97 protein-coding genes, 5 tRNA genes, 4 pseudogenes and 1 riboswitch are annotated in these 111,460 nt (G+C 59.7%); of the genes and pseudogenes, 76 read left to right on the top strand and 30 right to left on the bottom strand.

Annotated elements, in window-relative coordinates; translation table 11 throughout:
- The 4 genes and pseudogenes from HBH25_RS20445 to HBH25_RS20430 all read left to right on the top strand — a co-directional run bounded on the left by HBH25_RS20445 (position 1) and on the right by HBH25_RS20430 (position 6,310).
- The gene (locus HBH25_RS20445; RefSeq protein WP_168085775.1) at positions 1-1,197 is read left to right on the top strand and encodes an IS91 family transposase; all 1,197 of its coding nucleotides are present in this window, start codon (positions 1-3) and stop codon (positions 1,195-1,197) included.
- Between the two features lie 174 nt (positions 1,198-1,371).
- Positions 1,372-2,160 (top strand): annotated as a pseudogene (locus HBH25_RS20440) (IS5 family transposase); the annotation flags it as partial.
- A gap of 332 nt (positions 2,161-2,492) precedes the next feature.
- The gene (locus HBH25_RS20435) at positions 2,493-4,655 is read left to right on the top strand and encodes a hypothetical protein (RefSeq protein WP_168085774.1); all 2,163 of its coding nucleotides are present in this window, start codon (positions 2,493-2,495) and stop codon (positions 4,653-4,655) included.
- 452 nt (positions 4,656-5,107) lie between these two features.
- Complete coding sequence (locus tag HBH25_RS20430) at positions 5,108-6,310, top strand: hypothetical protein (protein ID WP_168085773.1); 1,203 nt, start codon at positions 5,108-5,110, stop codon at positions 6,308-6,310.
- Positions 6,311-6,503: 193 nt separating this feature from the next.
- On the opposite strand, the pseudogene HBH25_RS20425 reads toward HBH25_RS20430, so the two are convergent.
- A pseudogene (locus HBH25_RS20425) lies at positions 6,504-7,659 on the bottom strand (IS3 family transposase).
- On the opposite strand from HBH25_RS20425, the gene HBH25_RS20420 reads away from it, so the two are divergent.
- Complete coding sequence (locus HBH25_RS20420; protein WP_324616912.1) at positions 7,628-8,845, top strand: asparaginase; 1,218 nt, start codon at positions 7,628-7,630, stop codon at positions 8,843-8,845. The pseudogene HBH25_RS20425 and the gene HBH25_RS20420 overlap by 32 nt on opposite strands.
- A gap of 143 nt (positions 8,846-8,988) precedes the next feature.
- On the opposite strand, the gene HBH25_RS20415 is transcribed toward HBH25_RS20420, so the two are convergent.
- The gene (locus tag HBH25_RS20415) at positions 8,989-9,429 is read right to left on the bottom strand and encodes a hypothetical protein (RefSeq protein ID WP_168085772.1); all 441 of its coding nucleotides are present in this window, start codon (positions 9,427-9,429) and stop codon (positions 8,989-8,991) included.
- Positions 9,430-9,627: 198 nt separating this feature from the next.
- On the opposite strand from HBH25_RS20415, the gene HBH25_RS20410 reads away from it, so the two are divergent.
- Positions 9,628-10,248: a tyrosine-type recombinase/integrase gene (locus HBH25_RS20410; RefSeq protein WP_168085771.1), complete on the top strand. Its 621-nt coding sequence runs from the start codon at positions 9,628-9,630 to the stop codon at positions 10,246-10,248.
- Between the two features lie 91 nt (positions 10,249-10,339).
- Here the strand turns inward: HBH25_RS20410 and HBH25_RS20405 are convergent, their stop codons facing one another.
- The gene (locus HBH25_RS20405; protein ID WP_168085770.1) at positions 10,340-10,855 is read right to left on the bottom strand and encodes a GNAT family N-acetyltransferase; all 516 of its coding nucleotides are present in this window, start codon (positions 10,853-10,855) and stop codon (positions 10,340-10,342) included.
- 222 nt (positions 10,856-11,077) lie between these two features.
- Between HBH25_RS20405 and HBH25_RS20400 the strand changes: the two genes are divergently transcribed.
- Both HBH25_RS20400 and HBH25_RS20395 read left to right on the top strand, forming a co-directional pair.
- Positions 11,078-11,575 (top strand): HIT family protein, encoded by a 498-nt coding sequence (locus HBH25_RS20400; RefSeq protein WP_168085769.1) that lies wholly within the window; start codon positions 11,078-11,080, stop codon positions 11,573-11,575.
- A 213-nt stretch (positions 11,576-11,788) separates the two neighbouring features.
- Positions 11,789-12,457 carry a hypothetical protein gene (locus tag HBH25_RS20395; protein WP_168085768.1) on the top strand — a complete coding sequence of 223 codons (669 nt, stop codon included), beginning with the start codon at positions 11,789-11,791 and terminating at the stop codon, positions 12,455-12,457.
- Positions 12,458-12,545: 88 nt separating this feature from the next.
- On the opposite strand, the gene HBH25_RS20390 is transcribed toward HBH25_RS20395, so the two are convergent.
- From HBH25_RS20390 to HBH25_RS23920, 4 genes and pseudogenes are all read right to left on the bottom strand, one after another.
- On the bottom strand, positions 12,546-12,983 hold the full coding sequence (locus HBH25_RS20390; RefSeq protein WP_168085767.1) for a GNAT family N-acetyltransferase: 438 nt from the start codon (positions 12,981-12,983) through the stop codon (positions 12,546-12,548).
- A 235-nt stretch (positions 12,984-13,218) separates the two neighbouring features.
- The gene (locus HBH25_RS20385) at positions 13,219-13,656 is read right to left on the bottom strand and encodes a GNAT family N-acetyltransferase (RefSeq protein ID WP_168085766.1); all 438 of its coding nucleotides are present in this window, start codon (positions 13,654-13,656) and stop codon (positions 13,219-13,221) included.
- Between the two features lie 542 nt (positions 13,657-14,198).
- Positions 14,199-14,849, bottom strand: coding sequence for a hypothetical protein (locus HBH25_RS20380; RefSeq protein WP_168085765.1), 651 nt, complete (start codon positions 14,847-14,849; stop codon positions 14,199-14,201).
- A 620-nt stretch (positions 14,850-15,469) separates the two neighbouring features.
- A pseudogene (locus tag HBH25_RS23920) lies at positions 15,470-15,577 on the bottom strand (DUF4113 domain-containing protein); the annotation flags it as partial.
- Positions 15,578-16,208: 631 nt separating this feature from the next.
- On the opposite strand from HBH25_RS23920, the gene HBH25_RS20370 reads away from it, so the two are divergent.
- On the top strand, positions 16,209-17,540 hold the full coding sequence (locus HBH25_RS20370; RefSeq protein ID WP_168085764.1) for a hypothetical protein: 1,332 nt from the start codon (positions 16,209-16,211) through the stop codon (positions 17,538-17,540).
- A 174-nt stretch (positions 17,541-17,714) separates the two neighbouring features.
- Positions 17,715-18,106, top strand: a pseudogene (locus HBH25_RS20365) (transposase); the annotation flags it as partial.
- A 292-nt stretch (positions 18,107-18,398) separates the two neighbouring features.
- Here HBH25_RS20365 and HBH25_RS20360 read toward each other — a convergent pair.
- Positions 18,399-18,986, bottom strand: a complete 588-nt coding sequence (locus tag HBH25_RS20360; RefSeq protein WP_168085763.1) for a UPF0149 family protein — start codon at positions 18,984-18,986, stop codon at positions 18,399-18,401.
- A gap of 164 nt (positions 18,987-19,150) precedes the next feature.
- Here HBH25_RS20360 and recQ point away from each other — a divergent pair, with 164 nt between their 5' ends.
- The 3 genes from recQ (at position 19,151) to HBH25_RS20345 (ending at position 24,129) form a co-directional block, all read left to right on the top strand.
- The gene (gene recQ, locus HBH25_RS20355; protein ID WP_168085762.1) at positions 19,151-21,286 is read left to right on the top strand and encodes a DNA helicase RecQ; all 2,136 of its coding nucleotides are present in this window, start codon (positions 19,151-19,153) and stop codon (positions 21,284-21,286) included.
- Positions 21,287-21,410: 124 nt separating this feature from the next.
- Positions 21,411-21,848 carry a MarR family transcriptional regulator gene (locus tag HBH25_RS20350; RefSeq protein WP_168085761.1) on the top strand — a complete coding sequence of 146 codons (438 nt, stop codon included), beginning with the start codon at positions 21,411-21,413 and terminating at the stop codon, positions 21,846-21,848.
- 82 nt (positions 21,849-21,930) lie between these two features.
- On the top strand, positions 21,931-24,129 hold the full coding sequence (locus HBH25_RS20345) for a type IV pilus assembly protein FimV (RefSeq protein ID WP_168085760.1): 2,199 nt from the start codon (positions 21,931-21,933) through the stop codon (positions 24,127-24,129).
- On the opposite strand, the gene HBH25_RS20340 is transcribed toward HBH25_RS20345, so the two are convergent.
- Positions 24,126-24,437: an Mpo1-like protein gene (locus HBH25_RS20340; RefSeq protein WP_168085759.1), complete on the bottom strand. Its 312-nt coding sequence runs from the start codon at positions 24,435-24,437 to the stop codon at positions 24,126-24,128. The genes HBH25_RS20345 and HBH25_RS20340 overlap by 4 nt on opposite strands.
- A gap of 60 nt (positions 24,438-24,497) precedes the next feature.
- A complete protein-coding gene (locus HBH25_RS20335) occupies positions 24,498-25,952 on the bottom strand; it encodes a TrkH family potassium uptake protein (protein ID WP_168085758.1) in 1,455 nt (484 codons plus the stop codon).
- A 95-nt stretch (positions 25,953-26,047) separates the two neighbouring features.
- On the opposite strand from HBH25_RS20335, the gene HBH25_RS20330 reads away from it, so the two are divergent.
- Positions 26,048-26,620: an NAD(P)H nitroreductase gene (locus tag HBH25_RS20330; protein ID WP_168085757.1), complete on the top strand. Its 573-nt coding sequence runs from the start codon at positions 26,048-26,050 to the stop codon at positions 26,618-26,620.
- Between the two features lie 9 nt (positions 26,621-26,629).
- Here HBH25_RS20330 and HBH25_RS20325 read toward each other — a convergent pair whose 3' ends face one another.
- The 5 genes from HBH25_RS20325 to HBH25_RS20305 form a co-directional block, all read right to left on the bottom strand.
- Complete coding sequence (locus tag HBH25_RS20325; protein WP_168085756.1) at positions 26,630-27,964, bottom strand: sensor histidine kinase; 1,335 nt, start codon at positions 27,962-27,964, stop codon at positions 26,630-26,632.
- Positions 27,965-28,043: 79 nt separating this feature from the next.
- Positions 28,044-28,487 (bottom strand): Spy/CpxP family protein refolding chaperone, encoded by a 444-nt coding sequence (locus HBH25_RS20320; protein WP_168085755.1) that lies wholly within the window; start codon positions 28,485-28,487, stop codon positions 28,044-28,046.
- Between the two features lie 121 nt (positions 28,488-28,608).
- Complete coding sequence (locus HBH25_RS20315) at positions 28,609-29,286, bottom strand: response regulator transcription factor (RefSeq protein ID WP_168085754.1); 678 nt, start codon at positions 29,284-29,286, stop codon at positions 28,609-28,611.
- 6 nt (positions 29,287-29,292) lie between these two features.
- Complete coding sequence (locus HBH25_RS20310; protein ID WP_168085753.1) at positions 29,293-29,598, bottom strand: YciI family protein; 306 nt, start codon at positions 29,596-29,598, stop codon at positions 29,293-29,295.
- 1 nt (position 29,599) lies between these two features.
- Positions 29,600-30,193: a septation protein A gene (locus HBH25_RS20305; RefSeq protein WP_168085781.1), complete on the bottom strand. Its 594-nt coding sequence runs from the start codon at positions 30,191-30,193 to the stop codon at positions 29,600-29,602.
- 66 nt (positions 30,194-30,259) lie between these two features.
- Between HBH25_RS20305 and HBH25_RS20300 the strand changes: the two genes are divergently transcribed.
- The 7 genes from HBH25_RS20300 to HBH25_RS20270 all read left to right on the top strand — a co-directional run bounded on the left by HBH25_RS20300 (position 30,260) and on the right by HBH25_RS20270 (position 37,446).
- Positions 30,260-31,117: a PHP domain-containing protein gene (locus HBH25_RS20300; protein WP_168085752.1), complete on the top strand. Its 858-nt coding sequence runs from the start codon at positions 30,260-30,262 to the stop codon at positions 31,115-31,117.
- 13 nt (positions 31,118-31,130) lie between these two features.
- A complete protein-coding gene (locus HBH25_RS20295; protein ID WP_168085751.1) occupies positions 31,131-31,760 on the top strand; it encodes an L-threonylcarbamoyladenylate synthase in 630 nt (209 codons plus the stop codon).
- A 107-nt stretch (positions 31,761-31,867) separates the two neighbouring features.
- Positions 31,868-32,566 (top strand): segregation and condensation protein A, encoded by a 699-nt coding sequence (locus HBH25_RS20290; RefSeq protein ID WP_168085780.1) that lies wholly within the window; start codon positions 31,868-31,870, stop codon positions 32,564-32,566.
- 21 nt (positions 32,567-32,587) lie between these two features.
- On the top strand, positions 32,588-33,451 hold the full coding sequence (gene scpB / locus HBH25_RS20285; protein WP_168085750.1) for an SMC-Scp complex subunit ScpB: 864 nt from the start codon (positions 32,588-32,590) through the stop codon (positions 33,449-33,451).
- A gap of 115 nt (positions 33,452-33,566) precedes the next feature.
- Complete coding sequence (gene rluB / locus HBH25_RS20280) at positions 33,567-34,694, top strand: 23S rRNA pseudouridine(2605) synthase RluB (protein WP_168085749.1); 1,128 nt, start codon at positions 33,567-33,569, stop codon at positions 34,692-34,694.
- Between the two features lie 114 nt (positions 34,695-34,808).
- On the top strand, positions 34,809-36,209 hold the full coding sequence (locus tag HBH25_RS20275; RefSeq protein WP_168085748.1) for an amino acid permease: 1,401 nt from the start codon (positions 34,809-34,811) through the stop codon (positions 36,207-36,209).
- Positions 36,210-36,243: 34 nt separating this feature from the next.
- Positions 36,244-37,446 carry an MFS transporter gene (locus tag HBH25_RS20270; protein WP_168085747.1) on the top strand — a complete coding sequence of 401 codons (1,203 nt, stop codon included), beginning with the start codon at positions 36,244-36,246 and terminating at the stop codon, positions 37,444-37,446.
- A 24-nt stretch (positions 37,447-37,470) separates the two neighbouring features.
- Here the strand turns inward: HBH25_RS20270 and HBH25_RS20265 are convergent, their stop codons facing one another.
- Positions 37,471-37,737 (bottom strand): DUF2790 domain-containing protein, encoded by a 267-nt coding sequence (locus HBH25_RS20265; protein ID WP_168085746.1) that lies wholly within the window; start codon positions 37,735-37,737, stop codon positions 37,471-37,473.
- A 319-nt stretch (positions 37,738-38,056) separates the two neighbouring features.
- On the opposite strand from HBH25_RS20265, the gene acs reads away from it, so the two are divergent.
- The 13 genes from acs (at position 38,057) to astE (ending at position 52,492) form a co-directional block, all read left to right on the top strand.
- Entirely contained in the window at positions 38,057-40,012 is a 1,956-nt protein-coding gene (acs, locus tag HBH25_RS20260) for an acetate--CoA ligase (RefSeq protein ID WP_168085745.1), read from the top strand.
- A 426-nt stretch (positions 40,013-40,438) separates the two neighbouring features.
- Positions 40,439-41,215, top strand: a complete 777-nt coding sequence (locus HBH25_RS20255) for an ABC transporter substrate-binding protein (RefSeq protein ID WP_168085744.1) — start codon at positions 40,439-40,441, stop codon at positions 41,213-41,215.
- Positions 41,216-41,305: 90 nt separating this feature from the next.
- On the top strand, positions 41,306-41,995 hold the full coding sequence (locus tag HBH25_RS20250) for an ABC transporter permease (RefSeq protein ID WP_168085743.1): 690 nt from the start codon (positions 41,306-41,308) through the stop codon (positions 41,993-41,995).
- Positions 41,992-42,690, top strand: coding sequence for an ABC transporter permease (locus HBH25_RS20245; protein WP_168085742.1), 699 nt, complete (start codon positions 41,992-41,994; stop codon positions 42,688-42,690). The genes HBH25_RS20250 and HBH25_RS20245 overlap by 4 nt, the downstream gene beginning before the upstream one ends.
- Positions 42,691-42,743: 53 nt before the next feature.
- The gene (locus HBH25_RS20240; protein WP_168085741.1) at positions 42,744-43,508 is read left to right on the top strand and encodes an ABC transporter ATP-binding protein; all 765 of its coding nucleotides are present in this window, start codon (positions 42,744-42,746) and stop codon (positions 43,506-43,508) included.
- Positions 43,509-43,570: 62 nt separating this feature from the next.
- Positions 43,571-44,581 (top strand): GlxA family transcriptional regulator, encoded by a 1,011-nt coding sequence (locus HBH25_RS20235; protein ID WP_168085740.1) that lies wholly within the window; start codon positions 43,571-43,573, stop codon positions 44,579-44,581.
- A 316-nt stretch (positions 44,582-44,897) separates the two neighbouring features.
- Complete coding sequence (locus tag HBH25_RS20230; protein WP_168085739.1) at positions 44,898-46,118, top strand: aspartate aminotransferase family protein; 1,221 nt, start codon at positions 44,898-44,900, stop codon at positions 46,116-46,118.
- A gap of 65 nt (positions 46,119-46,183) precedes the next feature.
- On the top strand, positions 46,184-47,200 hold the full coding sequence (aruF, locus tag HBH25_RS20225; RefSeq protein WP_168085738.1) for an arginine/ornithine succinyltransferase subunit alpha: 1,017 nt from the start codon (positions 46,184-46,186) through the stop codon (positions 47,198-47,200).
- A gap of 81 nt (positions 47,201-47,281) precedes the next feature.
- A complete protein-coding gene (astA, locus tag HBH25_RS20220) occupies positions 47,282-48,316 on the top strand; it encodes an arginine N-succinyltransferase (RefSeq protein ID WP_168085737.1) in 1,035 nt (344 codons plus the stop codon).
- A complete protein-coding gene (gene astD, locus HBH25_RS20215; RefSeq protein ID WP_168085736.1) occupies positions 48,313-49,773 on the top strand; it encodes a succinylglutamate-semialdehyde dehydrogenase in 1,461 nt (486 codons plus the stop codon). Before astA ends, astD begins: the two co-directional genes overlap by 4 nt.
- Before the next feature lie 31 nt (positions 49,774-49,804).
- Positions 49,805-51,151 (top strand): N-succinylarginine dihydrolase, encoded by a 1,347-nt coding sequence (astB, locus tag HBH25_RS20210; protein WP_168085735.1) that lies wholly within the window; start codon positions 49,805-49,807, stop codon positions 51,149-51,151.
- Between the two features lie 15 nt (positions 51,152-51,166).
- The gene (locus HBH25_RS20205) at positions 51,167-51,463 is read left to right on the top strand and encodes a topoisomerase II (RefSeq protein ID WP_168085734.1); all 297 of its coding nucleotides are present in this window, start codon (positions 51,167-51,169) and stop codon (positions 51,461-51,463) included.
- A 21-nt stretch (positions 51,464-51,484) separates the two neighbouring features.
- Complete coding sequence (gene astE, locus HBH25_RS20200) at positions 51,485-52,492, top strand: succinylglutamate desuccinylase (protein WP_168085733.1); 1,008 nt, start codon at positions 51,485-51,487, stop codon at positions 52,490-52,492.
- Positions 52,493-53,032: 540 nt separating this feature from the next.
- Here the strand turns inward: astE and HBH25_RS20195 are convergent.
- Positions 53,033-53,503, bottom strand: coding sequence for a 6,7-dimethyl-8-ribityllumazine synthase (locus HBH25_RS20195; RefSeq protein ID WP_420708521.1), 471 nt, complete (start codon positions 53,501-53,503; stop codon positions 53,033-53,035).
- Positions 53,504-53,582: 79 nt separating this feature from the next.
- A riboswitch (FMN riboswitch) is annotated at positions 53,583-53,768 on the bottom strand.
- A 123-nt stretch (positions 53,769-53,891) separates the two neighbouring features.
- Between HBH25_RS20195 and ltaE the strand changes: the two genes are divergently transcribed.
- The 8 genes from ltaE (at position 53,892) to HBH25_RS20155 (ending at position 59,858) form a co-directional block, all read left to right on the top strand.
- Positions 53,892-54,917 carry a low-specificity L-threonine aldolase gene (gene ltaE / locus HBH25_RS20190; RefSeq protein WP_168085731.1) on the top strand — a complete coding sequence of 342 codons (1,026 nt, stop codon included), beginning with the start codon at positions 53,892-53,894 and terminating at the stop codon, positions 54,915-54,917.
- A gap of 118 nt (positions 54,918-55,035) precedes the next feature.
- Positions 55,036-57,660, top strand: coding sequence for an alanine--tRNA ligase (alaS, locus tag HBH25_RS20185; protein WP_168085730.1), 2,625 nt, complete (start codon positions 55,036-55,038; stop codon positions 57,658-57,660).
- A gap of 87 nt (positions 57,661-57,747) precedes the next feature.
- Entirely contained in the window at positions 57,748-58,983 is a 1,236-nt protein-coding gene (locus tag HBH25_RS20180; RefSeq protein WP_168085729.1) for an aspartate kinase, read from the top strand.
- Positions 58,984-59,093: 110 nt separating this feature from the next.
- Positions 59,094-59,282 (top strand): carbon storage regulator CsrA, encoded by a 189-nt coding sequence (csrA, locus tag HBH25_RS20175; RefSeq protein WP_168085728.1) that lies wholly within the window; start codon positions 59,094-59,096, stop codon positions 59,280-59,282.
- Positions 59,283-59,343: 61 nt separating this feature from the next.
- Positions 59,344-59,434 (top strand) — tRNA-Ser (locus tag HBH25_RS20170).
- A gap of 47 nt (positions 59,435-59,481) precedes the next feature.
- A tRNA-Arg gene (locus HBH25_RS20165) sits at positions 59,482-59,558 on the top strand.
- Between the two features lie 72 nt (positions 59,559-59,630).
- Positions 59,631-59,707, top strand: a tRNA-Arg gene (locus tag HBH25_RS20160).
- A 74-nt stretch (positions 59,708-59,781) separates the two neighbouring features.
- Positions 59,782-59,858 (top strand) — tRNA-Arg (locus HBH25_RS20155).
- Positions 59,859-59,918: 60 nt separating this feature from the next.
- Here HBH25_RS20155 and HBH25_RS20150 read toward each other — a convergent pair.
- Entirely contained in the window at positions 59,919-60,272 is a 354-nt protein-coding gene (locus HBH25_RS20150) for a hypothetical protein (protein ID WP_168085727.1), read from the bottom strand.
- A 321-nt stretch (positions 60,273-60,593) separates the two neighbouring features.
- Here HBH25_RS20150 and mgtE point away from each other — a divergent pair, with 321 nt between their 5' ends.
- Positions 60,594-62,036: a magnesium transporter gene (mgtE, locus tag HBH25_RS20145; protein ID WP_168085726.1), complete on the top strand. Its 1,443-nt coding sequence runs from the start codon at positions 60,594-60,596 to the stop codon at positions 62,034-62,036.
- A gap of 99 nt (positions 62,037-62,135) precedes the next feature.
- Here mgtE and HBH25_RS20140 read toward each other — a convergent pair whose 3' ends face one another.
- The gene (locus tag HBH25_RS20140) at positions 62,136-62,468 is read right to left on the bottom strand and encodes an Arc family DNA-binding protein (RefSeq protein ID WP_168085725.1); all 333 of its coding nucleotides are present in this window, start codon (positions 62,466-62,468) and stop codon (positions 62,136-62,138) included.
- 346 nt (positions 62,469-62,814) lie between these two features.
- Here HBH25_RS20140 and phnN point away from each other — a divergent pair, with 346 nt between their 5' ends.
- Positions 62,815-63,402, top strand: coding sequence for a phosphonate metabolism protein/1,5-bisphosphokinase (PRPP-forming) PhnN (gene phnN / locus HBH25_RS20135; RefSeq protein ID WP_168085724.1), 588 nt, complete (start codon positions 62,815-62,817; stop codon positions 63,400-63,402).
- Here the strand turns inward: phnN and HBH25_RS23835 are convergent.
- Together HBH25_RS23835 and HBH25_RS20130 are read right to left on the bottom strand one after the other, a co-directional pair.
- The gene (locus HBH25_RS23835) at positions 63,383-63,568 is read right to left on the bottom strand and encodes a PA3371 family protein (protein ID WP_420708520.1); all 186 of its coding nucleotides are present in this window, start codon (positions 63,566-63,568) and stop codon (positions 63,383-63,385) included. The two genes, phnN and HBH25_RS23835, sit on opposite strands and share 20 nt — an antisense overlap.
- Positions 63,569-63,579: 11 nt before the next feature.
- Positions 63,580-63,822 carry a hypothetical protein gene (locus tag HBH25_RS20130; RefSeq protein ID WP_168085723.1) on the bottom strand — a complete coding sequence of 81 codons (243 nt, stop codon included), beginning with the start codon at positions 63,820-63,822 and terminating at the stop codon, positions 63,580-63,582.
- A 378-nt stretch (positions 63,823-64,200) separates the two neighbouring features.
- Here HBH25_RS20130 and HBH25_RS20125 point away from each other — a divergent pair.
- Together HBH25_RS20125 and HBH25_RS20120 are read left to right on the top strand one after the other, a co-directional pair.
- A tRNA-Arg gene (locus HBH25_RS20125) sits at positions 64,201-64,275 on the top strand.
- A gap of 247 nt (positions 64,276-64,522) precedes the next feature.
- Positions 64,523-65,857 (top strand): solute carrier family 23 protein, encoded by a 1,335-nt coding sequence (locus HBH25_RS20120; protein ID WP_168085722.1) that lies wholly within the window; start codon positions 64,523-64,525, stop codon positions 65,855-65,857.
- Here the strand turns inward: HBH25_RS20120 and rutR are convergent.
- The gene (gene rutR, locus HBH25_RS20115; RefSeq protein WP_168085779.1) at positions 65,840-66,472 is read right to left on the bottom strand and encodes an HTH-type transcriptional regulator RutR; all 633 of its coding nucleotides are present in this window, start codon (positions 66,470-66,472) and stop codon (positions 65,840-65,842) included. The two genes, HBH25_RS20120 and rutR, sit on opposite strands and share 18 nt — an antisense overlap.
- Before the next feature lie 333 nt (positions 66,473-66,805).
- Between rutR and rutA the strand changes: the two genes are divergently transcribed.
- The 6 genes from rutA to HBH25_RS20085 all read left to right on the top strand — a co-directional run bounded on the left by rutA (position 66,806) and on the right by HBH25_RS20085 (position 72,608).
- Positions 66,806-67,936, top strand: coding sequence for a pyrimidine utilization protein A (gene rutA, locus HBH25_RS20110; RefSeq protein WP_168085721.1), 1,131 nt, complete (start codon positions 66,806-66,808; stop codon positions 67,934-67,936).
- 2 nt (positions 67,937-67,938) lie between these two features.
- Positions 67,939-68,688 (top strand): pyrimidine utilization protein B, encoded by a 750-nt coding sequence (gene rutB / locus HBH25_RS20105; protein WP_218585507.1) that lies wholly within the window; start codon positions 67,939-67,941, stop codon positions 68,686-68,688.
- A gap of 14 nt (positions 68,689-68,702) precedes the next feature.
- Positions 68,703-69,095, top strand: coding sequence for a pyrimidine utilization protein C (gene rutC, locus HBH25_RS20100; RefSeq protein ID WP_168085719.1), 393 nt, complete (start codon positions 68,703-68,705; stop codon positions 69,093-69,095).
- Positions 69,092-69,880, top strand: coding sequence for a pyrimidine utilization protein D (rutD, locus tag HBH25_RS20095; RefSeq protein ID WP_168085718.1), 789 nt, complete (start codon positions 69,092-69,094; stop codon positions 69,878-69,880). Before rutC ends, rutD begins: the two co-directional genes overlap by 4 nt.
- A 158-nt stretch (positions 69,881-70,038) precedes the next feature.
- Positions 70,039-71,280 carry a glutamine synthetase family protein gene (locus HBH25_RS20090; protein ID WP_168085778.1) on the top strand — a complete coding sequence of 414 codons (1,242 nt, stop codon included), beginning with the start codon at positions 70,039-70,041 and terminating at the stop codon, positions 71,278-71,280.
- Positions 71,281-71,336: 56 nt separating this feature from the next.
- The gene (locus HBH25_RS20085) at positions 71,337-72,608 is read left to right on the top strand and encodes an MFS transporter (RefSeq protein ID WP_168085717.1); all 1,272 of its coding nucleotides are present in this window, start codon (positions 71,337-71,339) and stop codon (positions 72,606-72,608) included.
- Between the two features lie 87 nt (positions 72,609-72,695).
- Here the strand turns inward: HBH25_RS20085 and HBH25_RS20080 are convergent, their stop codons facing one another.
- From HBH25_RS20080 to flgA, 4 genes are all read right to left on the bottom strand, one after another.
- Entirely contained in the window at positions 72,696-73,442 is a 747-nt protein-coding gene (locus HBH25_RS20080) for a flagellar brake protein (RefSeq protein ID WP_168085716.1), read from the bottom strand.
- 79 nt (positions 73,443-73,521) lie between these two features.
- Positions 73,522-73,989 (bottom strand): flagella synthesis protein FlgN, encoded by a 468-nt coding sequence (locus HBH25_RS20075; protein WP_168085715.1) that lies wholly within the window; start codon positions 73,987-73,989, stop codon positions 73,522-73,524.
- Between the two features lie 39 nt (positions 73,990-74,028).
- The gene (gene flgM / locus HBH25_RS20070) at positions 74,029-74,331 is read right to left on the bottom strand and encodes a flagellar biosynthesis anti-sigma factor FlgM (RefSeq protein WP_168085714.1); all 303 of its coding nucleotides are present in this window, start codon (positions 74,329-74,331) and stop codon (positions 74,029-74,031) included.
- Between the two features lie 147 nt (positions 74,332-74,478).
- Entirely contained in the window at positions 74,479-75,228 is a 750-nt protein-coding gene (gene flgA / locus HBH25_RS20065) for a flagellar basal body P-ring formation chaperone FlgA (protein WP_168085713.1), read from the bottom strand.
- A gap of 93 nt (positions 75,229-75,321) precedes the next feature.
- Between flgA and HBH25_RS20060 the strand changes: the two genes are divergently transcribed.
- The 16 genes from HBH25_RS20060 to HBH25_RS19985 all read left to right on the top strand — a co-directional run bounded on the left by HBH25_RS20060 (position 75,322) and on the right by HBH25_RS19985 (position 97,361).
- On the top strand, positions 75,322-76,248 hold the full coding sequence (locus HBH25_RS20060; RefSeq protein WP_168085712.1) for a chemotaxis protein CheV: 927 nt from the start codon (positions 75,322-75,324) through the stop codon (positions 76,246-76,248).
- A gap of 47 nt (positions 76,249-76,295) precedes the next feature.
- A complete protein-coding gene (gene cheR / locus HBH25_RS20055) occupies positions 76,296-77,123 on the top strand; it encodes a protein-glutamate O-methyltransferase CheR (RefSeq protein ID WP_168085711.1) in 828 nt (275 codons plus the stop codon).
- A gap of 393 nt (positions 77,124-77,516) precedes the next feature.
- The gene (gene flgB, locus HBH25_RS20050; protein WP_168085710.1) at positions 77,517-77,924 is read left to right on the top strand and encodes a flagellar basal body rod protein FlgB; all 408 of its coding nucleotides are present in this window, start codon (positions 77,517-77,519) and stop codon (positions 77,922-77,924) included.
- A 3-nt stretch (positions 77,925-77,927) separates the two neighbouring features.
- On the top strand, positions 77,928-78,377 hold the full coding sequence (flgC, locus tag HBH25_RS20045) for a flagellar basal body rod protein FlgC (RefSeq protein ID WP_168085709.1): 450 nt from the start codon (positions 77,928-77,930) through the stop codon (positions 78,375-78,377).
- A 10-nt stretch (positions 78,378-78,387) separates the two neighbouring features.
- On the top strand, positions 78,388-79,098 hold the full coding sequence (locus HBH25_RS20040) for a flagellar hook assembly protein FlgD (RefSeq protein WP_168085708.1): 711 nt from the start codon (positions 78,388-78,390) through the stop codon (positions 79,096-79,098).
- Positions 79,099-79,127: 29 nt separating this feature from the next.
- Positions 79,128-80,426, top strand: a complete 1,299-nt coding sequence (gene flgE / locus HBH25_RS20035; RefSeq protein WP_168085707.1) for a flagellar hook protein FlgE — start codon at positions 79,128-79,130, stop codon at positions 80,424-80,426.
- Positions 80,427-80,474: 48 nt separating this feature from the next.
- Complete coding sequence (locus HBH25_RS20030) at positions 80,475-80,663, top strand: hypothetical protein (protein WP_168085687.1); 189 nt, start codon at positions 80,475-80,477, stop codon at positions 80,661-80,663.
- 932 nt (positions 80,664-81,595) lie between these two features.
- Entirely contained in the window at positions 81,596-82,333 is a 738-nt protein-coding gene (locus HBH25_RS20025) for a flagellar basal body rod protein FlgF (RefSeq protein WP_168085706.1), read from the top strand.
- An 80-nt stretch (positions 82,334-82,413) separates the two neighbouring features.
- The gene (gene flgG, locus HBH25_RS20020; RefSeq protein ID WP_168085705.1) at positions 82,414-83,199 is read left to right on the top strand and encodes a flagellar basal-body rod protein FlgG; all 786 of its coding nucleotides are present in this window, start codon (positions 82,414-82,416) and stop codon (positions 83,197-83,199) included.
- A 64-nt stretch (positions 83,200-83,263) separates the two neighbouring features.
- Complete coding sequence (gene flgH, locus HBH25_RS20015) at positions 83,264-83,959, top strand: flagellar basal body L-ring protein FlgH (protein WP_168085704.1); 696 nt, start codon at positions 83,264-83,266, stop codon at positions 83,957-83,959.
- A 12-nt stretch (positions 83,960-83,971) separates the two neighbouring features.
- Complete coding sequence (locus HBH25_RS20010; protein WP_168085777.1) at positions 83,972-85,081, top strand: flagellar basal body P-ring protein FlgI; 1,110 nt, start codon at positions 83,972-83,974, stop codon at positions 85,079-85,081.
- Between the two features lie 11 nt (positions 85,082-85,092).
- On the top strand, positions 85,093-86,406 hold the full coding sequence (gene flgJ / locus HBH25_RS20005; RefSeq protein WP_168085703.1) for a flagellar assembly peptidoglycan hydrolase FlgJ: 1,314 nt from the start codon (positions 85,093-85,095) through the stop codon (positions 86,404-86,406).
- Between the two features lie 10 nt (positions 86,407-86,416).
- Positions 86,417-88,459 carry a flagellar hook-associated protein FlgK gene (gene flgK / locus HBH25_RS20000; protein WP_168085702.1) on the top strand — a complete coding sequence of 681 codons (2,043 nt, stop codon included), beginning with the start codon at positions 86,417-86,419 and terminating at the stop codon, positions 88,457-88,459.
- A gap of 13 nt (positions 88,460-88,472) precedes the next feature.
- Positions 88,473-90,041 carry a flagellar hook-associated protein 3 gene (locus HBH25_RS19995; RefSeq protein ID WP_168085701.1) on the top strand — a complete coding sequence of 523 codons (1,569 nt, stop codon included), beginning with the start codon at positions 88,473-88,475 and terminating at the stop codon, positions 90,039-90,041.
- Positions 90,042-90,263: 222 nt separating this feature from the next.
- Positions 90,264-93,836: a glycosyltransferase gene (locus tag HBH25_RS19990; RefSeq protein ID WP_168085700.1), complete on the top strand. Its 3,573-nt coding sequence runs from the start codon at positions 90,264-90,266 to the stop codon at positions 93,834-93,836.
- Positions 93,837-93,887: 51 nt separating this feature from the next.
- A complete protein-coding gene (locus tag HBH25_RS19985; RefSeq protein ID WP_168085699.1) occupies positions 93,888-97,361 on the top strand; it encodes a glycosyltransferase family 2 protein in 3,474 nt (1,157 codons plus the stop codon).
- A gap of 69 nt (positions 97,362-97,430) precedes the next feature.
- On the opposite strand, the gene HBH25_RS19980 is transcribed toward HBH25_RS19985, so the two are convergent.
- Positions 97,431-98,657, bottom strand: a complete 1,227-nt coding sequence (locus HBH25_RS19980) for an MFS transporter (RefSeq protein WP_168085698.1) — start codon at positions 98,655-98,657, stop codon at positions 97,431-97,433.
- Positions 98,658-98,958: 301 nt separating this feature from the next.
- On the opposite strand from HBH25_RS19980, the gene HBH25_RS19975 reads away from it, so the two are divergent.
- Positions 98,959-99,183, top strand: coding sequence for a YgdI/YgdR family lipoprotein (locus tag HBH25_RS19975; RefSeq protein ID WP_168085697.1), 225 nt, complete (start codon positions 98,959-98,961; stop codon positions 99,181-99,183).
- A 38-nt stretch (positions 99,184-99,221) separates the two neighbouring features.
- Here HBH25_RS19975 and HBH25_RS19970 read toward each other — a convergent pair whose 3' ends face one another.
- Complete coding sequence (locus HBH25_RS19970) at positions 99,222-99,824, bottom strand: TetR/AcrR family transcriptional regulator (RefSeq protein ID WP_168085696.1); 603 nt, start codon at positions 99,822-99,824, stop codon at positions 99,222-99,224.
- A gap of 325 nt (positions 99,825-100,149) precedes the next feature.
- Here HBH25_RS19970 and HBH25_RS19965 point away from each other — a divergent pair, with 325 nt between their 5' ends.
- The gene (locus HBH25_RS19965; protein ID WP_168085695.1) at positions 100,150-100,659 is read left to right on the top strand and encodes an acyloxyacyl hydrolase; all 510 of its coding nucleotides are present in this window, start codon (positions 100,150-100,152) and stop codon (positions 100,657-100,659) included.
- A 233-nt stretch (positions 100,660-100,892) separates the two neighbouring features.
- Positions 100,893-103,058 (top strand): putative bifunctional diguanylate cyclase/phosphodiesterase, encoded by a 2,166-nt coding sequence (locus tag HBH25_RS19960; protein WP_168085694.1) that lies wholly within the window; start codon positions 100,893-100,895, stop codon positions 103,056-103,058.
- Positions 103,059-103,122: 64 nt separating this feature from the next.
- On the opposite strand, the gene HBH25_RS19955 is transcribed toward HBH25_RS19960, so the two are convergent.
- Entirely contained in the window at positions 103,123-104,415 is a 1,293-nt protein-coding gene (locus tag HBH25_RS19955; RefSeq protein ID WP_168085693.1) for an ATP-grasp domain-containing protein, read from the bottom strand.
- Positions 104,415-105,527 (bottom strand): dTDP-4-amino-4,6-dideoxy-D-glucose aminotransferase VioA, encoded by a 1,113-nt coding sequence (gene vioA / locus HBH25_RS19950; RefSeq protein ID WP_168085692.1) that lies wholly within the window; start codon positions 105,525-105,527, stop codon positions 104,415-104,417. The genes HBH25_RS19955 and vioA overlap by 1 nt, the downstream gene beginning before the upstream one ends.
- A gap of 225 nt (positions 105,528-105,752) precedes the next feature.
- On the opposite strand from vioA, the gene pseB reads away from it, so the two are divergent.
- Genes pseB through pseI form a run of 5 tightly spaced genes read left to right on the top strand, consistent with a single transcriptional unit; the run spans position 105,753 to position 111,092 of the window.
- The gene (gene pseB, locus HBH25_RS19945) at positions 105,753-106,754 is read left to right on the top strand and encodes a UDP-N-acetylglucosamine 4,6-dehydratase (inverting) (protein ID WP_168085776.1); all 1,002 of its coding nucleotides are present in this window, start codon (positions 105,753-105,755) and stop codon (positions 106,752-106,754) included.
- Positions 106,751-107,893, top strand: coding sequence for a UDP-4-amino-4,6-dideoxy-N-acetyl-beta-L-altrosamine transaminase (gene pseC / locus HBH25_RS19940; protein ID WP_168085691.1), 1,143 nt, complete (start codon positions 106,751-106,753; stop codon positions 107,891-107,893). The genes pseB and pseC overlap by 4 nt, the downstream gene beginning before the upstream one ends.
- Positions 107,894-107,906: 13 nt before the next feature.
- On the top strand, positions 107,907-108,605 hold the full coding sequence (gene pseF / locus HBH25_RS19935; protein WP_168085690.1) for a pseudaminic acid cytidylyltransferase: 699 nt from the start codon (positions 107,907-107,909) through the stop codon (positions 108,603-108,605).
- Positions 108,602-110,065, top strand: a complete 1,464-nt coding sequence (pseG, locus tag HBH25_RS19930; RefSeq protein ID WP_168085689.1) for a UDP-2,4-diacetamido-2,4,6-trideoxy-beta-L-altropyranose hydrolase — start codon at positions 108,602-108,604, stop codon at positions 110,063-110,065. Before pseF ends, pseG begins: the two co-directional genes overlap by 4 nt.
- Positions 110,046-111,092 (top strand): pseudaminic acid synthase, encoded by a 1,047-nt coding sequence (gene pseI, locus HBH25_RS19925; protein ID WP_168085688.1) that lies wholly within the window; start codon positions 110,046-110,048, stop codon positions 111,090-111,092. The genes pseG and pseI overlap by 20 nt, the downstream gene beginning before the upstream one ends.
- The last annotated feature ends 368 nt before the right edge of the window (positions 111,093-111,460 follow it).

The following is a 111,460-nucleotide window of genomic DNA, read 5'->3' as shown; positions in this document are numbered from 1 at the left end:
ATGGCTAGCAGCTTTAAACCCAGGCCTTTGAAACACCTGTTCACCGCCAACGGCTGCTGGGCAGGTTTGCTGGAGGCCGGCGGTCTGCGTGACATCGAAGTGGAGTCGGTGAGTAAAATGCTGGCCTGCGGCACCTCGATCCTGGGCGTGAAGCACTACACCTGCGCCAATGAGCGTTGCCCGCACGTCAAATACCTGTGCAATACCTGCCACTGCCGGGCCTGTCCCTCGTGCGGCAAAAAAGCCACCGATCAATGGATCGCCGTCCAACACAACCGCTTGCCTGATTGCGCCTGGTACCACCCGGTGTTCACGCTGCTCGACACACTGTGGCCGCTGTTCTTTCATAACCGTGGTTTGCTCGATGCATTGTGTCGGCTGGCCGCAGACAACCTGCTGTATGCGGGAAAACGGCGGGGGCTGCATATTGGTCTGTTTGGCGCGATCCATACCTACGGTCGACGCCTCAACTGGCATCCTCACGTACACATTTCGGCCACTGCGGGTGGTCTGGATGAGCAGGACGTCTGGAAAAATATCGCGTTTCATGAAAAGGCCATGCGTCGGCGCTGGATGTGGAATGTGCGCAACCATCTGTTGGAGCACTGGGGTCAGATCAAAATGCCACCGGAGCTGGCGCATATCACCTGTGAAAGTGACTGGCGAAACCTGGTGCTTAATGCGGGTGGTCAGCACTGGCACATCTATTTGTCGAAGAAGACGGAAAACGGGCGCAAGACCGTGAATTACCTGGGCCGCTACCTGAAGAAACCGCCGATTTCTGGTAGTCGCCTGGCGCATTACACGTCCGGTCCCTCGTTGAGCTTCACCTACCTGGATCACCGCACGCAGACCTACCAAAAGGAGTCGTTGAGCCAGGCCAACATGCTACGCCGGGTGGTACAGCACATCCCGGAGAAGCATTTTCGGATGATCCGGTATTTTGGGTTTCTGGCCAACCGGGTGTGCGGGCAGTACCTGCCGAAGGTGTATGAAGCGCTGGAGATGACGAAACCAGGGCCAACACCAAAGCTGTATTTTGCGCAGATGGCCAAAGCGTTTTTAAACGTTGATCCGTTCAGCTGCGTACTGTGCGGGGCGAACATGGTGTACACGGCAGCGATCAGCGGGCTGACGGTGAAGGGGCTAGTGACCCATGCCCATGCTATTGCGCAGATGAGGTACGTGAAACCGTGACACGGGGAAGGTGCGTCCGCAGTGCAGGTTTAGGGCTAAAAACCGCTTCCTGATCAGCGGCTTACAGCGAAAGCCGCTTGAATTCACTGTCCGGCCTCTGACTCGCTTGCGCCTGTCGTGCCATAACGCTCTTGCCTGGAACCTCCTTTTGATGTGTAGGAATCTTTGAAATTCCTACACATGAACTGGTTTGGGTACAGTAATCCGGCAATGGAGGAAGCGCTGTGCGAGACCACGATCCTGCCTCAGTTTGCCGGTTTGGCGCTGAAGCGCATTCCCGATGAAACCACGATCCTCAACTTCCGTCGCCTGCTGGAGAAGCACCAGTTGGCGGCTGGCATCCTCCAAGTCATCAACGGCTATCTGCAGGACAAAGGCCTATCGTTACGCCAGGGCACCATTGTGGATGTCACGATCATCCACGCCCCCAGCTCGACGAAGAACAAGGACGGCAAGCGCGATCCCCAGATGCACCAGACCAAGAAGGGCAATCAGTACTACTTCGGGATGAAGGCGCACATCGGCGCCGATGTCGAGTCGGGCCTGGTGCATCACGTGCACGGCACCCCTGCCAATGTGCCTGACGTCACCCAGGTGGCCGAGCTGCTGCACGGTGAAAAGAACGCGGTGTACGCCGATGCCGGCTATACCGGGGTCGAAAAGCGCGATGAGCATGCTGATCGGCCGGTGATCTGGCAGGTAGCAGCGCGGCGCAGCACCTATTCAAAGCTGAGCAAACGTAGTCTGATTCACAAAGGCAAGCGGCGTATCGAGCGGACTAAGGCGCAAACCCGGGCCAAGGTCGAACATCCGTTTCGAGTGATCAAACGCCAGTTTGGCTATGTGAAAACGCAGTCTCGTGGGCTGATGAAAAACACGGCTCAACTGACCACGCTGTTCGCGCTGTCGAACCTGTGGATGGTGCGAAAGCGGCTGATGGGTTTGGGTGAGGTACGCCCGTAACAGGGCAAACCGGGCTGAAAAGCCCGCTAGATGCCTTGAAATCGAGGCGTTTTGACATTTTCGGGCGGTTTTCAGGGGAATGCGATGGAATGCCCGATCTTTCCTCAGCAAAACGGCGCTAATTCAGACCATCCTTAGGTCGCCAATCGGCAGAATTAAGCAAAGTGCGCATATGCATCTGTACCTGCGCGCCCTAAGGAACATAGGTCCTGGCGACCAATCAGCCATGCTCTGGAACCTTAGCTGGAGCCCGACCACTTATTAGGCGTCATGCAGGATGCATTGAACATGCTCTCTAGTGCTCCAGTTCATAAAGCAGGGTTATAATCAATATGCTTCGCCCCATCCCCACCCACTTAAATGCTCCATCGATTAGTACCTACGGTAGTAATGTTTCTGAGTTTGACCAGGCAGAAGCGTCAGATATGCCGCGCCGGCTTACCTTTACTATTGCCAACCGTAACGTTGATGTGACATTTGACCCGTTAGTTGCGACTCCCAACGCGGCTGCGCAAATTGCTCACGTGCTGAATGCTGAGCAACGTACAAATCTGACCGTCCGACCAGCGGGTACTGTGAACAACCCTTCCCAATTGATTACGTTCGAAACGCCTTCCAAATCGCCTACCCATGGGCACCCTGAGGATGTATTAGTCCTACTTCATGTTTCTCTAAATGGACAGGCATTACGGTGTGAGTTGAAGAATCCGCGCACGCATTTTCCCCGGTTTCTGGGTCGCTTCGAGCAGCCTCGACGCGTTATGACGTCCTCATCAAATGTGCCGCTGAACATCGCAAATTTGCGACAACAGTGGCTACAGCAGCAAAACATGATAAGAGAAGCTTTCGACCAGCAAGGTCTAATCAAAAAAGACTTAGTCGCCAGCCCTGACCAGCCGTTCGAATATGTAGATTTCTTCCAAGATTTTCATCAGCGTAAGCCTGCCGATATGACCCGCGCAGGCCACCTGGACAAAGACGAGATATTACGGGAGTCCGAGTGGATACATGGCGAGTCTTTCACCAAAGAATTATTCGCGGGTGCGCGCGGCCTGGGAAATAATTTGACCTGCAATAATCTGAAGTGGCTAGGAACACCTCGACATTTCACTGAGCTAGGCGATTACATTGTTGCGGAAAAACTGAGCCGACTTGATTTGTCGCTCGATAACTTGGTGGCAGGAGACGGCTCGCGAAAGGTTGTCGGCGGCCTGCGACGTATCGGTAATAACTTCTCTGCTCCGAGCCTCCAGCAATTGAATCTGCACTACCAAGAACACTTTACGGAATTTGGTCGCCAGTTCAAAGCGCCCAATCTGATTGGCCTGTCGTTGCGTGGCGCAACAAGTTTTGAAAAATTTCCGGGCGATATGCGCCTTCCGTCACTGGTAACCCTTGATCTGATCGGTGCGGAGCGTTTCCGCGGATTTCCTGCGGGTTTCCTTGACCATATGCCGAATTTAAGGTCGCTTGAGCTGCGTGGCACTGCTGCCCGCTATCGCGACTTGCCACAGCATATCCGCGAAAACCGCGATATCTATATCGATATTCGCCCAGCAGGTGAAGGCAACGGGCGGATTGATGGTCAGCAAACTACTCATCAGCAGTCAGTGCATCTTTCTTCATCAAAAAGCGCCCAGCGGATTATCGCCAAAGCGGCCGGTGCAAAGTTCCCCGAAGAGTTCGAACGGTTGAGTGACTACATCATGGCGCTACCTTCTGTGCCAGTTCCTGACGGTTTACAGGCAAGGCTGGACGCCCCCTTGGGAGGCCTAGTGCAGTATGTGCAAGCTCTCGGCAAAGAGCATCCCCACCGGCAGTACTTCACAGCTCCAGTGAATGCGGCCAAGCGGGGATTGAGTGGTGCAGCTCTCACCATGGACGTCAAAGACCCGCACTCCGGCATTTCTACCAAGGATTACTTAACGGCGTGCTGGCATGTCACACGCGATCCGGAAAACCGCCATGAGCAGGTGACCGATGAGACAGCCCGCGAAAAGTTCGTGCAGGCACTTTATGAGATACAGCGCGGATACAATTTGAAAGGCACTCACGATCACTTAGAGGATGATGGCGACCCGCGTGATCTTGCCATTTGCAATGCTGGTGCCTTTAACAAAATTACCAACGTGATGAGTGAAATCCTCCGTGACGCGGAAACTATCTACATCACCGAGGACGTCATCAAACTCAAGGCTGCTGCGCTCATCAAGAACGTAATAGGTGACAAGCTTGCTGATGGTGAACTATCACTGGCCGATTTCCATGAGCCGGACGAAGACGGAGAAATTCTATGCACGGCAAAAACAGTCGCGGCATTAAAAACAGATATGCTCGGGTCGCTATATGAATCATTGAATTTACAGGACCAGACAGGTTTGGATGAGCAACGAAACAAAAAGCGAGCAGAAGAATTTCTCGATTATCAGCTTGCTACGACCGACCTGGCGAACATCATAACTCGTTCAAAAGGGAAGGGAAAAGCCAGCGATTGAAGGAGGATGCCAAGTGCCTGCTGGCGGCGCTTGGCATTTATACGCCAATGTCGCTGCTGATGAACCTGGCAGCCTGCGGCTGCAAATCGGTCTATGTCCGCTTTAGAGCCGTATGCCTGCCCATGTGCCTGGACTGCTTTCGGAACCCCCTAAGCCCTTCTGACCACCTACCCGGATCCAGGTCGTCCATCTCGACCGCTAACATTCCCAGAACAGGCTCAGCCAGCGATGAATCCACTCCCATTAGGTAGCTCTGCCCGAAACTACACCGCGCCAGTTAATAACGGCCAACCAGTGATGGTGGCAAGCCTGCAAGCCCCAGCATCCTCGCCCTATCGCACTACACCCGCCAGCCTGAGCTCGATCATCGTTCGCTGACCGTTCGTGAAGAGCCTAGGCCCTTTAAATGGTAATAATTCACCCAACACGTTCACGACCAGGAACGTCACCTTATGAAACTATCCTTCAAATCATTCATAAACTCCATATCGACCTCGCTTCCTGAAGTCAGCCAGTCTTCCCCCCCTTCTCAACCCAACGGAACCGGCGAGATGCCGCGAGTCAGGCAGCCTAATAGGTTCCTACTCAACGGAGGGGCGTTCATCAGGCTCGGGCCCATGGCGGCAACGGCCCATGATAAAAACAGAAAAATCACTGAAAAAGAAAATGACACGGTGAACCGATTGCTCACGCTCGAGCCGGAAGAGCTGAAGAATATTAAAAGTGAAGTGCATGGTGAGGGGAGTTCGGAAATTCAATGCCATACGTACTTGAAAACCCTCAAGAAAAATGGGAAAGATAAGACGTTCGAGGTATGCGCAAAAGCGAAGAAAAATCGTGAAGCCTCCAAATACGTCGACAGCGTAGAAGTTTATACCGTGCCGAAAAAGCGCGACGAAGAAAAGTCGCTTCACATTTTTAGGCGTTTCCATGAGCCGAGAAAAACCCTAATCGATTTGCCCAATGAATTGCAGAAAATCATCGCCGAAGAGGCGTACTTCAAAGGAGAAGAGGAAGAAACCAATTTGGCATTGTTGGCCTCCAGCCGGCAAACGAGAGAGGTCACGAGCGATTCGCTGCAAAAGTCAATAGGTTCGGGCGCGTCGCCGGTCGCTAAATTCATTGAAGATAATAAAAAGGGGTGGTTGGCAGAAAAGCTGAGCGACAAGAAGATAGAAGAGCAGGTTGACGACTTTAAAAAAAATGCCATTTTGGAAAAACATGGTAGCCGCATCAGGTCGACATTTACTGAGGAAGTATATAACACTCATGAAGCTAAATTCCTCGCCTTGTCTCCAATGGGAATGAATTTTGTCGCAGCTCATCTGCACCTCTTGAATGATGCTTATACGCCTGAAAGTTTAATCAGCCTCGCTAGCCTGTCGGCTGAAAAAAGAGATTTTGTTAAGAAATATCAATCACGCTTTTTGATAGAAGCAGACTATGGTCGCGGTGTGGTGAAAAACGGGGACTACATCAATTGGCTAGCGTCACGCTGTGATTCGCCTGACAAACTTAAGACGCTATTGAAAAATTTCCCAAATCAAAACTCAAACTCGCCTTTTGCAGTGGCCAAGTTTTACGGGCCTTTTAAAAAGCCTTTTGGTGAAGAGGGCCCTATCCCGCCAGTGCACTTGGTACATACCCCTAATTAGCTTCCACTTTATTAAAGGGTGAGCTACCCGGCCCGTGAGGCTGGGTCTTTCCTCCAAACATTCATAACAAATTGCTGACAAACCTCTAGATCACCCAAACCTGCTATAGGCGAGCAGCACAGCCCCGCGCTTACAGGTGAAATTTGCAATTCCAGGGTTCGTCTGATCCTGCCCAGCATCAGTGGACACGGATTTAAGCACTCATCCGAGCCTCGTAGGCATGCGGGCTGATGTGCCCCAGCGTACTGTGACGACGCTGGCGGTTGTAGTCGATTTCGATGTATTCAAACACGGCTTCACGCATTTCAGCACGACTGCTGAATCGCTCGCCATGAATGCATTCGGCCTTCAAACTGTGGAAGAAGCTCTCTGCACAGGCGTTGTCGTAGCAGTTGCCCTTGGCGCATGCTGCATCTGAGTTGGTGGGCGACGATCAAGTGCTGGTAGGCCGCCGAGCAATACTGGCTACCACGGTCGTTATGCACAATGACACCACAGGGGTGTTTGCGCCGCCAAAGCGCCATGCGCACGGCATCGCAGACCAGATCCGCCGTCATGCGCTCGCTCATGGCCCAGCCGATTACCCTGCGTGGGTACAGGTCGATGACCTTTGCCAGATAGAGCCAGCCCTCATCGGTGTGCAGGTAGGTAATATCGCCTACCCATTTCTGGTTTGGTGCTGAGGCGGTGAAATCCTGGTTGAGCAGGTTCTTTGCTACCGGCAGCGTGTGGCGCGAGTAGGTGGTGGCTTTGAACTTCCTGGCAGCCTTGGCGCGTAGCCCCTGCCTACGCATCGAGGCAGCAACGGTCTTGCGGTTGCAGGTCAGCCCTACTTCTCGTAGGTCATGACACAAGCGTGGCGCACCGCTACGGCCCTTACGAGCAGCGTAGGCATGGACCACCTGCCGATCCAACTGAGTTCTTTGCAGCAGACGTGCTGATGCGTTGCGTGAGTGCCACGCGTAGTAGCCGCTACGCGCAACGCCCAGCACGCGACACATGGCCTTGAGCGAGAACTCCAGAGTATGAGCCTGCATGAAGGCGTACTTTACTTGAGGTTCCTGGCAAAGTACGCGGAGGCCTTTTTTACGATGGCCAGCTCCTCCGCCTGCTCAGCCAACTGCCGCTTGAGCCGTGCATTCTCTTCGGCAAGCGATTGCTTGCGCTCGGTACTGTCCTTGGCCTGATGCTTGTTGTTTTTCCAACCGTAGAGCTGCGACGCATGAAGGCCGAGCTGCTCGGCAGCCTGTTTGACGCCGACCCGGCCAGCCAAGGCCAGCGCTTACATCTTTGTAGGTTTGGGAATGACGAGTACGGGTGTGCTTCATCGTTTTAGCCTGGCTTGCCATGGTTCACCTCGTTGCAGTGTATCGCTTAACGGGGTGTCCACTGGAAGTGGGCAAGATCAGTGATGGTTGCTACCTCATAAATGGACATCTATATAACTACGGTGGCTGGATTAGCTTGAGGCATCATAATAACGCTCTGCTGACCGGCGGTGTTCACTCGTTTCAGGATCCTGTGATGCTATCACCTGCCCATACTCCGATTGTCGTAGCAACACGAAATACTCATGTGGAGCGCATCCACTGGGGATCAATTGCCGTGGTTGATGCCACAGGTGCACCGGTTGTGCATGTCGGAGATCCTGATACTTACGTATTTTCGCGCTCGACCTTGAAGCCTTTCCAAGCGATACCACTGGTAAGGGATGGGGGGCATCATCAATTCGGATTTTCTACGGCAGAGCTAGCCATTATCTGCGGCAGCCACTCAGGCGAGGATTTTCACGTAATCGCAGTCACCAGGCTGCTTGAAAAAATTTCCAAGTCAGAGCCTGACCTGCGTTGCGGATGTCATCTACCGATTCGATACGGTGAACATAACCTTCCACCGTTTGGCAGCACATTCGATCAGAGATATAACAACTGCTCAGGTAAACACGCAGGATTCCTAGGCTACTGCTCTTTACACGGGTATAACCAAAACTACCTTGATCCGGATCACCCTCTTCAAGTGAATATCCGTGAAGAGGTTGCGATGCTTGCAAACCTCCCAAAAAACCAGCTTTGGTCTGGAATAGACGGTTGCAGTGCTCCAAACTACGGCATGCCACTGTCACGTCTAGCGTTGCTCTGGGCGCGTCTTGCCACTAGCGAGTCCGGCATCGATCGAGATCACGATAATGCATTGTCGTCGATTGCATCCGCGATGGTTTGCCACCCCGAAATGGTGTCAGGTACGGGTCGTTGTGACCAGGCCATAGCGCTAGCATCTGATGGCGATTGCATTGCCAAGGTCGGCGCTGATGGTGTCTACACGATTGGAATTCGTAGTCGCGGCTTGGGCATAGCTATTAAAATTGCAGACGGAAACCTAGGCGCACTTTACACGACTGCCGTCAACGTACTGGTACAACTGGGCCTGATTGACGAACACAAGCTGCTAACGCCATGGGTTGAGCCAACTGTGGTCAGCATGGCAGGTGAGTGCGTAGGTAAATTGCAAACAAGATTAAAGCTACCCAATCTCTGAGATTGGACACACAATTCCTGCTAACCCAAGCTTCCGCAAAGTTTGCTGATTACAGGCCGCAAGGTGCGTTCGCCAGACCCTTAAGACGGACCGCATTCGACCCATAGCTGCCGGTCACGGGAGGCAGAATCGGCCAAACGGTGTCAATCGACAGACCAGAACAACTCCAATCTTGAATAGTCATTTCGTGACCTGCTTGCCATCTCGAATGTAGCTGTCATGTCGTAGTCACCGTCCGTCACAACAAGCTCAACCAGGTCGTGTTGTAAGTCTTCCTTCAAATAAGCGATCAAGCTACAGGCCGCTAGCACAGTGCAGTCGGTCGGTGAGTCCTTCGTATAACCTCCGAAGGCACGCTGAAAGAAAAAAGCCAAGTCGTTCGCTGCCTGCTCTGTAATTTCGGAGTACTGAACCAGATCAACGTTATACAAAGCTTTCCAAATGCCTCCCTTCAGGCAGCAATGCGCTTGGTTATAGGCATATTGATAGCGGAACAACAAACCTCCTTCCGGATAAACGAGGTGCGATGAGTCCGCCGATTTCTCAAGGAAGGCTACCGTCCGATGTGAGAGCATTTTTTTCACCTTGAAACTCCGACTGTCCGGATCGTTGAGCGCACATAAGCGCGGCCTGGAACAGGATACCCTGCCGACCAGAGTGGCCGGTGGCGTAAGGCAATAAATGGCCGAATCCAGGCCTCACACTGACTGGCTGTAATGGGTCGGTTAGCGCCCCTGGCTCACGATGACCATCCTTGTCTTCCCCAAAAAGGAAGACAAGCTATGAAAACGATTACGACCCATGCCCAGGAACCTTGGAACAAAGGAAAATTGGTCGGCCAGAAAGCCCCGCTCCGACTCAAGGATATCTGGGCCATTCGCGTAAGACTCCAAATCGCGGAGGACGCTCGTGATTTGGCTCTTTTCGATCTAGCCATTGACAGCAAGCTACGAGCCTGCGATCTGACCAAGCTTCGTGTACGAGACGTGGTCCATGGGCAGCATGTGTCATCGCGCGCAATAGTGATGCAGCAGAAAACCCAGCGGCCTGTGCAATTTGAGATTACGGAGCAAACACGGATTGCCCTGGAGGCATGGATACATCAAGCCCATCTACACAGTGAGGACTGCCTTTTTCCAAGTCGGCTGCACGCCTCCCAGCATCTCTCCACCCGGCAATACGCCAGAATCGTCAAGGCGTGGATTAAGGCTATTGGCCTTGATCCAGCCCTGTATGGTACTCACACAATGAGACGCACAAAGGCATCGTTGATCTATCGAAGGACGAAGAACCTGAGAGCGGTTCAGCTCTTGCTCGGCCATACGAAGCTTGAGAGTACGGTGCGATACCTAGGCATTGAGGTCGATGACGCTTTGGAAATGGCAGAGCAGACGGAGGTCTGACACGCGGGGCGACAGTAGAGGTACGACTGTCGCCATCCTGAGCACAGTAAGCGGACGGCCAATACATCCTAGGTTGCATAGGATAATTCGCTTACTGATCGCATAGGACGCGCCATAACGTTTCTCGAGTTGTGGCATCCAAGGTCAGCCATTGACGAGCCATAACCTGTTTTAATCCTTCACCTATGTCTGCAGCCGGCATCGTGCGGAATCCGTGTTTTCGGAACCAGGGCCCATTCCAAAGAGGCTCACGAAAAGTCGTCAAACTCACCGCTTGAACCCCAAGGCATTCAGCATGCTCTGTGACTGCAGAAAGCAGCTTTGCCCCAATCCCAACCCCTGAAGCACTCGGGTCAACGGATATATTGTCTAAATACACAAGCCCGTCCAGCAGTCGCATTGCCACAAAGCCAAGTATCTTCTGACTCTCGCTATCGAGCGCAACCACGACGCGACAGGCTTCAAGCCTCGCAGGTGACAACGCAGGTGCCTCAGCGATATGTGCAAGAGACCGAAATGTCCTGTAACGCAAGCGTGCCTCAGCCGAGATACGGCATAGATCCGCCACATCTTCGGTACCACTCAACCGCAGGTAGTAGGTATGCATGCGTTATTATCTTCAGGCTCACTGGGTGCGTCTTCCGAGTTTACCTCGCACAACTAAGATCGGCATCCATACATACGGAAGCTACTGGTCAGTTTTGGCCTGTCGCCGTCGGCGGCAACTGGCCCAAAGCCCCCCTCCTATCGGGGTTGTTCTCGGCCTACAGCTGACTCCTCCAAAAATCCAGGTGGTACTTCTGCTTTAGCCACCCTTCAAGGCAGCCATATGGACATACCGCCTCGCTTCATCATTCATGAGTCAGCTCATTGGGTAGTGAACCATCGCACAGACAGTGCGTTGCCAGGCTATCTGATGCTCAGCGCAAAGCAGATGACAAACTCACTAGCCGCGCTTCCAGCGCAGGCGCTGGCAGAGTTAGGGGCGTTGCAGGCAAGAACCCAGCAAGCCATCGAAACGTACCTGCAACCACGACGTCTGTACATTGGCCGTTTTGGTCATGATGCGGGGTACTCCATCCATTTCCATTTCATCCCGATTTACTCTTGGATAGAAACCCTGTTCTGGCAAGACGACAGGTACAGGTCGCTCCAAGCTTTTGGCTCGGCCGGTAACGCCCTGCTACAAACCGACGGTGCAGAGCTGACATTATTTGTATGGAGGGAGTTTTGTGAGCGCCCTGATCCTCCACTGGTACAAGGCCCACCCATTGAGCAAGCCATCAAAGCACTGCGTAAAGTGTTCACAGGTTCGGAATCTTGCTGATCACACACATCAGGTGCGTCGCCTTAGGGGGGCAGTGCCCCATCCATGGGCAGCACTCGACCCAATGCTGCCACTCGCCCTCACCATTTTCAGGTCGACCAGAGCTACCTTTTCTGGGTTGTGGGACGGAACGAATGGCCAGTATCTCTACTATGTTAGATCGTCCATTCTGTCATGGCATACTGTACTAATACTCATAGAGTCGTTTAAATTATGGATATGGATGGTTTCGCGCAGTGCCTCAGCTACATTCAAGCTACTACGGTGAAAAGCTGGGTGGACAAATTTTTGCCGTTGATGGGTACGGTTTTAGGTGCTGGTTTAGCCTTTAGTTTAAATTACTACTCAACGGCTCGAAAAGAGGCCAGGGCAAAAATTGCGAAGAAGGAGTGCTGCGAAGAAGATATTCATGAGCTTATGCACATATGTAAACAAGCGCTCGTAAACCTCCTCGAAATCTGCGAACCGATAGCCACGAAAGCTCGTCCCATAGGACATAATTTACCATCCACAGTGAGTTTGCCGTTATTGGATAAGTATTATCCTGAAATAGCACATTCATTTAGCGTCGATCAACGGTATTGGATTAAGTTAGTATTTCGATATGTGTACGACGTAAATAAGTATCTCGATATACTTACAAAGCATGAATCAGAAACCTCGCTGTTTAGAATTTCATTGCTAATTATTAATTTAGAGCCCTTTTTACTTGAAGCATACAAGCGCTGCTATTGCATATTAAGTAATAAAAAATTCGAGTTTTCAGATCGCGATGAGGCCCTTGCCGAGCTTGGTGTGACCCGTGAACAGATAGATTCGCTGAATATCCTGAAATCAAACGCCGAGAAAGAAAATACGATTTTAAGGCTCCCAAATGGTTAGCAGGGAAAAAACTGATTCTCATCACGCAAAGCCTCGCATTTCTTCGAACACCACATCAGGGGCCGCTTCTGGCCGAAAGCTGACAGGGTCAGAGGTTTCTGAGCTGCACGATGTGCGTCGCCTGAGCGTCTTCAGTTAGCGTGAAGCCGCAGGACAGGTAAAAAGCGCTTCCCTGCGCAGTGTCGGTGTTGAGACGCACAGTTTCAAAATGCAAAGCGGCGTGGGCAAGCAAGGCGTTTACCAGTTGTCTGCCAACCTGTTGCCCTCGTGACGCAGGAGTTACATAAACACGCCGCAGCCTTCCTGTGCGGGCTTGAGTGAATGGATCAACAGACAGACCGCCGATGCCCACCAGTTGGCGGTTTAGATACGCGGCCATTAGGCATTCACCTGGCGCATTGAAGCGATTGCTTCCTGAATGCCATTCCGATGTCAGCCGGGTAATGAACCTGAAGCCTTCTGCCACTGCCTCTTTTTCAAGGGCGGGAATTTGTGTTGGCAGGTGCGTGACCTGATGAATCTCCATTGACGGTCAATCCTCCCTGATGGAGTACGAAACACTTCTGAGGTGCAAAGGGATCTTGCTGTAATGATTGTGGGCACGCAAGGGGCGGCTTTCGACCCAGACCTGCCGTTGATGGAGGGCAGCTAAAGGCCAGATGCTGCCTGTCGCCACTAGCCGCATCCGACCCAAAGCCGCAGTCCGTACTCCCTCATGTGTTCCTCTATCAGCAGTAGAACAGATGGACGGATAAGCGGCTCTAATCTGCTTGATACGCTAAGCGCTTCTGTAAAAAGAAGCGTTTGTGAGTAGGTGGGAAGTCATCAATATGACCGAATTCGGTATAACCGTATTTTTTGTAAAAATCTGGCGCCTGGAAATCAAAAGTATCGAGCCAGATCCCAACACATTCCTTTTCCCGTGCTACGTCTTCTGCCATCTCCATCAGCCTTGAGCCAATGCCCTGTCCTCTGGTTGCTTCGGGTATAGCTAGCAGTTCAATAAATAACCAACGATAAAATATTTCACCATAGAGCCCTCCAATCACGTCATTGGTGCATTCATCCCGTACCAGCAGGGCAATGGACTCAGGCTCGTGATGACCTGTCTGGGCGACATTGTAGGCCCGCAAAGGCCGGAGGATTGCCGAACGCTCATCGGCCTCTGGATTCACCTTGAGTTCAATACGAGTTTTCATTGCTAGTCCTTTAGATCTACCAGGCTGTCGACAGGGCGGTATGGTCCCATGCCTGCTATAGCTGAGCCAATCAGATCATCACCTGACAGGTTTTAGCCTGACCTTAGGCGACACCAGCAGACGATCAACTTCTGCCCGTGTTGAGCGACCGCTATGGGTCGGTTGCTGCCGGTGGCGACAGGCAGCAACCGACCCAAAGCTGCCCTTGGCGCAGTGCAGCTAACGGCCAAAAGCGGACAGGGGGCTTGCAAACTATAGTCTGGCGGCTCTGGTTAGGCCGCAGCTATTCAGACTCTTCAGCGGCCGCTGCCCTATTCTCTTTGTCATGACGTACCCTCGATCTCGAAGCGTATATCAAATCCCGGATACGCCATATTCATATCATCAAGAGTGACGTTTACTAGGTTGAGCGCATCAGCAATGGCGGACGTAGCAACATGCGCGGATACTCATGAGAGGGTATGTCGCGCTATCGGCTGCGGCCCACCGAGCTGTAGGCCCAGCGGGCTAATGTTTAATAAGCCTTGCCCACGCTGTGACGACTAAAGGGCCGAAGCGCTGATTTTTTCAATTTTTTTCAACGCCAGGAGTAGAGGCAAAACGTCACGGACCGTTAACTCGCTCTGGTGCTTAACTTGTTCGAGTGATTCCGCAGCTTCAGCCTGAAGCTTATAAATAGTAGCCTGCCTGGCCTGTTGATGATCCGGATGCTTTAAAGCCTGTGGGGTAGAGTTTTCCTCAGCAACTTTCAAGAGCGCGTTAATTATGTTTGAAATTTCGGGTAAGTGGTCCGTTTTTGGTAGCTTGCCAAAGCCATATTTGAACAGGCAGTCGATTAAATCCAAGGTGGTCTGAGCATCGTGCGTGCTCGGATTTTCAAGCGAGTCGTATAGTTTTTGGAGAGGTTTTATATTTGGCGAGCCGGGCTTTTTTAGTGCGTCCATATGCGTGTTGAATTGGGCAAGAATAGCCTGTTTGTCCAGGGCGGTGGGTGTCGGCTTATTGGGTTCGCTAGCACTTGGTCCGAACAAGTGGTCAAGCAATATCTCAAGGTCTTGGGTGTTGTTTGTACCTTTGCTAAAAGCCGTCCATGCCTTGCGTATATCTTCAGGAACCTTGTTCAGATCCCTATGCAGCATGTTATTTATCTGAGCGCCAGTGCGGTAAAGTGCCAGTTTATCCTGCGTAGGCAAGTGGCTGCTTACAACGTTTAGGACATCGGCGTTGGCATCTTTCCACGCGCCTGTCAACAACCGGGGAGCGCTACCTGGGGTAGCTTGCTGGGCCGAGCCGTTTATTAGGCGGGCGGCTGTGAGCCCCTGGAACGAATTAGCCCTAGGCCTGGCGGGAGGCGCATCTGGCCGTGTAGTTTGGGGAGGCGCTGACTGCGAACGTGCGCGCGGAGCCTGAAGGAGGGCGGTAGTAGGCTCTTCGGCCGTTGATAAGGGCGTGCAGGGAATGCTGTTGGATCGATTGATGGAGGTCATTAGACCGCACCTGACGAGTGAATAGACTCGCTAAGTGGGCCTGACTTGTAGAAGGTTCCATGAGGTGCTTGGTTAGCAACCAACAACTCGCTTTTACCACCCTTACGTATCAGCCTAACTGTTGCACCTTCACCGACTGCATGAACGCCTGCATCGCCGAGCATTGGACGCGGTGCCTCGGGTAATCAGCCCATAGGGCGGCAAGCGCGCCCGACTAAGAGCGGCCTTAATCTGACGCCGTGCCAGTGAGAATCCTAACGCCGGTTTGAGGTGTACCCCAGATTGACAAGAGCGGCCAGGCTACGGGCTAACAAATAATTTAGTTTGGTGTACGCACTAGGTTGCAGCAGGTCCAGCAGCACCTCAGCCTTGCTGTAACGGTAGCCCTCACGAAAGACTCGCTCCACGGCATAGGTGGCCGCGTTGGTCATCAAGGTGAGCCTGCAGAAAACGGAAAAACCGTACGTTAAGCGTTGTGATAGTAAGACAATCCCTTACACCGCCTGGGCTGTGTCCGATTGGAGTACACATGAACCGGGCGTCAGGCGGGTTAAGCGCTTTGCGTCAGGGTAGGGCCGCTTTTTGCATTTTTTGACGCCTCAGCGTCACTCTCTATGGCCTCAACCTCACAGACCGAGCGCTTAGCGTACGGTTTTTTTCGTTTTCTCTATCCACCACTAAACGGAGTATCCGAAGGAGATTTCCATGCATTTGCTCCCCGAGCTGCCTCTCACGGTAAGGTCCATGTTGGAAGGGCTGAATCTCGTGTAAGCCCTTATCCGCTTCATGCGCGAAAGGCTGGGGCTTTCACTGCGTGCAAGCGCCTACCCGCACGCCACTGGACGAGTGGCTGAACGCGCCTATGGGTTTGTGTTGAGTATTGAAGAAGTCGATCGCCTGCCTGGTTCCTGCCATCAAGGTAGGGCGCTGCAGGGCTGACACGTGTGACTGCGTTCAACGCGCCACGGGTACTAGGTATGACGGAACCAACTAGCGCTGTTGAGCCACCCAACAGCATCGGTCCGCCTATTCCGGATGCGTTACCCTCAACATGAAAAGGCAGCCATGACACCTATACATTTACTTTCTTCTCCCCTTCATCAAGTAGCCTCAGCGGCAGGGGGCAAGCACCCGGCTGAAGCGGTTACGCAGGTAACATCGTCGACGCAGGGCCTGCTGTCTTCTTTAGCCACTCACTTACGGGTCGGAGATGCTGACTACCACATCGGTAAGGTCATGTCGTCACTCTCTGAAACCGAAGCGGCGCTCCTGCACGCTGCACTTCATGCAGACATGCCGAAAGACCCCCTGGCAGAGGCCCCAGATAAGAACGGCCTCTACTCCTACCTTATAGGTGCAACGGATTACTTGACGTCGACGCATTTGCCCCAAAAACTTAACCTTCCTGAGCGGATGATGGTCACCTGCACGCTGACCCCGTCGCGTGCTTTAGCCGCTATAGTGATCAGTGGCGAAAAGGGTAGCCACAGTTATTGCAAGGCCTATTTCGAGCCTCCTGCCCTGCAAACGCACAAACCTCGAGAGGAGCAGCCAAAGGGTGCCATTACCGCGCTGCCTACTGAGTTACAGGTACCTGGAGAGTACTCCAGTCAGCCCACTAACCTGTCGCTGTACGTGAGTAATCCAGGCATTAGCAAAGGCACAAAACGCCGTAATTCGCAGGCCTTTTCAGGCAGCGATGGACGCCACGTTCCCTCCCTGCAAACCAACACAACCACCGCCGCTGTCACTGCTAAAGGCCCTAGGGCCGAGCCGATTCCACAGCATGACTTAGCGTCACAGGCGGTTAACGCTGGCTCCATCGCCCCTGGCCAACCGCAAACGCCTGAGAGAAACCGTCAACATACTGTTAACCAAATAGCTCAAAGGCACTTACTTGGGCAACCATGGTCCAGGATAGCTGCTGATCTGCGTGCCGCCAAAGCACAACAGGCTCAGAGGCCCGAAGCACCTGTGCATGATGCCGCGCGTAAAAACGCGTTACTGCAGGCCCAGGTTCTATTTGATAACCAGCGTACTGAACGGGATGATGCTTTAGCTAGACATGCACCTGATAGGCCCACCCAACAAGGGCCGATCTTCGCGCATGCGGGTAGCCTTGTCAGACATAGGCCCGTCCCCTTGCCGATAAGTGCACCGGCAGGTGAAGCCATTCCAGCTGACCTTGCACAGGATACAGCACGGCGTAAACGCACGAAGATAAGCCAAGACGTTAAAGATCAGGTAACCGCGTTACGTGAACAGGGTTATCCATACCCGCAAATAGCTATGCAATTTTCGGATCTAACTACGTCTCAACTTAAAAATATAGTGTCACATGAAAATGAAAGAAAGAGAATGAATGCAGCCAGTGCAAATACCGCTGGGGGCGTATGAGCAATCCCGGTGCAGCTACGCCGGGGCATGCTCCCTTCGAGATTCGATGGCGCAAGCCGATGAAGCCGCACTACTTGAACCTCAACAAGGCTAAGGCAGCAGTAAAGTGAAACCCGAGCGATTGATAAGATCAAAGTTACCGAAGCAGAAAACATATAGCGCCTATTGCTTAACATGCCCATGCGCGCAAGTTTCAAGCCCCACCTTTTGAAAAGCCTGTTCACAGCCAATGGCTGATGGGCAGATTTGCTGGAGGCCGGCGGTCTGCGCGTGATCGAAGGGGAGTCGGTGAGCAAGATGCTGGCCTGTGGCACCTTGATCCTGGGACTGAAGCAGTACACCTGCGGCAGCGACCGCTTTCCCCACGTCAAATACCTGTGCAACACCTGCTGGCGCATATCACCTGTGAAAGTGACTGGCGACACTTGGTGCTCACTGCGGACGGCCAGCACTGGCACATTTATCTGTCGAAGAAGACGGAAAACGGGCGAAAGACGGTGAATTACTTGGGCCGCTACCTGAAGAAACCGCCGATTTCAGGAAGCCGTCTGGCGCATCACACACACCGAGAGGGGAATGATAGAGGACGCAAGGGGGCCGAGGAGCGTAAATGACATGGTGTCACCAGTAGCAAGTCAAAACCGCTCAAGGGCAACCCCCGGAGTTCGCACTACCAAGGGTGTCGCGTATGGCCTAAAGCATTGTCCCTAGGTGGCCTCAACGCTTAGCTCAGTGGAGCAATATTGCCTTCGTAATAGCCGATCCTCCACGCCCCACCAACCCTTCCAACCAAGTGCAGGCACAACCTAGCGCCTACGGTACCGCTTACTCTGCGGTACCTGGCTGGAGCGAGTCAGGTCAGTGCGTACGCGGCTTCAACAGCGCAGGCTTCTCATCCGGCGCCTGGTGCAGAAGGAAGAGGGCAGTGAGGGCCTCAGGGATCTGTACCACCATGTCCTGTTGCAGGTCGGCGTTGCTAGCGATGTCGGCAAACTCAGGCTGCTCATCGAACAACCCTGAACCCACCATGATCGGAAGCAGCATTTCGCTCACTTCGTCTTCCGCCGTCTCGAACCAGGCTTCCTCGCGCAGGAATACGCCTTCCATAAAGCCGATGCACCAGCCACGCAGCTCGGAGTCATCCGGGTCTTCACCCAGGTCCAGGTCGCACGGCAGCTCGAATTCTTCATCACTGGCCAACTGGCGGGCAATGTGCGCCTGCAGTTGCACCAGCGTGCCTTCGATGGCCTCGCGTTCGGCAGCGTCGGCGTACTGGGGCTCCTCGGCAAACAACGCGTCGATCCACTCGCGCTCCGGTACCGGTTTGGTCAGCATGGACAGCGCGGTCAGGTAGCCCTGCGCCGCGACGTAGTCCAGCGCCTCTTCATGGAGCTCGTCAGCATCCAGAAACACTTGCAGGCGGGTAAGTTGCTCGGCGAAAGACATGTATGACTACCTTGGGATAAATGACTATGCGCAATTCTAGGCGCTGAACCGGGGTGAGCGCCACCGCTGGCCAGGGAAAAGCGCTGGGCCTTGGGGGGTTTGGTATACTGCCCGACATTTTTGCGACCCGCGGGCAGCCGTTTCCGCGATTTCTGGAGTGATGCATGCTCGAACAGGCACAACGTGTTCTCAAGGACGTTTTCGGCTACGACAGCTTCCGAGGGCGCCAGGGCGCGATCATCGAGCGCGTTGCCCGTGGTGGCGATGCGTTGGTGCTCATGCCTACCGGGGGCGGCAAGTCCCTGTGTTTCCAGGTGCCAGCGTTGTTGCGCGACGGGCTGACCATTGTGGTCTCGCCCTTGATTGCACTAATGGACGACCAGGTCGCTACCCTGGATGAACTGGGCGTGCCCGCCGCCGCATTGAACTCAACCCTGGACAACGACCAGCAACGGGAGCTGGCGGTGCGCTTGCGCCAGGGTGAAATCAAGTTGCTGTACCTCGCGCCAGAGCGGCTGGTACAGCCACGTATGCTCAGCTTTCTCCAGCAATTGAACGTCGCGCTGTTCGCCATCGATGAGGCCCACTGCGTTTCACAGTGGGGGCACGACTTCCGCCCTGAATACCTTCAGTTGGGCCAACTGGCCCAGCTGTTCCCCGATGTGCCCCGCATCGCACTTACGGCCACCGCAGACAAGCGTACCCGAGAGGAAATCGTTAATCGCTTGGAGCTGCACGACGCTGAGCGTTTCCTGTCCAGTTTCGACCGCCCCAACATTTTTTACCGGATCGTGCCCAAGGAGCAGCCGCGCAAACAGTTGCTGGGGTTCCTGGCGGACCACAAAGGGGATGCTGGGATTGTCTACTGCCTTTCCCGAAAGAAAGTAGACGAAGTGTCGGCGCAGCTCGTTGAGCAGGGCTTTCCGGCCTTGCCCTACCACGCTGGCCTGCCGTCCGAAACGCGCGCCGCCAACCAGAAGCGCTTCCTCAATGAAGAAGGGCTGATCATGGTGGCCACCATCGCGTTCGGCATGGGGATCGACAAGCCTAACGTTCGGTTCGTGGCCCACCTGGATTTACCCAAGTCCCTGGAAGCCTATTACCAGGAAACGGGCCGCGGTGGCCGCGACGGGTTGCCTGCCGATGCCTGGATGGCCTACGGCCTGCAAGACGTGCTGATGCTCAAGCAGATGATGCAGAACTCCGAGGGCGACGAACGGCACAAGCGGGTGGAGCAGCATAAGCTTGATGCCATGCTGGCGCTGTGTGAGGAAACCCGATGCCGCCGCCAGGCCCTGCTTGCCTATTTCGACGAAGACCTGCCCCAGCCCTGCGGCCATTGCGACAACTGTGTGGACGGTGTGCAGACCTGGGATGCTACGGAGCCGGCCCGGCAGGCACTTTCCGCGATCTTCCGTACCGGCCAACGTTATGGGGTAGGGTACCTGGTAGACGTGCTACTGGGCCGCGACAACGAGAAGGTGCGAAACGCCGGTCATGAACGCCTGGCGGTGTTCGGCGTGGGCAAGGGGCGCTCTGAGAGCGAATGGCGCTCGCTTTACCGCCAACTGGTGGCACGTGGCCTGGCGGATATGGACCTTGAAGGCTTTGGCGGCCTGCGCCTCACCGACGCTTGCCGGCCTCTGCTGCGTGGTGAAGTGACCCTGGAACTGCGCAAGGAGCTCAAACCGCAAGCCGCTACCCGTACCAGCGGCGGTAGCCCTGCCAGCCAGCTGGTCCGTGGCGAAGAGCGTGAACAATGGGACGCTTTGCGCGCCTTGCGCCGGCGCCTGGCCGAGGAGCACGGTGTACCGCCCTATGTCATTTTCCCGGATTCGACCCTTCTGGAAATGCTACGCAGCCAGCCCTCTACCCTTGCAGACATGGGCCGTGTCAGCGGTGTAGGCGCGCGCAAGCTCGAACGCTACGGCGCAGCTTTCCTGGACGTGTTGGCGGGTGGCGCAAGCGCAGCTGCCCCAGAGCCGGTAATGGATATACGCCATGAACTGGTGAGCCTGGCCCGTGCAGGCATGACCCCCGCGCAGATTGCCGGGCAGCTCAAATGCACAGAGAAGAATGTCTATGCCCTGCTGGCCGAGGCGATCACGGCCCAGCAGTTGTCGCTGGAGCAGGCGTTGGACTTGCCCGAAGCGTTACTAAGTGAAGTCCAGGACGCCTTTCTGGACGGGGAAGGCGAGTTGCCCGCAGTCAGTGAAATCGCTCCCCATTTCCAAGGGCGTGTACCGGAGGGTGTGCTGTACTGCGTACGTGCCGCCCTGCAGTCGGAGTTCGAGTTATAAGTGTGCCCTCGTTCAACGGGCGAGGCAGAAACGTTCAGGATTGATTTGACTGGGGTCGGTGCTTGCCAAGGCCTGTTGGCCATGCTTAGCTCGCTAATAATTGTGTTTTCGTTATGAGTCACTTATGTCTTTGACTGACCAACACCGATTTGGCATGCAGTTGGCGCAGCTGTCCCGAGGATGGCGTGGCGAGCTCGATCGCCGGCTGGCCGGCCTTGGGTTGTCGCAAGCCCGTTGGCTTGTGTTGCTGCACCTGGCCCGCTTCGACACCTCCCCCACACAGCGCGAACTCGCTACCAGCGTAGGGGTGGAAGGGCCCACCCTGGCACGGTTGCTCGACAGCCTAGAGGCTCAGGGGCTGGTTCGGCGTCAGGCCGTGGTCGAAGATCGCAGGGCCAAGCAGATCAGCCTGAGCGAGTCTGCATTGCCCTTGATCAAGCAGATCGAAACCATTGCCAATGCACTCAGGGCTGAACTGTTTACGGGGATCAGCGAACAGGATCTGGCCACCGCCATGGCCGTTCATGCCCGGGTACTGGATAATCTGGAAAAACGTTCCTGAGGGCGGCACTGCCGTCGGGCTTTGAGTTTCGCTGGCCTCAGGCTATAAGGAAGGCTGTGGAAGTCGTTCCCAAGGGATGCTCATGCGCAAGCGTTTTACCCCTGTTACTCGATCTGCGCCCTGTTCGGCCAACCGCCTGGCGCTCTACTCACTGCTAGGCGGGTGCGTGCTGGCATGGTCTGGGCTGGCGAACGCATTGGGCCTGGGCGAAATCAGCCTTCACTCGGCCCTGAACCAGCCGTTCAACGCCGATATCCTGCTGTCTGATACCCAGGGGCTGGACGAGGGTGACATCACTGTCAGCCTGGGCACGCCAGAAGAATTTGCCCGCGCAGGTATCGAGCGCACCTTTCTGCTGACAGACCTGCGGTTCACGCCGCTGTTTCGCAATGGGCAAAAGGTTATTCACGTCACGTCCAGCAAAGTGGTGGTGGAGCCTTACCTGAGCTTCATCGTCCAGGTCACCCAACCTAGCGGCCAATTGCTGCGAACGTATACCGTGTTACTGGACCCGCCCGGCACAGTGGCCTTGGCGCCACCTCTGGTGCCCACCGATGCTCGCCCTGAGCCTGTATCTTCCGTTGCGCCCATGCCAACCCAGGCGTCGCCGCCTGCTGTGCCGCCTGCTGCACCGCGCAAGGCAGGCAGCAGCGGTGCCCGCTCGCCAGACGCGGCCTCTGCAGGTGAGCAACTCACGGCTACGGCGGCCCAGAACAAACAGCTGCAACAATCGGTAGACGACCTGGAAACCCAGCTTCAAGGCCTTGAAGACGATCGCAAGAGCAAAGACCAGCAATTGGCGGAATTGCAGTCACGGCTGGCTGAGGCGCAAGCCATCGCGGCAGCACGCGCAGCGTCGTCTGCGCCAGCAGCAGCCAGCACTGGCCAAGCCCAGGCTCCGGCGCCTGCGCCAGCCAACCCCGTGACAGAGGGGCCTGCGCCTGCAGCGCCCCCTGTCACTACGCCTGCTGCTGCCACTACCACCAACACCCCACCTCCCAGCACGCAAGCGGCAACGCCTGCACCGCTGGTGGTCGCTCCGCAAACGGACGACCTTACCTGGCTGCTCCAGCTCGGCGCACTGCTGGCCTTGCTGCTGCTGATCGTTGCCTGGTGGCTGCAACGGCGCCGGCAGCGCACCCCGGTGATCGAAGCGCCGGTGTTGCCCGCAACGGTTGCAGCCAGTACCGCCGCGCCCTTGGAACCTGTTGTAGACAGGCCTTCTGCCCCGGCTGCTGTGGTGCGTCGGGAGCAGCCGCCCACCACCGATGCGCTGGACGCCGCCAGTATCTACATCGCTTATGGCCGTTTCAACGAGGCGTTAGGTGTGCTGCGCGAGGGGCTACAGCGCCAGCCAGAGCGGCGTGACCTGCGCCTGCGCATACTGGAAGTACTGGGGTTGCAAGGCAATGCCCATGCCTACGCAGAGGAAGAGGCCGCGCTTCGGGCCAACGGAGAGCAAGATGCGGTGCTGGACCAAACCCGTTCCCGTTTCCCGCAACTGGCCTCCGCCGCCGTGGCATTGGCAGCTGGCGCGGCGGCAGGCGGCGCACTAGCTGCCAACACGCGTGCTGGTCGCGCCTCCGAGCCGCCTGCCCAGAGCGCGGCAGAAGACATTCCGCTGTTCGAGGCTGAAACAGTGCCGGCGCAGGCTCCTGCCTCCGACCTGGACATTGACTTCGATGCCCTGGGTGACCTGGATGGCCCGATCGAGGCCACCCGGCCCGAGTCAAAGCCTGTAGAGGAGCAGGTCAATGAGTTTCAGCTGAACCTGGAAGACCTTGCCATGGATGCAGACTGGTCTTCCATGGACCCTTTCGAGCCTACCCCTGCGGCAGCCCGTGCTCAGCCTCCCGTGGCCGAGGCGCCTGCCATGGATGAAAGCCTGTTCTTCTCCAACCTGCGTGAGCTGCCTGAGGTGATGGAACTACCGGAGGAAGAGTTTCTCAGCGATTTTGCTGAGGATCCTCTGGCGCCTGCGAGCAGCGTAGACGACGGCCTGGATGCAGCGTTTCTCGAGCGTTTCGCGGATGAGCCGTCGGACCTGCCAACGTTGAGCGAGCACGACCTTCAGATAGATGACCTGCCAGACCTGGACGAGTTGAGTATCGACTTCGACGCCATCGAGAGCCAGGCATTGGGTGCAGACCGCTTGGATCAGGCGCGAGCCCTTATTGCCCAGGGCCAGCCTCAGGAGGCCAGCTGGCTGCTGCATGAGATGTTGCAGGACGGTGATGAGGCCGCCAGGGCGGCGGCGCGGGCATTGCTGGACACTATCTAGAAAGCAAGCTTACCGGTGATCAAGTCGCGGAACATGGCAAAGTCGCCCATCAGGCTGTACAGCGGGTACTTGAAGGTGGCGGGGCGGTTGCGTTCGAAAAAGAAGTGCCCCACCCAGGCAAAACCATAGCCGGCCACGGGCACCGCTAGCAGCAGCCAAGGGTTGAGGGTAGCGAACGCGTACGTCACAAACACAATGGCAAGGCTGGTGCCTACAAAGTGCAGGCGCCGGCTAGTGGTATTGCTGTGTTCAGCCAGGTAATGGGGATAGAACTCGGCAAAACTGGCGAAATCGTTGGCATTGCGCATAAGGCTTCTCGCTGTTGCGCCTGTGTACGGCGTTGAGCATAGCCAATGCCACGGTAGGGCTCAATGCCGCCAGAACGCCGGCATGCACAGTACCAGCACGGTGATGATCTCCAGGCGCCCCAGCAACATGCCAAACGAGAGCAGCCACTTCGCGGTATCAGGCAGCGGCGCAAAATTGCCTGCTGGCCCGATGGTGTCTCCCAACCCAGGGCCCACACCCGACACGGTACTGGCTGCGCCGGTAAGGGCGGTCATCCAGTCCAGGCCCAGCAGGCCGAGTGCCAAGGCGATCAACCCGATGGTTGCGCCGAAGAAGAAGGAGAAGGTCAGGATCGAACGCACGATGTCTTCGTCCAGCCGGTGGCGGTTGTAACGCTGGCTAATGACGGCACGCGGGTGAATCAGTTGATTCAGGCTGGCCTTGAGCAGAATGTAGGCGACCTGGAACCGGAAAATCTTGATGCCACCTGCCGTAGAGCCCGAGCACCCGCCAATGAAGCCCAGGTAGAAGAAGAACATGAGCGCGAAGTTGCCCCACAGGCTGTAGTCCCCCAATGCAAACCCTGTGGTGGTTACCACCGATGTGACATTGAATGCTACATGGCGCAAGGCGTCGTACCAAGGCAGGCCGGTGGCGTACCAGTACCATGCGCCAAGCACCAGCCAGCAGGCCAGCAACAGTGACAGAAAACCTTGCACCTGCGCATCCCGTACCAACGCCAGGTAGTTGCCGCGCACGGTGGCCACATACAGGGTGAAGGGCAGGCTACCCAGGATCATCAACACGATCGCCACCCAGTGCACCGCAGGCTGCTGCCACTTAGCCACGGATTGATCGGAGGTAGAGAACCCACCGGTTGAAATGGCCGACATGGCATGGTTGACGGCGTCGAACAGGCTCATCCCCGCCGCCCACAACCCAAGCGTACCCAGCACAGTGATACCTACGTATACCAACACAATGGACTTGGCCACCATATGGGAACGGGGCATCAGTTTTTCCGAGCGGTCCGAGGACTCGGTCTGGAACAGGCGCATACCGCCAATGCGCAGCAGTGGCAGGATGGCCACGGCCATGGCGATAAAGCCGATGCCGCCGAGCCAATGCAGCAATGAGCGCCACATCAGAATCCCTGGCGACAGGGTGTCCAGCCCGCTCAGCACCGTTGACCCCGTGGCGGTGATGCCCGACATGCTTTCAAAGAAGGCATCGGTGTAGCTGATGTGGGTAGTGAAATGAAAGGGAAGCGCAGCGAAGACGGCTACCAGCACCCAACTGCTGACGGTCAGCAAGTACATGTCGCGTGGGCGCAGGTTGCTTTGATCAGGGCGGCCTCGGATCACCAGCGCCAGGCCGCACAAGAAGGTCAACAGGCTGGCCCACAGAAAGCTGTGCAGGTCTTCGGTACGGTCAGCCAGCACCAGGGTGAGCATGGGAATGACCATGGCGACCGCCAGCGTGAGCAAAAAGATGCCGATGATGAAGCCGATGACACGAAGGGTCGACAGTGACATTAAGCGCACGCTGGGGGAAAAGGGCCGGATATTTTACCTGCGAGCGGTGCGGTGTAAACGGTAGACTGGTTTACCGTTACCCATAGGAGTGCCCCATGCAAGCCCTTCAAGCCCTGCTTGAGCGTGTCTCTGTCAGCCGCCTCATCGACCCCGCACCCAGCGCAGCGCAGCGTGAACTCATGTTCGAGGCGGCCATGCGGGCACCGGACCATGGCCAGTTGCGCCCCTGGCGTTTCCTTACGGTGGAAGGTGACGCCCGTTTGGCCCTTGGCGAACTGCTCGCCCAGGCCGCTGCGGCCAAGGACGACGCCAACGAGGCCGCCATCGAAAAAGCCCGCAAAGGGCCCTTGCGCGCGCCATTGGTTGTGGTGGCGGTTGCCGTTGTACAGCCTCACCCCAAAGTGCCGGCTTCCGAACAGGTGCTCACCGCAGGGTGCGCTGTACATGGCCTGCTATTGGCAGCTTATGCCCAAGGCCTCGGCGCCATGTGGCGCAGCGGTGAGTTGTCCTTCGCGCCGTCTGTGGCCGCAGGCCTGGGGCTGGCCGAGCACGAGCAGATCATTGGCTTCATCTACCTGGGTACCCCCGCCCATGACATACGGCCCGCGAGCCGTAGCTCAGCGGAAGGGTTCGTGGCGCAGTGGCCCGGCCCTGGCGGCACCCAATAAGCAGTCCAGTCACGCCGCAGAAGGCGGTACCAAGGGTAATTCCAGGCGCGCCACAAACCCACCGTCGTCATGGTTGCCGAGCACAAGCCGGCCACCTTGGCGCTCGGCAGCACGGCGGGCGATCGCCAGCCCCAGGCCATGGCCGGGCGCAGGCTGGCCTGGCGCACGGTAGAATGGTTCCCCCAGCTGTGCCAAGTGTTCCGGCGCGCAACCTGGGCCGTGGTCTCGCACCGTGATAATCACTTCGCCCCCACCCACCGCAGCGCTGATTTCGATAGGCTCACCGGCCGGGTTGAAGCGCACGGCATTGCGCACCAGGTTGTCGATGGCACGTTCCAGCAGGATGGGCCAGCTGCGCAGTGTCAGCCCAGGCGCAATGGCCAAGGTGATGGATTGTTCCGGCGAACTGACCTGAGCGTCATGAACAAGGCCTGCTACCAGTGGCTCCAGTGCAACCTGCTCTGCGCTGGTCTGCTCGGCGTCTACCCTGGCCAACACCAGAATTTCGCTGATCAGCGCTTCCAGCCGGTCGCACTCGCGGGTCAGCCGCGGCCATAGGCGCTCCCGCTCTGCAGGCTCGGCACGCTCGGCCAAGGCCAAGGCGATACGCAGGCGCGCCAGAGGGGAGCGCAGCTCATGGGACACATCCCGCAGCAACTGCCGCTGGCTGTTGATCAGGCTTTGCAAGCGCGCGCCCATGCGGTTGAAGTCGTTGGCCAGCACGCCGAACTCATCGCGCCGCCCAGCCAGTTGCGCCAGGGTGTGCTGCTGGTAGGTCGCCTGGCCCAGGTCATGGACAGCGCCACGCAGGCGTTGCAGGGGGCGGGTGATGGACAGCGTGACCAGCAGGCTGAACACGGTGAGCACCACCAGCGCAATGCCCAGTGCGCCAATGGGCCAGAACAGGCTGTCCCGGTGCCAGGCATCCAGTTCCGGGTGCGGTATCCGGTAGATGAACAGGTAAGTATCGCCTGTGGTAGGGCTGGTGTACTCCGTGGTAAGCCGCCGCCAGGGCAGTTGCCGGTCATCATGGCTCTGACGGGCCTCGAAGTCCTGTGCACGGCGGGGGAAGGTGCCGGGCACCACCGCCTCGCCAGCCTCGTTCAGCACCTGGGTGTCCACATGAAACTCGCGTTTGTGGTCCTCCAGCAACTGCTCGGCGGCGTCAGCGCCCTGGGCTTCGTAGCGCTTGGTCCATGCCTGGGAAAAATGCTTGAGTGCCGGGTGGCGGCTGAGAATCCAGGCATCCTGGTTCAGTACATGCCCCATCAGCACGGACAGGCCGGCCACCAATGTGATTGCCAGCCAGAAACTCGCCAGGATTCGCCAGAACAATGAACGCAACGGGGCACCTCGTGTGTGATAACGCTCGCGCTGGATAAACAGAACCCGGCGCAGTGGCCGGGTCTGGGAGAGCTTGGTGTTACTGGGTTTTCTGGGCTTTCTGTGCCTTCCAGGCCTGGAACTCGGCCCACTCGGCACGGCGCTGGTCCTGCACCTTGTTCATGTCGTCGAACGCTTTCTGCTGTTCAGGCTTGAGCAGGGCGCGAATGCTGGTGCGCGTTTTGGTTTCGTTGGCAGTGATTGCGTCCTGCATGGCCTTTTTGTCGGTGGCCGACAGCTTGTCCAGGTAAGTGTCAGTGATTTCGCGGCGGTGCTGCATCTGCTCGTCCGTCAGCTGGCGCACCTGGTCGCGTTGGTCGCGGGTCAGGTCCAAGCGTTCGAGCGGGCCTGGGCCACGGTGGTGCATCATCATTGGGCCTTCACGCGGGCCGTCTTCAGGGCCTGGCAGTGGGGCTTCAGGGGCCGCCATGGCCAGGGTGGGCAGGGTGGCTGCGAACAGCAGGGCAGTCAGTGTCTTGCGCATGGTGTAGCTCCTTGTTCATTGCCGGTCGTTTACCGGATGGGCTCAGTGTACGGGCGGCAGCGTCAAGGGCAGTCAGGCCTGGGTAAAGACTCCGTAAACACCGTAAGGCGCCTGCTGACAGTCAGCGGGCATAGAAATAGCCTCGGCTACGCAGGGCTACGATGCGCGGGCGGCCATCGGGGTGGGGGCCGATCTTTTTGCGCAGGTTGCTCACGTGCATGTCCAGGCTGCGGTCGTAAAGGGTCAGCTTGCGGCCCAGGGCCAGTTGGGCCAGCTCCTGCTTGTCCAGGGGTTCCCCGGGTTGGCGAAGCAGCGCCTCCAGAATGCGGCTTTCCGAGAGGGTGAGGGAAATGGCGTGCTGATCGATGTTGGCCACGCCGCGGGCCGGGCTGAAGGTCAGGTCGCCCAGTTCGATCTGGGTGGTGGTGGCTGTGGGGTGGGTTCGCCGTAGTACCGCCCGAACGCGCGCAGTCAGCTCACGCGGGTCGCAGGGCTTGGCCACATAGTCATCCGCGCCAAGCTCCAGGCCAAGAATGCGGTCCAGCGGCTCCCCCCGTGCCGAGAGCATCACGACAGGGAGCTCGGCATGCTCGGCGCGCAACTGCTTGAGCAGCTCCAGCCCGCTGCCATCGGGCAGCATCACATCCAGCACTACGGCAGCCGGTGCTGACTGGGCAAGGGCCAGGCGCGCGCTGCGCCCGTCATGGCAGGCGCGTACCTGGAAACCTTCATGGGTCAGCCAGCTGCCCAGCAATTCGCACAGCTCCACATCGTCGTCTATTAGCAGCAGATCGCTCATGGTCGATCAGGCGCTTGGGAAAACTTGCTTGAACGGTTTTACCGTCACGTCTGCATACACGCCTGCCACGCTGTAGGGATCGGCTTCGGCCCACTCCCGCGCAGCGATCAGTGAGTCGAAGTCGGCCACCACCAGGCTCCCGCTGAAGCCGGCGCCGCCAGGGTCGATGCTGTCGATGGCCGGGTGAGGGCCCGCCAGTACAAGGCGACCTTGGTTCTGCAAGGCTTGCAGACGCTCCAGGTGCGCCGGGCGTGCAGCCAGGCGTTTGTCCAGTGACCCTTCTACATCGGTGGCAATGATTGCGTAGAGCATGTCAGTCCTTGGTCTTGGGAGTAGGGGCTTGGTCATGGAGGTGGCGCGACAGGTAGATGCCTTGGCCCACCAGGAACAACAGGGTCATGCCCAGGCTGCCAAATACTTTGAAGTCGACCCAGAACCGTTCGTAGGTAAAGGCCACAAACAGGTTGGCCGCGCCGCACACCACGAAGAAAATGATCCAGGCCACATTCAGGCGTTTCCACACCGGCTCCGGCAAGGTAAGCGCGTGGCCCATGATGCGTTGAACCAGCACACGGTCCCCGATGAAGTGGCTAGCCAGGAACGCCAGGGCAAACAGCCAGTTCACTACGGGCGCTTTCCATTTGAGAACGGTTTCGCTGTGGAAGGCCAGGGTCATGCCGCCAAACACCAGGCACCCTAGCAGGGTGAGCCATTGGCCTTTTTCCAGCCGCCGCTGGCGAAGGAAGAGAATGCCATACACCAGCAGCGAACTGCCGATCAGCACCGCGGTCGCACTGAAGATACCCCCAAAGGCAATGCTGTGCCCGGCGATGTCCAGGGTGCGGGGGTCGGTTTTGTAGACCACGAAGAACAGCAGCAGCGGAATAAAGTCGATCAGTTGTTTCACAATGGCAGCCAGGCGCAGGATGTGGCGGCATAATAGCAAACCTTCCTGAACTCGAAAGTGCCGCCCATGAATGTTGACCTGCACTGTCACAGCACGGCCTCCGACGGCGCCCTGGCCCCGGCCAGTGTGATTGCCCGGGCCCATGCGCAGGGCGTGAAGCTGATTGCGCTCACTGACCACGACACCCTGGATGGCTTGAGCGAAGCCCATGCAGCCGCCACCGACCTGGGTATGCAGTGGGTCAGCGGCGTTGAAATGTCCTGCACGTGGGGTGGGGCCACCATTCACGTGCTGGGGTACGGGTTTGAACGGGATGCGCCTGAGCTATCTGAAGCCCTGGAAGCGTTGCACACCGGGCGCTGGCTACGGGCCGAGGAAATCGACCGCCGGCTGGCGGCCAAGGGCATGCCCGGTGCGCTGGAGGGGGCACGTGCGCTTCAGGCGGCGTTGGGCGACAGCCGCAACGCCCCCGCGCGCCCCCACTTTGCCGATTACCTCGTCCAGAAAGGGTGGGTGCCAGACAGGCAGGCGGCGTTCAAGCGTTGGCTGGGCGCGGGCAAGATCGGTGACGTGAAGCAGCATTGGCCCACCCTCGAAGACACCGTTCGCACGCTGCGCCGTGCAGGCGCCTGGGTAAGCCTTGCTCACCCGATGCACTATGATTTCAATCGAAGCAAGCGTCGGCGCCTGATCACCGACTATCAGCAGGCAGGGGGGCATGCCTTGGAAGTGGTCAATGGTCAGCAGGCGGACGAACAAACAGGAACCCTCGCCATCCTGGCTCGGGAATTCAAGCTGCTGGCCAGTGCGGGCAGCGATTTCCACGGGCCCGGCAATTGGGGAGAAATCGGCAGCTACCGCGCGCTTCCGCAAGACCTGCCGTTACTGTGGGAGCGTTTTGGCAATGAGCGCGCAGGCCTATGATCAGGATTATCACGTGAGCCAGTTCTTTCAGATTCACCCGCAAACACCCCAGGCACGGCTGATCAAGCAGGCCGTGGATATCATTCGCGCAGGCGGTGTGGTGGTGTACCCCACGGACTCGTCCTACGCAGTAGGCTGCCGCATCGGTGAAAAATCGGCCATCGAGCGTGTTCGGCGCTTGCGCCAGCTGGATGATCGCCACAATTTCACGCTGCTGTGCAGCGACCTGTCGCAGCTGGGCCTGTTCGCCAAAGTGGACACCGCCGCTTTCCGGTTGCTGAAGGCCCATACGCCCGGCCCGTACACGTTTATCCTCAGTGCTACCCGTGAAGTGCCGCGGCTGCTGCTGCACCCCAAGCGCCGTACCATTGGCCTACGGGTGCCCCAGCATCCCATTGCCCAAGCACTATTGGAGGCGCTGGGCGAGCCGTTGATGAGCGTGAGCCTGATTCTGCCCGGTGACACAGAACCCATGAGCGACATCGACGAGATGCGTGAAAGGCTCAAGCACCAGGTGGACCTGATCATTGACGGCGGCCCTGGCGGCGGTGCGGCCTCTACCGTGGTGGACCTTTCCAGCAATGACCCACAGGTGGTGCGGGTGGGGTGTGGCGACCCCACGCCTTTCGAGGCGGGCGCATGACGTCAGCCGCCGAGGCGGTAGCGGCCACGGACACGCCACAGCCGGCCAGGGTATATGGCGCAGCGTTCACCGACCTGCCCCAGGACCTCTACATCCCGCCGGATGCGCTGGAAGTCTTCCTTGAAGCCTTCGAGGGGCCCTTTGACCTGCTGCTGTACCTGATTCGCAAGCAGAACATCGACGTGCTGGACATACCGGTGGCCGATATCACCCGGCAATACATGGCCTATGTGGAGCTGATGAAAACCATTCGGCTGGAGCTGGCGGCCGAGTACCTGGTGATGGCGGCCATGCTGGCGGAGATCAAGTCCCGCATGCTGTTGCCTCGGTCGGCAGACGTCGAGGAAGAGGAGGGCGACCCCCGAGCCGAGCTGATTCGCCGTTTGCAGGAATACGAACGTTTCAAGGCTGCGGCCGAGGGTATCGAAGCACTGCCTCGGGTGGGCCGGGAGATTCAGGTGCCACAACTGGACGCGCCCCAGGCCAAGGCCAGGCGCCTGTTACCGGACGTTGCCTTGGAGGAAGTGCTGCTGGCCATGGCCGAGGTGATGCGGCGCAACGACATGTTCGAAAGCCACCAGGTAAGCCGTGAGGCGCTGTCTACCCGCGAGCGTATGAGTGAGGTCCTGGAAAAGCTCAAGGGGGGTGCCTTTGTGCCCTTTATCGACCTGTTCGCGGCGCACGAGGGCAAGCTGGGTGTGGTGGTGACGTTCATGGCCATTCTCGAACTTGTGAAGGAATCTTTGATCGAGCTGGTGCAAAATGAGGCCTTTGCTGCCATCCATGTACGGGTGCGAGCAGACTGAACGTACCTACCTGGGCCCCCGATGAACCTGAATGAACCTCGCGAGCTGGCGTCTCTGCTCGAAGCCTTTTTACTCGCCTCCGGTAAACCCCAGGGCCTGGACAGGCTCTACGAGCTGTTTGAAGAGGGCGAGCGCCCAGGCCCTTCGGTGTTTCGCAAAGCGCTGGACCTGCTGCGCAAATCCTGTGACAACCGGGCTTTCGAACTGGTGGAAGTGGCCTCCGGCTACCGCCTGCAGATCCGTGAGCGGTATGCGCCCTGGGTGGGGCGGTTGTGGGAAGAGCGCCCCCAGCGGTACTCGCGTGCCATGCTGGAGACCCTGGCGCTTATCGCCTATCGCCAACCCATCACCCGTGGCGAGATCGAAGACGTACGAGGCGTGGCGGTTAACAGCAACATCGTCAAGACCCTGCTGGAGCGAGAGTGGATTCGCGTGGTAGGGCACCGGGAAGTGCCCGGTCGGCCCGCCATGTTTGCCACCACCAAGGCATTCCTGGACCATTTCAATTTGAAAAACCTCGACGAGCTGCCACCGCTGGCTGACTTGCGCGAGCTTGAACCTGCCCCCTTGATGGACGACGAAGACGCGCCCGTGCCGGCGCACCTCCAGGCACTGGCCGACGCCAGTGGGGGCGTGGTGGAAGATGAAGAGGCTGCGCCTGCCGAAGAAACCAGCTTCCGCAGCCTGTTGCTGGAACTGGATGACATGGAGGCGGGCTTGAAGACAGACTTCGATGACCTGCGCTTACCTGAGCCACTGCCGGATACCGAACCCGGTTCGGCACCAGATACGGGGCCAGTGCCAGGCCTTGAACCACCAGGCACGGAGGCTGACGAAGCGGCGCCTGAGGCCGACGGCAACGTCAACAGCGAGAGGCCTCGCTAAGGCACTGGTCTGAAACTTTGTAACCTCAGCTACGCCGCAGCGTCATTTGGGCGTATCATGCGCGCCCTTTTCGGCGAAAGCCGCCGTGTCGTCTACCCACCGGGAGGTGCCAACCATGAATGAACACGTTATCGACGCCGCTGATGCGCCGTTGCCCCCAGCCGGGGAAAAACTCCAGAAAGTACTGGCCCGCATTGGCGTAGGCTCGCGCCGCGACGTGGAAGCCTGGATCGGCGAAGGCCGCATCAAGGTCAACGGCAAGGTGGCCACCTTGGGCCTGCGGGTAGACCTGCACGATGCCATCACCGTTGACGGCAAGTTGATCAAGCGCGAAGAAGCGGCCGAAACCGTGCGCCGCGTGATCATCTACAACAAGCCCGATGGTGAAATCTGCACCCGCGACGACCCGGAAGGCCGCCCCACCGTATTCGATCGCCTGCCGCGCCCACGTGAAGGCCGCTGGATCAACATCGGCCGGCTGGACATCAACACCACGGGCCTGCTGATGTTTACCACCGACGGTGAGCTGGCCAACCGCCTGATGCACCCGTCGTATGAGATGGACCGCGAATACGCCGTGCGCGTGCGTGGTGAAGTGGACGACGACATGATCGCCCGCTTGAAGGAAGGCGTGGTGCTCGAAGACGGCCCGGCCAAATTCACCGATATCCAGGAGGCGCCGGGCGGTGAAGGTTTCAACCACTGGTACCACTGCGTGGTGATGGAGGGCCGCAACCGCGAAGTGCGCCGGTTGTGGGAGTCCCAAGGGCTGGTGGTCAGCCGCTTGAAGCGCGTGCGCTTTGGCCCGGTGTTCCTGAATTCGGACCTGCCCATGGGCCGCTGGCGTGAGCTGGGCCAGCACGAAGTGGACATCCTGGCCGCTGAAGTAGGGCTGGCGTCGGTGGCCATGCCGGTGCAAACCGCCAAGGCCAAGGACAAGCTGGAACGTATGCAACGCAAGTCGGCGCGCCCGCTGGGCCGTAACGAGCGTGTACGCCAGGTGCGCCCTGCAGCGGACGCCGATGAGCGCGCACCCCGTGCGGCACGTGAAGAACAGCGCCCACGGCCAGCACCTGCGCGGGGTTCGGTAGTGGCCGAGCGCCCCAGCGAAGTGCGTGGCAACGGCCGTCGCCCATCGGAAGGCAAGCCTTCCGCTGCACCCGGCGGCAAGCCAAGCAGTCGTCAGTCCGGCAAGCCTTCTGGTAAGCCCGCTGGCGCTCCGAAAGGTCCGGCCAAGCGTTGAACCCCCGCTGCCCGGCCTTGGCCGGGCAGTGTGTTTCAGCCTGCCGGTAGTGAAATGGCACCCCGCTATTCGTGATCGGCGCAGGGTGCGTAATCGTTTTCAAGGTAACCGCTTTTGACCGCTTCCCACCCTCGCGACACAGGCGCTTTCCAGCGCGGCCTGAAAAACCGTCACATCCAGCTTATCGCTTTGGGCGGCGCCATCGGCACCGGTCTGTTCCTGGGCTCTGCCGGTGTGCTCAAGTCTGCCGGCCCGTCCATGATCCTGGGTTATGCCCTGTGTGGGTTCATTGCCTTTCTCATCATGCGCCAGTTGGGGGAAATGATCGTCGAGGAACCGGTGGCCGGCTCCTTCAGCCACTTCGCCCACCGCTACTGGGGCGGGTTTGCCGGCTTTCTCTCGGGGTGGAACTGCTGGTTGCTGTATACGCTGGTGGGCATGTCCGAACTCACGGCAGTGGGCAAGTACATCCAGTACTGGTGGCCAGAGATCCCTACCTGGGTCTCGGCGGCAGGCTTCTTTGCCCTGGTCACGATAGTAAACCTGACCAACGTACGGGTGTTCGGGGAGGCTGAATTCTGCTTTGCCATCATCAAGGTTGTGGCAGTGGTGGGCATGATAGGCCTGGGCACCTGGTTGCTGGTCTCCGGCCACGGGGGCCCTCAGGCGAGCGTCACGAACCTCTGGGCACACGGCGGGTTTTTCCCCAATGGCCTGCACGGGCTGGTGATGGCATTGGCCCTGATCATGTTTTCGTTCGGCGGGCTGGAAATGCTCGGCTTCACGGCGGCTGAGGCCGACAAACCCCGTGAGGTCATCCCCAAGGCGATCAATCAGGTGATCTGGCGCATCCTGATCTTTTATGTGGGCGCCCTGGTTGTGCTGTTGTCCCTTATTCCCTGGGACAGCCTGCTGGCTACCCTGGGGGCAGGCGGGGACGGCTACAGCGCCAGCCCATTCGTTCAGGTATTTGCCTTGCTAGGCAGTGACACCGCCGCCCATGTGCTCAATTTTGTGGTGCTGACGGCAGCCGTATCGGTCTACAACAGCGGGGCCTACTGCAATGGGCGCATGCTGGTGGGCATGGCAGAGCAGGGCGATGCGCCTGCTGCCCTGGCCCGCCTGGACCGTCGCGGCGTGCCGGTAGTGGCGGTGCTGGCCTCGGCAGTGGTGACAGCCATTACCGTGCTGCTTAATTACCTGATGCCTCACGATGCACTGGAGGTGCTGATGGCCTTGGTGGTGGCCACTCTGGTGATCAACTGGGCCATGATCAGCTGGTCGCACCTGCGCTTCCGCCAGCACTTGAACCGTATTGGCCAGGCACCGCTGTTCAAGGCTGTGTGGTATCCGACGGGCAACTACCTGTGCCTGGCCTTTGTGGTATTGATCCTGGGTGTGATGTGGGCCATGGGGATGCACGTGCCCGTGTTGATGATACCGGTGTGGGTCGCGCTATCGCTGGTGTTGTACCGGCTGAAATCGGCCCGTGCCGGTACGCGTCCGGCCAGCTAGGCTCTTTCCATTCATGGCTTCTACGGCACCGCTCATGTCTTCTACGCCGCACCCCCTGGCAATCACGCTGCAAGTGGTTTCCATCGTACTGTTCACGTTCATCGGTTACCTGAACATTGGCATTCCACTGGCTGTTCTGCCCGGGTTCGTGCATACCGACCTGGGCTACGGCGCGGTGCTGGCCGGGTTGGTGATTAGCGTTCAGTACCTGGCCACCTTGCTCAGCCGGCCCTATGCCAGCCGCCTCATCGACAACCGAGGCAGCAAGAAAGCCGTGATCATCGGCTTGGGTGGCTGTGGGCTCAGTGGTGTGTTCATGCTGCTGGCGGCCTGGTTCCAGGCCATGCCGGGGTTGAGCCTGGCATGCCTGTTCATCGGCCGGGTCGTGCTGGGCTCGGCCGAAAGCCTGGTGGGCTCCGGTTCCATTGGCTGGGGTATTGGGCGCGTGGGCTCGGCCCATACTGCCAAGGTCATTTCCTGGAATGGCATTGCCAGCTATGGTGCGCTGGCCATCGGTGCGCCCGGCGGGGTATGGCTGGTGGGGCAGTTGGGGCTGTGGAGCATGGGGGTTGCCGTGATGCTGCTGTCAGCGTTGGGCATCGCCCTGGCCTGGCGCAAAGTCCCGGCCCCTATCGTGAGCGGCGAACGCCTGCCCTTTATCCATGTGCTGGGGCGGGTATTGCCCCACGGTTGTGGCCTGGCCTTGGGCGGTATCGGCTTTGGCACCATCGCGACCTTCATCACCCTGTATTTCGCGACTCAGCACTGGGGGGATGCCGCGCTGTGCCTGTCCATCTTCGGCAGCTGCTTCATTTTTGCCCGCCTGCTGTTCGGCGGCATGATCAACCGCCTGGGTGGCTTTCGTGTGGCCATCGCATGCCTTGGGGTAGAAACCCTGGGGTTGCTGCTGCTTTGGGTGGCCCCCAGCATGGAATGGGCCATGGCGGGTGCAGCCCTGAGCGGCTTCGGGTTCTCCCTGGTGTTCCCAGCACTGGGCGTAGAGGCCGTGAACCTGGTGCCCGCAGCCAGCCGTGGTGCGGCGGTAGGTGCCTACTCGCTGTTCATCGACTTGTCGCTGGGCCTTACTGGCCCGATCGCAGGTGCAGTGGCGTCCGGCTTCGGGTTTGCGTCGATCTTCCTCATGGCAGCCCTGGCGGCGGCGGCCGGCCTGTTGCTCAGCCTGCGGCTGTACAAGCAGGCCCTGAATGCCCCTCGACATGCGGATGAGCCGTTATAGGGGTTTACGGTACAAGGCTGTGTTTCAGTCCGTACACCCGTTGCCCATCACCTCGTACTCCATCACATGCCGCTGGCCCTGGCTGTCGTCGTAGGTCATGCGCACCGGTACTGCCTGGCACACGTTAGGCACCGGGTCCACGCTTACCACATGGGCGACGTCCAGGGTGGTGGCGTAAGTGTAGTGTTCAACCACGGGTTCTTCCGAGTCCGCCTTGGCAAAGGCCGGCAACGCTGTGCCTAAGGCAAAGGTTGCGATGCAGGCGGACAAGGTGAACGTGAAGCGAGTCATTTCGGCTTACCTTTTTTACGGTCGAGCGTGCCCGCGCGACCGTTTTCCGGATCGCGGGCGTCTCGTCAGGGAGGGGTGAAAGCAGACCTTCGTGGGGGCTGTTCAGCAGGTTTGCCATTGCTGGCGGGGTGCATTCTAGGCGCGCGCCAAGCGGTGATAACAGGCAGGCTTTGAAGAAACAGTATTATCCAAATACGTAACAATAAAGCCGCAACGCTGCTGTCCGAACCTTTTACTACCATTGTCGAATGGCTGTAGGGCAGCGCTTTGGCGTACAACCCCCCTAACAAGAACAACGATTGCCCTGAGGAACGTAAAGATGAGTGCGGCTTCCCTGTACCCCGTTCGCCCTGACGTGAAGGAAAATACCCTCACCGACGAGGCAACCTACAAGGCCATGTACCAGCAATCCGTGGTTAACCCTGACGGCTTCTGGCGCGAGCAAGCCCAGCGTCTGGACTGGATCAAGCCGTTCGAAAAGGTCAAGCAAACCTCTTTTGATGACCACCGCGTTGACATCAAATGGTTCGCAGACGGCACCCTCAACGTGGCGTACAACTGCCTGGACCGCCACCTTGAAGCACGTGGCGACCAACCGGCGATCATCTGGGAGGGCGACGACCCTTCCGAAAGCCGGACGATTACTTACCGCGAACTGCATGAAGAAGTGTGCAAGTTTGCCAACGCCTTGCGTGGTCAGGATGTACACCGTGGGGATGTGGTCACCCTTTACATGCCGATGATTCCGGAGGCAGTGGTTGCCATGCTGGCCTGTGCCCGCATTGGTGCCATCCATTCGGTCGTGTTTGGCGGGTTCTCGCCTGAAGCTTTGGCTGGCCGCATTATCGACTGCAAGTCCAAGGTGGTGATCACCGCTGATGAAGGCTTGCGCGGCGGCAAGAAGACCTCCTTGAAAGCCAATGTGGACCGGGCGCTCACTAACCCGGAAACCAGCAGCGTGCAGAAGGTGATCGTGTGCAAGCGCACAGGCGGCGACATCGAGTGGAACCGCCACCGGGATATCTGGTACCACGCCCTGCTTGAAGTGGCCTCCAGTACCTGCGCGCCCAAGGAGATGGGGGCCGAAGAGGCGCTGTTCATCTTGTACACCTCTGGTTCTACTGGCAAACCCAAAGGCGTGCTGCATACCACGGCGGGTTATTTGCTGTATGCAGCGCTCACTCACGAACGGGTATTCGACTACCGCCCAGGCGAAATCTACTGGTGCACCGCTGACGTAGGCTGGGTCACTGGCCATAGCTACATCGTCTACGGCCCGCTCGCCAATGGCGCTACCACACTGCTGTTCGAAGGCGTGCCCAACTATCCCGACATCACACGCGTGTCCAAGGTTGTGGACAAGCACAAGGTGAACATTCTCTACACTGCACCCACCGCCATTCGCGCCATGATGGCCGAGGGTACCGCTGCCGTTGAAGGGGCCGACGGCTCTAGCCTGCGACTGCTGGGTTCCGTAGGGGAGCCCATCAACCCTGAAGCCTGGAACTGGTATTACAAGACCGTGGGGAAGGAACGTTGCCCGATCGTCGACACCTGGTGGCAAACCGAGACCGGTGGTGTGCTGATCAGCCCCCTTCCGGGCGCTATCGGCTTGAAACCAGGCTCAGCGACCAAGCCCTTCTTTGGCGTGATACCGGCGTTGGTAGACAACCTGGGCAACCTGATCGAAGGCGCTGCCGAAGGCAACCTGGTGATTCTGGATTCCTGGCCGGGCCAGGCACGTTCGCTCTACGGCGACCACGACCGCTTTGTGGACACCTACTTCAAGACGTTCCGTGGCATGTACTTCACCGGCGACGGTGCTCGGCGTGACGAGGATGGCTACTACTGGATCACCGGGCGCGTAGATGACGTGCTGAACGTCAGTGGCCATCGCATGGGCACTGCAGAAATCGAAAGTGCCATGGTAGCCCATCCCAAGGTCGCCGAAGCCGCCGTGGTAGGGGTGCCCCATGACATCAAAGGGCAGGGTATCTACGTGTATGTGACGCTCAACCATGGTGAGCAACCCAGCGAGGCCCTGCGCCAGGAGTTGAAAAACTGGGTGCGCAAGGAAATCGGCCCGATCGCCTCTCCAGACGTGATTCAGTGGGCGCCAGGTTTGCCGAAAACACGCTCAGGGAAGATCATGCGGCGCATTCTGCGCAAGATTGCCACGGCCGAATACGGCGCGCTGGGTGATATTTCCACGCTAGCAGACCCGGGCGTAGTGCAGCACTTGATCGATACCCATCGGGAAATGTCTGCCGCTTAGGTACGGTTGGCCGCTGCCGTTTATCCAGCCCCGCTACGGCGGGGCTTTTGCTGTATGGCCTCTGCACAGGTGTTACTGGATAATGTCCCCTATGAAACCGTAGGAAACACTTCTGTATGGCTAGGGAAAGCCGAAGGCAACGGCTAAACGAAACGACTGCTCTGCTGCAGGTGTTTCGATTCCCAGGCAGGAAACTTGCAACAGGTTCTTATTTTTGTACAATGCCGCTCAGCATCTCAGGTGCCTGCTGTCAATAGGGCACGCCGGCATGCTTGGCTCTTCTGTAACATGTTGTCGCATTGCAGAAATTTCCCGCCTTCGCTCACCGCTAGAATGCCCCCCTCTCGCTTCCCTTTTGGAAGCGTAATTGGTTCATGGCAACGCGCCTGCCCCGCTGTCGCGCTTCGCCCCTGATGGAGTAGTCCCATGAAGAAGCTTGCCCTGATGGGTGCCCTGGCGCTGTCTGTGCTGTCGTTCACAGCCGTTGCCGACGAGAAGCCAATGAAGATAGGCATCGAGGCCGCTTACCCGCCGTTCGCGTCCAAGGCGCCGGACGGCAGTATCGTGGGCTTCGACTACGACATCGGTAACGCCTTGTGTGCTGAAATGAAGGTCAAGTGCGTGTGGGTGGAGCAGGAGTTCGACGGTCTGATCCCGGCGCTGAAGGTACGCAAGATCGACGCCATCCTGTCGTCCATGTCTATCACGGAAGACCGCAAGAAATCCGTCGACTTCACCAACAAGTACTACAACACCCCGGCCCGCCTGGTAATGAAGGAAGGCTTTGCACTGGACGATTCCCTGAGCACGCTCAAGGGCAAGAACATCGGCGTGCAGCGCGGCTCTATCCATGAACGCTTCGCCCGTGAAGTGCTGGCGTCCAAGGGTGTGGAAGTCAAACCCTACGGCTCCCAGAACGAGATCTACCTGGACCTGGCAGCCGGTCGCCTGGACGGCACCCTGGCCGACGCGACGCTGCTGCAGGACGGCTTCCTGAAAACCGATTCGGGCAAGGGCTTTGCTTTCGCAGGCCCGGCCTTTACCGACGTCAACTACTTTGGTGACGGTGTGGGTATTGCCGTGCGCAAAGGCGACAAGGCCGACCTGGACAAGCTCAATGCAGCCATCGCGGCCATTCGCGCCAATGGCGAATACAAGAAAATCCAGGACAAGTACTTCGATTTCGATATCTACGGCCAGTAATACCGCCGTGTCCTTGGAAAGGGGCCGCGCGCGGCCCCGTTTCGTTTCTATCCGCCCGAGCCTCTGCGCTCACAGTGAAGGCTTGCGAGCATGTTGAACGGCTACGGCGACGTCATCCTCGAAGGGGTTGGCCTCACCCTGCAACTGGCCCTCTCGTCCATGGCCCTGGCCATCGTGCTCGGCCTGTTGGGTGCTGCGTTCCGCCTGTCGCCCATCCGGCCGCTGGCCTGGCTGGGCGAATTATATTCCACGGTCATCCGAGGCATTCCGGACCTGGTACTGATCCTGCTCATCTTCTACGGTGGCCAGGACGTGATCAATCGGGTGGCGCCATTGCTCGGCTATGACGATTACATCGACCTCAACCCGCTGCTGACCGGTGTGTTTACCCTGGGCTTCATCTTCGGGGCTTACCTGTCCGAAACCTTCCGCGGTGCCTTCATGGGCATTCCCAAGGGGCAGATGGAAGCGGGGCTGGCCTATGGCATGAGCAGTGTGCAGATTTTCTTCCGGGTGCTGGTGCCCCAGATGATTCGCCTGGCCATTCCAGGGTTTACCAACAACTGGCTGGTGCTCACCAAGGCTACGGCCCTTATTTCAGTGGTGGGCTTGCAGGACATGATGTTCAAGGCCAAGCAGGCGGCAGACGCCACCCGTCAGCCCTTTACCTTTTACCTGGCCGTGGCCGTGCTTTACCTGATCATCACCAGCGTGTCGCTGCTGCTGCTCAAGTGGCTGGAACGTCGTTATTCCGTAGGCGTGAGGGCGGTAGAACTATGATCTTCGACTACACGGTGATCCAGGCCAACCTTCCCCTGTACCTGAGCGGCCTGCTGGAAACCCTCAAGCTGCTGGGGATTTCGTTGCTGCTAGGCTTGCTGGCCGCGCTGCCGCTGGCGCTGATGCGTGTGTCCGGCCGGCGTTGGGTCAGCGGGCTGGCATGGCTCTACACCTACGTGATCCGCGGCACCCCCATGCTGGTACAGCTGTTCCTGATCTACTACGGGCTGGCACAGTTCGCGGCCGTACGCGAAAGCGTCCTGTGGCCGATGCTGTCCAACGCGACCTTCTGCGCCTGCCTGGCCTTTGCGATCAACACCAGCGCCTATACCGCTGAAATCATTGCTGGCAGCCTGAGGTCAACGCCCCACGGCGAGATCGAAGCGGCGCGGGCCATGGGCATGTCCAGGTCGCTGATGTACCGGCGCATTCTGTTGCCGTCGGCCCTGCGCCGAGCGCTGCCCCAGTACAGCAACGAAGTGATCATGATGCTGCAAACCACCAGCCTGGCGTCCATCGTTACCCTGATGGACCTCACCGGCGCGGCGCGCACCGTCAATGCCCAGTACTACCTGCCCTTCGAAGCCTATATCACGGCTGGGGCCATCTATTTGTGCATCACCCTGGTGTTCGTACGCCTGTTCAAGCTGGCCGAGCGCCGCTGGCTGGCTTACCTGTCGCCACGCAAAGGCTGATTGCGATCCCGGGCGGCCCTGCCGCCGCCCGGCCTTATTCCAGAGAAACCACCATGAACAAACTCGAAGTACAGGACCTGCACAAGCGCTATGGCAGCCATGAAGTGCTCAAGGGTGTTAGCCTGGCGGCCCAGGCTGGCGATGTGATCAGCATCATCGGCTCCAGTGGTTCGGGCAAGAGTACCTTCCTGCGTTGCATCAACTTGCTGGAGCAACCGTGGTCTGGCCGCATCCTGCTCAACAACGAAGCCTTGACCCTGGTGCCCAACAAGGGTGGTGGTCTCAAGGCCGGCGACCCCAAGCAGCTTCAACGCCTGCGCTCGCGCTTGGCCATGGTGTTCCAGCACTTCAACCTGTGGTCCCACATGACAGCCTTGCAGAACGTGATGGAAGCCCCTGTGCATGTACTGGGCATGGACAAGAAAGAGGCGCAGGCCAAGGCTGAACACTACCTGGCCAAGGTGGGCGTGAACCATCGCAAGGACGCCTACCCAGGGCATATGTCCGGTGGCGAGCAGCAGCGTGTGGCGATTGCCCGCGCGCTGGCCATGGAGCCGGAGGTCATGCTTTTCGACGAGCCTACGTCTGCGCTGGACCCGGAGCTGGTGGGTGACGTGTTGAAGGTGATGCAGTCCCTGGCCCAGGAAGGCCGGACCATGGTAGTCGTGACTCACGAAATGGGTTTTGCCCGAGAAGTGTCCAACCAGGTGGTGTTCCTGCATCAGGGGCGAGTGGAAGAGCAGGGTAACCCCCGTGAAGTGCTCGCCAACCCCCAGTCTGAGCGGCTGCGCCAGTTCCTGTCAGGTAGCCTCAAATAAGCCGCCCAGTTGTGCCTGCCCCAGCGGGGCAGGCGACGTCCCCTTCAAACACGAGTGCTCACATGACCGCCCAGCGAATCGGTTTTCTCATATGGCCCGGCACCAAGGCGCTGACCCTGGCCCTGGCCGAGGAAGCCCTGGTTGTCGCGCGCAAGGTACACCCCGATGTGCTGTACGAGCGAGTCTTCCTGCTGGTGGAGGTGCCGGGTACCGCGCCGGGTACCGCGCCGGCCACCTCACCGGGTGACTGGCAACTTCCAGGAGAGCCATGGGCCGGTCGCCTGGAGGGCTGTGACAAACTGTTCCTGGTCGCCGATGAACCCCCAGCCAACCCGCCGCCTGCCTTGGCCAGCGCCATCAAGCAGCTGGTGCGCAGCGGGTGCGTGGTGGGTGGTTTGTCCGCAGGCATCTATCCGCTGGCGCACTTGGGCCTGCTCGATGGCTACCGCGCCTCGGTGCACTGGCGCTGGCAGGATGACTTCAGTGAACGCTACCCCAAGGTGATCGCTACCAGCCACTTGTTCGATTGTGACCGCGACCGGTTGACCGCCTGCGGTGGGCTGGCCGTGCTGGACCTGATGCTGGCATTGCTGGCGCGGGATCATGGCGCAGAACTGGCCGGGGCTGTATCCGAAGAGCTGGTGGTGGAGCGGATTCGTGAAGGGGGCGAGCGCCAGCGTATTCCGCTGCAGAACCGCCTGGGTTCCAGCCACCCCAAGCTCACCCAGGCGGTGTTGTTGATGGAAGCCAACATCGAGGAGCCGCTAACCACCGATGAGATCGCCCAGCACGTGTGCGTATCCCGCCGCCAGCTGGAACGTATCTTCAAGCAGTACCTCAATCGCGTGCCTAGCCAGTATTACCTGGAGCTTCGCTTGAACAAGGCGCGGCAGATGCTGATGCAGACCAGCAAGTCGATCATTCAGATCGGGCTGTCGTGCGGGTTTTCCTCGGGGCCTCACTTCTCCAGTGCCTACCGCAACTTCTTTGGCGCTACGCCACGCGAAGACCGTAACCAGCGGCGCACGGGCAGCCCTTTCGAGCTAGCACCCGTCTCGGCAGAGCGGGGTTAAGCCATACGCTGCGTGCTATGGGGCCGGTCGCAGCCGACGGCGGAGGCCGGGAACCTAGCGGTATCTGCACCGCCTCAGACCCTATCCAAGGCAACCAGCAGGATGAGGCGCTACTTAGCGCCAACCCTTCCTCCAACCCCTCCGGCCCTTTAGACTGCGCCTTTGTGACGCTATATGTCGCATTGCTGAAAACCCCTCGATTAAGGGGTATGCAGCTGTAACAAGTTGTCGCATGGCGACAAGGCCAGGCCTCGGCCACTCCTTACAATCCCCCAACGCTGGCCACTCTCGGCCTGCTTCGCTTCAGGAGACACTGATGTCCGCTGATCACGCTCAGGTGCAACGCACCGATTTCGACCAGGTAATGGTCCCTAACTATGCGCCGGCCGGGTTCATTCCTGTGCGCGGGGCAGGGTCGCGTGTCTGGGACCAGGCAGGCCGAGAGCTGATCGATTTTTCAGGCGGCATCGCCGTGAACGTGCTGGGCCATGCGCACCCGGCGCTGGTCGGTGCACTTACCGAGCAGGCTGCCAAGCTGTGGCATGTCTCCAACGTATTCACCAACGAGCCAGCACTGCGCCTGGCTACCAAGTTGGTAGCCGCGACCTTCGCCGACCGTGTGTTCTTCTGCAATTCCGGCGCCGAAGCCAATGAAGCTTGTTTTAAGCTGGCGCGCCGAGTGGCCCATGATCGGTTCGGCCCTGAAAAGTACGAGATCATCGCTGCCGTCAACAGCTTCCATGGCCGCACCTTGTTCACCGTTAGCGTAGGTGGCCAGCCCAAGTATTCTGACGGCTTCGGGCCCAAGATCGAAGGCATTACCCACGTGCCCTACAACGACCTGGAAGCACTGAAGGCTGCCATTTCGGACAAGACCTGCGCGGTGGTGCTGGAGCCTATCCAGGGCGAAGGTGGTGTATTGCCGGCCGACCAAGCCTACCTGGAAGGCGCCCGCGCCCTGTGCGACCAGCACAATGCTCTGCTGGTGTTCGACGAAGTGCAGAGCGGCATGGGCCGGAGCGGGAAACTGTTCGCCTATATGCAATACGGTGTGACGCCCGACGTACTGTCCAGTGCCAAGAGCTTGGGTGGCGGTTTCCCCATCGGCGCCATGCTGACCACCCACGAGCTGGCCAAGCACTTGAGCGTTGGCGTGCACGGCACCACGTACGGGGGCAACCCGCTGGCCTGTGCCGTGGCCGAGGCCGTGGTGGACGTGATCAATACGCCGCAGGTGCTTGAAGGCGTGCAAGTGCGCCACGAGCGCTTTGCCACGCGGCTGCGCGCCCTGGGCGAGCAGTACGGGGTGTTCAGCGAGGTGCGGGGCATGGGCCTGCTGATTGGCTGCGTGCTGAGCGAGCCTTGGAAGGGCAAGGCAAAGGACTTCTTCAACGCCGCCGAGCGCCAGAACCTCATGATTCTTCAGGCTGGCCCGGATGTGGTGCGTTTCGCCCCAAGCCTGGTAGTGGCGCTGGAGGACATTGACGAGGGCCTGGATCGCTTCGAGCGCGCTGTCGCTGAATTGTGCAAGGCCTGATCCCTCGGCGTTGACTGGCGAGGCCACGGGCATCGCCTTATTTATTCTATTCAAGGAGTGGCACCATGCTCGTGATGCGCCCTGCGCAAATGGCCGACCTGGACGAGGTACAACGGCTTGCCGCGGACAGCCCGATCGGTGTCACTTCGCTGCCAGATGACCTGGAGCGCCTGCGCGACAAGATTGTGACGTCTGAGGCCTCCTTTGCCGCCGAGGTCAGCTTCAACGGCGAAGAAAGCTATTTCTTCGTACTGGAAGACACCGCCCGAGGCTGCCTGGTAGGGTGCTCTGCGATCGTAGCGTCCGCTGGGTATTCGGAGCCGTTTTACAGCTTCCGCAACGAAACCTTTGTGCATGCGTCCCGCGAGCTGAAGATACACAACAAGATCCATGTGCTCAGCCAGTGCCACGACCTGACCGGTAACAGCCTGCTCACCAGCTTCTATGTGGTCCCCGAACTGGTGGCTACCCCTTGGGCAGAGCTCAACTCCAGGGCGCGGCTATTGTTCATGGCCAACCACCCGGAGCGGTTTGCCGAGTCTGTGGTCACGGAAATCGTAGGCTACAGCGACGAGCACGGAGACTCACCGTTCTGGGATGCCATTGGCCGTAATTTCTTCGATATCAACTACGCCGCCGCTGAACGTTTGTGCGGGCTCAAAAGCCGCACGTTCCTGGCTGAACTGATGCCCCATTACCCCATTTACGTGCCTCTGCTGCCAGACACTGCCCAAGAGGCCATGGGGCAGGTGCACCCTCGGGCACAGATCACCTTCGACATCCTGATGCGCGAGGGTTTCGAGACCGAGCACTACATCGACATTTTCGACGGGGGCCCCACCCTGCATGCCCGGGTGTCGAACATCAGGTCCATTGCCAGCAGCCGTATGGTGCCCGTGCGCATCGATGAAGCCGCTTCGGGCGGGCGCCCGTACCTGATTGCCAACGGCCAGTTGCAGGATTATCGCGCCGCCTTGCTGGAGCTGGACTGGGCACCTGGCAAGCCGGTGAGCCTGCCGCAGGCCGTGGCTGATCGCCTGGGGGTGGGCGAGGGGGCAAGCGTGCGAGTGGTCGCCGTTTAGAGCACGTGTTGGCCCGGCAGGTAAAGCCGGGTACAGGATTGCGGAACGCGGCGCCATAAGGCGGCCGCCCGAGGAGATAGCATGATCGTTCGTCCCGTACGCAGCAGCGACCTGAGCGCGCTGATCGACCTGGCACGCGGCACGGGCCCTGGCCTGACCACACTGCCGGCCAATGAGGAACGCCTGGCCCAGCGTGTCGCCTGGGCGGAAAAAACATTCCGTGGCGAGGCGGAACGGGGTGATACCGATTACCTGTTCGTGCTCGAAACCGACGACGGCACGGTGGTCGGCACCTCGGCCATTGCGGGCGCCGTAGGCCAGCGCGAGCCTTGGTACAACTACCGGGTGGGCCTGACCGTCAGTGCTTCAAAAGAGCTGAATATCTACCGTGAAGTGCCCACCCTGTTTCTGGCCAACGACCTGACCGGCAATTCCGAACTGTGCTCGCTGTTCCTGCGCGACGACATGCGTACCGGCCTGCATGGGCGCCTGCTGGCCAAGGCACGCCTGCTGTTCATGGCGGAGTTCACAGGGCTGTTCGGCGCCAAAGTGATCGCGGAGCTGCGGGGCATTTCGGACGCGGCCGGTAAGTCGCCGTTCTGGGAAAGCCTGGGGCGGTACTTCTTCAAGATGGAGTTCAGCCAGGCGGACTACCTCACCGGGGTCGGTAACCGGGCGTTCATCGCCGAACTGATGCCCAAGTTTCCGTTGTACAGCTGCTTTCTGTCTGAAGCGGCCAGGGAAGTGATCGGCAAGGTTCATCCCGATACCGAACCGGCGCTGGCCATGCTGCGAGGCGAAGGCTTCAACTATCAGGGTTACGTGGATATTTTCGACGCGGGCCCGGCCGTAGAGTGCGAAGTCACGAAAATCCGTGCCGTCCAGGACAGCAAGGCATTGGTATTGGCCGTGGGCACGCCAGGCGATGACGCCCCGGTCTATCTCATTCACAACCGTGAGCTTGAGCACTGTCGCATTACCGCTGCGCCAGCGCGGCTGGCTGCGGGCACCCTGGTGGTCGATCCGCTCACCGCACGCCGGCTGCGCCTGCACGCGGGCGATCAAGTGCGCGCTGTATCACTGTCACCTGCTACGGTCCCGGAGGCCCGCCCATGAGTACGTTGTTTATCGATGGGCAGTGGCTTAACGGCGAGGGTGACGCTTTCGAATCCTTGGACCCTGTAGGCCAGCGCGTGCTCTGGAAAGGTCAGGCGGCATCGGCCGGCCAAGTGAACCAGGCTGTGGCCGCGGCGCGCCGCGCGTTCCCGGCCTGGGCGCTGCTTTCGCTAGAGGCCCGTGTGCGCTACCTGCAGGCGTTCGCCGACCAGTTGCAAGCCTGCGCCACACAGTTGGCCCATTGCATCGGTGAAGAAACGGGCAAGCCACTCTGGGAGGCCACTACCGAAGTCACCAGCATGGTCAACAAGGTCGCTATCTCCGTTCAGGCCTACCAGGAGCGCACGGGTGAAAAGCACGGTGTGCTAGGCGACGCCAATGCCGTATTGCGGCACAAGCCCCATGGTGTAGTTGCAGTGTTCGGCCCCTATAACTTCCCTGGCCACCTGCCCAATGGCCATATCGTGCCAGCCCTGCTGGCGGGCAACACGGTGGTGTTCAAGCCCAGCGAGCTTACGCCAGCCGTGGCCGCGCTGACGGTACAGTGCTGGGAGGCAGCCGGTTTGCCCGCGGGGGTACTCAACCTTGTCCAAGGCGCTCGCGACACCGGTGTGGCGTTGGCCAACGCCGATATCGATGGCGTGTTCTTCACGGGGTCCAGCCGCACGGGCAACCATTTGCACGCGCAATTCGCCGGCCGCCCCGAAAAAATCCTTGCGCTGGAAATGGGTGGTAACAATCCCTTGGTGATCGATCAGGTGGAAGACCTGGACGCCGCCGTCTACACCATCATTCAGTCCGCCTATATTTCTGCTGGCCAGCGCTGCACCTGTGCCCGTCGCTTGCTGGTGCCGGCGGGGCCATGGGGCGATCGCTTGCTGGCCCGGTTGGTGGAAGTGGCGGGCAGTATTGAGGTGGGTGCCTTCGATGCCCAGCCGGCGCCTTTCATGGGCGCCGTGGTATCGCTGGCGGCTGCCCAGGCCTTGATGGCTGCGCAAGCCACGTTGCTGAGCCAAGGCGCCACGGCCTTGTTACCCATGACCCAACCGGATACGGGTGCAGCATTGCTGACGCCTGGCCTGCTGGACGTGACTGCTGTAGCGGACCGGCCGGATGAGGAACTCTTCGGGCCCTTGCTGCAAGTGGTCCGCTACCAAGGCTTTGAAGAGGCCATTGCGCACGCTAACAACACCCGCTATGGCCTGGCAGCAGGCCTGTTGTCCGATTCTGCCGAGCGCTACCAGCAGTTCTGGCTGCACAGCCGCGCCGGGATCGTGAACTGGAACAAGCAGCTGACCGGTGCTGCCAGCAGTGCGCCTTTTGGCGGCGTGGGTGCGTCTGGTAACCACCGTGCCAGCGCTTACTATGCGGCGGACTACTGCGCGTTCCCGGTTGCCTCCCTTGAGGCAGAGCGCGTTAGCCTGCCATCGTCCCTGACCCCAGGCATCACCCTGTAACGCCATGAGCCATGTGTTGGAGCCAAGCCAAATGAATGCGTTTGAAGTCAATTTTGACGGGCTGGTGGGGCCTACCCACAACTATGGCGGCTTGTCTTACGGCAACGTTGCTTCCCAGAGCAACAGCCAGGTGCAATCCAACCCGCGGGAAGCGGCGCGCCAGGGCCTGGCCAAGATGAAAGCCTTGAGCGACATGGGGTTTGTTCAAGGGGTGCTGGCGCCCCAGGAGCGGCCGGATGTCGCAGGGCTGCGCCGCCTAGGGTTCAGCGGAAGCGATGCGGACGTGATCGCTGCGGCAGCCCACCAGGCTATGCCGCTTCTGGCGGCCAGCTGCTCGGCGTCCAGCATGTGGGTAGCCAATGCTGCCACCGTAAGCCCCAGCGCGGACACTGCCGATGGCCGAGTACACTTCACCGCCGCCAATCTCAACTGCAAATACCACCGCAGTATCGAGCACCCCACCACCAGCCGAGTGCTGGCGGCCATGTTTGCCAACCCGCAGCACTTCGCCCACCACGCCGCCTTGCCGGCGGTGGCGCAGTTCGGTGATGAGGGTGCGGCGAACCATACGCGCTTCTGCCAGGGCTATGGCAAGCCAGGTGTGGAGTTCTTCGTTTACGGCCGCGCGGCGTTCGATAACCGGCGCCCTGCACCACAGCGGTACCCGGCCCGGCAAACCCTGGAAGCATCCCAGGCTGTGGCACGCCTGCATGGCTTGAGCGAAGAAGGCACAGTGTACGCGCAGCAGAACCCGGCGGTGATTGACCAAGGCGTATTTCATAACGATGTGATCGCTGTAGGCAATGGTGAGGTCCTGTTCCACCATCAGGATGCGTTTCTCGACAGCGATCAGGTGATGGTGGAGCTGGAAGCCAAGCTGGCCGGCTGCGGCGGCCGGTTCCAGGCAATCATGGTGCCCCGTGACCAAGTGGCCGTCGAAGATGCAGTGCGCTCGTACCTGTTCAACAGCCAGTTGCTCACCCGGGCTGATGGGCGGATGCTGCTGATCGTGCCTGAGGAGTGTCGCGCCAACCCCCGTGTGTGGCAGTACCTGGAGGCGTTGCTCGCCAGCGACGCAGCCATTGCCGAGGTGAAGGTGTTCGACCTCAAGCAAAGCATGCAGAACGGGGGTGGGCCAGCCTGCCTGCGCCTGCGCGTGGCCCTCAGCGAACAGGAGCTGGGCGCGGTGAACCAAGGCGTGATCATGACAAACAGCTTGTATGAGCAGCTGACGGGGTGGGTGGATCGCCACTACCGGGATCGCCTGAGCGAAGCCGACCTGGCCGATCCTCAATTGCTGGTAGAGTGCCGTACAGCACTGGACGAACTGACCCGGCTGCTGCAGCTCGGCTCGGTTTACCCGTTCCAACTTAACTAACAGGAAAGCCTAACCATGTCAGATGCCCTCCAGCTGATTCTCGAAGACAACGACGGCACCCAATTGGAAACCTCCTGCACCCGCTTGGCCGTCATGTGGCAAGGCAAGGAACTGTGGATTCAGATCGGGGGCAACGATCAGTTGCTCATTGGCGTGGATGTGGAAGACGGTGCCACTGAGTACGCCAACCTGCTGCTGCGCCCCATGGCCACCAACCTGGTGAGCCTGCAGTTGGAAATGGAGCCGGCGGAGCAGGGCGAGGAGGGCGACGACGACGGCCATGTCCATGGCCCGGACTGCAGCCACCACTGACCCCTGCGAGGGAGCCTGCCTATGCTGTCGCTTGGCAAATTGCTGGAACTGACCCTGGCTGACCGGGAGCCGACACAGAAAACCCAGATGACGGTCAGCGGTACCTGCTTGCGCTGGCTGGGCCCTGGGGCGCTAGAGGTGCGCCCGGCCGCGGACCTTGACAGTGGCCTTGACCTGTTGCTGTCGGCGGGCATCCATGGCAACGAAACCGCACCCATGGAGTTGTTGGACGAACTGATTCACGCCATTGCCCGGGACCAGCTCAAGCCCTGTGCTCGGGTACTGTTTCTGTTCGGCAACCCCGAGGCCATTCGCCGAGGTGAGCGCTATCTCGAACAGGACATCAACCGCCTGTTCAATGGCCGTCATGAACGGTCCATCGGTTTCGAGGCCCTGCGCGCTTGCGAACTGGAGCGGCTGGCAGCGGGCTTTTTCAACAAGGAAGGGCGCCGCCGCCTGCACTACGATCTACACACGGCCATCCGTGGCTCGCGTATCGAACAGTTTGCGCTCTACCCGTGGCACGAAAACCGTAAGCACTCCCGTGACGAGCTGGTTACGCTTCGTGAGGCAGGCATGCAGGCTGTGCTGCTACAGCGCAAACGGGGCATCACCTTCAGCGCCTACACCTACGAAACCTTGGGTGCAGAGGCCTTCACCCTGGAGTTGGGCAAAGCGCGGCCATTCGGGCAGAACGCGAGTGTGAACCTCTCACGCCTGGACGCCTGCCTGCGTGGGCTGATCGAAGGGCGCAAGCCGGGCAGCGAAGGGGAAAGCCTGGAGGGGCTGGCACTGTTCACGGTTTCCCGGGAAGTGATCAAGCACAGCGACGGCTTCAGCTTGAACCTGCCCGCGGATGTGGAGAATTTTTCGGAACTGCCCGAGGGGTACGTGCTAGCCGAAGATCAAGGCGCCCGTTTTGTGATTGAAGAGCAGGGCGCGCGTATCATTTTCCCCAACCCCAAGGTGCAGAACGGCTTGCGGGCCGGGCTTGTGATTGTGCCGTGCGCGGACGCTCCAAGCCTGTAGGTGCTTGGGAGCCGGCGCGCACACCTGTGGGAGTTCGCGCAGCGGACGAACATGGCTGGCCGCTACACCGCAACAGCCTGTTCCCGGCCTCCGCCTTCGGCTGCGGCCAGTCCCACAACAGGCAACGCGCAGTACTTCTGTAGGAGTTCGCGCAGCGGACGAACCCGGATGGCCACACGGCGGCGGCCTGCTCCACAGCAAGCAACGCGCAGTACTTCTGTAGGAGTTCGCGCAGCGGACGAACCTGGATGGCCACACGGCGGCGGCCTGCTCCACAGCAAGCAACGCGCGGTACTTCTGTAGGAGTTCGCGCAGCGGACGAACCCGGATGGCCACACGGCGGCGGCCTGTTCCACAGCAAGCAACGCGCGGTACTTCTGTGGGAGTTCGCGCAGCGGACGAACCTGGATGGCCACACGGCGGCGGCCTGTTCCACAGCAAGCAACGTGCGGTACTTCTGTGGGAGTTCGCGCAGCGGACGAACCCGGATAGCCACACTGCTGCGGCCAGTCCGACAGCAACTAAGACTGGCCTCGCCCCTTACTCCCCAACCATGCCGCGCAGGTCGCGTAGCTTGGTCAGGGTATCCACACATGCTCGGGCAGCTTCCTGGCCTTTCACATGGAAGTGGCGGAAGAAGTAGTCATGGTGTTCCTTGCCTTCGTGGAAATGATGGGGCGTGAGCACGACCGAAAACACAGGTACTTCCGTGTCCAGTTGAACGCGCATCAGGCCGTCGATGACCGCCGGTGCAACGAAGTCGTGACGGTAGATCCCGCCATCCACCACAAGGCCAGCGCCCACGATGCCGCCGTAGCGGCCAGACTTGGCCAGCAGTTTTGCATGCAACGGAATTTCATAGGCCCCGGCGACTTCGAAGACATCTACCTGGCTGGCATCGACACCCAGCGCGGCCAAGCCTTCGAGAAAGCCCAGGCGGCTCTGGTCAACGATATCCTTGTGCCAACTGGCCTGGATGAAGGCGATACGGGAAAAAGCTGTGGATTGCACGAAGTGACTCTCCTGTTCATGGTAATAAACAGGGCACGCGAGCGAAGGGACAGGCAGCCGCAAGGGCCGCCGGCAAACATCCCGTTCTCTCCTCATCCGGACTATGACCGTCGGCCCCGGAATCACACCGGGTCTGCTGACCTCGTATACACGAGCGCTCGCGGGCTAGGCTTAACAAGCATAAGGAGCGTCGAGTGGCGCCACCTACCTTCACCGTCAAGCCATTACCGCCGGTGGGGAATTGCACCCCGCCCTGAGAACGTTGCCGCGTAAGGCGGCGCGGCATTTTTAACACGCTTGAATGTAGCAGGGGAATCCTTAGTGCCACCCGTGCTAGATTTTTTCGAAAGGTGCCTATAACCCTGGGTGCAATCACGAGGAGAGGCTGATGAGCCTGATCGACCTGCGCAGCGACACCGTTACCCGCCCCACCGCTGGAATGCTTCAGGCTATGGTCCGTGCCGAGACAGGCGATGATGTGTACGGCGAAGACCCCACAGTGGCCCATTTGCAGGCCCGGTTGGCCGAGGAGCTGGGATTCGAGGCCGGGCTGTTCGTGCCTAGTGGCACCATGAGTAACTTGCTGGGGTTGATGGCTCACTGCGAGCGGGGCGATGAATACATCGTTGGGCAACAGGCCCATACCTATAAGTACGAAGGCGGCGGGGCTGCCGTGCTAGGCTCCATTCAGCCGCAGCCTTTGGAGAACCAGGCCGACGGGTCGCTGGACCTGGCCCAAGTAGCCGCTGCAATCAAGCCGGATGATTTCCATTTTGCTCGTACCCGCCTGCTGGCCCTGGAAAACACCATGCAGGGAAAGGTGCTGTCCCTCGACTACTTGGCCCAGGCCAGCGCCTTCTGCACTGACCACAACCTTGGCCATCATCTGGACGGCGCGCGCCTGTTCAATGCAGCGGTAAAGCTGGGTGTTCCAGCAGGCGCCATCAGCCGCCATTTCGACTCCGTATCCGTGTGCCTGTCCAAAGGGCTGGGTGCGCCGGTAGGCTCAGTGCTGTGCGGCGGCCGTGAGTTCATTGCCCGGGCAAACCGGCTGCGCAAAATGGTAGGCGGTGGCATGCGCCAGGCGGGCCTCCTGGCAGCGGCCGGCCTGTATGCATTGGACCATCACGTGGCGCGCCTGGCAGACGATCACGCCCATGCTCAACGCCTGGCCGAGGGCCTGGTTGAGCTAGGCTATACCGTGGAACCCGTACACACGAACATGGTGTACGTGGACATGGGTTCGCGGGCAGCGCTGTTGCGTGACGCCGCCGCAGCCCAAGGCGTGCGCCTGACGGCCAGCGCCCGGCTCAGGCTGGTGACGCACCTGGACGTGGACGCCAGCCACATAGACAAGGTGATCGGTGTATTTGCCACCTTCGCCCAGCAAAACCCTTGGGAATCGTCCAATTGATGGACTCAATCGTACAAACACACTGTACCCTGGGCGCTGGCCCGATATAATGCGGCCCTTTGCCGTCGTTTCGACGCCAAGCCGTGAGCCCCAGGCCGCCGTCTCCGTGGAAGAACCTATGAAAAGCGCAGAAATCCGTGAAGCCTTCCTCCGCTTCTTCGAACAGCAAGGCCACACCCGTGTTGCCTCAAGCTCGCTGATCCCCGCCAACGATCCCACCCTGCTGTTCACCAACGCAGGCATGAACCAGTTCAAGGACTGCTTCCTGGGCCAAGAGAAGCGCGCCTATACCCGTGCAGTGAGCAGCCAGAAGTGCGTACGTGCGGGCGGCAAGCACAACGACCTGGAAAACGTGGGCTACACCGCGCGCCACCATACCTTCTTCGAAATGCTGGGCAACTTCAGCTTCGGTGATTACTTCAAGCGTGATGCCATCACCTTCGCCTGGACCTTCCTTACGTCCGCGCAATGGCTGAACCTGCCCAAGGAAAAACTCTGGGTAACGGTCTATGCCACCGACGATGAAGCCTATGATATCTGGACCCAGGAAATAGGTGTGCCTGCCGAGCGCATGGTACGCATCGGTGACAACAAGGGCGCGCCCTACGCCTCGGACAACTTCTGGACTATGGGCGACACCGGCCCGTGCGGCCCCTGCACCGAGATCTTCTACGATCACGGCCCGGACATCTGGGGCGGCCCACCTGGCTCGCCTGAGGAAGACGGCGACCGTTACATCGAAATCTGGAACAACGTGTTCATGCAGTTCAACCGCACCGCCGATGGCGTGTTGCATCCGCTGCCAGCGCCTTCGGTGGACACCGGCATGGGCCTTGAGCGGGTGAGTGCGGTGCTGCAGCACGTACACTCCAACTATGAAATCGACCTGTTCCAGCACTTGCTGGAAGCGGCTGCGCAGGCTATCGGTTGTGCCAACGAGGCCCAGCCGTCGCTCAAGGTGGTAGCCGACCATATCCGTTCCTGCGGTTTCCTGATCGCCGACGGTGTGCTGCCGTCCAACGAAGGCCGTGGCTACGTGCTGCGCCGCATCATCCGTCGTGCCTGCCGTCATGGGAACAAGCTGGGCGCCACGGGCGCTTTCTTCCACCGTATCGTGGCGGCGCTGGTCACCGAAATGGGCCAGGCCTTCCCCGAACTGGCCACCCAGCAGGCGCACATCGAGCGCGTGCTCAAAGGCGAGGAAGAGCAGTTTGCCAAAACCCTGGAGCAGGGCCTGAAGATCCTGGAGCAGGACCTGGCCGAGCTCAAGGGCGATGTGGTGCCGGGTAATGTCATCTTCAAACTGTACGATACCTATGGTTTCCCCATGGACCTCACCGGTGACATCGCCCGTGAGCGCAACCTCACCCTGGACGAAGCCGGCTTCGAGCGCGAAATGACTGCCCAGCGCGAACGCGCGCGCTCGGCCAGTGCCTTTGGCCTGGATTACAACAGCCTGGTGAAGGTCGAGGAAGACACCCAGTTCCTGGGTTACACCACCCACGACGGCGAAGGCCGGGTGATCGGCCTGTACAAGGCGGGCCAGGCCGTGCAGGAACTGGCTGAAGGGGAGGAGGGTGTCGTCATCCTCAACCAGACGCCTTTCTATGCGGAATCCGGTGGCCAGGTGGGTGACCGAGGTACCTTGCAAGGTAGTAACAGCCGTTTCCAGGTCAGTGACACCACCAAATCCCGGGGCGCGTTCCTGCACCACGGCATCATCGCCCTGGGTAGCCTGAAAGTAGGGGAAACCGTGCAGGCCCAGGTCGAGGGCGACCTGCAGCAGGCGACGTCCCTGAACCACTCCGCCACGCATCTGCTGCATGCCGCCCTGCGCGAGATCCTGGGCGACCATGTGCAGCAGAAAGGCTCGTTGGTGGATAGCCAGCGCCTGCGCTTCGACTTCAGCCATTTCGAAGCGATCAAGCCCGAGCAGATCAAGGCACTGGAGGATATCGTCAACCGCGAGATCCGTCGCAATACGCCCGTGCAGATCGAGGAAATGGACATCGAAAGCGCCAAGCAAAAGGGCGCCATGGCCCTGTTTGGCGAAAAGTACGGTGATCGCGTACGCGTGCTCACCATGGGCGGGGACTTCTCGGTAGAGCTGTGTGGCGGTATCCACGCCAAGCGCACGGGCGATATCGCCGTGTTCAAGATCATCAGCGAAAGCGGCGTAGCCTCTGGCGTGCGGCGCATCGAAGCCGTCACCGGCGCAGCGGCGCTCAAGGCACTGGACGCGGCCGAGGAGCAGGTCAAAGAGGTCGCCTCCCTGCTCAAGGCCAGCCGTGAGAACGTGCTGGACAAGCTCCAGGCCGTGATCGAGCGCAACCGTCAGCTTGAAAAGCAGCTTGAGCAGTTGCAGGCCAAGGCTGCCAGTGCAGCGGGTGACGATTTGCTGGCCAGTGCGGTGGACGTTAAAGGCGTGAAGGTGCTTGCCACGCGGCTGGACGGCGTGGACGGCAAAGGCTTGCTGGCGCTGGTGGATCAGTTGAAAAACAAGCTGGGCGAGGGCGTGATCCTGCTGGGCGGCGTGCACGAAGAAAAAGTAGTGCTGGTTGCCGGTGTGACCAAAGCGTTGTCGGCCAGGCTCAAGGCAGGCGACCTGATGAAGCAGGCAGCGGCTGCAGTAGGTGGCAAAGGGGGCGGGCGGCCGGACATGGCTCAGGGTGGCGGCGTGGATGTCGCGGCCCTGGACCAGGCGCTGGCGTTGGCAGCTCCGTTTGCAGAGCAGGGTATGTAAACCGGTGAGCCGCCACGGCAGTGTGCCGTGGCGTGGGATCTCGGGACGTTTAATGGGTGCCCTGGTGGGGCGTGAGGCGGCGTTGAAATGGCTTTGATCGTACAAAAGTTTGGCGGCACGTCGGTGGGGTCCATCGAGCGCATCGAACAAGTGGCCGATAAGGTCCGCAAATTCCGCGAGCAAGGCCACGATCTGGTCGTAGTGCTGTCGGCCATGAGCGGGGAAACCAACCGGTTGATCGAGCTGGCCAGGCAGATCTCCGATCAGCCTGAGCCACGCGAGCTCGACGTAGTAGTGTCTACCGGAGAGCAGGTCACTATTGGCCTGCTAGCCATGGCGTTGATCAAGCGGGGCGTGCCGGCGGTGTCCTATACCGGCAACCAGGTCCGCATCCTTACAGACGATGCGTACAACAAGGCGCGGATTCTGCAGATCGACGACCAGCGCATTCGTCAGGACCTCAAAGCGGGGCGCGTGGTGGTGGTTGCCGGCTTCCAGGGCGTGGATGAGAAGGGCAACATCACAACGCTGGGCCGTGGTGGTTCAGACACCACTGGGGTAGCCCTTGCGGCAGCCCTCAAGGCTGATGAGTGCCAGATCTACACCGACGTGGACGGGGTGTACACCACGGACCCTCGAGTCGTGGCCCAGGCGCAACGGCTGGACAAGATCACGTTCGAGGAAATGCTCGAAATGGCGAGCCTTGGCTCCAAGGTGCTGCAGATCCGTGCTGTAGAGTTCGCTGGAAAATACAACGTCCCGCTGCGCGTGCTGCACAGCTTCCAAGAGGGTCCCGGGACCCTGATCACCATCGACGAAGAGGAAACCATGGAACAGCCGATCATTTCCGGCATCGCCTTCAATCGCGACGAGGCCAAGCTGACGATCCGTGGCGTGCCCGATACCCCTGGCGTGGCGTTCAAGATTCTGGGCCCTGTCAGTGCTGCCAACATCGAAGTGGACATGATCGTGCAGAATGTTTCGCACGATAACACCACGGACTTTACCTTCACCGTGCACCGCAACGACTACCAGAAGGCCTTGGGCGTATTGCAGGCTACTGCGGCGGAGATCGGTGCGCGCGAAGTAGTGGGCGACACCCACATTGCCAAGGTTTCCATTGTGGGCGTAGGCATGCGGTCCCATGCAGGGGTTGCCAGCCAGATGTTCGAAGCGCTCGCCAAGGAAAGCATCAACATCCAGATGATTTCCACCTCTGAAATCAAGGTGTCTGTGGTTATAGGCGAGAAGTACCTGGAACTGGCCGTGCGCGCCTTGCACACGGCGTTCGATCTGGATGCCTCTGCCCGCCAGGGCGAATAAGCCATCCCAGAAAAGGGCGCGACCATGGTCGCGCCCTTTTTATTTGGCGGGCAGGTGCTTGGCACCTGTGACGCTTTTTTTTCAAACTGTCTCGCCCATAGGAGGCTTGCATGCTCATTCTTACCCGCCGCTGTGCGGAAAGCCTAGTGATCGGTGAGGGTGAAATCACCATTACCGTGCTTGGCGTTAAAGGTAACCAGGTCCGCCTTGGCGTAGAAGCGCCCAAGGAAGTGACGGTTCACCGTGAAGAAATCTACCAGCGAATACACCAGGAGAAAGCCAAAGAACCAAGCCTTTAATTTTCTTCGTTTTTTTGTTTGCAAACCGAAAAGAACGTGGTTAATATACGCCCCGTGTTGCGGAGAGGTGGCCGAGTGGCCGAAGGCGCTCCCCTGCTAAGGGAGTACACCTCACAAGGGTGTCGGGGGTTCGAATCCCCCCTTCTCCGCCATTATTCAATGCGATTCGCCATAAGGCGGGTCGTCATGAAAAGTACATGCACTCATAGCTCAGCTGGATAGAGTACTCGGCTACGAACCGAGCGGTCGGAGGTTCGAATCCTCCTGAGTGCACCATTTCAGAAGCGTTGGCGCCATCGGCTCCAGCAGCGCTGAACCCAGGGGAGACTGGGCCAACAACGCCAACTTGCACTCATAGCTCAGCTGGATAGAGTACTCGGCTACGAACCGAGCGGTCGGAGGTTCGAATCCTCCTGAGTGCACCATATCAGAGAAGCGCTGGCGTCATCGGCTCCAGCAGCGCTGAACCCAGGGGAGACTGGGTCAACAACGCCAACCTGCACTCATAGCTCAGCTGGATAGAGTACTCGGCTACGAACCGAGCGGTCGGAGGTTCGAATCCTCCTGAGTGCACCATCTTCGAAACCCGCATCCTCGGATGCGGGTTTTTTTTGCTTTGGAATTAAGTGGTGTGTATTAGCGTTTGACGCTTTTCCATGGCGTGTACTTGGCTGGCTTGCGTTTTCGCGCTTTCGGGGCTTTTGCAGGCTTGATCGCCTTCACCTGGGGCTCTGGCCGGGCAGGCGTGACAGCCGGCTGGCTTGGCTTGCGGGGCTTGGCACGTTTGGTGGGCTGTGGGGGCAACACACTTCCAGGCGGTGCGTTCCAGACGCGGTAGGGTTGGCCAGGTTGGCCGCCAGGGCAGGCACCCTGTGTGAACGTTGGCACGCCTTGCTCGTGCGTGCAACGCTGCACGGTTACTTTGGCCTGTGCCTGTTGCACGACCAGCGCAAGCGTCAGCCAGCCGATGCCTGTACTCCGTATACCCATTGTCGCCTCCCTGGCGCCTGTTTCTGATTGGCAACGTAAGCGTAGCGCGGTTTCGTAGGCTCGGCAGCGGCATGCGTTACGGGATGCTTCGTCACACAACGCTGCTATAAACGTTTTCCGGCGCAGGCAAGCTTTTGTAAAGCCACAATTTAGTAACCAAAACGCTTGGCGAGCAGGTATCATTGCCGCCGTCTGCCTCGCCGGGGCATCGGAACTCCCTCCATGGACTTACCCAGTAGAACCTTACACACGCGTTTGGCCCCAATAGCCTTGTTCGATTGATCTCCCGGTGTGGTCCACTACTGGGAGTGGAGTACACCTATGTCTGAAGTCGAAGTCAAAAACCTGCAGGAAAGCCTGCAAGATCGCCTCGGTCAGGTTGTCGACCTGCTGCACAAGCAGCGTGTCGTGGAAGACCTCACGCACCGTCAGGAAGGGCAGCACCAGGCCCTGGTCGAAAACCTGGTCCACCGGCAGAACGTGGTTGAGCTGCAGCGCAAGCTTGACGACCTTCACTCTGCAGACATCGCTTATATCCTGGAAGCACTGCCACTCGAGGATCGCCTCACGGTCTGGCAGTTGGTCAAGGCCGAGCGCGATGGCGATATCCTTCTGGAAGTGTCGGACGCCGTAAGGGAAACCCTTATCGCCGACATGGAAGACCATGAGCTGCTGGCGGCCGCTAAGGAAATGGACGCTGACGAGCTGGCTGACCTGGCGCCGGAATTGCCCCGCGATGTGGTTCACGAGCTGATGGAAAGCCTCGACGCTCAGCAGCGCGAGCGAGTGCGTTCTGCGCTCAGCTACGAAGAAGACCAGGTCGGCGCCCTCATGGACTTCGAAATGGTGACCATCCGTGAGGATGTCACCCTTGAGGTGGTACTGCGTTACCTGCGGCGGTTGCGTGAGCTGCCTGGCCATACCGACAAAGTCTTCGTCATTGACCAGGAGGGTGCCCTCAAGGGCGTGCTGCCTATCAAGCGTCTGCTGGTCAACGACCCGGAAAAGCGTGTGTCCGAGGTGATGGCTAACGATCCGGTCACCTTTCACCCGGATGCAGACGCCTACGAGGCAGCCCAGGCCTTCGAGCGCTACGACTTGGTATCGGCGCCTGTGGTGGACAAGAACCGGCGGCTGATCGGCCGGTTGACCATTGACGAAATGGTTGACCTTATCCGTGAAGAAAGTGAAAGCGAAGTGTTGAACATGGCAGGCTTGCGCGAGGAAGAAGATATCTTCGCGTCGGTCTGGCGTTCTCTTCGAAACCGTTGGTCATGGCTGGCCGTCAATCTGATTACGGCCTTTGTGGCATCGCGCGTCATTGGCCTGTTCGAAGGTTCCATAGAGCGCTTGGTGGCCCTGGCTGCGTTGATGCCGATCGTAGCGGGTATTGGCGGCAACTCCGGGAACCAGACCATCACCATGATCGTGCGGGCCATGGCCCTGGACCAGGTGAGCACAGGCAATACCCGCCGGTTGCTGAAAAAGGAGCTGAGCGTAGCGGTATTGAATGGGTTGGTGTGGGGTGGGGTGATAGGGGTGGTGGCGTGGCTGCTGTATCACAGCTGGTCATTGGGCTTGGTGATGACGGCTGCCATGACCCTGAACCTGTTGCTGGCGGCCTTCATGGGTGTGATGATTCCCATGTCGTTGGCCAAGCTTGGCAAAGACCCGGCCATGGGGGCCAGCGTGATGATCACCGCCATGACAGACAGCGGCGGCTTCTTCATATTCCTGGGCTTGGCGACCGTGTTCCTGATGTAGGAGAGGGTTGGCGCAAGCATAAAAAAAGGCCAGCGGTTAAGCTGGCCTTTTTTGTGCACATCATGTGCAGCACCCTGTTGTGTGGCCCGGACTGTTTGCTTAGGACGCTTCTGCGTCAGCACTCAGCTCAACGTCGTGTGCGATTAGTGCAATGAGCGCATTCTGCTGGCGGTGGGCGAGCTGGCGAAAGCGCTGCAACAGTTCACGTTCGTGCAGTGAGAGCTCTGGGCTGTCGAGGCGCATGCTCAGCTCGTCGCCAAGCGCACCTTCCTGAATGAGGCTCTGCTCCAATCGCGCGATGATCTCGGAGTTCATGCTGCGATGGTGAGTGCGCGCGACCTCGGCGATGCGCTCGCGCATCCCATCGGGAAGGCGAACGACGAATTTGTCTGCAGTGCGGCTGGAATAGACTGCCTGTTTCATTGGGCGCATATAGTTAACCGGTTAAGTTCAGGGGAGCGGTTCCTCAGAGCGGGCCGCGGGATGTGGGTACGACAGTCATATTTACTAAACGTTCCACCAAAACGGCCGTTTAGCTGCACAGTATGCCTGTAGTTCGCCATAACCTTGGCGCCAATTCTGTGACAAATTCTGAGCGTAGTATGTGTCAGGCGCCAGTGCCTAAAATCCGAAATGTGGACCAGTTGCCGTAAATGGCACTTGGCCATTTCTGCCCTGGCTAGCAGTGCACGCCTATGAAAGGCTGGCACATAGGATACGCTTGTAAGCATAGTGGCATTTAGGTTATTAGCGAGTATTTCAACAAAAGGCGGATGAAATGCGGCAAGGTCGGCTTATCTACCTGATGGGAGCCTCTGGAGCAGGCAAGGACAGCCTGATCGATGCTGCACGCCTTCAGCTCGCAGCGCGTGGAATAGATGTGGTACGCAGGGTTATCACACGGTCTGCCGAAGCCAGTGGCGAGCAGGCCCTGGGTGTAACCCGGGACGCTTTTGAAGACATGGCATGCCAAGGCCGCTTCGCGCTGGATTGGGAGGCTAACGGCTTGCGGTACGGCATTCCCATCGAAATCGATCAAGCCTTGGCAGAAGGTAAATGGGTATTGATGAATGGGTCCAGGGGGCATTTGCAGAACGCGTTGCGCCGTTACCCCATGCTATTGCCTGTGCTTGTCACCGTGAGTGACTCGGTGCTACGGCAGCGGCTGGTGGCGCGAGGCCGGGAGACCGAAGCGGAAATTGATGGCAGGCTGAACCGAAACAATGCGTTAGGTACAGCCGACAGCATTTGGCAGGGCACCACAACGCCCCTTTATCAAGTGGACAACTCGGCAGCGCTGGGCGAAGCCGTAGGGGCATTCATCGCACTGATTGACCAATTGCAGCTCAACGCAGTTGAGGGTTGAACCGAATGCGTTTGCCACGCACCAGTGCCAGTACGAACAATACGGCACATCCAAGGCTTGCGATCAGCAACACGCTGCTTGCTGAGGGAAAGGAATAAGGGACGGCCGCCGCCGCAAGGAAGCACACTAGCGTGCTGGTTAGGAAAAGCAGTGCAGACCTGGACATAGGAATAGGCCTCAGAACGTGTACCGATCAAGCCGGCTGCCAGCACCCTGAAACAGGTCTCTGTCGACAGGCGAATGGGTCATCAATGCGGGCGCCTTGCCATGGTCTTGCATGCCGGCACGTTGTGCCACAGGGCGCTGCACCCAGTCCTTTACATCGATATGCACTTGGCTGTTTGTAGAGCTGGTTAAAAAATGAAACGAAAGTACGGCAATCATGGCCAAAGCGTTCAAGAGGTAAAGGGCGGCGTTCATCCATGTCTCCAATAGGTAATAGCTGGCTGACCGAAGGCGGGTGCCATCACTTCAGTAGCACTCTGTGTGCCAAGCTGTTTGATTTAGTAAATACCTTATAAATCAAACAGTTAAGGCGCCTATCTCGAAAAGAATCCGTGCAATGTGCATTGTTTGACGCCTTTTGCCGTGCAGATTGCACGAATTAGGGATAAAAAGCCAGTTGAGTTAAGGCAATGTGCCTTCATTCCCCCGCCTCCGTTTGCTCCTATGCATAGCCTTTCATCGCGCCACAGTGGGTTTGCATCCAGCGAACCGGAGTGATAGATTGCACGCGCTTTGCCGGCACCAGCTCCGGCACTTGTCCAGAACCGCCCGTCACTCAGGCGTTCTGACACCGTCCTTGTAGTTCAACGGATAGAACGGGGCCCTCCTAAGGCTCAGATGCAGGTTCGATTCCTGCCGGGGACACCAGCCTTTCCTTTCCTTGTTTGCGTCTACCGCTTGCGCCTTCCCGTTGAGCGCTATTCAGGCGTACCCCCTCGTAGCCGGTCGTGCACCATCACTGCCCTGCATTGCCCTGAGCAGGTGCTCCAACATGGACCAAAAGGTCTGAATCAGCAAAGGCGCCTTAGCCATGCCTTTGTCAGCAAAGCGATTTTAGTTTCTGGCATGCATTCTGCTGAGCAGGTTGAACAATCAATTGCAGGGTGGGCGTAGCATGAACAACCCGTTTTCATGGTTTGTAAAAGCAGACCATGGCACTGTCGTTGCACCTGACGAGCGCTTGCCCTGGCCTCAAACTATTGCCTTGGGCATTCAGCACGTGTTTGCAATGTTCGGAGCAACGCTGTTGGCGCCTTTGCTCATGGGCTTCGACCCCAATGTGGCCATCATGATGAGTGGGGTGGGCACGCTTGTGTTTTTCCTGGTAACCCAAGGTAAGGTTCCCAGTTTTCTAGGCTCAAGCTTTGCGTTCATTGGCGCCGTTTCTGCCGCCACGGCCTATGCCGGGAGCGGCCCGAACCTGAACATTCCCATAGCGCTTGGGGGTGTAGTGATTTGCGGCCTGGTGTATGTCGCTATCGGTATCGTCGTACAGACGGCAGGCGTTGCCTGGATAGAGCACATTACCCCGCCGGTCGTCACGGGCACGGTTGTGGCGGTGATTGGCCTGAACCTGGCCAGCGTGCCCATTAAAACCATGGCGGCCTCCAGCTTTGACAGCTGGATGCAGCTGGTCACCTTTGTGTGCATAGCGGTCATCGCGGTCTACACCCGGGGGCTATTGCAACGCATGCTCCTGCTGGCAGGCCTTGTGCTGGCATCGTTGATCTATTGGGCGCTGGCCAATGGCATGGGCCTGGGCAAGCCCATAGACCTGTCAGGGCTAAGTGCCGCCCCATGGATCGGCATACCGGCGTTTCAGGCGCCTGTGTTCACATTGTCGGCGGCGCTGTTGATCGTACCGGTAGTGGTTATCCTCATTGCAGAAAACCTCGGCCATCTCAAAGCCATTGCCTCGGTCACGGGTCGCAACCTGGACGCCTCAGTGGGCAAAGCCTTTATAGGTGATGGCATTGCTACGGTACTCAGCGGCGGCGTTGGCGGAACAGGCATGACCACCTATGCAGAGAACATTGGCGTAATGGCCGCCACCAAGGTGTATTCCACCGCACTGTTTGTTGTCGCAGGCGTGACCGCCATTCTGCTAGGGCTGTCCCCCAAGTTCGGCGCGCTGGTACATGCCATCCCCGTACCGGTAATGGGCGGGGCTTCCATTGTAGTGTTTGGGTTGATTGCCATTGCCGGGGCGCGTATCTGGGTTGAAAACCGTGTCGACTTCTCCAGCACGCGCAACTTGCTGGTTGCGGCGATTCCGCTGGTACTGGGCACCGGTGATTTCACCTTGCACGTGGGCAGTTTCGCCCTCAATGGGTTGGGTACAGCCACGTTTGGCGCCATCTTGTTGCATCAGTTGCTCAAGCAACGGCGCGGGGCAGGGCATATGCACGCTGAGGCCTCGCCAGCGGGCTCCCTACCGCCGAGGGCTTAGGCCGTTGAACACCAACGCCTGGATACTGGCCAGGGTTTGATCGAAGAACGCCGGGTCGTTCAGGTCCTTGCCCGTGACGGCGCGTACCTGAGCACCGAAATCTGCGTAATGCTGTGTAGTACTCCACAGGGTGAAAATCACGTGGTAGGGATCAACCGCAGCCAGGTGCCCGGCCTCGATCCAAGCCGAGATCACTTTAACCTTGCTGGCCACCAGGTCGTGCAGAGGGTGGCTCAGTTGTGATTCGATCAGTGGAGCGCCCCGCATGACTTCCATGCAGAACAACTTGGAAGCGGCAGGGTGATCGCGTGACAGTTCCAGCTTGACCCGAATGTAGTTGCCAATGGCTTCGATGGGGTTCTGCGTAGCGCTGAACCCCCGTAGCGGTGCCAGCCATATCTCCAGCACATGTTCCAGCACATGCACGTACAGGTCTTCCTTGCTGCTGAAGTAATACAGCAAGTTGGTCTTGGAGACGTCTGCCAGGCTTGCTACCTGATCGAGGCTAGTGCCATGCAGCCCATACACTGAGAACAGTTCCAAGGCTGCCTGGATAATGCTCCCACGTTTCTTCTCAACTACTTGCAAGCGCCGTGTAACGGCCTTCTCGCTCATCTTGCGGGCGGGCTTGCTACGTTCGGCCGCCGGTTCCTGGGGCGTTTCACTGTTCACGAGTCCGTCCTGTACACAAGAGGTAGGGCAGTGTAACAGGCTGCCCAGCCCGTGAATAACTGGCATGGCGCCTGCGCGCACTGAAAGCGCGCGCCAGCGCTTCAGCATTGTGCGAAAAACAATTCCAAACAGTCTTTTCTGGACCATCTGGTCTGAAAATTCTGGCCTGATCTATACAGCTCTTTGATAAAAAAGGACTTTTCAAAGTTGGCCCGTCCTGTGCTTTGTTCATTACGGGTCGCGCCACGGGGGCAGGCGATTCAACCGGAGGCACCTATGAAAGTTGGTATCTTTATACCCATTGGTAACAACGGCTGGTTGATTTCCGAAAACGCACCGCAATACAAACCTACCTTTGACCTTAATAAACAGATTGCGGAACGGGCGGAAACCTACGGTCTGGACTTTCTGTTGTCGATGATCAAGTTGCGTGGCTTTGGTGGTAAAACGGAGTTCTGGGACCACAACCTGGAGTCGTTCACCTTGATGGCGGGCCTGGCCGCCGTGACCCATAAAATCAAGCTGTTCGCCACGGCGCCGTCATTGGCCATGCCGCCAGCGATCGTCGCACGTATGGCGTCTACCATTGACTCCATTTCCAATGGCCGTTTCGGCGTAAACCTGGTGACCGGGTGGCAGCGCCCTGAATATGCACAAATGGGCCTATGGCCTGGTGATGAATTCTTCGGCACGCGGTATGAGTACCTGTCCGAATACATCCAGGTGCTGCGGGACCTGTGGCAAACCGGCCAGTCCGACTTCAAGGGCGATCATTTTTCCATGGATGACTGCCGCATGAGCCCTCGGCCGCAGGCAGACATGAAAGTGATCTGTGCAGGCCAGAGCGATGCGGGCATGGCCTTTTCCGCTCAGTACGCAGACTACAACTTCTGCTTCGGCAAGGGTGTGAACACACCCACGGCCTTCGCACCAGCGGCCCAGAAGCTGATAGAGGCCACCGCCGTGACCGGGCGTTGCGTCAGCACGTATGTACTGATGATGGTCATTGCCGATGAAACCGATGAAGCCGCCTGGGCCAAGTGGGAGCACTACAAGGCCGGCGTGGACACCGAAGCGGTGGCCTGGCTAGGCGTGCAGGGCGGTGCAGACAAGACGTCTGGCAAGGACACCAACGTGCGGCAAATGGCAGACCCTACCTCGGCAGTCAACATCAACATGGGCACCCTGGTCGGCTCTTATGCCAGTGTGGCCCGCATGCTGGATGAGGTGGCTCAGGTGGAAGGCACCGAGGGGGTGCTGTTGACCTTCGACCAGTTCGTGGAAGGTGTGGAAGCCTTCGGCACGCGTATTCAACCTTTGATGAAAAGCCGGTTGAGCGCCGACACGCCGGTGCCTTCGCAGGTCGCACCCAGCACGCAACCTCTGACCGAAGCCGTGGGGGCATGACCATGACTGCACGTTTGAACGCAACCCTCACGTCCACGACACCTGCAGGGCTCTCGACGATTGCCGGGCAAGCGGCCTGGGCGCTTCCAGCAAGGCCCGAACCCTTGTACCTGCACCCCTCCAATACCGCCCTTATCGTGGTGGACATGCAAAATGCCTATGCGTCCATTGGCGGCTATGTGGACTCGGCAGGCTTCGACATTTCAGGCGCACAGGGCGTTATCACCCGTATCGCGACGGCGCTGGAGGCTGCGCGTGGTGCAGGCATGCCGGTGGTGTACCTGCAAAACGGGTGGGACCCGGCCTATACCGAAGCCGGTGGGCCAGGGTCGCCTAACTGGTACAAATCCAATGCCCTTAAAACCATGCGCAAGTGCCCAGAGCTGCAAGGCAAGTTCCTGGCCAAGGGTGGCTGGGATTATGAGCTGGTGCCAGAACTGGCCCCCCAGCCAGGTGACGTGATAGTGCCAAAGACCCGTTACAGCGGTTTTTTCAACAGCACGCTGGACAGCACCCTGCGCGCACGCGGCATCAGGAACCTGGTGTTTACCGGCATCGCCACCAATGTGTGTGTGGAATCCACCCTGCGTGACGCCTTCCACCTGGAGTACTTCGGGGTAATGCTGGAGGACGCCACCCATGAACTGGGCGGTGCGGCTATTCAGGCCAGCGCTGTCTACAACATCGAAAGCTTCTTCGGGTGGGTGTCCACCGTCGAGGATTTTGTGAGCACTGTTCAAGCCGCTCGATAAGCGCAGGAGCCCCTATGCCCAAGCAAGCGATCATTCCGCCCGGTACTGCAGCCCCTATCGGCCCATTCGTCCCCGGTTCTTTGGCCGATGGCATTCTCTACGTGGCAGGTACGCTGCCGTTTGATAGCCAGAACAACGTGGTTCACGTGGGCAATGCCGGTGCCCAGACCCGCCATGTGCTGGAAACGATTCAGCGTATCGTGGAAACGGCAGGCGGCACCTTGGCCGACGTGACCTTTAACCATGTGTTTCTCAAACACTGGGAAGACTACGCGGCCATCAACGCGGTGTATGCCGAATTTTTCCCTGGTGAAAAGCCTGCTCGCTATTGTGTTCAGGTGGGGCTGGTGAAGCCCGAGGCCTTGGTGGAAATTGCCAGTGTCGCCCATATCGGCAAGCCGGTATGACAGGCCGCCTGTACACCGAAGTGCATGGAGACCCGGCCGGGGAGGCGGTACTGCTGTCCTCGGGCCTGGGCGGTGCTGCCGGTTACTGGGCGGCACAGGTGCCAGCCCTGGTAAGCGCCGGCTACCGCGTGGTCTGTTACGACCAGCGCGGGACGGGGCGTAGCCTTCAAGCGCTGCCGCCCGACTACCAGATCAAGCACATGGCACAGGACGTGGAGCATGTGCTGGACGAGCTAGGTATCGCGCGGTGTCACCTGGTAGGCCACGCCTTGGGCGGGCTGGTGGGGCTGCAGTTGGCCCTGGAGGCGCCAGCGCGGGTCACCAGCCTTGCACTGATCAACGCCTGGGCGGCCCCCAACCCTCATTCGGCACGGTGTTTTGACGCACGGCTGGCCCTGCTCGACCATGTGGGCCCCAGGGCCTATGTGGAGGCCCAGCCGATTTTCCTCTACCCCGCCAGTTGGGCCGCCGAGCACGCGCAACGGGTTCAGGCTGAAGTGGACCACGCGTTTGATCATTTTCCCGGCGCCGACACCATGAAAGCCCGCATTGGTGCCCTGCGGCGCTTTGATGTAAGCGACCGGCTGGGGGCCATTACCGTACCGGTTCTGGTATCCGCTGCGCTGGATGATGTGCTGGTGCCTGCCACCTGTTCCCAGCATCTGCTGCAAGGGATCAAAGGCAGCGTTGCGCATTCGGTGGCTCACGGGGGGCATGCCCATAACATCACCGACCCCGACACGTTCAACTACGCGTTACTGGCCTTCCTCGCAGGCCAGCTGTAACGCAGGTGTGCAGCGCTTGATATTTTTAACGCCTGATGCGAGCTTTGAACGCCCGACCTTACAAGGAGTGCGTGATGCTGGCCAAGGACACCCTAACGGGCGTGGACGAAATCGAGTGCGTCACGCCAGACCTCAATGGCGTGCCGCGCGGCAAGGTGATGACGGCTGCTGGTTTTGCCGAGGGGCGCCGCCTGCAGTTGGCCCGCGGCGTGTTGCTGCAATGCATCATGGGCGGGTACCCGCCCGCGCGCTTCTACGGCAGCGATGATGGCGACCTGGCCTTGGTGCCCGATCCGGCACACGTGTATCGCCTGCCGTGGAGCGATCAGCCCCGGGCCTTGGTCATTTGTGATGCCCAGGAGCTGGAGGGGGGTGGTTCACCGCTGTCCACGCGTGCCCAGCTCAAACGCGTGATCAGCCACTATACGGACAAAGGGCTGGCGCCGGTCGTGGCCACCGAGCTGGAGTTCTATGTATTCGCACCCAACCCGGACCCCGCCCAACCGTTTGTGCCGCCGTTTGGGCTGGATGGGCGACGGGAGGACGGGCATTCAGCGTTCAGTGTGTCTTCGAACAATGGGTTGAGGCCCTTTTGGCACGAGGTCTACCGCTGCATGGACGCCCTCGGCCTGCCACGTGACACCTTCATGCATGAGATGGGCGTCAGCCAGTTCGAGATCAACCTGTTGCACGGCGACCCCCTGCTGTTGGCAGACCAGACCTTCCTGTTCAAGCACCTGCTCAAGGAAGTGGCGCTCAAGCACGGGCTGATCGCGGTGTGCATGGCCAAGCCCTTGGCTCATGTGCCTGGCAGCTCCATGCACATTCACCAGAGCGTGATACACACCCACACGGGGCGTAATGCCTTCAGCGATGACACAGGCCAACCCACGGCCATGTTCCGACATTTCATTGGCGGCCAGCAGGCAGCACTGGCTGACTTTACTGCCTTGTTTGCCCCCAACGTGAATGCCTATCAACGGCTGTTTCACCCCTATGCGTCGCCCAACAATGCGTGCTGGTCTGAGGACAACCGTGCGGCTGGCTTGCGTATTCCTGCCAGCGCACCGGCAGCTCGGCGTGTGGAAAACCGCTTGCCAGGCGCTGATGCCAACCCGTACCTGGCCATTGCGGCCAGCCTGGCCGCAGGCCTGCATGGCATCGAACATGAGCTGGAGCCCACACCAGCGGTTCAGGGTGAGTTCCAGGTGCCTGAGCACCTAGCGCTGGCCTGTACCCTGGACAGTGCCCTGAAGCGGTTGAGCCAGAGCGCGCTGGCAGTGGAACTGTTCGGGGCGACGTTCATCGAAGGCTACATCGCGACCAAGACCTTGGAACTTACCAGTTTCATGAATGAAATCACCCCTTGGGAGCGCCGTATTCTCGCCGCCCAGGCTTGACCGGCTCAGGCTGTTGATAGGCCTCGCTTTATTCGTTTCAGGAGTTGCAAGGGTCAATGCGTCAGATCTGGAAAAACTTTCGAGGCTTGTATTTCGCTGCGCTGATGATGTTAATCGGCTCCGGATTACTGAGTACTTACCTCGCGCTACACCTGGCCGCGGATAAGGTGGACGGCCTCTGGGTCGGTGCACTCATGGCCGCGTACTATTTCGGGCTGGTGCTGGGAGGAAAGGTCGGCCACCGGCTGATCGCCCGTGTGGGCCACATTCGGGCCTATACCGCCTGTGCAGGTATCGTGACGGCTGCGGTGCTGGGGCATGGCCTCACGCAGTACCTCCCCGCCTGGGTATTCCTGCGTTTGATCGTGGGCATGGGCATGATGTGCCAGTACATGGTGATCGAGAGTTGGCTCAATGAGCAGGCTGAGGCAAAGCAGCGCGGGCTGGTGTTCAGCGGCTACATGATTGCGTCTTACCTGGGCCTGGTACTGGGCCAGCTGATACTGGTCTGGCACCCACAGTTGGGGCTTGAGCTGGTCATGATGGTCGCGCTGTGCTTCGCCGTGTGCCTGGTGCCTGTCGCCCTCACACGCCGCATCCACCCCGCTGCGCTGCATTCGGTGCCCCTGGACCCGCGTTTTTTCATCAACCGCGTGCCGCAGTCGCTCACCACCGTCTTAGGGGCCGGCCTTATCATCGGCTCATTCTACGGCCTGGCGCCTTTATACGCGGCAGGCCAGGGTTTAAGCACGGAAGCCGTAGGCTTGTTCATGGGCTGCTGTGTGTTTGCCGGGCTAGTGGTGCAATGGCCGTTGGGCTGGTTGTCGGACCGTTACGACCGTTGCAAGCTCATCCGTATCATTGCTACCGGCCTATGCGTGCTGGCACTGGTCATGGCCCTGGCACCGCGGTTGGTGACCTTGCCCATGGAGGCCTTGTTCTGTGGCGGCTTTGTGGTGTCGCTGTTGCAATTTTGCCTGTATCCATTGGCCGTTGCCTTTGCCAATGACCACGTAGAAGGCGAGCGCCGTGTGTCCCTGACCGCTATGCTGCTCGCCACCTATGGCATAGGGGCGAGCATCGGGCCGCTGGCTGCAGGCGTGTTGATGAAACTCTATGGCAGCGAGTCGCTGTACCTGTTCTTTTCCTTCTTTGCGCTGGTACTGGTACTGCGCATACGGCCCAACGCAGTGACCAACCTGCACCAAGTGCAGGATGCACCACTGCACCACATCCCCATGCCCGATAACATGACCAGCTCACCGCTGGTGGCAGCGCTGGACCCGCGTGTGGATGAGCAAGTTGTGGATGATCAGATGAAGGATTGAATGGGCGCAGGCAGCAGGTTCCCGGGCTACGCCCGGTCCCTCCCTCACAGTTAGCAGATCATATCTGAGCGTGGCGCAGCACTGTACCTAGAATTCGTCTCGGTCGAATTGCCGGGCGTCGCGCTGGAGCTGATTGACGAAGCGCTCCACATTGCGCTGCTCCAGCCCGCTCATGTTATGGAAGCGCACGCCAGCGAACGTTGTGTCCAGGCGCTCTTCAAAATGCAAGTAACGCAATTCCACAGCGGTAGTGATGGCGCCAAAGGGCAGGGCGACGGCGAAGCGTTCGTACACCTGGCCTAGCTGAAGCCGCTGGGTGACATTACCCTCGAAGCGCAATTTGCACCCCGTTGCAGACACGTCCAGCAACTTGCCCCGAACCCCTTGAGGGGCCTTGCTGCCGTCAACCTCGATATCCACCAGTTGAGACAGCTTCAGGGCTGCACGGAAGGCATTTCGGCGCTGGTGATAGACCACCTGAGAGGGGAGTGGCCCGCGATAACAACGGCCATGGTTATTATCGACCACCTGGAAAATACCAGCGGACTCCCAGGCGATGCGTACGCCGTCATGAAACCCTTCCACCTTGAAAGGTTCGCCACTGGCCAGAAAACGTTCCCCATCACGGGGGATCAGCTCATCGAGGCCTAACGTACCGCTGTCCCGGTCCACTTCTACCACATAGCTCTGGAAACGCTGCTGGTGCTCCGTAAAGGTCACGATCAAAGGGTCGTGACCCTCCATCAACGCTTTGAGGTTGGCCAGGATTTCCAGTGGCGTGGTGAGCACCTTGGGCGGTTGCGGCGCATCATCTACGCTCGAAGCATTGAACACAGTAGTCGGGTCTCCAGGCGGTAAGGAACAGGCAGCAATACGGCAAGTTATGCCGATTCAAGGCCTGGGTCACCAGACGCTATGCCTGGCTGAAGGCACGCACGGTTGCAAGCCGGGCAGTAGCGCCCCGGGCGGTATACAGGGAGGGTGTTTCGCCACCGCTGAGAATCTTGAGCTGGTTGGCGGTCACGAACTGCTGCATCTGGATGGCGCGCCCGTTTTGCTCGTTGATTGTCTGGCATTCGGCCAGGATCGACGCCAGGTGTTCGCCTCGCTCCACGAGCGTTTGGCCCAACACCGACGTCTCTGCCAGCTGCGCCAGGCCCTCAGCGTCCGGTTGCAGGCCCAGAGAAGCCAGCAGCTCGCTGCGGCGACGGCCATGCTGGCCCAACTGCACAATCAAGGACTGCTTGTGTGCCAGGATATTTTCCAACAGTTGCATGTCCCGCCCGCGCAGCGCCGTGTACTCCTCGCGCAACAGCGCCTGGAGCTGTTCTGCCGGCCCGATGTCGTCTTCAATCAACTGCAGCAAGGTGGTGTCGTGCATGGCGGATCTCGGGTATCAAAGCGTAGGCCGGGTCCGGGCTCAGGACTCGAAGGACAACAGCTTGCTGGCAATGCGCTTGCTGTCGACCTGATAGCTGCCGTCGGCGATTTTCTGCTTGAGTTCGGCAATGCGGCTGGCGTTGACCGGCGTATCGCTGCCCAGGCTTTCAGTTACTTTTTTCATGTGCTGTGCTACATCGCTCAGCTGCACGGATTCGCCTGCCTGGCTGGTTCCCTGGACGCTTTTGACGTCGTCCACAGCCCCTACAGCCTTGCTGCCGGACGTGCGAGCAGTGCTAGAGACTTGAGTGGAGCCTGTGACGCTCCGGAAATCGATAACCATGATAAATCCCCTTGGTATTAAGACGCTTGCCTTGTTTTCGACCATGAATAGGAAAACTTTAGGGCCTTTTTTCGAAAGTAACCCAACGGCAAGGTTCATGCGCCAAGTGTAGAAAAATCGGGGGCCGGCCGCTAGCTCGGCGTAGCTTTACATGGATACCTCCACCTGCCCAGGCCCGGTCACACGCGCTTTGATCACGCGCTGGGAGTTCAGGTTGCGGATGCGGATCTGCTCACTCATTCCGCCATTACTCAACGCTTCGCCCGGCATTTTCACGGCCAGCGTGCCTGCGCGCGCGGTGATGACCACCTGGTCCCCCTTGCGGATCACCTCCGGTTGCTCCACCTGCACAGGGGCCAGTACTTGATCCATTGCCGTCGGTCGGACCACCCGCTGGCCTATGGCTTGGTCCAGGCTAGGTAAAAAGCCCTGGTTCAATTGCCCCACATCGCGTTCCCGCAAGGCTACATCGCCGTCGGCAATCACCGTATCGCGTTTCAATGGGCGGGTGGCCACTACCACGTCCCTATACAACTTGACGCTAGCAGGTACGAAGATGGTCCAGGGTGAGCCGCCCTCGCAGCGTACCCGTACCGTCACGCGGCCCAGCGGAATAGCAGGGGTTTCGAGCTTGGCCGTCAGTTCCCGGTCGCATTGGGGCATGCGCAGGCGGGGGTCCAGGTTCGCGACTTCGATTTCATAACGGCCTTCGGTCTGGCTGGTCGCTAAATAATCTTCCACGGTGAACTCAAGAAACCCTTGTGTCACACCGATAAGCTGTTCGGGCGCTGTGATGTCGTCGGCAAGCAGCCGCCCGGATGCTAACAGACACAAGGTGGCGAACAACCCGTACAGGGTCGCGATCAGATGTCGTGAATATGGCGTTTTCTCGTTCATGGCTATGCTTGAGCAAGCGACGTGCCAAAAATGCGCGCTTGCCTGGCTTGAACGAAACGCCGAGGAGCCGACAGTACAAGGTGGAGGTTTGATATGGCTGGTGTGATGGACTCAGTAAACCAGCGCACGCAACTGGTAGGGCAGAACCGCCTTGAACTGTTGTTGTTCCGTTTGAACGGCAAGCAGTTGTACGGCATTAACGTCTTCAAGGTTCGCGAAGTGCTGCAATGCCCCAAGTTGACGTTGATGCCCAAGTCCAACCCGGTGGTACGTGGGGTGGCCAATATTCGTGGCGCGACTATTCCGATCCTGGACCTGTCCATGGCTACGGGCTCTCGCTCATTGGAAGCGGTACAAGATCCCTTTGTGATCATTACTGAATACAACACCAAGATTCAGGGCTTCCTGGTGCATTCGGTCGAGCGCATCGTGAACATGAACTGGGAGGCCATACAGCCCCCGCCCAAAGGCACCGGTCGCGACCACTATCTTACGGCGGTCACACGGGTGGACAACCAACTGGTCGAAATCATTGACGTGGAAAAGATCCTGGCTGAAGTGTCGCCGGTATCGGAAACCATCAGCAGCGGCGTGATCAACGAGGCCGTGCAGCAAAAAGCAGTCTCGCTGCGGGTCATGACCGTGGACGACTCTTCTGTAGCGCGCAAGCAGGTCAGCCGTTGCCTGGAAACGGTCGGGGTAGAAGTGGTTGCGCTTAACGACGGGCGCCAGGCATTGGACTACCTTCAGGCCATGGTGGCTGAAGGGAAGGATCCGAACGAAGAATTCCTGATGCTGATTTCCGACATTGAAATGCCGGAAATGGACGGCTATACGCTAACGGCCGAAATCCGCAGCGACCCCCGCATGCAGAAGCTTCATATTGTGTTGCACACGTCGCTGTCCGGCGTATTCAACCAGGCGATGGTGAAGAAAGTGGGCGCCGATGACTTCCTAGCCAAATTCCGGCCAGACGATCTCGCCTCGCGCGTGGTCGAACGCATCAATGCAAAAGGGTGACCGGGCTTCGGCCCGGTGCAGATTGAACAATTTCAGAGGCGGCGACATTGGCTACGGCAAATTTGGATTTTGAGCAGTTCCGGGGCTTCCTGGAAAAGGCCTGTGGCATTGTGCTGGGCGAGAACAAGCAATACCTGGTGTCCAGCCGCCTCAACAAGCTCATGGAACAGCAAGGTATCAAGACCTTGGGCGAACTGGTGCAACGCATTCAGACTCAACCCAGGGGCGGGCTGCGTGAGCAAGTAGTGGATGCCATGACCACCAACGAGACCTTGTGGTTTCGGGACACCTACCCCTTCGACGTGATGAAGAACAAGGTGTTGCCTGAAATGATCAAGGCCAGCCCTGGCCAGCGCTTGCGTATCTGGTCGGCAGCCTGCTCGTCGGGGCAAGAGCCCTATTCGCTGTCCATGACGATCGAGGAGTTCACCCAGGCCAACCCAGGGGCGCTTAAAGGCGGCGTGCAGATCACCGCCACTGACCTGTCGCCTTCCATGCTGCTTAACTGCAAAAGCGGCGAGTACGACAGCCTGGCAATCGGTCGCGGCCTGTCCCAAGAGCGCCTGCAACGCTATTTTGACGTGAAGCCGGGCAACCGGTGGGCGGTCAAGGCGCCTATTCGCAGCCGCATTGATTTCAGGCCTATCAACTTGCTTGAAAGCTACGTGTCGCTGGGCAAGTTCGATGTGGTGTTCTGCCGCAACGTGTTGATCTACTTCTCGGCCGAAGTGAAAAAGGACATTCTGTCCCGTATTCACAGCACCCTGAAGCCCGGTGGCTACTTGTTCCTGGGTGCCTCCGAGGCCCTCAACGGCTTGCCCGACAAGTACAAGATGGTCCAGTGCAGCCCTGGCATCATCTACCAGGCGATCTGACCCGCCTGCACTAGAGGCTCTCTCCCAAGGAGCCTCTGTGGTAAATGCAACCGCTCGCCTTGTAGGCGCAAAGCTCTGCTTGCGCAATGAAGGTATGGACAGGGCGGCTTTGCCGTCCAAGCGCAGGCAACGCCTTGCGCCTACGCGCTGTATCCGCCCCCTGCCGGGCAGTATTGCCATGGCCCCTCTTTTGCACCTCCATTCCTGCCAAACATTTTTTCTGGCGCCACTGTTGCGAGTTTGCCGCTTGCCATCGTGAAAACCTAGTCGATTTTCTGACGACAGATTTTCACCTCATACCAGAGGCCCAGTTAAAACAAGGGCTTACAAACTTGGCACAGCAGTTGCTATATCTCTTGCAGCACACACAGTTTCGTCGCAGAGGTACCGATCATGGGCATCAGTTTCGACAAGGCACTCGGCATACACGAGCAGGCGCTTAACTTCCGCGCCCAGCGTGCCGAAGTATTGGCTAACAACCTGGCCAACGCCGACACCCCTAACTACAAGGCACGGGACGTAGATTTTTCGTCTGTGCTGGCTGCACAGGCGGACAAGGTTCAGCACGGCAGTTTTGGCCTTGAGCGTACCAACAGCATGCACATTGATGCCCAGGGCTTGAGCGACGAAGACGGGACCATGCAATACCGCGTACCCACCCAGCCATCGCTGGACCAGAACACGGTAGACGCACAGATCGAGCAAGCCAACTACGCCAAGAACGCTGTGGATTTCCAGGCCAGCTTCACGCTGCTCAACAACAAATTCCGTGGCCTGGTCACGGCCATCAAGGGGGAGTAACCCATGTCGCTTTCCAGCGTATTCAACATTGCCGGTACCGGCATGAGTGCTCAGACCACTCGCCTCAACACCACCGCCAGCAACATCGCCAACGCCGAAACCGTCTCGTCCAGCATCGACCAGACCTACCGTGCGCGCCATCCCGTGTTTGCCACCGTATTGGCCGATCAGGCCGGCGGCACCAGCGGCAGCAGCTCGCTGTTCGACGACCAGGGCAGTGGCGGGCAGGGCGTACAGGTGTCTGGCATCGTTGAAGACCAGAGCAACCTGGAACCCCGCTACGAACCCAACAACCCGGCGGCGAACAAGGACGGGTATGTGTACTACCCCAATGTGAACGTCGTTGAAGAAATGGCCGACATGATTTCCGCAAGCCGGTCTTTCCAGACCAATGCCGACATCATGAACACCGCAAAAACCATGATGCAGAAAGTACTGACGCTGGGTCAGTAAGGGAAAAACCATGACCACTACCTCTGACGCCGCCAGCGCCTCGATACTCTCGCAGTACGCAGTCACCGGCACTGACAAGACCAAGGCCGACACGTCCACAACGTCGAAGACCGGCACGCAAACCATGGGCAAGGACACGTTCCTGCAGTTGCTCGTGACCCAGATGAAGAACCAGAACCCGCTGGACCCTCAGGACAACTCTGAGTTCGTCGCCCAGTTGGCTCAGTTCAGCAGCGTGGAAGGCATCAACAACCTGAACGATACGGTGTCCGGGCTGGCCACCAACTACACCTCTACCCAGTCACTGCAAGCCTCGGCACTGGTGGGTCATTCGGTACTGGCCCAGAACAGCACGGCCACCGTGAACACCAGCACTGGCATGGCAGGCCAGTTCGACCTGGCGTCGTCTACCACCGACGCCACCGTGAAGGTGTATGACGCCAACGGCAACCTGGTGAAGAACATAGACCTGGGCAGCCAGGCTGCAGGCACCGTAGGTTTCACCTGGGACGGCAAGAGCAACGACGGTACGGCGCTTACGTCGGGCACGTATAAATTTGTCGCCAGCGCCACAGTGGATGGCAAAGAAGTTGCACAGACTACGTACCTGCCAGCGACCGTCACAAGTGTGACGGTGGGCAGTACCTCAGGTGACATGAAACTCAAACTGTCGGACGGCTCCAGCGTATCGCTGGCCAACGTCAAAACCATCGGATCGTAAGCCGGCTTATCGGCACTGGAGTCAGCACTATGTCGTTCAATACCGGCCTTAGCGGTCTCAACGCAGCCAACACCGCCCTTAACGTTACTGGCAACAACATTGCCAACGTGGCTACCACGGGCTTCAAGAAGTCGCGTGCCGAATTCGGTGACGTGTACGCCAACTCGCTGTTCCTTGGCAGCTCCAAGAATGGCGTGGGTTCCGGTGTGACCACGGCTGCAATTTCTCAGCAGTTCACTCAAGGCACCATCAGCAGCACCGGTGCCAGCCTGGACATGGCCATCAACGGCAACGGCTTCTTCGTAGTCAGCGATAACGGCAGCAAGGTCTACACCCGGGCCGGCGCGTTTGGCACCGACAAGGAAGGCAACATTGTTGATGCCAGCCAGAACAAGCTGATGGGCTATGGCACCGATTCCAATGGCAAGGTCATTGACGGCGTGCTGACGACCCTCAAGGTAGACACCTCTGCCCTAGCGCCCAAGGCCACCGACACGGTGACCGAAACCATGAACCTGAACTCCAGCAACAGCGTGCCTTCTGTGACGCCGTTCGATGCCAGCGACACCAACAGCTACAACTACACCTTCAGCACAGACATCTACGACAGTCAGGGTAACTCCCACACCATGACTCAGTACTTTGCCAAGGACGACACCAACGCCTGGACCATGTACGCCAACATCGATGGTGTGAACCCGTCGAACCCGGCCTCTACTACGCCTATTTCTGCCAAGATGACGTTCAACTCTGATGGCAGCCTGGCAAGCACCACCAGCAGCGACATGACGGTAGATGCTACCGGCAAGTTCACGCTGACCAACTGGGTGCCTGCGGCCAAGAATGCTGCTGGTGTAATGGCGAGCAACGGTTCTGTGGCGGCCACTGGCGGCGTAACATTTGACATGACTCAGACGTCGTCCTACAACACGACGTCAGCCGTCACGGCCAAATCCCAGGACGGCTACGCCACCGGCAGCCTGTCGTCCTTGTCCATCGACGACAGCGGCAACATTTTCGGTACGTACAGCAACGGCCAGTCCAAGAACATCGGCCAGGTGGCTTTGGCCAACTTCGCCAACGTGCAAGGCCTGACGCCCAACGGTGCTACCGGCTGGCGCGAGTCGTCTGCTTCCGGCGTGCCGATCGTAGGCGCACCTAGCACAGGCACCATGGGCAACCTGACGGCAGGTTCCCTGGAAGACTCCAACGTGGACCTGACCAGCGAACTGGTTAACCTGATCAAGGCGCAAAGCAACTACCAGGCGAACGCCAAGACCATCTCCACCGAAAGCACCATCATGCAGACGATCATTCAGATGACGTGATGTACCAGGGGCGGCGCGCGAAACCGCCGCCCCTGGCCTGGAGTTGCCATGAAAACGTGCCTTCACCTGTTCATGATATTTCTTACCCTTACCAGTGGGCTTGCCGAAGCGGCGCCCGCGCCGTGGTTCACGTATCAAAGCCTGGCCACAGGGCAGTTCGTGTGCCTGCAGCACGATCCAGGCGAGGCTTTCCAACGGTTCGCAGGTCCGTTCCATAATGCCGGGTGCCGGCCGTAGGGGCGGGTGCCTAGGCTTTAAAAATGCTTGTAGGGCCCGGCAAAGCCCGGGAACAACGTAAAACCCGTTCGCCGGCTGCGCCAGCTCCCACACGTTTCACGCATTGCCTGTGGGGGCGAGCGAAGCCCGGGAACAACGTAAAACCGTTCGCCGGCTGCGCCAGCTCCCACACGTTTCACGCATTGCCTGTGGGGCCAGGCAAGGCCCGGGAACAACGTAGAACCCGTTCGCCAGCTCCCACACGTTTCACGCATTGCCTGTGGGGGCGAGCGAAGCCCGGGAACAACGTAAAACCCGTTCGACGGCCGCGCCAGCTTTCACACGTTTCGTGCATTGCCTGTGGGACCGGGCAAAGCCCGGGAACAACGTAAAACCCGTTCGACGGCCGCGCCAGCTTTCACACGTTTCACGCATTGCCTGTGGGGCCAGGCAAGGCCCGGGAACAACGTAGAACCCGTTCGCCGGCTGCGCCAGCTCCCACACGTTTCACGCATTGCCTGTGGGGGTGAGCGAAGCCCGGGAACAACGTAAAACCCGTTCGACGGCCGCGCCAGCTCCCACACGTTTCACGCATTGCCTGTGGGGGCGAGCGAAGCCCGGGAGTAACGTAAAACCCGTTCGCCGGCTGCGCCGTTTCGCGCATTACCTGTGGGACCGGGCAAAGCCCGGGAATAATGTAAAACCCGTTCGGCGGCTGTGTCAGGCCTACATGGGGGTGCGGCACCGCTCCGCTGTCAGTAAATCTACGTCGCTACCCCGTTGATCCCGTGGGCACCGTCGAGATCCCGCCATTTTTATCCCGTCATTATTCTGTCGAAACCATGAAAGTGCCTGAATAGAGCCTTCTAAGGCTTTTATCAGAACTTGGCCCGCCTATTGCTATGTCTCTGGTACACAGCTACTCAGCGGCCTTTGCCGCCAAGGAGACCACCATGGATAAAATGCTTTACGTCGCCATGTCTGGCGCTAGCCAGAACGCCCTCGCGCAGAAGGCCCACGCCAACAACCTTGCCAACGTGTCCACCAATGGTTTCCAGAAGGACCTGGAGCAAGCCCGCTCCATGCCGGTGTTCGGCGACACGTTGCCCTCGCGCGCCTACGCCATGACCGAGCGCCCAGCCACTGACCTGAGCGGCGGGCCGATGATCGCCACGGGTCGCGACCTGGACGTCGCCATTGGCGGGGAAGGGTGGATTGCCGTGCAAGCCCCAGACGGTTCCGAAGCCTACACCAAGAGTGCCAGCCTGAACGTAGATGCCTTGGGCGTGTTGCGTACCAGCACCGGCATGGCCGTGATGGGCAATGGCGGCCCGATTGCCGTGCCACCTGAAGAGCAGATCGACGTTGGCCAGGACGGCACCATCAGCATTCGTTCCCTGGGCCAGGCGCCTTCAGTAATGGCCGTGGTTGACCGTATCAAGACCGTGAATCCGAAAGCCGCTGACCTTACCAAAGGCACCGACGGCTTGATCCATACCAAAAGCGGCCAGCCGGCCGACATGGACGGCCAGGTACAAATGACGTCCGGCTTCCTGCAAGGCAGCAACGTGAATGCGGTTGAAGAGATGACCCAAGTGATGGCCCTTTCCAAGCAGTTTGAAATGCACATCAAAATGATGACGACTGCCAAGGAAGACGATGAAGCAATGGCACGGGTCCTGCAAAGCTAGTCGTAACCCACACGTTTCTTGACGCTGCCTTTTTTGACACACCGGCGCAGGCCTAGCCACCGCCCGAAGGAGAACACCCCATGCTTCCAGCACTCTACGTCAGCAAGACCGGCCTGGCTGCCCAGGACACCAACCTGACCACCATCTCCAACAACCTGGCGAACGTGTCCACCACCGGTTTCAAGAAAGACCGCGCCGAGTTCCAGGACCTGCTCTACCAGGTAAAACGCCAGCCGGGTGCTCAATCCACCCAGGATAGCGAACTGCCGTCAGGCCTGCAGGTGGGTACCGGTGTGCGCATTGTGGGCACCCAGAAAAACTTTACGGCCGGTAGCCTGCAAACCACTGACCAGCCTCTGGACATGGCTGTGAACGGCCGTGGTTTCTTCCAGGTCATGCAGCCCGATGGCACCATTTCCTACACCCGTGACGGTACGTTCCACCTGAACTCGGACGGCCAGATCGTGACCGCCAATGGTTTGGCCTTGCAACCGGCCATTACGGTGCCTGCCGAAGCCCAGACCTTTACCGTAGGCACGGACGGTACGGTGTCCATCACCACCACCGGCAGCGCCACTGCGCAGGTGATCGGCAACGTACAAACCGCCGACTTCATCAACCCGGCCGGCCTGCAATCCATCGGCGGCAACCTGTACCTGGAAACCGCAGCCAGCGGCGCGCCCAACGTGGGTACCCCAGGTTTGAACGGCTTTGGCACCGTACTGCAGAACACCCTGGAAAACTCCAACGTCAGCACGGTGGAAGAGTTGGTGAACATGATTACCACCCAGCGTGCCTACGAAATGAACTCCAAAGTGATCTCCACCGCAGACCAGATGCTGCAGTACGTCACCCAGAACCTGTAATCCCAGCATCCCTAAACGCTTGCTCAAACGCCTGAAGGATCAGTTACACCGTGAGGTTGGAGTCATGAATCGTCTGTCTGCTGTGTTGTTGTTGGCCGGTGCTGCCGCATTGAGTGGCTGCATGTCACCGCCCCCCAAGGCGAACGACCCGTACTACGCCCCTGTGCTGCCGCGTACGCCGCTGCCAGCCGCGTCCAACAACGGCTCGATCTACCAGGCCGGCTTTGACCAGAACCTGTACACCGACCGCAAGGCGTTCCGGGTGGGCGACATCATCACCATCACCTTGGCCGAGAGAACGTCGGCGAGCAAAAGCGCCAACTCCAAGGTGACCAAGAGCAGCAGCAACAAGATCGGCCTGACCTCGCTGTTTGGCGGGAGCGGCACCACCAACAATCCCTTGGGCGGCGCTGACCTGGGCCTGGATGCCGGCTACAGCGGGGACCGTACCACCAACGGCGACGCCAAGGCGGCCCAGGGTAATAGCCTTACCGGTTCGATCACCGTGACCGTGGCCGATGTGTTGCCCAACGGGATCATTTCGGTTCGTGGCGAGAAGTGGCTCACCCTCAACACCGGGCAGGAACTGGTACGTATTGCTGGCCTGATTCGTGCAGATGACATTGCAACCGACAATACCGTGTCGTCGACCCGTGTGGCCGATGCGCGCATCACCTACTCCGGCACCGGCTCCTTCGCTGAAGCCAGCCAGCCTGGGTGGTTGGATCGGTTCTTCGCCAGCCCGTACTTCCCCTTCTGAGTGTGCATGACCATGTTGAATTTCAAGCAGTTGGTGGCGGCATCCCTGTTGTGCTTGACCGCGCTCGGTGCCCACGCCGAACGCCTCAAGGACATCGCCAGCATTCAGGGCGTACGTAGCAACCAGCTGATCGGCTACGGTTTGGTCGTGGGCCTGAGCGGCAGCGGCGACCAGACCACCCAAACGCCGTTCACCCTGCAGACGTTCAACAACATGCTGGCCCAGTTCGGTATCAAAGTACCTACAGGCACCAGCTCTGCCCAGCTCAAGAACGTGGCAGCCGTGGCGATCCACGCTGACCTGCCGCCGTTCTCCAAGCCAGGGCAAACCATTGATATCACTGTGTCGTCCATCGGTAACTCCAAGAGCCTGCGCGGTGGCAGCCTGCTGATGACGCCCCTCAAGGGGATCGACGGCAACGTGTACGCCATCGCCCAAGGCAACCTGGTAGTGGGTGGTTTTGACGCTGAAGGCAAGGACGGCTCGAAAATCACCGTCAACGTGCCTTCGGCAGGTCGGATTCCTGGCGGCGCAACGGTAGAGCGTTCAGTGCCCAGTGGCTTCGACCAAGGCAATTTCCTGACCATGAACCTGAATCGCCCGGACTTCACCACCGCCAAGCACATTGTGGACAAGGTCAACGAATTACTTGGCGCGGGAGTTGCAAGTGCAGTGGACGGGGGATCGGTTCGGGTGACCGCGCCGCTTGATCCCAACCAGCGTGTGGACTACCTGTCGATACTGGAAAACCTTGAAGTAGACCCCGGCCAGGCCATGGCCAAGGTCATTATCAACTCTCGCACCGGCACTATCGTGATCGGGCAGAACGTCAAGGTTACGCCAGCGGCAGTGACTCACGGCAGTTTGACAGTGACGATCACCGAAGACCCGATCGTCAGCCAGCCCGGACCGTTGTCCAATGGCCAGACCGCTGTAGTGCCACGCTCGAAGGTGAACGCTGAACAGGAGGCCAAGCCCATGTTCAAGTTCGGCCCCGGAACCACGCTTGATGAGATCGTGCGCGCAGTCAACCAGGTTGGCGCTGCGCCCAGTGACCTGATGGCTATTCTCGAAGCCTTGAAGCAGGCCGGTGCGTTGCAAGCCGACCTGATCGTAATCTGAGGGTAATCAGCATGGACATGCCGTCTGGGGGTGTTTCGTCCGGTAAAGACTCCGGCGCCTATACCGACCTGAACCGGTTGAGTTCGCTCAAGGTGGGCGATCGCGACAGCGACGCCAACCTGCGCAAGGTGGCCCAGGAATTTGAATCGGTATTTGTGGGCCAGATGCTCAAGTCCATGCGCTCGGCCAACGATGTGCTGGCCAAAGACAACCCCATGAACACCGAAGCCGTGAAGCAGTACCAGGACATGTATGACCAGCAGCTGTCGGTCAGCCTGTCCCATACGGGCAACGGCATCGGCTTGCAAGACGTGCTCATGCGTCAGCTGTCCAAGACCAAGGACGCCTCCCATACAGGCGCCAACCCCTTCGCACGCCCGGACAGCACCACCCATGCCTTGGGCGCCGTACGCAACGGCTCTGCTGAAGCGCATTCGGCTGCAGCTTCAGCGCACAACGACATGGCGATGCTCAACCAGCGCCGCCTGGCCTTGCCTAGCAAGTCGGTGGACCGCCTGTTGGCGGGCATCGTACCGGGCGAGACCGAAGCGACCACGCGCAACACCCTGGTCCGTGGCGACGCGCCCCATGCGAACCTGCTACACCCGCAAAACCTGAACAACCGTATCAATGTACCGGCTACTGCGCCCAGCAGCATCGCGACGGCGGTGGCCAATGCCCACGCCAGTACGGCGGACAACGCAGTTGGCGCCGAGACTGCAGGCGCCTATGGCGACTGGACCAAGGATTACGCCACGGCGCCCAAGGCCGCCGACACCGGCACCCGCACGCTTGCCCAGGTGCCGTTGGCACCGGGTAAGGCGGCCTTCGCCTCGCACGACGATTTTATCAACACCATGTTGCCCATGGCGCAGGAAGCCGCTGCGCGCATTGGCGTGGACCCCAAAGTGTTGGTGGCCCAGGCGGCGCTTGAAACCGGCTGGGGTAAGTCGGTACTGCGCGACAGCGACGGCAGCAGCTCCCACAACCTGTTCAACATCAAGGCAGGTTCCAGCTGGAAAGGCGATACCACGCGTGCGGTTACCGCCGAATACGAGGGTGGCCAGGTGGTCAAGGAATCGGCGCAATTCCGCGCCTATGACTCCTTCGCCGACAGCTTCCATGACCTGGTCAATCTGCTGCAGAACAACGATCGCTATCAAGATGTTGTGAAGTCGGCCGATAACCCGGAACAGTTTGTTAAAGAGTTGCAAAAGGCCGGATACGCGACCGACCCGCACTACGCGAGCAAGATCGCCTCCATCGCCAAGCAGCTCCAGGGCTATGAGAACTTCGCGTCAAGCGGCTCATCCACGACTTTGTAAGGTTTGAACCATGGCGAATCTGATCAACATCGGCTTGTCGGGGCTGTCTACCAGCCAGGCGGCGCTGACCACTACCAGTAACAACATCTCCAACGTGAACACGGCCGGTTATTCGCGCCAGTCCACGGTGTCCCAGGCGGGCGCGCTGCAAAGCATTGGCGGTGCAGGCTACGTGGGCAGTGGTACCACCCTGGCCGAAGTGCGTCGGATCTACAGCTCCTACCTGCAGAACCAGGTATCGAGCAGTACGGCCCTGGATTCGGAAGCCAGCACCCTGTCGACCAACGCTGCGACCCTGGATTCGCTTTTGTCAGACAAAGCCACCGGTGTCACGTCGGTGCTGTCTGACTTCTTTACCTCGCTCCAGACCTCAGCCGCGGCCCCCAGCGATACGGCGTCGCGCCAGTTGCTGGCTACCGCAGCTTCGACCCTGACCAACCGTTTCAACACCATCGCTACGCAAATGAACACGTCCATGACGGACGTGAACAGCCAGCTCACCTCCCTGTCGGGGCAGGTGAACACCCTGAGCAAATCCATTGCGGCGCTGAACCAGCAGATCGTTTCTGCCAGCGGCACGGGTAGCCCTACCAGCCTGTTGGACTCCCGGGACGAGGCTGTACGTCAGCTCAACCAGCTCGTGGGCGTGACCGTACAGCAGCGCGACGGCCAGTACGACGTGTACATGGGCACCGGCCAGGCGTTGGTGTCGGGTACGTCGGCCAATACCCTGACCGCTCAACCCACAGTCGCCGACCCCACGGCCTATGGGTTGACCGTCAACTACGCCAGCTACAGCACCGACGTGACCACGGTGGCCAGCGGCGGCCAGATCGGCGGCCTGCTGCGGTATCGCAACGATGTGCTGCAACCGGCCCAGAATGAAATCGGCCGCCTGGCCATGGTGGTCAGCGACGCCGTCAATACCCAGCTGGGGCAGGGCGTGGATGCCAATGGCAACTTCGGCTCCAGCCTGTTCTCCAGCATCAACACCGACACGGCCATTGCTGGCCGTAGCCAGGCCTCGTCCAGGAACAGCGACGGCTCGGGCAACCTGAATGTCACCATTACGGATACCAGCAAGCTCACCGCCTACAACTACGGCGTGAAGTTCTCTGACAGCAACACGTACACCGTAACCCGTTCGGATGGCACCTCCATGGGTAGCCACACCTTGGACGAGGACCCGGCGCCAAGCTTCGATGGCTTCACGCTGGCACTCAAGGGCAATGCCCTGACTAAAGGCGATAGCTTTACGGTCACCCCGACGCGTAATGGCGCCGGCCAGATCAGCACCACCTTGACCGACGTGTCCAAATTGGCCTTTGCGGCCCCGCTGGCGACCACCAGTGGCTCGGGCAACAGCGGCACCGGTAGCGTGACCCAGCCTACGCTGACCACGCGGCTGGATGTGTACGACAGCACTGGCCTGGCCAAAACCCAGACGGGTCTACAGAACGGCTTGCCGGTGAAGTTGGTGTTCGGTGCGGCCAGCAATGGCAGCCAGGGCTATACGGTCTATAACGCCAGTGGCGTAGGTATCGGCAGCGGCACCATTGTGCCCAACCAGACCAACACCCTGAATGTCGCTGTTCCGCTGCTGGATGACAGTGGTGCCGCCATGCTCGATGCTGACGGCAAAGCCATGACCGCCAGCTTCCAGATGAACATCAGCGGCTCACCGGCTGCCAAGGACAGTTACACCGTTGCTTTCAACAGCAATGGCGCCTCCGACAACCGCAACGCCACCGCCATACTGAACCTGCAGAATGCCAAAACGGTAGGTACCCAGTCTGGTGGCGGTGTGAGCATGACCGGCGCTTATGCCAAGCTGGTGGAAGACGTTGGGGCCAAGGCCGCGCAGGCCAGCAGTGATGCAACTGCAACCGCATCAGTGCTCAAGTCCGCCACCTCCAGCCGGGACTCGGTGGCAGGTGTGAACCTGGACGAAGAAGCCGCAGACTTGGTCAAGTTTCAGCAGTACTACACGGCGTCCTCGCAGATCATCAAGACTGCGCAGGAAGTTTTCTCCACCCTGCTCAACGCCTTGTAAGGGAGCGGACGACATGCGTATTTCCACTGGCCAGTACTTCGCCAACAGCTCTGCCACCTATACCAAGAACTTCGCCGACACGGCCAAGACGCAGAACCAGATCAGCTCCGGCCAACGCATCCAGACGGCAGCGGATGATCCGGTAGGCGCGGCCAAACTGCTGCAGCTTCGCCAGCAAAGCGCGGTGCTGGACCAGTACAAAGGCAACATCACCAGCGCTACCAACTCGCTGTCGTCTGAAGAAAGTGTGCTGGCCAACATCACCACGGCGCTGCAACGTGCGGGCGAGTTGGCGATCCAGGGCGGCAACGGCGCCCAGACTGACGACGACCGTGCGTCCATTGCCAGTGAGATCGGCCAGATCAAGGACACCGTCTTTGGCTTGCTCAACACCAAAGACTCAAACGGCCAGTACCTGTTCTCCGGGTCCAAGACCTCCACGCAGCCGTATTCGCTCAACAGCGATGGCAGCTACACCTATCAAGGCGACGAGACCCAGCTAAGCCTTCAGGTGTCTGACAACCTGTCGGTAGCGACCAACGATTCCGGGTTCAGCATTTTTGATCTGGCTACCAATACCAGCCGTACCCAGACCACCCAGGTATCCCCTGCGACCGTGGATGGCAAACTGACGGTATCGGCCGGTCAAATGACCTCCATGACCAGCTACAACACCCAGTTTGCCAAAGGTGAACCCTATTCGCTCACCTTCACCAGCGGCACCCAGTACACACTAACGGATGCCAGCGGCAACGACGTCACAGCGCAGTCGGGCGGGAAGGGGACGTACAATTCCGCGAAGGAAGGGGGTGACACCATCAGCCTGTACGGCGTGAACTTTATGGTGAACACCAACGTGGCCAAGACCGAAAGTGCTGATACGGTGCTGGCCGGGCGCACGTTCAGCCTCAAGACCACACCGGATACCATCACGGCCAACCGCCTGGCGGGTAATACCTCCACGGCGCAAATGACCGCAGGTTCGGTGACGAACGCTGCCACCTACACGGCAGGCTTCCCCACCAACGGTGCCTTGATCAAGTTCACCAGCGCCAGCAGCTACCAGGTGTTCGCGCAGCCTGTGACCGACAGCAGCAAGCCCATTACCACCGGCGCCTACGACGGTAGCGGCTCACTGACCACCGCAGGCGTGACCTTCAACATCAGTGGCACGCCAGCCACCAGTGATCAGTTTACGGTCAGTGCCAATACCCACAGCACCCAGAACGTGCTGGACACGCTGAACCAGCTGCAAGTGGCCCTGAATACGCCAACCGCTAACAACCCGGCAGCGCAACTCAAGCTGCGCAATTCGCTGGAGTCTGCGGTAGGCAACCTGCAATCGGCCACTAACCGTGTGGACGTGACACGTGGCTCCATTGGTGCGCGGGAAAACGCCCTGCAAATCCAGAGCGACCAGATCACCAGCCTGCACACGGCCAACGCCACCACCCAGTCCCAGATCGGCGATACCGACCTGGCCGAAGCGACCACGCAGTTGACCTTGCAGCAGACCATGTTGCAGGCCGCCCAACTGTCCTTCGCCAAGATCTCGCAGCTGAACCTGTTCGACCGGCTGTAAGCTACGCGGCCTTATAGCCCCAGGCGAACCTGGGGCAAGCCCTGCTTTATCGAGCCGCCAGCACCACCCTGTGTTGTAACAGGTGTGGGCTGGCGGCTTTCTTATGGCGGTGATTTTTCCGTCACCTAACCGGCACCACTTTTGCAACAAGCGACCAATGGCATCGATGCCGTCATTTTTCTGGCCGCGCGCAGTTTTCAGTGGCCATCAGGCGAGTTCCTCATGAAATCGACACCCCTGGTCACCATCGCCATCCTGGTCAGCAGTGCGACCCATTTCTACCGTGCCCTTCATAGCGCCCTTGGGCAAAACTACCCTGCGCTGGAAATCATTGTCAGTGACAGCTCGGGCGACCCTGAAGTGGCTCGCCTGGTAGAAGAGGCCAAAGGCCGTACCACCGTCCCTTTGCGCGTGCAGGTTCATGCTACGAAGCTGGCCTACCCAGCGAACGTGGAATGGGCGTTGGGCAAGGCGAAGGGCACCTATGTCAAGTTTCTGCATGGGGACGATTGGCTGTTGCCGTCATTGGTAGCGCGCCAGGCCCAGGTACTGCAGGCCTACCCGGAGGCCGGAATCTGCGCGGCCTTGCGCTGGTTCGCAGACCCGGATGGGGTGATGTTGCCGATCCGGGTGGAAAACCAATCCCTGCTGGCGGGCGATGCCTTGCTCAAAGGCGGGGACGTGCTGTCGTTTTTCCAGGACTGGTCCCTCAATTTCATTGGCAGCCTTAGCACAACACTGCTGCGGCGAGAGTACCTCAAGCGTGTAGTCCCCATGCTCGCGAGCCCCGACAGCGAGCTGATAGTGGCGTTCGACCTGGCGTTGTATATCAGTATTCTGCGCCATGGCCACCTGGCGGTCATCAATCAGCAGCTGTGCGCCGAGCGCCTGGAGCCCGCCCGATACCGCGGCCTGGACGTGGAGAAACGCCAGGTGCTGGAGCATGCCGTGATTGCCCAGCTTATCAGCCAGCTGGGCGGAGAGCGTTCGCCATGGCCAGGGTCTGTGCGCATTGCGGACCTGGCTCTGCCGCCTGTTCCCGAGGCTAAGCGCCCGTATGCCGAGCTGCCCATGATGCGCCTGTTGCAGGTCCAGAAGATGACCCAGGCTGAACACATTGGTGCAAATGCCACCAGCTTTGCCCACATGTACCAGGAGTGGCTGGCCCAACGAACATTTTCGGAGGCAGGTCAGGCACTGGTCGAGGAGCGAGTGAACGGCTGGGCACACAAGCCGCAGATACTGCCGGTGATCCTGGCCCGCGAAGGCAACACCGGCGTGCAAGCCACCCTGGACAGCCTGGCGGCTCAGCGCTATGGGGCGTGCGGGTGCCTGGTATTGTCCAGCACGCAGCACGCTTTGGAGATGCAGGGCGACCACCTGTTCGCGCCCTTGCACCAGGATTGGCCGGTACAGCTGAACGAATTGCTGGTGCAGCTGGAGGGTTTTGACTGGTTCTACCTGCTGGAAGCCGGTGACACCCTTGTGCCCCATGCATTGCTGCTGCTGGCTGAGCGCATCGTTACCCGCGAGGCCATTCAGGCCTGTTACAGCGACGAAGACCGGCTCGACCCTGCCACGCCGGAGCCGGTGTTCAAACCCGACTTCAACCTGGACCTGCTGCGCGCCTACCCTTACGTAGGGCGGGCTGTGGCCTTTTCCCGACAGGGGTTTGCCGAGGTGGGGGGGCTGGACCCTTCAGCCGGGGAAACGGCTGCCGCGGACCTGGCCTTGCGCATGGCCGAACACTTTGGCCTGGCCGCCGTGCACCACATTCCCGAAGTGCTGCTGCATGCCCAACTGCCTTATGCCGGCTGGTTGAGCGAGAGCAGCGTAGTGCAAGGCCATACGGCCATGGTGGCCAACCACCTGGCCCGGCTGGGCCAGGCCTACGAATGGCGACCTGCCGAAGTGGGCGGCTTTCTGCGTGTGAACTACCTGCATGAACAGCGGCCCCTGGTCTCGATCCTGCTGTTAAGCCTGGATAACCCCACGCAATTGCAGGCCTGCCTGGACAGCTTGCTGGCCAAGACGGGCTACAGCCATTACGAACTGCTTATTGGCACCACGGCCAACGAGTCTGCCAGCAGCCGGGCCTGGTTGCAGGCATTGGTCGACATTGGTCAAGGGCGCATTCGCGTACTGGATCATGCGGCGGGTGGTGTGAAGGGTGAACGTTTCAATGCCTTGGCCGAGCAGGCGAAAGGCGAATACCTGCTAATGCTGAGCGCAGACTGCCAGGCCCTTGAGGACCGCTGGCTGGAGGAAATGCTGGCCATTGCACAGCGACCGGAAATTGGCGTGACCGGGGCCAAGCTGGTGGGCGCGGATGGCCGAGTGGAGCATGCCGGGCTGATTCTCGGCATGCGTGGCATCGCCGGTTCCCCCTTTATAGGCGAGTCCGCCACGGCCCGCGGCTATCTGCAGCGCCTGGTGGTGCCACAGAACTTCAGTGCCGTGAGCCTGAACTGCATGATGGTTCGCCGCAGCCTGTTCGACAGCTTGGGCGGCCTGGCTACCGGCCTGTTTGGCGAGCACTGTGCCGACGTGGACTTCTGCCTGCGAGCGGCGGATGCTGGCTCGCTGGTGGCCTGGACCCCTGAAGCTGTAGTGGGTTATCGCGCCTCATTGGAAAACATCCCTCAGCTACGCCCTGGTTACGAAGACGCTGCCGTCCAGGCTTGCCAACGTTGGCTACCGCGCCTGCTGGCAGACCCCGCCTACAACCCTAACCAGACACTTAACAGCGTCAGCTACGGGCTGGACGCGGGTGTACAGGGGGCCTGGCAACCGTTCGAGCAGCGCTTGCGGCCCCACCTTCTGGGGCTGTCCATCAACCCCGGTGCGGTGGGCCATTACCGCCTGATCAAGCCGTTCCAGGAGCTGGAGCGGGCGCAGCTGGTAACAGGCCTGATCTACCATGGCGCGCCCTCCGTGACGGAAATAGGCCGGTTCAAACCCGACGCCGTGATTTTCCAGGGCCGCTTCAGCGCCCGTGCCATAGAAGGTATCACTACCTTCAAGCAGTTCTCCTCGGCGTACCGCGTGTTCGAGATCGACGACTACCTGCTGGACGTGCCGGGCGCCAACGAACACAAACGCTTTGTGGCCAAGGAAATCAAGGATTCGCTACGCCGCGGTATCGGGATGTGCGACCGGCTCGTGGTCTCGACCCAAACCCTGGCCGAAGTGATGGGCGACATGAGCCAGGATGTTCGCGTGGTCCCCAACATGCTCCCGCCTGAGCGCTGGGCTCACCTGCAAGGCCGCCACCGCGCCGGCAAGAAGCCGCGCGTAGGCTGGGGCGGCGGTACCAGCCATACCGGGGACCTGCTACTGATCAAGGACGTAGTCAAGGCCCTGGCCACTGAGGTGGATTGGGTGTTCTTCGGCATGTGCCCGGACGAACTGCGCCCCTACATTCACGAATACCACCCACCTGTGCCCTTGGACCTGTACCCGGCCAAGCTCGCCAGCCTGGACTTCGACCTGGCCGTCGCCCCCCTTGAACAGCACATTTTCAATGACTGCAAGAGCAACCTGCGCCTGCTGGAGTATGGGGCGTGCGGGTTCCCGGTGGTGTGCACCGAAACCCGCAGTTACCGCGGCAGCCTGCCGGTGACCTTGGTGAGCAGCAATACCACTGAAGAATGGATTGCCGCCATTCGCTCACACCTGGCCGACCCGGTTGCCAGTGCCGCCCAAGGGCTGGCCCTGCGAGCGGCCATTCACCAAAACTTCATGCTGCATGGGCCAGCGCTCCACCGCTGGCTGGAGGCCTGGACGGGCCAGTAGGGCACGCCAGGCTGTTGGTTGTTTCCATTATCCGGATTTGCAGGAGCTCCCATGGGACCGTCGCCACTGGTCAGCATTGTCATCCCCGCCTACAAGGCCGCGTTCTTTGAGGCGGCCCTCCAGAGTGCCTTGGCCCAGGACTACCCGGCGATCGAAATCGTGATCGGTGACGACTGCCCAACTACCGCTATCCAGGACATTGTCGAGCGCCTGCGGCCCTCCAGCCCCTGGCCCATTCATTACCAGCGCAACGAGGTTCAGCTGGGCGAAGCGATGAACGTCACCCAGGGGGTGGCGCGGGCACAGGGCACCTACATCAAGTTTCTGTATGACGATGACCTGCTGGAACCGACCTGCGTGCGCCGGCAAGTGGAGACCTTCGAGGCCTGCACGGGCCTGGCGCTGGTGACGGCCCGGCGCCGGCTGGTCGATGAAGCGGGTGATGCCTTGCCGGATACCTACGCCACACGGTTTCCGTTCCTGGAAAGCACGCGTATCAGTGGGCCGGAAATGACGTCCTTCCTGGGCGAGTACCCATGGAACATTATTGGCGAGCCTTCTACCCTGATGTGTCGCCGGGCTGATCTGTTGGCCTTTGGTAACGGTATTTTCAGCCTGGACGGCCAGCACATTGACTGGCTGGGCGACCTGGCGATCTACGTCAAGCTGTTGCGCCAGGGCGACCTCGCCATGCTGGACGAAACCCTGTCGGCCTTTCGCGTGTCCAGGCATCAGTTCAGCCAGGGTGGGCGAGACGACCATTCCGGTCCCAAGGCCTTCCATGCGTTGTTCCGCCAACTGATCAAGCAGTTGGGCTGGGTGCGTGCGCAGCCTGATAACTCGCGCGTACTCATCGCGCCGCTGGCCACCAGCCAGGCGGGCCTGGGCGCTGAAGCCGAACCCCGCGACCTGAGTGCCTGGTTGCATGAAGTACTGCCCGGTTTTGCCCAGCCCGACTTCAAGCGTTGGCTAGGGGCGCGGCGATTGGGGCCATTACGCCAGGCCAGGATAGACACCCACGTGGCTGCCCAGGGCGGTGGCCCTGCGGTACTGCTGGTGGTCAAGGACCTGGATAACGATGAGCAGGGTGTGCTGCGCACGTTGCACAGCCTGGATCGCCAGGCGCCTTTACTGGCCAATACCACGGTGGTAGTGGTGTCCAGCCGCCCTGGGATGGGCACCGGGCAGGTCGAAGAGCGGCTGTACTGGGTCAGCAGCGACAAGGGCCAGTTCACCCGCCACCTTAACCAGTTGATCTCGGAAACCCCGTTCGACTGGCTCTTCATGCTAGAGGCCGGTACCCACCTGAATGCCGATGCCCTGAGCGTGACCCTGCTGGAGCTGATGAACAAGCCGGCCTGCCCGGCCATTTTCTGTGATCAAACCTACACCGACGGGGTAGGCGGGCAGTGGCCACTGCTGCGAGGGAATTTCAACCTGGACCAGTTGTTGAGCATGCCCCTGGCCATGGGCAGGCACTGGTTCTTCCAGCGTGACGCGCTGCTGGGCATGGATGGTTTTGACGATACCTTGCCAGGCGCCACCGAGCTGGACATGATTCTGCGGCTGATCGAAGCTGGGCAACTGGGCTTCGGCCATATCAGCGAGCCCTTGGTGACCTGTCAGGCAAAAACACTTGCACGCTGTGAGGACGAGCGCCTGGCGCTGTTGCACCATGTGCAACGCCGTGGCTACGACCAGGCGCGGGTCACCGAAAGCACGCCGCGCCACTACCTGATTGACTACAGTGCTGCCACACCTGCGGTGACCGTACTGGTGGCCGCACAAGGCAGCCTTGAACACCTTAAGCGGTGCGTGGCCACTGTGCTGATGTTGACCCGCTACCCCAGCTTCCAGCTGATGCTGGTGGAAACCGAACACACCGATGCCGCCGTGCAGCCGTGGATGAGTGCCGTTGCACAGGAGTCCGAAGGCAAGGTATTGGCCATGCGCAGCGTGGCGCCGTTAGGGCTTAACATCGCGCTTAATGGCGCAGTGGAGGCCATCGACACCGATTACATTGTCTTCCTGGATGCCGCCTGCGTGGTGGCCGACGAGCAGTGGCTGGCGCTGCTGATTGACCAGGCCATGCGCCCGGAGGTGGGTGCCGTAGGTGCGCGTCGAGTGGAGCGTGGGGAGCGCTTGCAGGACGCTGGTGTACGCCTAGGCCTGGAAGGGCCCGCTGACACCGCGCTGCTCACCCGCCAGGATGGGCCGGTCGACTATGTGCAGGTTCAACGTAACGTCACCGTGCTGTCGCGTACCTGCCTGGCCATGTCACGCGCCATCTTCCGGCAGGTGGGCGGTTTCGATGAAGCGCGCTTTGTCCACCGTTGGGCCGATGTAGACCTATGCCTGAAGGTGCACTGGGCGGGCTACCTGAATGTATGGACGCCGCGTGCCTGGGTGGCATTGACCGAGCCGGTGCGCCAACCCCAGGGTGACACGCCTGCAGACGAGCAGGCGATGTACGCGCAATGGGGCGCGTCACTGGGCCGCGACCCCAGCGTGAGCTACCTGCATGCATTGCGCGGCAGTGGTTTCGAGTTCGACCCGGACCCTCAGGTTACCTGGCGCCCCATGGCCTTCGCCGGCCTGCCCGTGGTGGTCGGCGTGGGGCAGTGTGGCAAGGCAGACCCACGTATTGGCAAGCCCCTTGAAGCCTTGCGTGCAGCAGGCCTGCTTGAAGGCGGGTTGGTGCCTGATGCGCTGGGCGTGAGCGAATGGTTGCGCCTGGTGCCGGGTTCGGTGGTGCTGCCCGTGGTGCCGGGCAATGACTTTGGCCTCGATGCTGCACAGTCGCAGCTTGCACCTTGCCGTATCGGCGACCTGGCGGCGGCCGAAGACCACTGGCTGGAACCTGTGGCCTTGCAACAGACCTTGGCCAGGTTCGACAAGGTGCTGGTGGCGACGCCCGGCCAGGCTACCCGTGTGGCCGGTGCCCATCCCCATATCGAAGTGCTGCCTAGCCGACTGGATGCCATGGGCTGGCGTGACCTGCCGTGTACCAAACCCCAAGGCGGCAGGCTACGGGTGGGCCTGCTATGCGATGACCCTCACGCGTTGGACGTGCCCCTGCTGGCCCAGGTGCTGGAGCGCTTTGCAGGCCAGGTGACCTGGGTGGTCTATGGTCAACTGCCCGAAGCCTGGCGCCCCTGGGTGGGCGCCTTCCAGCCTGCGGTGGCGCCACACCGTTACCCTGCCGTGTTGGCAGGCCTGGGCTTGCACGCGGCCCTGGTCGCCGTCGCGGACCGGTTCAGCACATTGGCGACCGCCGAGCAGCAGGTCATGGCCCATGGCGCCTGCGCCACGGCGGTCATTGCCAGCCGCCCCAGTGAGTGGCCTGCGGTGATCGTGGACCACAGCGTGGACGGCTTCAGCCAGGCGCTGCAGGCGTGGCTGAACGATGCGCCCCACTGCCAAGCGGTTGCCCAACGGCTCCACGCACAGGTGCTGGCGCACGGGCTGCTGGACGGGGCACAGGCCGCGCAGTGGGTGGCGGCATGGAATGGGGTGGCGGTGTAAGGGCCGGAACCTGAGCGGCAGGGCGAGCGGCAGGGCAGATGAAACCTCGCCGCTCCATTTCCTTGTCGCTTAAACCTGCTGGAGCATCCCGCTATTGCTGACCTTGCGCCCTAGCACAAGCACGGTGGCAAAGCCGCAAGCCACCAGCACCGTGGCCAGGCTGAAAAGCACCGGGCTACCTAGCTGGTCTACGATCTGCCCACCAAAAAACGAACCCAGTGCAATGATCACCTGAAACATGGCCACGAACAGGGGCATGCCGCGCTCGACATCTTTGGGTGCCACCACAAACATCCAGATGCTGGCGCACGCCGGGAAGGCGCCAAAGGCGAAGCCCCAGAAAGCAATCAGGCAGGCGCCACCGGTGAGGGTGGTGGCAAACAGGGGGAATAGCGCGGTGCTGGTACCGATCATCAACGCCACCAGCAACAAGGTGTGGCGCACGCTGCGATTGGCGGCAAAGCCTGCGAATACATTGCCTGCCACACCGGCTATGCCGTAGAGCAGCAGCATGGAGCTGATGGTTGAGCCATCGAACCCGGCGCTGTGCTTGAAGAAGGGCGCTACGTAGGTATAGGCGGCAAAGTGCGCAAGGCCTATCAGCAGTACCGCAATCATGCCAACGCGCGAAAGCGGGTTGATAAACAAGGCCGGGAGGTCGCTGACACGAATGGCCTTCTCTGGGTTGAGCCGTGGTAGCAGGAAGAGTTGCGCCAGCAGCACAGGCAGGCCCAGCGCCGCCGTGACCAGAAAGGTGGTGCGCCAGCCCATCAGCCCACTGAGCCAGGTGCCTGCGGGCACCCCTAGAACGGTAGCCAGGGTAACGCCGACCATGATGATCGAGGTGGCCTGGGCTACGCCTACCCCTTTGGGTGCCAGCCGGCCACTCAGCGCAATGGCCGTTGCCCAGAACCCACCGATGCTGATGCCCAGCAGCACACGGCCGCACAACAGCAGGTTGAAATCGCTGGCATAGGCTACCAGCAGGTTGGCGATCACCATCAGCAATGTCAGGCCGATCAGCAGATAGCGGCGGTCCAGCGTACCGATACCCACAGACAGCAAAGGGGCCGCGAGGGCAGCCGACACGCCGGGCAGGGTCACCATCAGGCCCGCGTGCCCTGCACTGATGCCAAGGTCGCTGGCAACATCGTTGAGCACCCCCACTGGAAGAAATTCGCTGGTTACCAACGCAAAAGCGCCCACGGCGACGGACAGAATGGCCATCCACTGCTGTTTCACGCTGTGTTGGTCAGGTTCGAGAAGGCCCTTAGGGGCTTGGCTGGCGCTTGGCATGGTGCAAGGTTCCAACAGAAAGGAGAGCGCCTGTACGGGCGAGCGGAGTGATCAGTAACGAGGGGCGCGATTATAGGAGGCAGTCGGGGCCAGCGGCAGGCGTACCATTTGATAGTTACCATCAGTGCTATCGATGTGTCGTGTTGATCAGCAAAGGCTTAGCCTTGCCAGCCCTTAGAAGCTTGCAGGCAAAAAAATCAGAATATATCCTCTAGAAAATGCCGGAAGCGCATGCCTGCGTATCAGCGTGCAATGCAGGCGTGCTTTTTTAGAGCCATTATCTTTGATCAAGGACTTTTCAATGAAGCTCGATACGCTGGCGCTGGCCGCTGCCTTTTCTGCCTGTGCTCTCCTGGCAGGCTGCTCCACTTCTACCGTCGTTACGCTGCAGAACGGTACCCAGTACGTTACCAAAGACGTGCCTCGCACCAAGACCGCCGATGGGTTTTATGAGTTTGACGATGTGTCGGGCAAGCATGTGAAAGTGCGGGCCGATGATGTGGCTACGGTCAAGGAAGAGGACTGAAGCCTGCTGCCTGTGCAGGGGACGGGAGAGCCAGCCGCCTAGGCAGTAATCTGCCCCAGGTAAGCCGCCAAGGCGATCTTGGCTTCCTGAAGCAGGCGTGGGTTTGGCTTTAGATTGAAGGCTTCGATCAAGCCTGTGGGCAGTTTGTAAAGTACTTCAGCATGGAAGGCCACATTGTCTTCAGTCATGGTGGGGTAACGCAGGCGCAATACTTTTTCATACAGCTGCGTGATGCTTCCTGCGATGCCGTCTTCCGAGAACTCGGCACGGCAGGGAAAGTGTTTGGCAACGATATAAACATCGCGGTGCTGCGAGATATAGTCGAAGAGCGCTCCCATGAGCGTTTCTATGGCAACGGTGGGCGTGTAATGCTGCCAGGCGCAGTCCTCTATGGATTGCAGGCTCGACAGCACAGTACCAATGCGATCGATGTGGCGCTGCGTCAATGCTTCGAGCATCGCATCGCGGCCTTCGAAAAAATGGTAAAGCGAGCCAATGGAGGCTCCGGCCGCGTGTGCTACGGCTTGCATCGTGACCTGAATATCGCCGGTGTGGGAGATGAGGCTGGAATAGGCGTCTAGAATGGAGGTGTAGCGCTCGAAGCCGCGCTGTTGAGTAGGTATACGATTTTCTGGTTTCACAAGGGTCCATTGGGCCTGGACAGGCCCTTGATAACGCGTGGGGCCAACATAGCGCACATTCACCCTTGAGCAAAGCAAAGTGCTGGGTGAGAAGGGCGAACCATTGTCACCTGCTATTACCCCAAACGGGCGCTGGGGCGTTTGCCAACTATAGCGCTTACTGCGCAGGACTGAACACCGGAGACAAGAACAAGAATTCACTAACTAGAATATAAATTCTAGTGATAAAGTCGGCTCTTCGCTGCACATGGCGGGGAGGCCGGGCCTAGGCTCCATGGCACCCACTATTGAGCTGCATTCCGTTAGCTCCCTTAAGGCTATAAGCATGAAAAAAGTACTTGCCCTTGCTGCTGCGTCGTTGCTGTCTTTAAGCGCCCATAGCGCACAACTGAGTGGGGCCCTGGGCGCTACCAGCCAGGGTGGGGGCACCGCGCGTATAGCGCTGGGCTTCGACTGGGACAAGGCCTGGTTGCAATCTTCCACCGGAAAACTGACCGGCTACTGGGACCTGGGCTATACCTACTGGCAGGCAGGTGACGAGGCCGGTGGCCGCCATTCGGTCTCCTTCGCGCCCGTCTTCGTTTACGAGTTCGGCCAAGGCAACCTCAAGCCTTTCATTGAAGCCGGTGTTGGCGTCTCACTGTTCACCGGTACTACGGCCGGCGATCAGAAGTTCGGCTCTGCGTTCAACTTCGAAGACCGCCTAGGTGCTGGCCTGAAGATCGGTGAAACGCAGAAGGTTGGCCTGCGTGTGATTCACTACTCCAACGCCAGTATCAAAGAGCCTAACGACGGGATCGAGTCCTACTCGTTGTTCTATAGCCACGCCCTTTGACCCTTCTGTGACTGCGCAACGGCCTGCCTGGCTGTTGCTCGGTCACGTGGCGTGCCCCCTGATCCAGCAGGGCAACACGCACCGGCCTTTCCCACCACGCCTAAAGTTTCCAACCGCACAGCCGACAGGCTTTGGTGTAATTGAAACGTTTAGGGGCGATAACGGACAGGGCGCCCATTTAATGTCGAACGAGCATATTTGCCTCACGCGCAGACTGGAACAAGGCAACAGACATGATCAAGGCCAGCTATCCCTTAGATGAACAGTTTCGGCTTCAAGCGCTGGCCGAATACAATGACCTGAGCCTTGATGATCTTCCTTCCCTTGATCATATCGTGACCCTGGCTTCGAAGCTGTTCGATGTGCCAATGGCCTTTGTGTCGCTGGTACGCGAGGACACCCAGTTCTTCCACGCCAAAATCGGCATGGACGTTGCCTGTACACCCCGCGACATTTCCTTTTGCAGCCATACGGTGCTCAAGAACGAGCTCATGGTCATTCTGGATGCAGCCTATGACCACCGCTTTCATGACAACCCGCTGACGCTGCAGGGCCCGCGCATACGGTTTTACGCAGGCATGCCCCTGCGAAGCCCCAGCGGTTACCCGATCGGTACCCTGTGCCTGGCTGATCATTCCCCACGCAACAAGTTCTCCGAACGTGACATCAGTACCCTGCACCAGCTGGCAAGAATTGCCATGGATGCCTTGGAGATGCATCGGCTGGAGATTGCCCGGCGCGTAGGCCAGCGTCGCTTCGAGGGTATAGCCAACAACTCGCCAGACAGCATCCTGTGCACGGATCAAAACGGCGTCATCACCTTCTGGAACCCAGCGGCCGAAGCGCTCTATGGCTATGGCCAGGCTGAGATCATCGGCAAGAACATCGAGTACCTGCTGCCCCCGCAATACCGTGGGGTGCACGCGATCAACCTGGCCAAGGTGGCACATGGGCAAAGCCCGAAACAGGCCGGCAAGACCATTGAACTTGAAACAATTAGCGCGCGTGAAGAGGTCATCCTGACCGAGCTGTCCTTGTCCATGTGGTTCGAGAATGGCCAAGTCGCATTTGGTGCCATATTGAGGGATATCCGCGAGCGGCGGTATGCCGAAGAAACGCTGTTCAGGATGGCGCACACAGACACGCTGACCGGCTTGCCCAACCGAGCCATGTTGAAAAGCAGGCTGGAAGAATCGGTCTCCCAGGGCCGGCCCGTGATGTTGCTGTTGATTGACCTGGACAACTTCAAGGAGGTGAACGATACCTCAGGCCACCCTGCTGGCGACGAAATCCTGAAACATGCGGCCAGCCGCTTGCTGGCCTGCGTTAGGGATACCGACCTGGTCAGCCGGTTAGGCGGCGACGAGTTTGCGGTATTGATTCACAGCGTGCGTGAAGATTATATGGCGGATCAGCGTGCCGACCTGGTCATTGAGGCCCTGCAAAGGCCGTTCAGCCATGACGGCCAAGTCTTCCACCTGGGCGGCAGTGTGGGCATGGCGCTGTTCCCAAGCGATGCGGCCACCACTGATGAGCTGATCGGCAATGCCGACATGGCCTTGTATCAGGCCAAGATCGATGGCAAGAACCGCTGGCATCGCTTCAGCCCCAGCTTGCGGCAAAAATCCCTGGAGGCGCGCACCATGCGCCTGGAGCTGTCCGTGGCAGCCGAGGAGGGGCAGTTTGAAGTCTATTTCCAGCCACAGGTGCTGCTCAGGGACGGCTCTATCACCGGCGCAGAAGCGCTGATTCGCTGGAACCATCCTACTCAGGGCGTGCTGCCCCCCGAACACTTTCTAGCTACCCTGGAAAACAGCCGGCATGCCGAGACCGTCGCCTATTGGGTGCTGCGCACGGCTTGCGCACAGGCGGTCGAGTGGCGAAAAGTAGTGCCGTCGTTTCGTGTGGCGGTGAACCTGTTCTCCAAGCAGCTGGAGTCCTCCCGGCTGGTGACCCTCATCTGCCGCATACTCGAACAATGCGGCCTGCCACCCGAAGGCCTTGAGCTGGAAGTCACCGAGAACATCTGCCTGCACGAAAACCGCCAGATCATTGAAAACCTCAAGCAGCTGTACGACATGGGCATTGGTGTAGCCTTCGACGACTACGGTACTGGCTTTGCTTCGTTAAGCGTATTGAAGAACTTCCCCCTCACCAAGATCAAGATCGACCGCTCCTTCGTCGCCAGCATGGCCACTTCCCGCACAGACGCGGTGATCGCCAAGTCCATCATTCAGTTGGGCAAAGGCCTGGGCTATGCCGTTATCGCAGAAGGCATCGAGTCCGCTTCGGAGGCCCAGCAACTGATGGACAAGGGATGCACTGAAGGGCAAGGGTATTTCTTCGGCCACCCGGCCACGGCGGCTGCCTTTTCCCGAGACTACCTGGCCCGAGCCTGAAGGGCGCTTCTGCCAGTATGCCTGCCTGGCCTAGCGCCCCTATGACCTAGCGCGCCCCTCTGACCTAGCGCACGCCCGCAGCCGGCCCCTCCAGCAACAGTTCGATCATGCTGCAATCGAAGGTCGGAATGTTGCAGTGGTGCGCCACGTCCCGGCGTTCGGCGAAGCTGTCATCCACCAGAATGGCATCTGGCTCGGTGATGAAGGCGGACTTGGGCTGGCCATCCACGATATGAATCACCTCATCGAATATGCCAGCAAGCCGATACTGGGCCAGCGTGGCCTGCACGTCGAACCGGTGACGGGTAATCAGCTTCACAGGAATGCCTTGGTTGATGCACTGAAACACCAGGGCCAGCACCATAAGGTTGACTTGCGTATGCAGGATGAGCGTGTCATCCAGGTCGATATAGGCCACGCTATAACGAATGTCGTGCCGGTAGCGATTGGCCAGGGATCGGTCGATTTCCACCGGCCCGTCATAGGTGAGCAGGCCCAGGGGCAACCGTTCATGCTCATACAGGCCCAGCAAGGGGAAGTTCACGCCGCGCACACGGTTCAGCGCCATGGAACCCGCGATGCGTGGGGCAACCTCTAACAGCGTGAGTTCGCCTTGCTGGTCGCGTTTCACCTGGAAGAACCATGGGCCGCGCATGTGCAACTGCGTACCCATGCGCGCAGCCATCGCTTCGATGCCTGGCAGGTGTTCGCTCACGCTGTTGACGGCAATCCCGTTGCGCATGCGCACGCGCCTGCGGGCGGCGGCAAACAGCAACCCTTGCTCACGGTCTGAGAAGCAGTCCACGGTGAACTCTTCGCCGGGCAGGTATTCGCAGATCAGAGGCTCATCCACGGCGGCGCAGGCGGCTGCCAGTGCCGCAGGCGTATCGACGCGCGTCGCACCTCGGCTGCCCTGGCCGCGGTCGGGCTTCACAAACACCGGGTAGTGGGTCACCTGCTCAGGGGCCGTGAAGACCCGAGGCGTTCTGACTAGGCCCTCCAGTGCCTGGTAGGTGAGGGCTTTGCTGCGTGTGATGCGGCAGGTCTCAGCGCTGGCGGCAATCACCGCACAAGGCAGTGCCTGTGCGGCCTCCTGAAGGGCCACGATCACATCATCGTAGGCGGGGTAGATATAATCGATGGCCAGCTGTTCACACAAGGCAATCAGGGCAGGCAACCAACCGTCTTCATGGATGCTGGGCAGGCTATGGTATTCGCCGAACACCAGGCGCGCCGGGTTGCTCACCGCCTGCCCTGCGCCAAATACGCGTGTCTCTTTGCAACCGCGCAAGGCATTGTAAATCTCCAGGCCGATTTCCGTACCTGCGGGGAAGACCAGTACGTTGCGCCGCTTCATCAGCGGGCCCCTGTGCGCAGCAGCTCGCAGATGGTGTCTACCACCTCGTCTGGCAGGTCCGGGTAGATGGGCAGGCACAAAATCTGGGAGGAAATGCGCTTGGCCACGGGCAGCTTGTTCACATCTGCCGAGGGCAGCCCGCGGTACATGGGGAATTCGCAGATCAAAGGGTAGAAATAGCGGCGGGCCAGGATGTTGTGATCACGCATCAGCGTGTACACCTGATCGCGATCCAGCCCGTACTGCTCAGTCACCAGAATCGGGAAGTACGAATAGTTCGGCTCATGGCCCTTGGGGTGATGGAACAGTTCAAGGCCAGGGATACGGCTCACGGCATCACGGTAGCGCTGGTCGATGCGCTGGCGCATGCCCAGCGCCCGGTCGATGTGCTTGAGCTGCAACAGGCCAAAGGCGGCATTGATTTCGCTCATCTTGCCGTTGATACCCGGCGCCACTACCGTCACCTCATCGGCAAAGCCGAAGTTCTTCAAGTAGTCGATGCGCTTCTTGGTCTTGGCATCCGGGCACACGATGGCGCCGCCTTCGAAGGTATTGAACACCTTGGTGGCATGGAAGCTGAGGATGGACAGGTCGCCATGGCGCAGCACACTGGTGCCATCCTGGCGTACACCAAAGGTATGGGCGGCATCGTAGATCACCTTCAAACCATAGTTATCGGCGATGGCCTGGATACGCTCCACATCGCAGGGCGTGCCGTAGCAATGCACAGGCAGGATGGCGCTGGTCTTGGGGGTAATGGCTTTTTCGATACTGGCGGGGTCCAGGTTGCAGGTCACCGGGTCGATGTCCACGAACACCGGTGCCAGGTCGTTCCACAACAGCGAGTGGGCCGTGGCCACGAACGAATAGGGTGTGGTGATGACCTCACCGGTAATGCGCAAGGCCTGTAGCGCCGTTACCAGTGCCAGGGTGCCATTGGCAAACAGGCACAGGTGATCAACCCCCAGGTACTCGGCCAAGGCCTGTTCCAATTGCTCATGAAAGGGGCCTGCGTTGGTCAGCCGGCGGCTTTCCCACATTTGCTCCAGGTACGGGATGAACTCTTCCAGCGGGGGGAGCAGGGGGCTTGTGACCGGAATGACTTTGGACATGAGGGGCTAAACTCCACAAAGCACGCCGCGCGCTGAGCACAGCGTCAATAAACGCACGTGCAGGCGGCAATGGGCCTGACCCAGCAAATAGTCTGCCAAACCCGCCTGCTGAGCCCGCTTCGCCCTTGCCGTTGGCCTGCATATTGCTCCGCAGAATGGAACACAGGGCAATGGTCAAAAAACCGTCCGCCCTTGAACTTCGCCATGGAACAGCAGGCCTCGCTTATGTTTGACGGTAAATCCTTGCTTATCACCGGCGGCACCGGCTCGTTCGGTCGCCACTTCATCCGCCGGCTGCTGGAGCAGTATCAACCGCGCCGTGTGGTGGTGTTTTCCCGCGACGAGCTCAAGCAATACGAAATGCAGCAAAGTTTTGACGCCCCCTGCATGCGCTATTTCCTAGGGGATGTGCGTGATGCCGAGCGCTTGCGTACCGCCATGCGGGGTGTGGATTACGTGATCCATGCCGCTGCCCTCAAGCAGGTTCCGGCAGCGGAGTACAACCCTGGTGAGTGCATCCGCACCAACGTAACCGGTGCCGAGAACGTGATTGCCGCGGCCATCGAAAACCAGGTAGCCAAGGTGGTGGCGTTGTCTACGGACAAGGCCGCCAGCCCCATTAACCTTTATGGGGCCACCAAGCTGCTGTCAGACAAGCTGTTCGTGGCCGCTAACAATATTGCAGGCGAGCAGGCGACCCGCTTCGCCGTGGTCCGTTACGGCAACGTGGCCGGCTCGCGCGGGTCTGTAGTGCCCTTCTTCCGCAAGCTGTTGGCTGACGGCGCCACGGACATGCCGATCACCGATGCCCGCATGACGCGCTTCTGGATCACCCTGGACCAAGGCGTGCAGTTCGTGCTGGACAGCTTCGCCCGTATGCACGGGGGTGAAATCTTCGTGCCCAAGATCCCGTCCATTCGCATCGTGGACCTGGCAACCGCCCTGGCGCCTGGCCTGCCTCATCGTTTGGTAGGCATTCGCCCGGGTGAAAAGCTTCACGAGCTGATGGTGCCGCAGGACGACGCCCGCATGACCCTGGAATTCGCCGACCATTTCACCATCCAGCCCTCGGTGCGTTTTACCAGCATGGACCTGGACTTTGCACTGGACGGCCTGGGTGAGCAGGGCCGGCCGGTGGACGAGGCCTTTGAATACCGCTCCGATACCAACCCGGACTTCCTGGATGTGCCGCACATTGCCCAACTGCACGACGGCCTCAAGGCATGATTCCTTACGGGCGTCAAAGCGTGGACGACGCTGATATCGAGGCCGTGGTGCAGGTGCTGCGCTCGGACTGGCTGACCCAGGGGCCGGCCATCGAGCGGTTTGAAGCCGCCATGGCCTCGCGTTGCGGCACCGACCACGGGGTGATGGTATGCAATGCCACCGCAGCCTTGCACATCGCCTGCCTGGCCGCCGGGCTGGGGCCGGGTGACTGGCTATGGACTAGCCCTAACACGTTTCTAGCGTCTGCCAACTGTGGGCTGTATTGCGGCGCCCAGGTGGACTTCGTGGACATCGATCCCCTCACCTGGAACCTCAGTGCCAAGGCGCTGGCCCATAAGCTGGCACTGGCAGAACGTGAAGGGCGTTTGCCCAAGGTGGTGGTGGCGGTGGCGTTTGCGGGCCAGAGCTGCGACATGGCGGCCCTGGCTACCTTGGCCCAGCGTTACGGGTTCACGCTGATCGAGGACGCGTCCCATGCCGTCGGCGCGCACTATGGCGGTCAGCCCGTAGGGAGCGGTGAATACGCCGACATGACGGTGTTCAGCTTCCACCCGGTGAAGATCATTACCACGGGCGAAGGCGGCATTGTGATGACTCGCCGCACCGATTTGGCCGAGCGCCTGCGCCGGCTGCGCAGCCACGGCATGACCCGTGACCCGGCCATGATGACCGAACCCAGCCATGGCCCGTGGTACTACCAGCAGGTGGAGTTGGGTTTCAATTACCGGGCGACCGACCTTCAAGCCGCGTTGGGCGTCTCCCAACTGGCGCGCCTGGACCATTTCCTAGAGCGGCGGCGTGAATTGGCAGCGGCCTATGATCATACGCTGGCGCACCTGGGGCTGCAGTTGCCCACCCAGCAGCCGGGTGCACAGTCCGCCTGGCACCTGTATGTGGTACGTGTGCCAGCGTGTCGAGATGAGGTGTTTGCCGCCTTGCGCGCCGCCGGCATCGGCGTGAACGTGCATTACATTCCTGTACATCTGCAGCCCTTCTATCGGCAGCTGGGCTTTGAGCCAGGCGACTATCCCGAGGCTGAACGTTACTACCAGGAAGCCTTGAGCCTGCCGTTGTACCCCGGCCTGGAGGCTGCCGACCAGCAGTACATCGTTCGCTCACTGGCCGATGCGCTGGCGTGAAGGAGGAAACGCTGTGACGACCGTAGCCATCATTCCCGCTAGAGGTGGCAGCAAGCGCATCCCTGGCAAGAATCTGCGCCTGTTCAATGGCGTACCCATGATGGCGTGGTCCATCCGTGCTGCCCAGCGTGCAGGCTGCTTTGACCGCATTGTGGTGAGCACGGATGACCCTGCCTTGGCCGAGCTGGCCTTGGCGGAAGGGGCCGAAGTCCCTTTTCAGCGCCCTGCTGCGCTGGCAGATGACCACACCGGCACCTTGCCCGTTATCGCCCACGCCTTGGGGGCGCTGCCTGAGGTCACATTGGCCTGCTGCCTGTATGCCACGGCCCCGTTGGTACAGGCGCACTACCTGAACGAGGGGTTGCGCCTGCTCCAGGCCCACCCTGAGAAAAGCTATGCCTTTTCAGTGTGCAGCTTTTCATTTCCGGTGCAGCGGGCGCTGGTGCTGAACGAAGAAGGCGCCTTGGACGCGCTTTACCCGCAGCACCGGTATACCCGTTCACAGGACTTGCCTGCGGCCTTTCAGGATGCCGGCCAGTTCTACTGGGGGCGGCGCGACGCCTGGCTGCGCGGAGACACGCTGTTTTCCCCCTGCAGCCTGCCGGTGAAGCTGCCGCGTTACCTGGTTCAGGACATTGATACCGAGGAGGACTGGCGCCGTGCAGAGTTCATGTACCAAGCCCTGAAAGCGGCGGGTGAGGTAGAGCCATGAAGGTGCTGGTGCGCGCCGATGCGTCTAGCGCCCTAGGCGTAGGGCACGTCGCCCGTTGCCTTACCTTGGCGGCCGTGCTGCGTGAGCGAGGGGCTACCGTCACCTTTGCCTGCCGCAACCTGCCTGGCTTCGATCCGGCGATGGTCCAGAGCCAGGGCTTCGCCCTTGTTCTATTACCTGCCGAGGGCGACGACCTCGCACAACTGCAAGGGCAGGCCTTTGACTGGGTGCTGGTCGATCATTACCGGCTAGAGGCCCAGTGGGAGCGAGCTGCCTTGTCAGTGGGCCGGCGCATAGCCGTTATCGATGACCTGGCAGACCGCCCTCACCAGTGTGATCTGTTGCTGGACCAGAACCTCACGGCCACCCAGGCCGCCTACGAAGGCAAGGTGAATACTGGCTGTGAGCGCCTGCTGGGTCCCCGTTACGCGTTATTACGGCCAGGGTTTGAACCGGCCTTGGCCCAGCTGGGCAAGGCGCAGGTACAGCAGGTGCTGGTCAGCTTTGGTGGGTTCGACGTTGCCAACATGGCCCTTAAAACCTTGCAGGCCTTGACCGCCTGGCCCACCTTGAAGGTGACGTTGTTGGCCGGCCACGACCACCCTCAATGGGCGGCCTTGCAGGCCCTCGCTGCCCGCCATACTGGCTGGCAGGTGCTCAGCCATAGCCCTCGGATGGCGGCGCTGATGCAAGCGGCCGACCTGTTCATCGGCGCCGGTGGAGGGACCACCTGGGAGCGTGCTGCTGTTGGTGTGCCTAGCCTGTGCGTAGCCGTGGCAGACAACCAAGTGCTCAACGCCCAGGCGCTGGCACGCGACGGTGCGCACCTGTACCTGGGCGAAGCGGCCACGGTGACCGAAAGCAGCCTGCAGGCGGCCATTGGCGTGCTGATCGACAATGCCTGCCTTCGCCACAGCTTCGCCGAACAGGCCCGTCGCTACGTGGACGGCCAAGGCGCACAGCGCGTGGCCACGGCGTTGCTCGGCCCTTTGCTGCAGCTGCGCCGGGCCACGGCCGAGGACGCCCGCCTGTTGTACGAGGGCCGTAATGCCAAGGCTGCTCGCATGGCGTCCCCTGATACCCGGCCCCTGGCGTGGTCCGCCCACCAGGCATGGTTGCATGCCACGTTGGCGGACACCCGCCGGGCTTTGCTGATCGCCCACTTCAATAGCCAGCCCATTGGCATGCTGCGCTACGACCGCCACCCCGATGAGCCGGGCCGGGCCGAAGTGTCGTTGTACCTGTTCGAAGCGTGCCTGGGGCAGGGTTGGGGGCGCTGGCTGCTGCGTGCAGGGCAGCGGTGGTTGCACGATCACTGCCCCGATGTGGTACGCCTGGACGCGGCCGTGCTGCCCCATAACAGCACCTCGCTGCGCCTGTTCAGAACCTCGGGTTTCAGCCAGCACCCCTGTCAATTCACTCAACTACTGGAGCACGCCGATGATCAGGATTGGCCATAGAACGGTGGGGGCCGGCAGCGCCCCGCTGGTGATCGCTGAAATGAGCGGCAACCATAACCAGTCCCTGGACCGGGCGTTGGCCCTTGTCGATGCGGCCGCCGATGCCGGTGCTCATGCACTCAAGCTGCAAACCTACACGGCGGACACCATGACCCTGGACTTGGACCAGGGCGAATTTCATATCGCCGACCCCGATAGCCTCTGGGCCGATACATCGCTGTATGCGCTGTACCAGCAGGCGCATACGCCGTGGGAGTGGCATGGGCCAATCTTCGAGCGGGCGAGGGCGCGGGGGATGCTGGCATTTTCTTCGCCCTTCGACGAAACGGCTATCGAGTTTCTCGAAACCTTGGACGTGCCTGCTTATAAGATCGCCAGCTTTGAAAACACGGACTTGCCCCTGATCCGCCGTGCTGCCGCTACGGGCAAGCCCTTGATCATTTCTACCGGTATGGCCAGCCTGGCCGAGCTTGAGCTGTCGGTTCACGCGGCACGTGCGGCCGGGTGCCAAGACCTCATTCTGCTCAAGTGCACCAGTACTTACCCGGCCACCCCGCAAAACACGCACTTGCGTACGCTGCCACATTTGCGCGAGCTGTTTGGGTGTGAAGTGGGGCTGTCGGACCACACCATGGGTGTGGGGGCTTCGGTGGCTGCCGTGGCCTTGGGCGCTACAGTGGTGGAAAAGCATTTTACCCTCAGCCGTGAACAGGGCGGGGTGGACGCCAGCTTCTCTCTGGAGCCCGCCGAACTGGCCAGCCTGGTCACCGAGACCGAACGCGCCTGGCAGGCCCTTGGGCAGGTGCATTACGGGCCTACCGAAGCCGAGCGTAAAAGCCTGGTATTCCGTCGTTCGCTGTATGTGGTGCAGGACATGGCCCCTGGCGAACGGTTCACCCCCGAGAACGTGCGCGCCATTCGCCCAGGGCTAGGCCTTGCGCCTCGGCACGTGGATGCCGTGCTGGGCCACCGGGCGCGCCAAGCCATCGCGCGCGGCACGCCCCTGGCCTGGCCGTTGGTGGACTAGGCCCCGCAGCGCGGGCATAACCCCCTGTGGGAGTTCGCGAAGCGGACGAACCTGGACAGCCACCGCACCGCAGCGACCTCGGGGTTCCCGGCCTCCGCCTTCGGCTACACCCGGCCCCACAGCAACCAACACTGGCATTGCCCCTGTGGGAGTTCGCAAAGCGGACGAACCTGGATAGCCGCCACGCTGCAGCTATCGGTGTTCCCGGCCTCCGCCTTCGGCTACACCCGGTCCTACAGCATGGACTGCCCCCAAGAAGTTGGACACCTACCCAACCTTGGGAGGATCCATGGGTAAGTACACCGATCAGTTCAAGCTCACAGCCGTTGCTGCCTACCTGGAAGGCAGCAACGGCTTCCGAAAAGTGG

Origin of the sequence: Pseudomonas quercus (assembly GCF_012033695.1) — a bacterium.
Taxonomy (GTDB): domain Bacteria; phylum Pseudomonadota; class Gammaproteobacteria; order Pseudomonadales; family Pseudomonadaceae; genus Aquipseudomonas; species Aquipseudomonas quercus.
This window is presented reverse-complemented; position numbering and strand designations above follow the sequence as displayed.

What these genes read in the sequence shown, in the direction of transcription:
- HBH25_RS20445 (WP_168085775.1), top strand. Translation starts at nt 1, where the DNA reads ATGGCTAGCAGCTTTAAACCCAGGCCTTTGAAACACCTGTTCACCGCC.
- HBH25_RS20435 (WP_168085774.1), top strand. Translation starts at nt 2,493, where the DNA reads ATGCTTCGCCCCATCCCCACCCACTTAAATGCTCCATCGATTAGTACC.
- HBH25_RS20430 (WP_168085773.1), top strand. Translation starts at nt 5,108, where the DNA reads ATGAAACTATCCTTCAAATCATTCATAAACTCCATATCGACCTCGCTT.
- HBH25_RS20410 (WP_168085771.1), top strand. Translation starts at nt 9,628, where the DNA reads ATGAAAACGATTACGACCCATGCCCAGGAACCTTGGAACAAAGGAAAA.
- HBH25_RS20405 (WP_168085770.1), bottom strand. Translation starts at nt 10,855, where the DNA reads ATGCATACCTACTACCTGCGGTTGAGTGGTACCGAAGATGTGGCGGAT.
- HBH25_RS20400 (WP_168085769.1), top strand. Translation starts at nt 11,078, where the DNA reads ATGGACATACCGCCTCGCTTCATCATTCATGAGTCAGCTCATTGGGTA.
- HBH25_RS20395 (WP_168085768.1), top strand. Translation starts at nt 11,789, where the DNA reads ATGGATATGGATGGTTTCGCGCAGTGCCTCAGCTACATTCAAGCTACT.
- HBH25_RS20390 (WP_168085767.1), bottom strand. Translation starts at nt 12,983, where the DNA reads ATGGAGATTCATCAGGTCACGCACCTGCCAACACAAATTCCCGCCCTT.
- HBH25_RS20385 (WP_168085766.1), bottom strand. Translation starts at nt 13,656, where the DNA reads ATGAAAACTCGTATTGAACTCAAGGTGAATCCAGAGGCCGATGAGCGT.
- HBH25_RS20370 (WP_168085764.1), top strand. Translation starts at nt 16,209, where the DNA reads ATGACACCTATACATTTACTTTCTTCTCCCCTTCATCAAGTAGCCTCA.
- HBH25_RS20360 (WP_168085763.1), bottom strand. Translation starts at nt 18,986, where the DNA reads ATGTCTTTCGCCGAGCAACTTACCCGCCTGCAAGTGTTTCTGGATGCT.
- recQ (WP_168085762.1), top strand. Translation starts at nt 19,151, where the DNA reads ATGCTCGAACAGGCACAACGTGTTCTCAAGGACGTTTTCGGCTACGAC.
- HBH25_RS20350 (WP_168085761.1), top strand. Translation starts at nt 21,411, where the DNA reads ATGTCTTTGACTGACCAACACCGATTTGGCATGCAGTTGGCGCAGCTG.
- HBH25_RS20345 (WP_168085760.1), top strand. Translation starts at nt 21,931, where the DNA reads ATGCGCAAGCGTTTTACCCCTGTTACTCGATCTGCGCCCTGTTCGGCC.
- HBH25_RS20340 (WP_168085759.1), bottom strand. Translation starts at nt 24,437, where the DNA reads ATGCGCAATGCCAACGATTTCGCCAGTTTTGCCGAGTTCTATCCCCAT.
- HBH25_RS20335 (WP_168085758.1), bottom strand. Translation starts at nt 25,952, where the DNA reads ATGTCACTGTCGACCCTTCGTGTCATCGGCTTCATCATCGGCATCTTT.
- HBH25_RS20330 (WP_168085757.1), top strand. Translation starts at nt 26,048, where the DNA reads ATGCAAGCCCTTCAAGCCCTGCTTGAGCGTGTCTCTGTCAGCCGCCTC.
- HBH25_RS20320 (WP_168085755.1), bottom strand. Translation starts at nt 28,487, where the DNA reads ATGCGCAAGACACTGACTGCCCTGCTGTTCGCAGCCACCCTGCCCACC.
- HBH25_RS20315 (WP_168085754.1), bottom strand. Translation starts at nt 29,286, where the DNA reads ATGAGCGATCTGCTGCTAATAGACGACGATGTGGAGCTGTGCGAATTG.
- HBH25_RS20310 (WP_168085753.1), bottom strand. Translation starts at nt 29,598, where the DNA reads ATGCTCTACGCAATCATTGCCACCGATGTAGAAGGGTCACTGGACAAA.
- HBH25_RS20300 (WP_168085752.1), top strand. Translation starts at nt 30,260, where the DNA reads ATGAATGTTGACCTGCACTGTCACAGCACGGCCTCCGACGGCGCCCTG.
- scpB (WP_168085750.1), top strand. Translation starts at nt 32,588, where the DNA reads ATGAACCTGAATGAACCTCGCGAGCTGGCGTCTCTGCTCGAAGCCTTT.
- rluB (WP_168085749.1), top strand. Translation starts at nt 33,567, where the DNA reads ATGAATGAACACGTTATCGACGCCGCTGATGCGCCGTTGCCCCCAGCC.
- HBH25_RS20270 (WP_168085747.1), top strand. Translation starts at nt 36,244, where the DNA reads ATGTCTTCTACGCCGCACCCCCTGGCAATCACGCTGCAAGTGGTTTCC.
- HBH25_RS20265 (WP_168085746.1), bottom strand. Translation starts at nt 37,737, where the DNA reads ATGACTCGCTTCACGTTCACCTTGTCCGCCTGCATCGCAACCTTTGCC.
- acs (WP_168085745.1), top strand. Translation starts at nt 38,057, where the DNA reads ATGAGTGCGGCTTCCCTGTACCCCGTTCGCCCTGACGTGAAGGAAAAT.
- HBH25_RS20255 (WP_168085744.1), top strand. Translation starts at nt 40,439, where the DNA reads ATGAAGAAGCTTGCCCTGATGGGTGCCCTGGCGCTGTCTGTGCTGTCG.
- HBH25_RS20250 (WP_168085743.1), top strand. Translation starts at nt 41,306, where the DNA reads ATGTTGAACGGCTACGGCGACGTCATCCTCGAAGGGGTTGGCCTCACC.
- HBH25_RS20245 (WP_168085742.1), top strand. Translation starts at nt 41,992, where the DNA reads ATGATCTTCGACTACACGGTGATCCAGGCCAACCTTCCCCTGTACCTG.
- HBH25_RS20240 (WP_168085741.1), top strand. Translation starts at nt 42,744, where the DNA reads ATGAACAAACTCGAAGTACAGGACCTGCACAAGCGCTATGGCAGCCAT.
- HBH25_RS20235 (WP_168085740.1), top strand. Translation starts at nt 43,571, where the DNA reads ATGACCGCCCAGCGAATCGGTTTTCTCATATGGCCCGGCACCAAGGCG.
- HBH25_RS20230 (WP_168085739.1), top strand. Translation starts at nt 44,898, where the DNA reads ATGTCCGCTGATCACGCTCAGGTGCAACGCACCGATTTCGACCAGGTA.
- aruF (WP_168085738.1), top strand. Translation starts at nt 46,184, where the DNA reads ATGCTCGTGATGCGCCCTGCGCAAATGGCCGACCTGGACGAGGTACAA.
- astA (WP_168085737.1), top strand. Translation starts at nt 47,282, where the DNA reads ATGATCGTTCGTCCCGTACGCAGCAGCGACCTGAGCGCGCTGATCGAC.
- astD (WP_168085736.1), top strand. Translation starts at nt 48,313, where the DNA reads ATGAGTACGTTGTTTATCGATGGGCAGTGGCTTAACGGCGAGGGTGAC.
- astB (WP_168085735.1), top strand. Translation starts at nt 49,805, where the DNA reads ATGAATGCGTTTGAAGTCAATTTTGACGGGCTGGTGGGGCCTACCCAC.
- HBH25_RS20205 (WP_168085734.1), top strand. Translation starts at nt 51,167, where the DNA reads ATGTCAGATGCCCTCCAGCTGATTCTCGAAGACAACGACGGCACCCAA.
- astE (WP_168085733.1), top strand. Translation starts at nt 51,485, where the DNA reads ATGCTGTCGCTTGGCAAATTGCTGGAACTGACCCTGGCTGACCGGGAG.
- ltaE (WP_168085731.1), top strand. Translation starts at nt 53,892, where the DNA reads ATGAGCCTGATCGACCTGCGCAGCGACACCGTTACCCGCCCCACCGCT.
- alaS (WP_168085730.1), top strand. Translation starts at nt 55,036, where the DNA reads ATGAAAAGCGCAGAAATCCGTGAAGCCTTCCTCCGCTTCTTCGAACAG.
- HBH25_RS20180 (WP_168085729.1), top strand. Translation starts at nt 57,748, where the DNA reads ATGGCTTTGATCGTACAAAAGTTTGGCGGCACGTCGGTGGGGTCCATC.
- csrA (WP_168085728.1), top strand. Translation starts at nt 59,094, where the DNA reads ATGCTCATTCTTACCCGCCGCTGTGCGGAAAGCCTAGTGATCGGTGAG.
- HBH25_RS20150 (WP_168085727.1), bottom strand. Translation starts at nt 60,272, where the DNA reads ATGGGTATACGGAGTACAGGCATCGGCTGGCTGACGCTTGCGCTGGTC.
- mgtE (WP_168085726.1), top strand. Translation starts at nt 60,594, where the DNA reads ATGTCTGAAGTCGAAGTCAAAAACCTGCAGGAAAGCCTGCAAGATCGC.
- HBH25_RS20140 (WP_168085725.1), bottom strand. Translation starts at nt 62,468, where the DNA reads ATGCGCCCAATGAAACAGGCAGTCTATTCCAGCCGCACTGCAGACAAA.
- phnN (WP_168085724.1), top strand. Translation starts at nt 62,815, where the DNA reads ATGCGGCAAGGTCGGCTTATCTACCTGATGGGAGCCTCTGGAGCAGGC.
- HBH25_RS23835 (WP_420708520.1), bottom strand. Translation starts at nt 63,568, where the DNA reads ATGTCCAGGTCTGCACTGCTTTTCCTAACCAGCACGCTAGTGTGCTTC.
- HBH25_RS20130 (WP_168085723.1), bottom strand. Translation starts at nt 63,822, where the DNA reads ATGAACGCCGCCCTTTACCTCTTGAACGCTTTGGCCATGATTGCCGTA.
- HBH25_RS20120 (WP_168085722.1), top strand. Translation starts at nt 64,523, where the DNA reads ATGAACAACCCGTTTTCATGGTTTGTAAAAGCAGACCATGGCACTGTC.
- rutR (WP_168085779.1), bottom strand. Translation starts at nt 66,472, where the DNA reads ATGAGCGAGAAGGCCGTTACACGGCGCTTGCAAGTAGTTGAGAAGAAA.
- rutA (WP_168085721.1), top strand. Translation starts at nt 66,806, where the DNA reads ATGAAAGTTGGTATCTTTATACCCATTGGTAACAACGGCTGGTTGATT.
- rutB (WP_218585507.1), top strand. Translation starts at nt 67,939, where the DNA reads ATGACTGCACGTTTGAACGCAACCCTCACGTCCACGACACCTGCAGGG.
- rutC (WP_168085719.1), top strand. Translation starts at nt 68,703, where the DNA reads ATGCCCAAGCAAGCGATCATTCCGCCCGGTACTGCAGCCCCTATCGGC.
- rutD (WP_168085718.1), top strand. Translation starts at nt 69,092, where the DNA reads ATGACAGGCCGCCTGTACACCGAAGTGCATGGAGACCCGGCCGGGGAG.
- HBH25_RS20090 (WP_168085778.1), top strand. Translation starts at nt 70,039, where the DNA reads ATGACGGCTGCTGGTTTTGCCGAGGGGCGCCGCCTGCAGTTGGCCCGC.
- HBH25_RS20085 (WP_168085717.1), top strand. Translation starts at nt 71,337, where the DNA reads ATGCGTCAGATCTGGAAAAACTTTCGAGGCTTGTATTTCGCTGCGCTG.
- HBH25_RS20075 (WP_168085715.1), bottom strand. Translation starts at nt 73,989, where the DNA reads ATGCACGACACCACCTTGCTGCAGTTGATTGAAGACGACATCGGGCCG.
- flgM (WP_168085714.1), bottom strand. Translation starts at nt 74,331, where the DNA reads ATGGTTATCGATTTCCGGAGCGTCACAGGCTCCACTCAAGTCTCTAGC.
- flgA (WP_168085713.1), bottom strand. Translation starts at nt 75,228, where the DNA reads ATGAACGAGAAAACGCCATATTCACGACATCTGATCGCGACCCTGTAC.
- HBH25_RS20060 (WP_168085712.1), top strand. Translation starts at nt 75,322, where the DNA reads ATGGCTGGTGTGATGGACTCAGTAAACCAGCGCACGCAACTGGTAGGG.
- flgB (WP_168085710.1), top strand. Translation starts at nt 77,517, where the DNA reads ATGGGCATCAGTTTCGACAAGGCACTCGGCATACACGAGCAGGCGCTT.
- flgC (WP_168085709.1), top strand. Translation starts at nt 77,928, where the DNA reads ATGTCGCTTTCCAGCGTATTCAACATTGCCGGTACCGGCATGAGTGCT.
- HBH25_RS20040 (WP_168085708.1), top strand. Translation starts at nt 78,388, where the DNA reads ATGACCACTACCTCTGACGCCGCCAGCGCCTCGATACTCTCGCAGTAC.
- flgE (WP_168085707.1), top strand. Translation starts at nt 79,128, where the DNA reads ATGTCGTTCAATACCGGCCTTAGCGGTCTCAACGCAGCCAACACCGCC.
- HBH25_RS20030 (WP_168085687.1), top strand. Translation starts at nt 80,475, where the DNA reads ATGAAAACGTGCCTTCACCTGTTCATGATATTTCTTACCCTTACCAGT.
- HBH25_RS20025 (WP_168085706.1), top strand. Translation starts at nt 81,596, where the DNA reads ATGGATAAAATGCTTTACGTCGCCATGTCTGGCGCTAGCCAGAACGCC.
- flgG (WP_168085705.1), top strand. Translation starts at nt 82,414, where the DNA reads ATGCTTCCAGCACTCTACGTCAGCAAGACCGGCCTGGCTGCCCAGGAC.
- flgH (WP_168085704.1), top strand. Translation starts at nt 83,264, where the DNA reads ATGAATCGTCTGTCTGCTGTGTTGTTGTTGGCCGGTGCTGCCGCATTG.
- HBH25_RS20010 (WP_168085777.1), top strand. Translation starts at nt 83,972, where the DNA reads ATGTTGAATTTCAAGCAGTTGGTGGCGGCATCCCTGTTGTGCTTGACC.
- flgJ (WP_168085703.1), top strand. Translation starts at nt 85,093, where the DNA reads ATGGACATGCCGTCTGGGGGTGTTTCGTCCGGTAAAGACTCCGGCGCC.
- flgK (WP_168085702.1), top strand. Translation starts at nt 86,417, where the DNA reads ATGGCGAATCTGATCAACATCGGCTTGTCGGGGCTGTCTACCAGCCAG.
- HBH25_RS19995 (WP_168085701.1), top strand. Translation starts at nt 88,473, where the DNA reads ATGCGTATTTCCACTGGCCAGTACTTCGCCAACAGCTCTGCCACCTAT.
- HBH25_RS19990 (WP_168085700.1), top strand. Translation starts at nt 90,264, where the DNA reads ATGAAATCGACACCCCTGGTCACCATCGCCATCCTGGTCAGCAGTGCG.
- HBH25_RS19985 (WP_168085699.1), top strand. Translation starts at nt 93,888, where the DNA reads ATGGGACCGTCGCCACTGGTCAGCATTGTCATCCCCGCCTACAAGGCC.
- HBH25_RS19980 (WP_168085698.1), bottom strand. Translation starts at nt 98,657, where the DNA reads ATGCCAAGCGCCAGCCAAGCCCCTAAGGGCCTTCTCGAACCTGACCAA.
- HBH25_RS19975 (WP_168085697.1), top strand. Translation starts at nt 98,959, where the DNA reads ATGAAGCTCGATACGCTGGCGCTGGCCGCTGCCTTTTCTGCCTGTGCT.
- HBH25_RS19965 (WP_168085695.1), top strand. Translation starts at nt 100,150, where the DNA reads ATGAAAAAAGTACTTGCCCTTGCTGCTGCGTCGTTGCTGTCTTTAAGC.
- HBH25_RS19960 (WP_168085694.1), top strand. Translation starts at nt 100,893, where the DNA reads ATGATCAAGGCCAGCTATCCCTTAGATGAACAGTTTCGGCTTCAAGCG.
- HBH25_RS19955 (WP_168085693.1), bottom strand. Translation starts at nt 104,415, where the DNA reads ATGAAGCGGCGCAACGTACTGGTCTTCCCCGCAGGTACGGAAATCGGC.
- vioA (WP_168085692.1), bottom strand. Translation starts at nt 105,527, where the DNA reads ATGTCCAAAGTCATTCCGGTCACAAGCCCCCTGCTCCCCCCGCTGGAA.
- pseB (WP_168085776.1), top strand. Translation starts at nt 105,753, where the DNA reads ATGTTTGACGGTAAATCCTTGCTTATCACCGGCGGCACCGGCTCGTTC.
- pseC (WP_168085691.1), top strand. Translation starts at nt 106,751, where the DNA reads ATGATTCCTTACGGGCGTCAAAGCGTGGACGACGCTGATATCGAGGCC.
- pseG (WP_168085689.1), top strand. Translation starts at nt 108,602, where the DNA reads ATGAAGGTGCTGGTGCGCGCCGATGCGTCTAGCGCCCTAGGCGTAGGG.
- pseI (WP_168085688.1), top strand. Translation starts at nt 110,046, where the DNA reads ATGATCAGGATTGGCCATAGAACGGTGGGGGCCGGCAGCGCCCCGCTG.